The 115343-nt window shown below is 49.5% G+C and carries 107 protein-coding genes, 2 tRNA genes, 1 other RNA gene, 5 pseudogenes and 1 other annotated feature; of the genes and pseudogenes, 62 read left to right on the top strand and 53 right to left on the bottom strand.

Annotated elements, in window-relative coordinates:
• Positions 1-62: 62 nt before the first annotated feature.
• Complete coding sequence (locus tag ACJHYR_RS00005; protein WP_410233026.1) at positions 63-302, bottom strand: PerC family transcriptional regulator; 240 nt, start codon at positions 300-302, stop codon at positions 63-65.
• Positions 303-319: 17 nt separating this feature from the next.
• Complete coding sequence (locus ACJHYR_RS00010) at positions 320-616, bottom strand: single-stranded DNA-binding protein (protein WP_045147041.1); 297 nt, start codon at positions 614-616, stop codon at positions 320-322.
• 157 nt (positions 617-773) lie between these two features.
• On the opposite strand from ACJHYR_RS00010, the pseudogene ACJHYR_RS00015 reads away from it, so the two are divergent.
• Positions 774-1354: pseudogene (locus ACJHYR_RS00015) on the top strand (IS5 family transposase); the annotation flags it as partial.
• Positions 1355-1651: 297 nt separating this feature from the next.
• A complete protein-coding gene (locus tag ACJHYR_RS00020; protein ID WP_001354052.1) occupies positions 1652-2041 on the top strand; it encodes a cytochrome b562 in 390 nt (129 codons plus the stop codon).
• Positions 2042-2538: 497 nt separating this feature from the next.
• Here ACJHYR_RS00020 and ACJHYR_RS00025 read toward each other — a convergent pair whose 3' ends face one another.
• Positions 2539-2712, bottom strand: coding sequence for a YebF family protein (locus tag ACJHYR_RS00025; protein ID WP_001354053.1), 174 nt, complete (start codon positions 2710-2712; stop codon positions 2539-2541).
• A 1027-nt stretch (positions 2713-3739) separates the two neighbouring features.
• Between ACJHYR_RS00025 and ACJHYR_RS00030 the strand changes: the two are divergent.
• The 3 pseudogenes from ACJHYR_RS00030 to ACJHYR_RS00040 all read left to right on the top strand — a co-directional run.
• A pseudogene (locus ACJHYR_RS00030) lies at positions 3740-4560 on the top strand (polysaccharide deacetylase family protein).
• A pseudogene (locus ACJHYR_RS00035) lies at positions 4560-5505 on the top strand (glycosyltransferase family 4 protein). The pseudogenes ACJHYR_RS00030 and ACJHYR_RS00035 overlap by 1 nt, the downstream one beginning before the upstream one ends.
• A gap of 80 nt (positions 5506-5585) precedes the next feature.
• A pseudogene (locus tag ACJHYR_RS00040) lies at positions 5586-5990 on the top strand (phosphoethanolamine transferase domain-containing protein); the annotation flags it as partial.
• 65 nt (positions 5991-6055) lie between these two features.
• On the opposite strand, the gene ACJHYR_RS00045 reads toward ACJHYR_RS00040, so the two are convergent.
• The 6 genes from ACJHYR_RS00045 to xthA form a co-directional block, all read right to left on the bottom strand.
• Positions 6056-7243 (bottom strand): tyrosine-type recombinase/integrase, encoded by a 1188-nt coding sequence (locus ACJHYR_RS00045; RefSeq protein WP_001218736.1) that lies wholly within the window; start codon positions 7241-7243, stop codon positions 6056-6058.
• Positions 7244-7430: 187 nt separating this feature from the next.
• Positions 7431-7979, bottom strand: coding sequence for a carboxymuconolactone decarboxylase family protein (locus tag ACJHYR_RS00050; RefSeq protein ID WP_000524080.1), 549 nt, complete (start codon positions 7977-7979; stop codon positions 7431-7433).
• Entirely contained in the window at positions 7979-8686 is a 708-nt protein-coding gene (locus ACJHYR_RS00055; RefSeq protein ID WP_000977133.1) for a TVP38/TMEM64 family protein, read from the bottom strand. Before ACJHYR_RS00055 ends, ACJHYR_RS00050 begins: the two co-directional genes overlap by 1 nt.
• A gap of 14 nt (positions 8687-8700) precedes the next feature.
• Positions 8701-9378 carry a lipoprotein YdjY gene (ydjY, locus tag ACJHYR_RS00060; protein WP_000939195.1) on the bottom strand — a complete coding sequence of 226 codons (678 nt, stop codon included), beginning with the start codon at positions 9376-9378 and terminating at the stop codon, positions 8701-8703.
• A 4-nt stretch (positions 9379-9382) separates the two neighbouring features.
• On the bottom strand, positions 9383-10093 hold the full coding sequence (locus ACJHYR_RS00065; protein WP_001306150.1) for a TVP38/TMEM64 family protein: 711 nt from the start codon (positions 10091-10093) through the stop codon (positions 9383-9385).
• Positions 10094-10259: 166 nt separating this feature from the next.
• Complete coding sequence (gene xthA, locus ACJHYR_RS00070) at positions 10260-11066, bottom strand: exodeoxyribonuclease III (protein WP_000673929.1); 807 nt, start codon at positions 11064-11066, stop codon at positions 10260-10262.
• Between the two features lie 445 nt (positions 11067-11511).
• On the opposite strand from xthA, the gene astC reads away from it, so the two are divergent.
• From astC to ves, 7 genes are all read left to right on the top strand, one after another.
• Complete coding sequence (gene astC / locus ACJHYR_RS00075; RefSeq protein ID WP_072837390.1) at positions 11512-12732, top strand: succinylornithine/acetylornithine transaminase; 1221 nt, start codon at positions 11512-11514, stop codon at positions 12730-12732.
• A complete protein-coding gene (gene astA, locus ACJHYR_RS00080) occupies positions 12729-13763 on the top strand; it encodes an arginine N-succinyltransferase (RefSeq protein ID WP_000989419.1) in 1035 nt (344 codons plus the stop codon). The genes astC and astA overlap by 4 nt, the downstream gene beginning before the upstream one ends.
• Positions 13760-15238 carry a succinylglutamate-semialdehyde dehydrogenase gene (gene astD / locus ACJHYR_RS00085; RefSeq protein WP_000177304.1) on the top strand — a complete coding sequence of 493 codons (1479 nt, stop codon included), beginning with the start codon at positions 13760-13762 and terminating at the stop codon, positions 15236-15238. Before astA ends, astD begins: the two co-directional genes overlap by 4 nt.
• On the top strand, positions 15235-16578 hold the full coding sequence (astB, locus tag ACJHYR_RS00090) for an N-succinylarginine dihydrolase (RefSeq protein WP_000994950.1): 1344 nt from the start codon (positions 15235-15237) through the stop codon (positions 16576-16578). The genes astD and astB overlap by 4 nt, the downstream gene beginning before the upstream one ends.
• The gene (astE, locus tag ACJHYR_RS00095) at positions 16571-17539 is read left to right on the top strand and encodes a succinylglutamate desuccinylase (RefSeq protein ID WP_000368500.1); all 969 of its coding nucleotides are present in this window, start codon (positions 16571-16573) and stop codon (positions 17537-17539) included. The genes astB and astE overlap by 8 nt, the downstream gene beginning before the upstream one ends.
• Before the next feature lie 329 nt (positions 17540-17868).
• Positions 17869-18354: an ATP-independent periplasmic protein-refolding chaperone Spy gene (gene spy / locus ACJHYR_RS00100; protein WP_059328059.1), complete on the top strand. Its 486-nt coding sequence runs from the start codon at positions 17869-17871 to the stop codon at positions 18352-18354.
• Between the two features lie 202 nt (positions 18355-18556).
• Positions 18557-19132, top strand: a complete 576-nt coding sequence (gene ves / locus ACJHYR_RS00105; RefSeq protein ID WP_000455601.1) for an environmental stress-induced protein Ves — start codon at positions 18557-18559, stop codon at positions 19130-19132.
• Here the strand turns inward: ves and cho are convergent.
• Positions 19092-19979: an excinuclease Cho gene (gene cho, locus ACJHYR_RS00110; protein WP_000252367.1), complete on the bottom strand. Its 888-nt coding sequence runs from the start codon at positions 19977-19979 to the stop codon at positions 19092-19094. The genes ves and cho overlap by 41 nt on opposite strands.
• A gap of 229 nt (positions 19980-20208) precedes the next feature.
• Positions 20209-21036, bottom strand: a complete 828-nt coding sequence (gene nadE, locus ACJHYR_RS00115; protein ID WP_000175035.1) for an ammonia-dependent NAD(+) synthetase — start codon at positions 21034-21036, stop codon at positions 20209-20211.
• Positions 21037-21237: 201 nt separating this feature from the next.
• On the opposite strand from nadE, the gene osmE reads away from it, so the two are divergent.
• The 7 genes from osmE to chbG all read left to right on the top strand — a co-directional run bounded on the left by osmE (position 21238) and on the right by chbG (position 27107).
• Positions 21238-21576 (top strand): osmotically-inducible lipoprotein OsmE, encoded by a 339-nt coding sequence (osmE, locus tag ACJHYR_RS00120; protein WP_001039044.1) that lies wholly within the window; start codon positions 21238-21240, stop codon positions 21574-21576.
• Between the two features lie 298 nt (positions 21577-21874).
• Entirely contained in the window at positions 21875-22195 is a 321-nt protein-coding gene (gene chbB, locus ACJHYR_RS00125) for a PTS N,N'-diacetylchitobiose transporter subunit IIB (protein ID WP_000412169.1), read from the top strand.
• Positions 22196-22279: 84 nt separating this feature from the next.
• Positions 22280-23638: a PTS N,N'-diacetylchitobiose transporter subunit IIC gene (chbC, locus tag ACJHYR_RS00130; RefSeq protein ID WP_000073041.1), complete on the top strand. Its 1359-nt coding sequence runs from the start codon at positions 22280-22282 to the stop codon at positions 23636-23638.
• A gap of 50 nt (positions 23639-23688) precedes the next feature.
• Positions 23689-24039, top strand: coding sequence for a PTS N,N'-diacetylchitobiose transporter subunit IIA (gene chbA / locus ACJHYR_RS00135; RefSeq protein WP_000968919.1), 351 nt, complete (start codon positions 23689-23691; stop codon positions 24037-24039).
• A gap of 7 nt (positions 24040-24046) precedes the next feature.
• Complete coding sequence (gene chbR, locus ACJHYR_RS00140; protein WP_000983653.1) at positions 24047-24889, top strand: transcriptional regulator ChbR; 843 nt, start codon at positions 24047-24049, stop codon at positions 24887-24889.
• Positions 24890-24992: 103 nt separating this feature from the next.
• Positions 24993-26345, top strand: coding sequence for a 6-phospho-beta-glucosidase (gene celF / locus ACJHYR_RS00145; protein ID WP_059328060.1), 1353 nt, complete (start codon positions 24993-24995; stop codon positions 26343-26345).
• A gap of 12 nt (positions 26346-26357) precedes the next feature.
• Entirely contained in the window at positions 26358-27107 is a 750-nt protein-coding gene (chbG, locus tag ACJHYR_RS00150; RefSeq protein WP_024041938.1) for a chitin disaccharide deacetylase, read from the top strand.
• Positions 27108-27153: 46 nt separating this feature from the next.
• Here the strand turns inward: chbG and katE are convergent, their stop codons facing one another.
• Positions 27154-29415: a catalase HPII gene (gene katE, locus ACJHYR_RS00155; RefSeq protein ID WP_000077898.1), complete on the bottom strand. Its 2262-nt coding sequence runs from the start codon at positions 29413-29415 to the stop codon at positions 27154-27156.
• A gap of 182 nt (positions 29416-29597) precedes the next feature.
• On the opposite strand from katE, the gene cedA reads away from it, so the two are divergent.
• Positions 29598-29861, top strand: a complete 264-nt coding sequence (cedA, locus tag ACJHYR_RS00160) for a cell division activator CedA (RefSeq protein ID WP_001241561.1) — start codon at positions 29598-29600, stop codon at positions 29859-29861.
• A 288-nt stretch (positions 29862-30149) separates the two neighbouring features.
• The gene (locus ACJHYR_RS00165; protein ID WP_001376887.1) at positions 30150-30953 is read left to right on the top strand and encodes a hypothetical protein; all 804 of its coding nucleotides are present in this window, start codon (positions 30150-30152) and stop codon (positions 30951-30953) included.
• Positions 30954-30956: 3 nt separating this feature from the next.
• On the opposite strand, the gene tcyP is transcribed toward ACJHYR_RS00165, so the two are convergent.
• The 3 genes from tcyP to hxpB all read right to left on the bottom strand — a co-directional run bounded on the left by tcyP (position 30957) and on the right by hxpB (position 33902).
• The gene (gene tcyP, locus ACJHYR_RS00170) at positions 30957-32348 is read right to left on the bottom strand and encodes a cystine/sulfocysteine:cation symporter (RefSeq protein ID WP_001010716.1); all 1392 of its coding nucleotides are present in this window, start codon (positions 32346-32348) and stop codon (positions 30957-30959) included.
• Between the two features lie 132 nt (positions 32349-32480).
• Positions 32481-33071 carry a metal-dependent hydrolase gene (locus ACJHYR_RS00175; protein ID WP_001295408.1) on the bottom strand — a complete coding sequence of 197 codons (591 nt, stop codon included), beginning with the start codon at positions 33069-33071 and terminating at the stop codon, positions 32481-32483.
• 162 nt (positions 33072-33233) lie between these two features.
• Positions 33234-33902, bottom strand: coding sequence for a hexitol phosphatase HxpB (gene hxpB, locus ACJHYR_RS00180; protein ID WP_000106834.1), 669 nt, complete (start codon positions 33900-33902; stop codon positions 33234-33236).
• 146 nt (positions 33903-34048) lie between these two features.
• On the opposite strand from hxpB, the gene ACJHYR_RS00185 reads away from it, so the two are divergent.
• Positions 34049-34585 (top strand): YniB family protein, encoded by a 537-nt coding sequence (locus tag ACJHYR_RS00185; RefSeq protein ID WP_000222172.1) that lies wholly within the window; start codon positions 34049-34051, stop codon positions 34583-34585.
• A gap of 40 nt (positions 34586-34625) precedes the next feature.
• Here the strand turns inward: ACJHYR_RS00185 and ACJHYR_RS00190 are convergent, their stop codons facing one another.
• From ACJHYR_RS00190 to pfkB, 3 genes are all read right to left on the bottom strand, one after another.
• Positions 34626-35486, bottom strand: coding sequence for a fructosamine kinase family protein (locus tag ACJHYR_RS00190; RefSeq protein ID WP_000267670.1), 861 nt, complete (start codon positions 35484-35486; stop codon positions 34626-34628).
• 105 nt (positions 35487-35591) lie between these two features.
• Complete coding sequence (ghoS, locus tag ACJHYR_RS00195) at positions 35592-35882, bottom strand: type V toxin-antitoxin system endoribonuclease antitoxin GhoS (RefSeq protein WP_000146149.1); 291 nt, start codon at positions 35880-35882, stop codon at positions 35592-35594.
• 100 nt (positions 35883-35982) lie between these two features.
• The gene (gene pfkB / locus ACJHYR_RS00200; RefSeq protein WP_000251728.1) at positions 35983-36912 is read right to left on the bottom strand and encodes a 6-phosphofructokinase II; all 930 of its coding nucleotides are present in this window, start codon (positions 36910-36912) and stop codon (positions 35983-35985) included.
• A gap of 286 nt (positions 36913-37198) precedes the next feature.
• Between pfkB and ACJHYR_RS00205 the strand changes: the two genes are divergently transcribed.
• Positions 37199-37957: a YdiY family protein gene (locus ACJHYR_RS00205; protein WP_000771396.1), complete on the top strand. Its 759-nt coding sequence runs from the start codon at positions 37199-37201 to the stop codon at positions 37955-37957.
• 52 nt (positions 37958-38009) lie between these two features.
• On the opposite strand, the gene yniD is transcribed toward ACJHYR_RS00205, so the two are convergent.
• Both yniD and espL1 read right to left on the bottom strand, forming a co-directional pair.
• The gene (gene yniD, locus ACJHYR_RS00210; RefSeq protein WP_001142445.1) at positions 38010-38117 is read right to left on the bottom strand and encodes a small membrane protein YniD; all 108 of its coding nucleotides are present in this window, start codon (positions 38115-38117) and stop codon (positions 38010-38012) included.
• 166 nt (positions 38118-38283) lie between these two features.
• Positions 38284-40182, bottom strand: a pseudogene (gene espL1, locus ACJHYR_RS00215) (type III secretion system effector EspL1).
• 522 nt (positions 40183-40704) lie between these two features.
• On the opposite strand from espL1, the gene thrS reads away from it, so the two are divergent.
• The 14 genes from thrS (at position 40705) to selO (ending at position 53323) form a co-directional block, all read left to right on the top strand.
• A complete protein-coding gene (gene thrS / locus ACJHYR_RS00220) occupies positions 40705-42633 on the top strand; it encodes a threonine--tRNA ligase (protein ID WP_001144202.1) in 1929 nt (642 codons plus the stop codon).
• Between the two features lie 3 nt (positions 42634-42636).
• A complete protein-coding gene (gene infC / locus ACJHYR_RS00225) occupies positions 42637-43179 on the top strand; it encodes a translation initiation factor IF-3 (RefSeq protein WP_001700733.1) in 543 nt (180 codons plus the stop codon).
• 96 nt (positions 43180-43275) lie between these two features.
• Complete coding sequence (gene rpmI, locus ACJHYR_RS00230) at positions 43276-43473, top strand: 50S ribosomal protein L35 (RefSeq protein WP_001124225.1); 198 nt, start codon at positions 43276-43278, stop codon at positions 43471-43473.
• A 53-nt stretch (positions 43474-43526) separates the two neighbouring features.
• Positions 43527-43883, top strand: coding sequence for a 50S ribosomal protein L20 (rplT, locus tag ACJHYR_RS00235; RefSeq protein ID WP_000124850.1), 357 nt, complete (start codon positions 43527-43529; stop codon positions 43881-43883).
• Between the two features lie 116 nt (positions 43884-43999).
• Positions 44000-44124, top strand: a sequence feature (Phe leader region).
• On the top strand, positions 44006-44050 hold the full coding sequence (gene pheM, locus ACJHYR_RS00240) for a pheST operon leader peptide PheM (RefSeq protein WP_001386830.1): 45 nt from the start codon (positions 44006-44008) through the stop codon (positions 44048-44050). Its footprint overlaps the feature before it by 45 nt.
• Positions 44125-44188: 64 nt before the next feature.
• Positions 44189-45172, top strand: coding sequence for a phenylalanine--tRNA ligase subunit alpha (gene pheS / locus ACJHYR_RS00245; RefSeq protein ID WP_000018605.1), 984 nt, complete (start codon positions 44189-44191; stop codon positions 45170-45172).
• Positions 45173-45186: 14 nt separating this feature from the next.
• The gene (pheT, locus tag ACJHYR_RS00250) at positions 45187-47574 is read left to right on the top strand and encodes a phenylalanine--tRNA ligase subunit beta (RefSeq protein ID WP_059328062.1); all 2388 of its coding nucleotides are present in this window, start codon (positions 45187-45189) and stop codon (positions 47572-47574) included.
• A gap of 4 nt (positions 47575-47578) precedes the next feature.
• On the top strand, positions 47579-47878 hold the full coding sequence (gene ihfA / locus ACJHYR_RS00255; RefSeq protein ID WP_001229265.1) for an integration host factor subunit alpha: 300 nt from the start codon (positions 47579-47581) through the stop codon (positions 47876-47878).
• A gap of 100 nt (positions 47879-47978) precedes the next feature.
• Positions 47979-48959, top strand: a complete 981-nt coding sequence (btuC, locus tag ACJHYR_RS00260) for a vitamin B12 ABC transporter permease BtuC (RefSeq protein WP_000956519.1) — start codon at positions 47979-47981, stop codon at positions 48957-48959.
• A gap of 62 nt (positions 48960-49021) precedes the next feature.
• On the top strand, positions 49022-49573 hold the full coding sequence (gene btuE / locus ACJHYR_RS00265; protein WP_001154182.1) for a bifunctional thioredoxin/glutathione peroxidase: 552 nt from the start codon (positions 49022-49024) through the stop codon (positions 49571-49573).
• Positions 49573-50322 (top strand): vitamin B12 ABC transporter ATP-binding protein BtuD, encoded by a 750-nt coding sequence (gene btuD, locus ACJHYR_RS00270; protein WP_000029466.1) that lies wholly within the window; start codon positions 49573-49575, stop codon positions 50320-50322. The genes btuE and btuD overlap by 1 nt, the downstream gene beginning before the upstream one ends.
• Before the next feature lie 77 nt (positions 50323-50399).
• Entirely contained in the window at positions 50400-50864 is a 465-nt protein-coding gene (locus ACJHYR_RS00275; RefSeq protein ID WP_001209780.1) for an NlpC/P60 family protein, read from the top strand.
• A gap of 246 nt (positions 50865-51110) precedes the next feature.
• Complete coding sequence (ydiV, locus tag ACJHYR_RS00280) at positions 51111-51824, top strand: anti-FlhDC factor (RefSeq protein WP_001314778.1); 714 nt, start codon at positions 51111-51113, stop codon at positions 51822-51824.
• A 62-nt stretch (positions 51825-51886) separates the two neighbouring features.
• Positions 51887-53323, top strand: coding sequence for a protein adenylyltransferase SelO (gene selO, locus ACJHYR_RS00285; RefSeq protein WP_000175711.1), 1437 nt, complete (start codon positions 51887-51889; stop codon positions 53321-53323).
• 3 nt (positions 53324-53326) lie between these two features.
• On the opposite strand, the gene hemP is transcribed toward selO, so the two are convergent.
• From hemP to ppsR, 3 genes are all read right to left on the bottom strand, one after another.
• Positions 53327-53518, bottom strand: a complete 192-nt coding sequence (hemP, locus tag ACJHYR_RS00290; RefSeq protein WP_001270810.1) for a hemin uptake protein HemP — start codon at positions 53516-53518, stop codon at positions 53327-53329.
• 131 nt (positions 53519-53649) lie between these two features.
• Positions 53650-54696 carry a 3-deoxy-7-phosphoheptulonate synthase AroH gene (aroH, locus tag ACJHYR_RS00295; protein WP_001082226.1) on the bottom strand — a complete coding sequence of 349 codons (1047 nt, stop codon included), beginning with the start codon at positions 54694-54696 and terminating at the stop codon, positions 53650-53652.
• Between the two features lie 156 nt (positions 54697-54852).
• The gene (gene ppsR, locus ACJHYR_RS00300; protein ID WP_000368046.1) at positions 54853-55686 is read right to left on the bottom strand and encodes a posphoenolpyruvate synthetase regulatory kinase/phosphorylase PpsR; all 834 of its coding nucleotides are present in this window, start codon (positions 55684-55686) and stop codon (positions 54853-54855) included.
• Positions 55687-56018: 332 nt separating this feature from the next.
• Between ppsR and ppsA the strand changes: the two genes are divergently transcribed.
• Positions 56019-58397 carry a phosphoenolpyruvate synthase gene (ppsA, locus tag ACJHYR_RS00305; protein WP_059328064.1) on the top strand — a complete coding sequence of 793 codons (2379 nt, stop codon included), beginning with the start codon at positions 56019-56021 and terminating at the stop codon, positions 58395-58397.
• Between the two features lie 56 nt (positions 58398-58453).
• On the opposite strand, the gene fadK is transcribed toward ppsA, so the two are convergent.
• Genes fadK through ACJHYR_RS00330 form a run of 5 tightly spaced genes read right to left on the bottom strand, consistent with a single transcriptional unit; the run spans position 58454 to position 63514 of the window.
• Entirely contained in the window at positions 58454-60100 is a 1647-nt protein-coding gene (fadK, locus tag ACJHYR_RS00310) for a medium-chain fatty-acid--CoA ligase (RefSeq protein ID WP_001309534.1), read from the bottom strand.
• 56 nt (positions 60101-60156) lie between these two features.
• Positions 60157-60450, bottom strand: coding sequence for a ferredoxin family protein (locus tag ACJHYR_RS00315; RefSeq protein WP_000081071.1), 294 nt, complete (start codon positions 60448-60450; stop codon positions 60157-60159).
• Entirely contained in the window at positions 60447-61736 is a 1290-nt protein-coding gene (locus ACJHYR_RS00320; protein ID WP_001278514.1) for an FAD-dependent oxidoreductase, read from the bottom strand. Before ACJHYR_RS00320 ends, ACJHYR_RS00315 begins: the two co-directional genes overlap by 4 nt.
• A 55-nt stretch (positions 61737-61791) precedes the next feature.
• Positions 61792-62730, bottom strand: a complete 939-nt coding sequence (locus ACJHYR_RS00325) for an electron transfer flavoprotein subunit alpha (RefSeq protein ID WP_000080713.1) — start codon at positions 62728-62730, stop codon at positions 61792-61794.
• Positions 62731-62749: 19 nt separating this feature from the next.
• A complete protein-coding gene (locus ACJHYR_RS00330; protein ID WP_072837389.1) occupies positions 62750-63514 on the bottom strand; it encodes an electron transfer flavoprotein in 765 nt (254 codons plus the stop codon).
• Between the two features lie 315 nt (positions 63515-63829).
• On the opposite strand from ACJHYR_RS00330, the gene ACJHYR_RS00335 reads away from it, so the two are divergent.
• On the top strand, positions 63830-64741 hold the full coding sequence (locus ACJHYR_RS00335; RefSeq protein ID WP_000284799.1) for an AraC family transcriptional regulator: 912 nt from the start codon (positions 63830-63832) through the stop codon (positions 64739-64741).
• A gap of 42 nt (positions 64742-64783) precedes the next feature.
• On the opposite strand, the gene ACJHYR_RS00340 is transcribed toward ACJHYR_RS00335, so the two are convergent.
• From ACJHYR_RS00340 to ydiK, 9 genes are all read right to left on the bottom strand, one after another.
• Complete coding sequence (locus ACJHYR_RS00340) at positions 64784-65935, bottom strand: acyl-CoA dehydrogenase (RefSeq protein ID WP_000347850.1); 1152 nt, start codon at positions 65933-65935, stop codon at positions 64784-64786.
• Positions 65936-65948: 13 nt separating this feature from the next.
• Positions 65949-67544, bottom strand: coding sequence for an acyl CoA:acetate/3-ketoacid CoA transferase (locus ACJHYR_RS00345; RefSeq protein ID WP_072837388.1), 1596 nt, complete (start codon positions 67542-67544; stop codon positions 65949-65951).
• A gap of 144 nt (positions 67545-67688) precedes the next feature.
• Entirely contained in the window at positions 67689-68447 is a 759-nt protein-coding gene (gene aroD / locus ACJHYR_RS00350) for a type I 3-dehydroquinate dehydratase (protein WP_000860193.1), read from the bottom strand.
• 30 nt (positions 68448-68477) lie between these two features.
• Entirely contained in the window at positions 68478-69344 is an 867-nt protein-coding gene (gene ydiB, locus ACJHYR_RS00355) for a quinate/shikimate dehydrogenase (RefSeq protein WP_000383491.1), read from the bottom strand.
• A gap of 11 nt (positions 69345-69355) precedes the next feature.
• Positions 69356-70621, bottom strand: a complete 1266-nt coding sequence (locus ACJHYR_RS00360; protein WP_001306133.1) for an MFS transporter — start codon at positions 70619-70621, stop codon at positions 69356-69358.
• A gap of 226 nt (positions 70622-70847) precedes the next feature.
• On the bottom strand, positions 70848-72062 hold the full coding sequence (locus ACJHYR_RS00365) for an MFS transporter (RefSeq protein WP_072837387.1): 1215 nt from the start codon (positions 72060-72062) through the stop codon (positions 70848-70850).
• 98 nt (positions 72063-72160) lie between these two features.
• Positions 72161-72517: a YdiL family protein gene (locus tag ACJHYR_RS00370; protein WP_001308680.1), complete on the bottom strand. Its 357-nt coding sequence runs from the start codon at positions 72515-72517 to the stop codon at positions 72161-72163.
• Between the two features lie 135 nt (positions 72518-72652).
• Positions 72653-72760: antisense sRNA RprA (gene rprA, locus ACJHYR_RS00375), an RNA gene on the bottom strand.
• Positions 72761-72945: 185 nt separating this feature from the next.
• Positions 72946-74058, bottom strand: coding sequence for an AI-2E family transporter YdiK (ydiK, locus tag ACJHYR_RS00380; protein WP_000248637.1), 1113 nt, complete (start codon positions 74056-74058; stop codon positions 72946-72948).
• Between the two features lie 388 nt (positions 74059-74446).
• On the opposite strand from ydiK, the gene ACJHYR_RS00385 reads away from it, so the two are divergent.
• The 10 genes from ACJHYR_RS00385 to ldtE all read left to right on the top strand — a co-directional run bounded on the left by ACJHYR_RS00385 (position 74447) and on the right by ldtE (position 85412).
• The gene (locus ACJHYR_RS00385; RefSeq protein ID WP_000613027.1) at positions 74447-77503 is read left to right on the top strand and encodes an FAD-binding and (Fe-S)-binding domain-containing protein; all 3057 of its coding nucleotides are present in this window, start codon (positions 74447-74449) and stop codon (positions 77501-77503) included.
• Complete coding sequence (gene menI / locus ACJHYR_RS00390) at positions 77500-77910, top strand: 1,4-dihydroxy-2-naphthoyl-CoA hydrolase (RefSeq protein ID WP_000637986.1); 411 nt, start codon at positions 77500-77502, stop codon at positions 77908-77910. The genes ACJHYR_RS00385 and menI overlap by 4 nt, the downstream gene beginning before the upstream one ends.
• A 99-nt stretch (positions 77911-78009) precedes the next feature.
• On the top strand, positions 78010-78198 hold the full coding sequence (locus ACJHYR_RS00395; RefSeq protein ID WP_001296104.1) for a YdiH family protein: 189 nt from the start codon (positions 78010-78012) through the stop codon (positions 78196-78198).
• A 548-nt stretch (positions 78199-78746) separates the two neighbouring features.
• Positions 78747-79115 carry a Fe-S cluster assembly scaffold SufA gene (gene sufA, locus ACJHYR_RS00400; protein ID WP_000367171.1) on the top strand — a complete coding sequence of 123 codons (369 nt, stop codon included), beginning with the start codon at positions 78747-78749 and terminating at the stop codon, positions 79113-79115.
• Between the two features lie 8 nt (positions 79116-79123).
• Complete coding sequence (gene sufB / locus ACJHYR_RS00405; protein ID WP_001308677.1) at positions 79124-80611, top strand: Fe-S cluster assembly protein SufB; 1488 nt, start codon at positions 79124-79126, stop codon at positions 80609-80611.
• A 9-nt stretch (positions 80612-80620) separates the two neighbouring features.
• A complete protein-coding gene (gene sufC, locus ACJHYR_RS00410) occupies positions 80621-81367 on the top strand; it encodes a Fe-S cluster assembly ATPase SufC (RefSeq protein ID WP_000948865.1) in 747 nt (248 codons plus the stop codon).
• Positions 81342-82613 (top strand): Fe-S cluster assembly protein SufD, encoded by a 1272-nt coding sequence (sufD, locus tag ACJHYR_RS00415; RefSeq protein ID WP_000907973.1) that lies wholly within the window; start codon positions 81342-81344, stop codon positions 82611-82613. The genes sufC and sufD overlap by 26 nt, the downstream gene beginning before the upstream one ends.
• Positions 82610-83830, top strand: coding sequence for a cysteine desulfurase SufS (gene sufS, locus ACJHYR_RS00420; protein WP_000144598.1), 1221 nt, complete (start codon positions 82610-82612; stop codon positions 83828-83830). Before sufD ends, sufS begins: the two co-directional genes overlap by 4 nt.
• Positions 83831-83842: 12 nt before the next feature.
• Entirely contained in the window at positions 83843-84259 is a 417-nt protein-coding gene (gene sufE / locus ACJHYR_RS00425; protein WP_001196530.1) for a cysteine desulfuration protein SufE, read from the top strand.
• Positions 84260-84407: 148 nt separating this feature from the next.
• Positions 84408-85412 (top strand): L,D-transpeptidase LdtE, encoded by a 1005-nt coding sequence (gene ldtE / locus ACJHYR_RS00430; protein ID WP_000817114.1) that lies wholly within the window; start codon positions 84408-84410, stop codon positions 85410-85412.
• A gap of 63 nt (positions 85413-85475) precedes the next feature.
• Here ldtE and lpp read toward each other — a convergent pair whose 3' ends face one another.
• The 3 genes from lpp to ACJHYR_RS00445 form a co-directional block, all read right to left on the bottom strand.
• Positions 85476-85712, bottom strand: coding sequence for a murein lipoprotein Lpp (lpp, locus tag ACJHYR_RS00435; protein ID WP_000648420.1), 237 nt, complete (start codon positions 85710-85712; stop codon positions 85476-85478).
• A 310-nt stretch (positions 85713-86022) separates the two neighbouring features.
• Positions 86023-87435, bottom strand: a complete 1413-nt coding sequence (gene pykF, locus ACJHYR_RS00440; protein WP_001295403.1) for a pyruvate kinase PykF — start codon at positions 87433-87435, stop codon at positions 86023-86025.
• A 7-nt stretch (positions 87436-87442) separates the two neighbouring features.
• Positions 87443-87637 (bottom strand): protein YnhH, encoded by a 195-nt coding sequence (locus ACJHYR_RS00445; protein WP_240806354.1) that lies wholly within the window; start codon positions 87635-87637, stop codon positions 87443-87445.
• Positions 87638-87991: 354 nt separating this feature from the next.
• Between ACJHYR_RS00445 and fumD the strand changes: the two genes are divergently transcribed.
• The 7 genes from fumD to ydhT all read left to right on the top strand — a co-directional run bounded on the left by fumD (position 87992) and on the right by ydhT (position 94388).
• The gene (gene fumD / locus ACJHYR_RS00450; protein ID WP_000528342.1) at positions 87992-88201 is read left to right on the top strand and encodes a fumarate hydratase FumD; all 210 of its coding nucleotides are present in this window, start codon (positions 87992-87994) and stop codon (positions 88199-88201) included.
• A 456-nt stretch (positions 88202-88657) separates the two neighbouring features.
• Positions 88658-89284: a ferredoxin-like protein gene (locus ACJHYR_RS00455; RefSeq protein WP_001070230.1), complete on the top strand. Its 627-nt coding sequence runs from the start codon at positions 88658-88660 to the stop codon at positions 89282-89284.
• A gap of 20 nt (positions 89285-89304) precedes the next feature.
• Positions 89305-91407, top strand: a complete 2103-nt coding sequence (locus ACJHYR_RS00460) for an aldehyde ferredoxin oxidoreductase (RefSeq protein WP_042029004.1) — start codon at positions 89305-89307, stop codon at positions 91405-91407.
• Between the two features lie 12 nt (positions 91408-91419).
• Positions 91420-92058 carry a YdhW family putative oxidoreductase system protein gene (locus tag ACJHYR_RS00465; protein ID WP_171965394.1) on the top strand — a complete coding sequence of 213 codons (639 nt, stop codon included), beginning with the start codon at positions 91420-91422 and terminating at the stop codon, positions 92056-92058.
• A gap of 63 nt (positions 92059-92121) precedes the next feature.
• A complete protein-coding gene (locus ACJHYR_RS00470; protein WP_001316419.1) occupies positions 92122-92790 on the top strand; it encodes a 4Fe-4S dicluster domain-containing protein in 669 nt (222 codons plus the stop codon).
• Entirely contained in the window at positions 92787-93572 is a 786-nt protein-coding gene (gene phsC / locus ACJHYR_RS00475; protein WP_001069970.1) for a thiosulfate reductase cytochrome B subunit, read from the top strand. The genes ACJHYR_RS00470 and phsC overlap by 4 nt, the downstream gene beginning before the upstream one ends.
• 3 nt (positions 93573-93575) lie before the next feature.
• The gene (gene ydhT, locus ACJHYR_RS00480; protein ID WP_000587573.1) at positions 93576-94388 is read left to right on the top strand and encodes a protein YdhT; all 813 of its coding nucleotides are present in this window, start codon (positions 93576-93578) and stop codon (positions 94386-94388) included.
• Between the two features lie 11 nt (positions 94389-94399).
• Here ydhT and ACJHYR_RS00485 read toward each other — a convergent pair whose 3' ends face one another.
• The 4 genes from ACJHYR_RS00485 to ACJHYR_RS00500 form a co-directional block, all read right to left on the bottom strand.
• Positions 94400-96004: an FAD-NAD(P)-binding protein gene (locus tag ACJHYR_RS00485; RefSeq protein WP_072837385.1), complete on the bottom strand. Its 1605-nt coding sequence runs from the start codon at positions 96002-96004 to the stop codon at positions 94400-94402.
• A 125-nt stretch (positions 96005-96129) separates the two neighbouring features.
• Positions 96130-96435 (bottom strand): monooxygenase, encoded by a 306-nt coding sequence (locus ACJHYR_RS00490; RefSeq protein WP_000212678.1) that lies wholly within the window; start codon positions 96433-96435, stop codon positions 96130-96132.
• A 108-nt stretch (positions 96436-96543) separates the two neighbouring features.
• A tRNA-Val gene (locus tag ACJHYR_RS00495) sits at positions 96544-96620 on the bottom strand.
• Positions 96621-96624: 4 nt separating this feature from the next.
• A tRNA-Val gene (locus ACJHYR_RS00500) sits at positions 96625-96701 on the bottom strand.
• Positions 96702-97009: 308 nt separating this feature from the next.
• Here ACJHYR_RS00500 and ACJHYR_RS00505 point away from each other — a divergent pair.
• Positions 97010-98266, top strand: a complete 1257-nt coding sequence (locus tag ACJHYR_RS00505) for an AIDA repeat-containing protein (protein WP_059328069.1) — start codon at positions 97010-97012, stop codon at positions 98264-98266.
• Between the two features lie 40 nt (positions 98267-98306).
• Here the strand turns inward: ACJHYR_RS00505 and mdtK are convergent, their stop codons facing one another.
• Positions 98307-99680, bottom strand: coding sequence for a multidrug efflux MATE transporter MdtK (gene mdtK, locus ACJHYR_RS00510; RefSeq protein ID WP_001174940.1), 1374 nt, complete (start codon positions 99678-99680; stop codon positions 98307-98309).
• Positions 99681-99894: 214 nt separating this feature from the next.
• On the opposite strand from mdtK, the gene ribE reads away from it, so the two are divergent.
• Positions 99895-100536 carry a riboflavin synthase gene (gene ribE / locus ACJHYR_RS00515; protein ID WP_000493947.1) on the top strand — a complete coding sequence of 214 codons (642 nt, stop codon included), beginning with the start codon at positions 99895-99897 and terminating at the stop codon, positions 100534-100536.
• Positions 100537-100575: 39 nt separating this feature from the next.
• Here ribE and cfa read toward each other — a convergent pair whose 3' ends face one another.
• Together cfa and punC are read right to left on the bottom strand one after the other, a co-directional pair.
• Positions 100576-101724, bottom strand: a complete 1149-nt coding sequence (gene cfa / locus ACJHYR_RS00520) for a cyclopropane fatty acyl phospholipid synthase (protein ID WP_000098896.1) — start codon at positions 101722-101724, stop codon at positions 100576-100578.
• Positions 101725-102014: 290 nt separating this feature from the next.
• Entirely contained in the window at positions 102015-103226 is a 1212-nt protein-coding gene (gene punC / locus ACJHYR_RS00525) for a purine nucleoside transporter PunC (protein WP_001182362.1), read from the bottom strand.
• 112 nt (positions 103227-103338) lie between these two features.
• Here punC and punR point away from each other — a divergent pair, with 112 nt between their 5' ends.
• The gene (gene punR / locus ACJHYR_RS00530; protein ID WP_000269493.1) at positions 103339-104271 is read left to right on the top strand and encodes a DNA-binding transcriptional activator PunR; all 933 of its coding nucleotides are present in this window, start codon (positions 103339-103341) and stop codon (positions 104269-104271) included.
• Here punR and purR read toward each other — a convergent pair.
• Positions 104268-105293, bottom strand: coding sequence for an HTH-type transcriptional repressor PurR (gene purR, locus ACJHYR_RS00535; protein WP_000190982.1), 1026 nt, complete (start codon positions 105291-105293; stop codon positions 104268-104270). The genes punR and purR overlap by 4 nt on opposite strands.
• 298 nt (positions 105294-105591) lie before the next feature.
• On the opposite strand from purR, the gene cydH reads away from it, so the two are divergent.
• Both cydH and ACJHYR_RS00545 read left to right on the top strand, forming a co-directional pair.
• Entirely contained in the window at positions 105592-105681 is a 90-nt protein-coding gene (gene cydH, locus ACJHYR_RS00540; protein WP_000102278.1) for a cytochrome bd-I accessory subunit CydH, read from the top strand.
• Between the two features lie 165 nt (positions 105682-105846).
• Positions 105847-107016: an MFS transporter gene (locus ACJHYR_RS00545; protein ID WP_024229513.1), complete on the top strand. Its 1170-nt coding sequence runs from the start codon at positions 105847-105849 to the stop codon at positions 107014-107016.
• Positions 107017-107161: 145 nt separating this feature from the next.
• Here the strand turns inward: ACJHYR_RS00545 and sodB are convergent, their stop codons facing one another.
• The gene (sodB, locus tag ACJHYR_RS00550) at positions 107162-107743 is read right to left on the bottom strand and encodes a superoxide dismutase [Fe] (protein WP_000007283.1); all 582 of its coding nucleotides are present in this window, start codon (positions 107741-107743) and stop codon (positions 107162-107164) included.
• Between the two features lie 127 nt (positions 107744-107870).
• Positions 107871-108698, bottom strand: coding sequence for a peptidoglycan DD-endopeptidase MepH (gene mepH, locus ACJHYR_RS00555; protein WP_000101181.1), 828 nt, complete (start codon positions 108696-108698; stop codon positions 107871-107873).
• 334 nt (positions 108699-109032) lie between these two features.
• Between mepH and grxD the strand changes: the two genes are divergently transcribed.
• Positions 109033-109380, top strand: coding sequence for a monothiol glutaredoxin 4 (grxD, locus tag ACJHYR_RS00560; protein ID WP_000108172.1), 348 nt, complete (start codon positions 109033-109035; stop codon positions 109378-109380).
• Between the two features lie 50 nt (positions 109381-109430).
• Here the strand turns inward: grxD and ACJHYR_RS00565 are convergent, their stop codons facing one another.
• The 3 genes from ACJHYR_RS00565 to gloA all read right to left on the bottom strand — a co-directional run bounded on the left by ACJHYR_RS00565 (position 109431) and on the right by gloA (position 115297).
• Positions 109431-114047 (bottom strand): ATP-dependent helicase, encoded by a 4617-nt coding sequence (locus ACJHYR_RS00565; protein ID WP_042029000.1) that lies wholly within the window; start codon positions 114045-114047, stop codon positions 109431-109433.
• A 92-nt stretch (positions 114048-114139) separates the two neighbouring features.
• Positions 114140-114787 (bottom strand): ribonuclease T, encoded by a 648-nt coding sequence (rnt, locus tag ACJHYR_RS00570; RefSeq protein ID WP_001282281.1) that lies wholly within the window; start codon positions 114785-114787, stop codon positions 114140-114142.
• Between the two features lie 102 nt (positions 114788-114889).
• Entirely contained in the window at positions 114890-115297 is a 408-nt protein-coding gene (gloA, locus tag ACJHYR_RS00575; protein ID WP_001237796.1) for a lactoylglutathione lyase, read from the bottom strand.
• Between the last annotated feature and the right edge of the window lie 46 nt (positions 115298-115343).

Genomic DNA, 115343 nt, shown 5'->3' on the forward strand with positions numbered 1-115343 from the left:
AACCATACGAATCGCCCGCTGACGGACTTCGGGGGAAAAACGAGTATTTTTAGTCATCCTGTTTACCTCTTTCTCAGGGAGTTTAGTCTCCAGGATTTCCGGGGCGGTTCAGGTATCGGGCGTTTTGCCTTCCTGATACATTCCCTTGCTCTCATTACTGCAAGCTGTCTGTGACTGTCTTTCTCAAGAGTAATCATCACATCCTGCCACCTTCTGGCAGCACGTCTCCACAGTCCCCTGCTCTCGAGTTCTTCCGCTGTCGCGTCGCTTATTGTCCGGCTCTTCAGTGTGCTGTTGTTCATGTTGCGCCCCGCTTAATTCATAAGGGTATATCATCTCCGTAAGTGGCGTCGCCTCCCGTTGGTGGCTGATTACCCTGTGTACCTGTGGTTTCGCGTCTGCTTCCTCCTGGCCGCACCGTTTGAGTACTGATTACGCTGTCTGCGATAACCTGCCGTCCCTGCCGCGTTTTCCCGTTCTGCCCTGTCCACTGGCTGACCTGCATGTTACCTGCCACGCTTACCAGTTCGCCTTTCTGGTGTCTGGCCAGTGCTTCGGCCTGTCTGCCAAACGCCAGCACAGATAACCACATTGTCGCCTGTCCGTCATCGAATATGTTTTATCGCCACTTTCCGGAATATCAATTAACTTAATTAATAACGCGTCCATTTCCTTTGCGCAGATTAATGCATTTTCAGAGTGGATTAATACTTCAAAAGGGATTTTATTCATGGCTCACCCCTCACGAATACGCTGTTTCTTATACATAAATCCCCACCCGGGGTGAAATCATACACCTCGTGATTGATTCCAACGGGCTAAAAGTCTTTGGGGAAGGCGAAAGGAAAGCCAAAAAGCACGGCAAAGAGGGGCGTCGCATCTGTCTGTTGATGGCAACACACATGAAATTGTCTGTGCAGACCTGTCGCTGAACAACGTCACGGACTCAGAAGCCTTCCCGGGGCTTCTCCAACAGACTCACAGAAAAATCATGGCTGCAGCGGTAGACGGGGCTTACGACCCCCGACTCTGTCACGATGAACTGAGGCGTAAGAAAATCAGCGCGCTTACCCCTTCCCGAAAAGGTGCGGGTTACTAGCCCGGTGAATACGAAGACCGTAACCGTGCAGTGGCTAATCAGCGGCTGACCGGAAGTAATGCCCGGTGTAAATGGACAACAGATTATAACCGTCGTTCGATAGCGGAAACAGCGATGTACCGGGTAAAACAGTTGTTCGGAGGTTCACTGACGCTGCGTGACTACGATGGTCAGGTTGCAGAGGGTATGGTCATGGCGCTAGCGCTGAATAAAATCACGAAAGTAGGTATGCCTGAGAGCGTGCGTATTGCCTGAAAGCACAACTAGCTACGGGGCTCTTACCCTAAATCAGATTTTTTCAACAAAGCCCAACTGGTATTAGAAAACCTGTTGAATATTTAATACAACCATGTTAAATAAAAGAAATAAAGAACTGTTATATCTATTTTCTTAATGGTGAATCATTCAGCAATACCGAATAAAGTAGAATAGTTTTTAGAAATGCATCACATTTTCTTGTGTATACCCATATAGGAGATGTACATCCATAAAAGATAGAATAATAAAGTTAAATTGCCATGACGATAATCACTTTCGAATAGGAGTAAATTAATGAAGAAACAAAAATTCTTTATTGTGAGTTCTATACTTGTAATGTGTTTATCTACCAGTCATATATCTTTGGCTTCCGGACTGGATAAAAATATGCAGAGCCTTGCAAGAAATATGAGCACTCTACAATCCTCTGGTGATAAAAAATCTCTATTAAATGCTCTTGATATGATGGACAAAGCTGTAAATGCTTCCATGAATACTCTTCCTGAAAAAATAAACAGCAACGATAAAGTCGCAGTGGAAAGTTATAAGAATGAGTTGAAGAAACTACAAAATGAAATCAATCTTGCAAAAGAGAAGGTTGAGTCGGGGAATATAGAGTCACTACGTGATGCTCTGGATAAAATGAATAATATAAAACTGGAAGGCCACCGAAAATTCAGATAAATAATATTCTATAGAAAAATTTAATTTTATTTCTAAATACGGCAAAGTATTTTACTGTAATTTGCCGTATTTAATAATGTGTTAAACCTTAAATTATCCAATCCTAATTTAGGAATGCACTCCACGGCCAAACAGTCATACTCACACCTACAACATATAACTATATATTAATTTTATTGATTTTCCTTCTTGCGTTTACACAAAAACTAACATTATGTGAAACTCCCCTCAGCTTATTTTACAAAATAACATCATGATTAAGTAAATCGGTGAATTTGCTCCTATATGTCCAGACATCTGTTATCACTTACCCTGTTACGGCCCTTCAACAGCAGAAGATTCAGGGGTAGTCTAAGCGCTAAGAACACGTTCCCGAAAATTGAGGTAAACACGTTATGACAGCAACGTAAAATAAAACAGAGAACGTGCAGCGTTTTTTTAGTCATAATGAACATGTAGAGTCCGTTTGTTCATACTCTGTGGTTATCTTCAAGCGTTCATCCCTGGCGCTGCCAGATAGCGTTTTCGTTCTTACAGTCAATGCGCACCCGATACTGAATATCGGCTTTATTCCCCCTGGCGGTGAGATGCGCTGTGACTAAATTATCACCTTTACTTACCAGCTCACGAAGATTCACCCAGACAACAGGACGCTGCTGACTGAGGAGCACCTAGTCATCTTTCCTGTGAAGCACCTGTTTCTGGAGATAGTTCCGTTTGACGCTGGCTGAAACAGCCGATGCTTCCTGCCCTTCACATCGTGGAAAACTGACGGTTCTTTTTTATCAGCAGCCAGTGATGATGCACAGATACCGAAGATGAGCAGAATTGAAGAGAGTGTTTTGTTCATTTACAGAATCCCATCATGGATAGCTTATTGCAAAGTTATACTTTAACAACACAAAATATCATTTTTTGAAACAATATTCACATAACTGCTTATCCCGTCACTTCCCGTTTTATATCGGCAGCACCGTCTGTCTTTCCTATTGATGCGATTCGTATAATTTATTTTACCCATGAGAAACTCACATTTAAATTTATGAGATGTAATATATGAAGAATAAGGAAATATCCGGATAGGTGGGTTGTGAAAAAGTTAGCGGCAATAACTTAACTACAATAACCGGCACGTTTTCAACGCTGGCGCAGGCAAGTGCGGACAAAACGGGATTCTTTATCACGGGTAAAACTTGTGCATCTGTGACGGTATTAATCCTGTTCATCATGATGCCTCTGTACAAGAAAGCTATGCTGTGCCTCCGGATTATTACGGCCAGTAATATTAGGTATTATGAGGCTCTCAACCGAAAAATCAGTGCACGACATTTTGAGGGCATTTCCCAGTGGCTTACTGGTATAAGATCATGATATTACTGCATTTGATCCTGCTGCTAAAACTAATCGGGACACGGTTTTTATGATTTTTGACGGAAGCAGGTATATTCCTCTGAGCGTCCTGAAATCGAAGGATTTTATTTTCCTGGAAAATAAGTAAATCATATGATAAAAACAATATATTCACAAAGGATAAAATTATTTTGATAAACAGTCGGAAATATTAAAAGTGTCTGTTGTATTCTCATTGTCCATTATTCCCTGATTACATAGTAGAATACCCGGAGCCAGACATATCCTAAACCGCCCTGTTTTTACTCGGGGTATATTTACTGTATAACTAACTGGTGATAATGCTTTATGTTGAATGCAAGACATCTTCCCGTACTGATGTACCATCATGTCAGTCGCTGTCCGGGGCTTGTGACACTTTCACCTGAAATATTTTGTGAACAGATAGAGTGGCTCGCAAAAAATAACTGGCGGACAGTAACATCCGCTGAACTTTAATATTTTTATCAGGGGGGAATGCTTCCAAGAAAGAGCTTCATGATTACATTCGATGACGGATATCTTGATAACTGGTTCCGGGCATGGCCGGTACTGAAGGAATACAATCTTCATACGCATATTTTTCTCATTACAGGGTTGATTGGTGACGGGAAGGTGCGTTACAGACAGAAACGGGAATATTCGCATCGCGACTGTGAGCAGTTGATTGCAGATAACCGTTCCGATGAAGTGATGCTTCGCTGGTCTGAAGTCCGGGAAATGCGTGATTCCGGTCTTGTTGAATTCCATTTACATACCCATTCACATAAACGCTGGGACAGACTGTCTGTACCACGTACTGAGCAGTGCCGACTCATGGAAGAAGCTATTATGACAGGCAAACAATGTCTGAAGGAAAAACTGGGATACTGTAGTCCCCATCTATGCTGGCCTGCAGGATATTATAGCAGAGATTATATTAATCTCACCAGAGAACTTGGTTTATCTTATTTATATACAACGGAAAGAAGAATGAACTGCCCTGTAAAAGGTTCATTACTTATAGGACGTATTAGTACAAAAGAACGGGAATATTGCGGTTGGCTGAAACGGTGCCTTTTTATTATATCACGCCATTTTTCTCTTCATTACTGGCTCTTCATAAGGGGCCAAGATTACCAGAGAATTAATAATGAAGATTTTATTCACTGAGTCTTCACCAGATATTGGTGGCCAGGAGTTACAGGCTCTGGCACAGATGACAGCGCTCCAGAAACAGGGGCATTCTGTTTTACTCGCCTGCAGGGAAAAAAGTAAAATAGCTCATGAAGCCAGAACAATCGGACATGATGTTACTTTTATTCCTTTCAGGAACAGTCTTCACCTTCCTTCCATCATCAGACTGCGGCAGGTAATCCGGTAATTCAGACCTGATCTGGTAATCTGCCACAGTGGTCATGACAGTAACATTGCAGGCCTGAGCCGTCTGATATGCTGGCATCGTTTCTGTATTACACAGAGAAGTCAGGCAACAGTTACCTCCGCATATTCAGGGATGGACAGAATCAGCGGGCAATATCCCGCTGATTGTCCAGGTGGGTATGTTGCGTCCCGAGAAAGGGCATGAATTTATGCTCCGGGTGTTGCACCAACTGAAGATGGAAGGGAAAGTATTTCGATGGCTCGTGGTGGGCGCTGGTCGTGAGGAATACGAAGAACGCCTTCGCCTGCAGATTGAATCACTGGGAATGAGTGGTGATGTTTTCATGGCTGGTGCTGTTTTCCCGGCGTTACCGATATACCGGGTTGCCAGTGTGCTATCATGCCTTCTGAAAAATGAGGCATTTGGCATGGTCCTGGCTGAAGCGTCAGCCTCCGGTGTTCCCGTTATTGCCAGTGAGACTGGCGGGATCCCGGATGCCATTCAGAAAAATGTGACAGGAACACTTTTACCTGTGGGAGATATGACTGCATGGACCAGTGCGCTTCGGGATTTTTTGTCCCGCCCGGAACGCTTCAGGATGATGGTTGCCAGCGCCAGAGAAGATATCGAATACCGGTTTAATATCAACAGAACGGTACAGACCATTGTGTCTCTGGCTCATCAGACCGGGGGAAACGCAACAGGTAACTGAGGAACTCATTTTCTGTCCGAATTCTGTTCATCGGTTTTCCGGTAACGGGGGATTTATTACATTTTACCGGGAGATGGTCAATACATTTAAATGCCGGAAACAGCAGACCTGCTTTCAGCCGGAGCGCACGGGGGCGATACTTTATCTTTTCCACCCTGCTGCAGGTGATTATCTTCAGCACCGGATACGGTGGAATAAATGGAATACGAGATTCACTGTTATTCAGCTCCCTGTGGCGGATACCCGTGTTTCTTTTTCCAGAACGGATAAAAATTATTGCAGCGGTTGTCGGTATTATTCTCTGGACTACGTCACTGACAGCACTCTGTTATTATTTTATTTATAGTCATGAGTTCTCGCAGAGTGTTCTTTTCGCTATGTTTGAAACGAATGCCAGCGAGGCAGGAGAGTATTTCAGCCTTAAACTGTTGTTTATCACACGGGTATATACCGCAGTTTGCATTTTCCTGTGGACACGCCTGAAGGCAAAAATCAAAAAATAACAGTTAAGCCCCCACCAACCGCTGCAGTTGGTGGGGGATGGTTTATTTCATTTGTGCGTTTTTCCCATAAGAGAATCAATGTAATCAGCGTACCACTGCATCATTTTACGGCGACCATCGAGATAATGTGCATGATTATAGGTACCCCTGATGGAGTTTTTATCCACATGAGCTAACTGCATTTCAATCCAGGCAGAATTAAAGCCCTGTTCGTGCAGAATGGTACTCATGGTGTGACGAAAACCATGACCGGTTGCCCTGCCATCGTAACCGATACGTTTGAGCACCATATTGATGCAGCCTTCACTCATAGGTTTGTTTACATCGCAACGTCCGGGTAGCATAAGGCGATACTGTCCGGTAAAACCATGTAATTCCTGCAGAACAGAAATGACCTGGCGTGACAGAGGAACAATATGAGGCCGGCGCATTTTCATTCTCTCTCTAGGGATATGCCAGAGTGCGTTGCTAGAATCAATTTCTGACCATTCGGCCAGTCGCAATTCAATCGTTCTGAGCCCGGTCAGAATCAGCAGGTTTGTAGCCATACGAGTGACAGGACTGCCGTGATAGTCAGCGAGCTTCCGGAGAAAAACAGGAAGTTCATCCGCTCTCAGATGGGGAAAATGTGCGGTTTTTGGTGCCGCCAGCGTGCTGCTCAGTTCTGAGGCTGGATTGACAGTGGCTCGTCCTGTGGCTATGGCATAACGGAAAATCTGATTGCAGTATTGCCGGACCTTGCGTAGTTTTTCCAGAGAGCCTCGTTTTTCAATTCGACGTAGTATTTCCAGCATTTCCAGTGGAAGGATATCAGTAACGCTCCGGTTGCTCAGATACGGGAAAACGTCTTTATCCAGAGCTTCCAGTACGCTTCTGGCGTAACTGTCAGACCATGATAAAGATTTATGATGATGCCATTCGATTGCGAGAGCATGGAAGGTGTTGGTGACAGAGATTTTCTGTGAGAGTTTTTCCCTTCGTTTCTTTTCACCGGGATCACCGCCCTCGGAGATAATTTTCCTTGCATCGTCGCGTTTGGTTCTGGCTTCTGCAAGGGAGACGTCAGGATAGACACCGAAGGACAGTTTTTTCTCCTTTCCTGCTATCCTGTACTTAAAGCGCCAGTAGCGTGCTCCCGTGGTTTTTACCAGCAGATATAAACCACGTTCATCAGAGAGTTTATAATCTTTGTCTTTAGGTTTGGCTGTTTCGACTTGTCTGGCTGTAAGTGCCATATGGGGGCTCCTGAAACTGACTGAACACAATGGGCCCCCAAATATGCCCCCATTTTATGCTTGATTTAGGGGGTGAACAGTAGAATTCAGTGGAGCTCATAATGTTCGGGTTGACTGTAATATGGTGATTGTGCATGAGTTTTACGGAGTTTGGGAGGCAGAGGTAGAAGTGAAGGTAGTACCCTCCTTAAGAACGTTTTTCAGGAATACGGCACAGCCCCTGAGCGGGAATGTCCATGGCAGAATTAAAACGGGCTGACAGGTTTTGCAGGCCGATCAATGCCGTCAGTTCGGTGAGCGCCTGGGCGTCAAAATGCGCAGCCAGTCGGGTACGCAGGGCATCATCGACCGTTGGCGGCGTTACGCTTGCGGCTTCGGCGTACTCCAGCGCCAGCCGTTCTTCATCGCTAAAGAGTGGGCTTTGCCGCCAGTCAGCCACTGCCAGCAGTTTATCGGTGCTGCCAGTGCGCTCGGCGACTTTCATACTGGTGATATCCACGCAAAACTCACACAGGCACATTTGCGCAATGCGCGCGCTGACAAGCGATCGTACTACCGGATCGAGCGGTGAGCGTTTGCGCTCCAGCCAGCCGACAAACATCGACACCAGATAAAAGATAAACGGGATCCGCCCCCACCAGCGAATCGGGCTTAGCACCTCGCCGTAATGGCGACGATGCAGCCACGCCTGCGGACGTAAAATGAAAGGAATTTTGCTAAGCGGCGGTAAACCCATCAGGCATTCCTCTTCTGGCGCTCAAGCCATATTTTCTTCGCCATAAAAATCACCACGGTCAGGGCAAACAGAATAAACAGTCCGGTGACAAACCAGAAGGTACCGCCTGTTAACATGCTGCCCGCCCAGGAATAAACAATAGTCGCTGGTAACTGACCAAGCCCGGTGGCGATAAAAAACGAGCGAAAACGTATTGAAGTCAAACCGGCAGCATAGCTTACGGGATCAAAAGGCACAAAAGGCAATAATCGGCATACCAGAATGGTGTGTTTACCATAGCGGGTAAAAAAGCCGTCCATACTATTGAGTACCGTTTTACCCGTTAACTTTTCCACCACTTCGCGGCCCATCACTCTGGCGATAAAAAAGCACAGCGCCGCGCCGGCCATCGAACTGGTCCACGACAGCAAGCCGCCCCAGAACGCGCCAAACAGCGACGCATTGGCAAAGGTGATCAAAAACGCAGGTAGCGGTGCAGCAATGGCCTGTAAAATCATCAACAAGAACGAGACAACTGCCGCCAGTGCGCCGTAAGACTGAATAAAGCGTTCTATACCCTGTTGGTCCACGGCGGCAAACGCCGCAACGCTGCGATTGATAAACTCATGGACGCCGGGAAGCAGCGCCCATGCCAGCAGCATAGCGAACAACAGGATGATGAGGGTTATACGGTAGTACCAGATTTTTCGCGATTGCATCTTCATCATCCTTTATCCTGGCTTTATTCGGTGATTTTAAAGGTAACCGTTGCCAGCGTGTTATCCGCCGGGAGAACCGAGGCATTGCCTTTGAATTTAACTTCCCCTCGTTTTTCAACCGCACCATAAGTGTATGTTGCATTGCTGACGATGCCGACCGGGCAGCTATCCAGACACACCAGGCAACCCGTTTTCTTCTCTTCTGCTGCCGTTAAATTACCGCCAAAGCGCATGTCCAGTTTCTTGCCATTACGGTCAACAATCACTTCATCGAAGGAATACGCTTTTGCCGCCCCTTGCCAGTTGACCGAAATATCCAGTTTGCTGCCTGTGACATGAGTCGTTTCTTTATTATCCATCGTCATGTTTTCGCCTGGCGTACCACCTGCCTCTTTCAGGGCTTCATAAAATGCTTTCGGGGTCGCATAACCCATAAACAGCGATTTATGTCCGTTGGAGCCATCTTTAAACACAATACCGTGACGAGTGTCGTCGGTGAGGAAACGACCATTAATTTGCACCAGCATGGTTACCGTATGGTTATTAGCATCGACACGCAGCGGTTGGCTGTTCGAAAGTTCGTCGTATTCCACTTTTGCCGCCGCATTCTCTTTTTGATCGCAGCCGCTAAGCCCAGCAACAGCCAGTAAGCAGAGTGCAGCCAGTCCTTTTTTCCATGACGCTGAATAATGTTGCAACATCGTTCTATCCTTCATTTTTTGGGTGAGTAAGTGGGCTGCGGCGCGAAGCAGACAGATCCACATGTTTGTGTCGGGCGTAGAGTTTGGCGAGCTGGACGAGAATAAACAGCGCCAGGCCCGCCAGACAGAGTTGTAAAATAAAGCGCAGCGTAATGCCTTCATTGGCGAGATCGCTTGCCATCACGGTATAAATAACAATACCGGGCAGGGTCGTGAGTGCCGAAATAAGGGTATAAGGCCAGAAGGTGATTGTGGTTAATCCGTAAGCGTAATTTTGAATATTGTAAGGAAACAACGGGATTAAGCGGGTCAGAATAAGAAAATCAATACCGTTACGCGCAATGCCTTTTTCAATGGCCTGAAAGGTATGGCTATGGCCAACGTATTTCAGCAGTAAATCACGTCCCAGCCAGCGCGCCAGCAGGAATGAGCACGAGGAGGCCAGCGTGGCGGCAATTAATGATAGTAGTGTCCCTAAGAGCGGGCCAAAAACTATTCCTCCAGCGATCACCAGTATGCTTCCTGGTAACAGAAAGAGGGTGGCAATGATGAATAACAGAATATAGAGGCTATAACCGAACAATCCGCTCTGGCGAATGAGTGTCAGTAAGTGAGGTAAATCGGTGAGCAGCTCGAATAAACCGAAAGCGTGGAAAGCGTAAATGACCAGCGCAAAAATAAGACAGGCAAAAAGAAATTTACGCTCAGCGTTCATTGTGGAGTTTCCTATATCAAACTTGATAATAGAGAAGTGGTCAGACAACTAAAAACGCAGTGACGGTATAACAAAGGGCGGCAGGCAACAAATCATTACTGACAGTTTGTTGATTTTTCTCAAGGTTAATTCTCCTGACCCAGTTTGAGCCAGGAGAACAGCTAAATTAGCGGCGGAAGGTCGCCCAGACGGGGGCGTGATCGGACGGTTTTTCCATGCTGCGGATTTCATAGTCGATGCCGGTTTCTACGCAACATTCTGCCAGCGGTTGGCTGGCGAGAAGCAGGTCGATACGCAGACCGCGGTTATCGTCAAAACCTTTTGAGCGGTAATCAAACCATGAGAAACGATCGGCTGTTTGCGGATTCGCCTGGCGGAAGGTATCGACCAACCCCCAGCTCATCAGTCTCTCCATCCATTCGCGTTCTTCCGGAAGGAAAGAGCATTTTCCGGTACGCAGCCAGCGCTTACGGTTCTCTTCGCCAATGCCAATATCCAGGTCGCCAGGACTGATATTCATATCGCCCATAATCAGCACCGGATTTTCACGCTTGAGTTCGGTTTCCAGGTAGTTTTGCAGATTCTGATAAAACTGCGCCTTTGCCGGGAATTTTATCGGATGGTCGCGGCTTTCACCCTGCGGGAAGTAACCGTTGATCACGGTGACATTGCCCAGCGGTGAGGGGATTTCCGCCATAATAATCCGCCGCTGCGCCTCTTCGTCGTCACCGGGAAAACCGCGACGCACGGCAATCGGCGTCTCTTTGGTCAGCAGCGCCACGCCATAATGGCCTTTCTGCCCGTGATAAAACACGTTGTAGCCGAGCTTCGCCACCTCTTCGAGTGGAAACATATCGTCATGAACTTTTGTCTCCTGCAGGCCAATTACATCCGGCTGGTGCTTTTCGACGATGGCTTCAAGCTGGTGAGGTCTGGCGCGCAGGCCGTTGATATTAAAAGAGACAAATTTCATAGTCGCTGCCATTTATTCAGATAAAGAGTGCGTGGATGGTAGCAGAATTTCGCTTTGCGTACCGCCTGTTGTTAAGTGATTTGATCGATAGTTGTTAATGATGTCAACGATGGCGCAAAAAATGCCCGCTTTTGGTGCGCGCTGCGTCAGAATGGCGCAGTAATTTCCAGTAAATTTCGTCAATGATCACAATTCCAGAATTATATTTTACTTCTGCATAACATTGCGTTTTTTATTCTTTTTATTCACCCACATCGCAAACGTATTCACTTTATATGCACTTTAAATGCATATGGTTTGGTTATAACTCCTTGATTTCCAGTTAGCCTCCGCGATTTATGCACTTTTATCACTGGCTGGCACGAACCATGCAATCTACATTTACAGCGCAAACATTACTTATTATTAACATATAAATAACGAATTATTTACTGTAGAGGTCGCTATGTCTCAGCCAATTACGCGTGAAAACTTTGATGAATGGATGATACCTGTTTACGCTCCGGCACCGTTTATACCGGTACGTGGCGAAGGTTCGCGCTTGTGGGATCAGCAGGGGAAAGAGTATATCGACTTCGCGGGTGGCATTGCGGTGAACGCGCTGGGCCATGCGCACCCGGAACTGCGTGAGGCGCTGAACGAACAGGCGAGTAAGTTCTGGCATACCGGCAACGGTTACACCAACGAGCCGGTACTGCGACTGGCGAAAAAATTGATCGACGCCACGTTTGCCGATCGCGTCTTCTTTTGTAACTCCGGTGCGGAAGCCAATGAAGCGGCGCTAAAACTGGCGCGTAAATTCGCTCACGACCGCTACGGCAGCCATAAGAGCGGTATCGTGGCGTTTAAAAATGCGTTTCATGGTCGCACGCTGTTTACCGTCAGTGCGGGCGGTCAGCCAGCCTATTCACAGGATTTTGCGCCACTGCCGCCGGATATTCGTCATGCCGCATATAACGATATTAACTCTGCCAGCGCGCTGATTGACGACTCTACCTGTGCGGTGATTGTCGAACCCATCCAGGGGGAAGGCGGTGTGGTGCCAGCCAGCAACGCGTTTTTACATGGTCTGCGTGAATTGTGTGACCGCCACAATGCATTGCTGATTTTTGATGAAGTACAAACTGGCGTCGGGCGCACCGGGGAACTGTATGCCTATATGCACTACGGTGTGACGCCTGATCTGTTAACTACCGCGAAAGCGCTGGGCGGCGGTTTCCCGGTCGGTGCGTTGTTGGCAACCGAAGAGTGCGCCAGCGTGATGACCGTTGGCACTCATGGCACCACCTATGGCGGTAATCCGCTGGCCTCGGCGGTGGCAGACAAAGTGCTGGATCTCATTAACACGCCAGAGATGCTTAACGGGGTTAAGCAGCGTCACGACTGGTTTGTTGAGCGTCTTAATACAGTTAATCACCGCTACGGTTTGTTCAGTGAAGTTCGCGGCTTAGGTTTGTTGATTGGTTGCGTGTTGAATACCGATTACGCCGGGCAAGCGAAACAGATCTCTCAGGAAGCGGCGAAAGCAGGCGTGATGGTACTGATTGCGGGTGGCAACGTGGTGCGTTTTGCGCCTGCGCTCAATGTCAGCGAAGAAGAGGTGACGACCGGACTGGATCGCTTTGCAGCTGCTTGCGACCACTTTGTTAGCCGAGGTTCATCATGATGGTCATCCGTCCCGTTGAGCGCTCAGATGTCTCGGCGCTGATGCAGCTTGCCAGCAAAACGGGCGGCGGCCTGACGTCGCTTCCCGCCAATGAAGCCACGCTTTCGGCGCGTATCGAAAGGGCAATCAAAACCTGGCAAGGCGAACTGCCCAAAAGTGAGCAGGGCTATGTGTTCGTGCTGGAAGATAGCGAGACAGGCACAGTGGCGGGGATTTGTGCCATTGAGGTGGCAGTTGGGCTGAACGATCCCTGGTACAACTATCGCGTCGGCACGTTGGTTCACGCCTCAAAAGAGCTGAATGTCTATAACGCGCTGCCGACGCTGTTTCTCAGTAACGATCACACCGGCAGCAGCGAGTTGTGCACGCTGTTTCTCGACCCGGACTGGCGCAAAGAGGGCAACGGCTATTTGCTGTCGAAATCGCGCTTTATGTTTATGGCGGCTTTTCGCGACAAGTTTAATGACAAAGTGGTTGCCGAAATGCGCGGGGTGATTGACGAACACGGCTATTCACCGTTCTGGCAAAGCCTCGGTAAACGCTTCTTTTCGATGGATTTTAGCCGCGCCGATTTTCTCTGCGGCACCGGGCAAAAGGCGTTTATTGCAGAACTGATGCCGAAACATCCGATCTATACCCACTTTTTATCCCAGGAAGCCCAGGACGTCATCGGTCAGGTACATCCGCAAACCGCGCCTGCCCGTGCGGTGCTGGAGAAAGAAGGTTTTCGCTACCGTAACTATATCGACATCTTTGACGGCGGGCCGACGCTTGAGTGTGACATCGACCGCGTGCGTGCCATCCGTAAAAGTCGGCTGGTGGAAGTGGCAGAAGGGCAGCCTGCGCAGGGCGATTTCCCGGCCTGCCTGGTCGCCAATGAAAATTATCACCATTTCCGCGTGGTGCTGGTGCGTACCGATCCAGCGACCGAGCGTTTGATTTTAACCGCCGCACAACTGGATGCCCTCAAATGCCACGCAGGGGATCGCGTTCGTCTGGTGCGCCTGTGCGCAGAGGAGAAAACAGCATGACTTTATGGATCAACGGTGACTGGGTGACGGGCCAGGGCGCATTGCGTGTGAAGCGTAATCCGGTATCGGGCGAGGTGTTATGGCAGGGCAATGATGCCGATGCCGCTCAGGTTGAGCAGGCTTGTCGGGCTGCCCGTGCGGCGTTTCCGCGCTGGGCGCGTCTCTCATTTGCTGAACGTCTGGCAGTTGTCGAACGCTTTGCCGCACTGCTGGAAAGCAATAAAGGCGAATTAACCGCGATTATTGCCAGAGAAACCGGTAAGCCGCGCTGGGAAGCGGCAACCGAAGTGATGGCGATGATCAATAAAATCGCCATCTCAATTAAGGCGTATCATGTTCGTACCGGCGAGCAGCGTAGCGAAATGCCGGACGGCGCGGCGAGCCTGCGCCATCGCCCGCACGGCGTGCTGGCGGTGTTTGGGCCGTATAATTTCCCTGGTCATTTGCCGAACGGACATATCGTTCCGGCATTGCTGGCAGGTAACACCATTATCTTTAAACCCAGCGAACTGACACCGTGGAGTGGCGAAGCGGTAATGCGTTTATGGCAGCAGGCTGGCTTGCCGCCGGGCGTGCTGAACCTGGTGCAGGGCGGGCGTGAAACGGGTCAGGCGCTGAGTGCGCTGGAGGATCTCGACGGCTTGCTGTTTACCGGTAGCGCCAATACTGGCTACCAGTTGCATCGTCAGCTTTCCGGTCAGCCGGAGAAAATTCTCGCCCTCGAAATGGGCGGCAATAACCCGCTGATTATCGATGAGGTGGCGGATATCGACGCGGCTGTCCATCTGACCATTCAGTCGGCGTTTGTCACAGCCGGGCAACGCTGCACCTGCGCCCGCCGTTTATTGTTGAAAAGTGGAGCGCAGGGCGATGCATTTCTTGCCCGCCTGGTTGCCGTCAGCCAGCGATTAACGCCGGGCAACTGGGATGACGAACCGCAGCCGTTTATTGGCGGGCTGATTTCTGAACAGGCCGCACAGCAGGTGGTTACTGCCTGGCAGCAACTGGAAGCGATGGGCGGACGAACCCTGCTTGCGCCGCGCTTATTACAAGCAGGGACATCGTTGCTGACGCCGGGGATCATTGAAATGACAGGCGTTGCTGGCGTACCAGATGAAGAGGTGTTCGGACCGTTATTGCGCGTCTGGCGTTATGATACTTTCGATGAAGCGATTCGAATGGCGAATAACACTCGCTTCGGACTCTCTTGCGGACTGGTTTCCCCCGAGCGGGAAAAATTCGATCAACTGTTGCTGGAGGCGCGGGCGGGGATTGTTAACTGGAACAAACCGCTTACCGGCGCTGCCAGTACCGCGCCATTCGGCGGCATTGGCGCTTCCGGTAACCATCGCCCCAGCGCCTGGTATGCCGCAGATTACTGCGCCTGGCCGATGGCGAGTCTGGAGTCGGACTCGTTAACATTGCCCGCCACGCTTAACCCTGGGCTGGATTTTTCCGATGAGGTGGTGCGATGAACGCCTGGGAAATCAATTTCGACGGGCTGGTAGGGCTGACGCATCATTACGCGGGCCTGTCGTTTGGTAATGAAGCCTCCACCAGTCACCGTTTTCAGGTCTCTAACCCGCGACTGGCGGCGAAGCAGGGCTTACTGAAAATGAAAGCCCTTGCCGACGCGGGATTCCCCCAGGCGGTGATCCCGCCGCACGAGCGTCCGTTTATTCCGGTGCTGCGTCAGTTGGGTTTCAGCGGCAGCGATGAGCAGGTACTGGAAAAGGTTGCCCGCCAGGCACCGCACTGGCTTTCCAGCGTCAGCTCCGCTTCGCCAATGTGGGTAGCCAATGCGGCAACGATCGCGCCATCTGCCGATACGCTGGATGGCAAAGTGCATCTCACCGTTGCCAACCTGAACAATAAATTTCACCGTTCGCTGGAAGCCCCCGTCACCGAATCGCTGTTAAAAGCGATTTTTAACGATGAAGAAAAATTCACCGTCCATTCGGCGTTGCCGCAGGTAGCCTTGCTCGGTGATGAGGGAGCGGCAAACCACAATCGTCTCGGCGGTCATTATGGCGAACCAGGTATGCAGCTTTTTGTCTACGGGCGAGAAGAAGGCAATGATACCCGGCCTTCCCGTTATCCGGCGCGGCAGACTCGCGAAGCCAGCGAGGCGGTGGCAAGGCTGAATCAGGTGAATCCCCAACAGGTGATTTTCGCCCAGCAAAACCCGGACGTTATCGACCAGGGCGTTTTTCATAATGACGTGATTGCCGTGAGTAACCGCCAGGTGCTGTTTTGTCATCAACAGGCGTTCGCTCGACAGGTGCAGTTACTGGCAAACCTGCGTGCGCGGGTGAACGGTTTTATGGCGATAGAAGTTCCGGCGACTCAGGTTTCCGTGTCAGATGCGGTGTCTACATATCTGTTTAACAGCCAACTGCTGAGCCGCGATGATGGTTCCATGATGTTGGTGCTGCCTCAGGAGTGTCGGGAACACGCCGGAGTATGGGGTTATCTCAATGAACTCCTTGCCGCTGACAACCCGATTAGCGAACTAAAAGTCTTTGATTTACGTGAAAGCATGGCGAATGGCGGCGGCCCGGCGTGCCTGCGGTTGCGGGTGGTATTGACAGAAGAAGAACGCCGGGCGGTGAATCCGGCGGTGATGATGAACGATACGCTGTTTAATGCGCTAAATGACTGGGTGGATCGTTACTACCGCGATCGTCTTACTGCTGCCGATCTTGCCGACCCGCAATTGCTGCGCGAAGGGCGGGAAGCACTGGATGTATTGAGCCAATTACTGAATCTCGGTTCGGTTTATCCGTTCCAGCGCGAGGGAGGGGGCAATGGATAATTTTCTTGCTCTGACCTTAACGGGTAAAAAACCGGTTATCACCGAGCGAGAAATCAACGGCGTTCGCTGGCGCTGGCTGGGCGATGGTGTGCTGGAACTGACGCCATTAACGCCACCGCAAGGCGCACTGGTGATTTCAGCGGGAATACACGGTAATGAGACGGCACCTGTGGAGATGCTGGACGCGTTGCTTGGCGCGATATCTCACGGCGAGATCCCGTTACGTTGGCGGTTGCTGGTGATCCTCGGGAATCCTCCTGCGCTGAAGCAAGGGAAACGTTATTGCCATAGCGATATGAACCGAATGTTTGGCGGTCGTTGGCAGCTATTTGCTGAAAGCGGGGAAACCTGTCGCGCGCGCGAACTGGAACAGTGCCTGGAAGATTTTTATGACCAGGGCAAAGAATCTGTGCGCTGGCACCTTGATCTCCATACCGCAATTCGTGGCTCCTTGCATCCGCAGTTCGGTGTATTACCGCAACGCGACATTCCCTGGGACGAGAAATTTCTGACGTGGCTGGGTGCGGCGGGTCTGGAGGCACTGGTGTTCCATCAGGAGCCTGGTGGTACGTTTACTCATTTCAGCGCCAGACATTTTGGCGCGCTGGCCTGTACGCTGGAACTCGGCAAAGCGTTGCCCTTTGGACAAAACGATCTTCGCCAGTTTGCAGTCACTGCCAGCGCAATTGCTGCGCTGCTATCTGGTGATAGTGTCGGTATTGTGAGAACGCCGCCACTCCGTTATCGGGTGGTTTCGCAAATTACTCGCCACTCGCCGTCCTTCGAAATGCATATGGCAAGTGACACGCTGAATTTTATGCCGTTTGAGAAAGGAACATTACTGGCGCAGGACGGGGAGGAACGTTTTACCGTAACCCATGATGTAGAGTATGTGTTATTCCCTAATCCGTTGGTAGCGTTGGGATTACGCGCGGGATTAATGCTCGAAAAAATAAGCTAATACTTACCCGCAGAAATCATTCTGCGGGTATTAAGTTACTTTCTTATAAATTAATACAGATTAATCCTGGTTATTTGCTTTATTTATCACCAGTCATCCGGTATAGTTCTTCATAATCTCTGCAAAATCATCGTGTTGTAATATTTTCTCATCACTCTCCATCAAATTTTCTTTTTTTCTCCATAATTGGCGCAAAAGTGTTTTTTACACTTTCATTGTTTTACCGTTGCTCTGATTAATTGACGCTAAAGTCAGTAAAGTTAATCTCGTCAACACGGCACGCTTCTTAAGAAAGCCGTAATAAATAACTGAAAGGAAGGATATAGAATATGCGTAAATTAACTGCACTGTTTGTTGCCTCTACCCTGGCTCTTGGCGCGGCTAACCTGGCCCATGCCGCAGACACCACTACCGCAGCACCGGCTGACGCGAAGCCGATGATGCACCACAAAGGCAAGTTCGGTCCGCATCAGGACATGATGTTCAAAGACCTGAACCTGACCGACGCGCAGAAACAGCAGATCCGCGAAATCATGAAAGGCCAGCGTGACCAGATGAAATGTCCGCCGCTGGAAGAACGCCGCGCAATGCATGACATCATTGCCAGCGATACCTTCGATAAAGCAAAAGCTGAAGCGCAGATCGCAAAAATGGAAGAACAGCGCAAAGCTAACATGCTGGCGCACATGGAAACCCAGAACAAGATTTACAACATCCTGACGCCGGAACAGAAAAAGCAATTTAATGCTAATTTTGAGAAGCGTCTGACAGAACGTCCAGCGGCAAAAGGTAAAATGCCTGCAATTGCTGAATAATCTTTCAGCCAAAAAACGTAAGACCGCCGGTCTTGTCCACTACCTTGCAGTAATGCGGTGGACAGGATCGGCGGTTTTCTTTTTTGTTCTCAAACAGATGCAAAAAAAGCCTGATCGCCACTAACGTAAATCACCCGAGTTGCCGATAACCATCCACGGTTACCTGAACGATAACAATGAAAAGAACGGGCCGGGAGCGAGTATGGAATACTTTGATATGCGTAAAATGTCGGTGAATCTGTGGCGAAATGCTGCCGGTGAAACGCGCGAAATTTGCACTTTCCCACCGGCAAAACGTGATTTTTACTGGCGTGCCAGCATTGCATCCATCGCGGCGAATGGGGAGTTTTCTTTGTTTCCAGGTATGGAAAGGATAGTGACGTTGCTGGAAGGCGGCGAGATGTTCCTTGAAAGCGCAGACCGCTTTAACCATACCTTAAAACCGTTACAGCCTTTTGCCTTTGCGGCGGACCAGGTGGTTAAAGCGAAACTGACGGCAGGGCAGATGTCGATGGATTTCAACATCATGACACGCCTGGATGTCTGTAAGGCGAAAGTCAGAATTGCCGAACGTACGTTTACTACCTTTGGCTCACGCGGCGGGGTAGTGTTTGTGATTAACGGGGCGTGGCAACTGGGCGATAAACTGCTCACTACCGACCAGGGCGCGTGCTGGTTCGATGGCAGGCACACCCTGCGGCTTTTACAACCGCAAGGTAAACTGTTGTTCAGTGAAATCAACTGGCTTGCTGGTCATTCGCCGGATCAAGTTCAGTAATTTCATAGTTACCGGAAAGCAGCGGCTTACAAAGAATTTTATAACCGTCGTGATCAAACCCGGCGGGTGTCCGAATTAACGTTGTCGCTTCTTCCAGCGAATTAACTGCCCCCAGCCACAGCCAGTTTTGAATAATATGATATTGAGTCATTTCCGGGTGCTGTTCTTTCAGCGCCACCGCACCATTCCACGGCCAACAAACTACTCGCAAACGTTCCAGAGACTGGCGCAAACGTAGCGCATGTTCCTCATGGCTCTCTTTACCGCAACACGCCCCAGCGCAACGTTTTAATGCAGAACGAAAACAAGCACGCCCGCGGCTTAACGGTTCCAGTCCCAGCAGGCCATAGCAAAGTTTTTGTTCATCAGCGATGGTCTGCAATGCTTGCAAAGCTGCTCGCCTATTGGCAAACAGGCCAAACAGGTTGGGGGCTCGTGAAAAATCCACCTCTTTGGCATACACCACATCGACGCGCTTTTCATTTAATTGCAGGGCACAGAGCTGGCGATTGCGGCGCAACCGTTTATTAAACAGCGGCTGTTGTTCTTTGATTAATCGCGCTTCAAGGAGCAGAGCGCCGATTTCGCCTGCGGTGCAGATCCAGCTAATTCGCCGGGATTGCCGTAGCATGGCGGCTTCATCCGGGGTACGTAAATGAGAAAGGACGCGGCTGCGGATGTTAATGCTTTTGCCGATATAGAGCGGCATGGTGTCACTTTCGCCATGAAACAGATACACCCCTGGTCGGGTGGGTAAGTCATTAAGGAATGAACGTAAATGTTCGGGATATTCATAAATTGCCGCAGCTTCAAATTCGAGCCGCGGAGAAGTTAAACGCCGTACCACTGTTGACTCCGAATGCTGGTTATCTATCCAGTGTAACAGGCGGGGAGCGATTAAAAAAGAGGCGGGTTGATGACAAAGGTTACACCGTCTGACGTGCTACGCCTGTCAGGCCTATTCGACTCATGCAATATATTGAATTTGCATAGTTTTGTGGGGCGAATAAGGCGTTCACGCCGCATCCGGCGTGAACAAAGTACTCTTTTTCGCACAAACCAATATGTGCAAATTATTACTTTTTCCAGAAATCATCGAAAACGGTAATTGGCGGACGGCGTTTATGTTCGGTTTTCAGATACCAGTTCTCTATTGTTCTGGCGACCTGTTCAGGTAGGTTTTTCCCTTCCAGATAGTCGTCGATATTGTCATAGGTCACGCCGAGTGCCACTTCATCTGGCAGAGAAGGGCGATCATCTTCCAGATCGGCCGTTGGGGCTTTCTTATAAAGGTGTTCCGGGCAACCTAATGCCGCCAGTAACTGTTTACCCTGGCGTTTGTTGAGACGATACAGCGGATTAATGTCCGTACCGCCGTCACCATATTTAGTGAAGAATCCGGTAATGGCTTCTGCTGCATGATCGGTGCCCACCACGACACCGCTGGTCATGCCCGCAATGCTATATTGTGCTTTCATCCGCTCACGCGCTTTTTCATTGCCACGAACAAAATCGCTCAGTTCAATGCCCGCTTCGCGCAGCGCCTGTTCGCTGGCCAATACCGCGCCCTTGATATTAACGGTTAATACGCGATCCGGTTGAATAAAGGCAATGGCATCCTGGCAATCTTGTTCGTCAGCCTGAACACCATAGGGCAGGCGTACGGCAATAAATTGCAGTGATTCGTTGCCGGTCTCCTGGCGCAGCTCATTAATCGCCATCTGGCACAGCTTACCGGCAAGCGTGGAGTCCTGACCGCCGCTGATCCCTAGCACCAGTGATTTAATGAACGGATAAGTTTGCAGGTAGCTTTTCAGAAAATCGACACTACGACGAATTTCCTCTTCAGCATTAATCTGCGGTTTTGCGCCCAGCGCCTTTATTATTTGTTGTTGCAATGTCATTGAACCCCTCCAGACAGAAAAGACAAAACTTCCTTAAAGCTAACCCGTTGCTACTGAAACGACAAGCGACAGCGGGCTGAATGGTGGTTAAAACGTCATACAGGAATCCTCTGAAAGCGGAGCCGTTTCGTTCACGGGCTTGAAAAAGCGCCCAATGTATTCCAGGCTTATCTAACACGCTGATAAACAAGAGGACGGAATATGAACAAGAATATGGCAGGAATTCTGAGTGCAGCGGCGGTATTAACCATGCTGGCGGGTTGTACGGCTTATGATCGTACCAAAGACCAGTTTGTACAGCCTGTGGTGAAAGACGTCAAAAAAGGCATGAGCCGGGCGCAGGTTGCACAAATTGCGGGTAAACCTTCGTCTGAAGTGAGCATGATCCATGCTCGTGGTACTTGCCAGACCTACATCCTGGGTCAACGTGATGGTAAAGCAGAAACCTACTTTGTCGCGTTAGATGATACCGGACATGTCATCAACTCCGGTTATCAGACCTGTGCTGAATACGACACTGATCCACAGGCTGCGAAGTAATCACTTCGTCTGAAAGCTTGAGTAACAACGGAAACCGGCCATTGCGCCGGTTTTTTTTGGTCTGAGTTCTTAATTATCTTCGCGAATTATTTGCCCGAAATGTGAAGAGGGTCATAACCGCAGGTCAAGGAGAGACAATTTATAAGGTCAAAGAAATACTATTGCTCAGGTCTATACCGTATACTCCTTTCAGCCACAAAAAAAGTCATGTTGGTTTCGCAAGTTACCCAGAGCATGGAAGCAGGTTAAGGCTTGCGGAGTGTCTGGCTGACAGATAATCGTCGATGAGGGCAGTTTTATGGAAAAGAAACACATTTATCTGTTTTGTTCTGCGGGCATGTCTACCTCTTTACTGGTATCAAAAATGCGCGCACAGGCAGAAAAATATGAAGTTCCGGTCATTATTGAAGCATTTCCGGAAACACTGGCTGGTGAAAAAGGTCAGAATGCCGATGTCGTGTTATTAGGGCCGCAGATTGCTTATATGTTGCCCGAAATCCAGCGTTTGTTACCCAACAAACCGGTTGAAGTAATTGACTCGCTGCTTTATGGCAAAGTCGATGGTTTAGGCGTGCTTAAGGCTGCGGTTGCAGCGATTAAAAAAGCCGCAGCAAATTAATTTATTTTAAATTTTCCCGTCAAAGAGTTATTTCATAAATCAATACCGCAATATTTAAATTGCGGTTTTTAAGGGTATTTTTCTATGAGTAATGTTATTGCATCGCTTGAAAAGGTACTCCTCCCTTTTGCAGTTAAAATAGGAAAGCAGCCACACGTTAATGCAATCAAAAATGGCTTTATTCGCTTAATGCCGTTAACCCTTGCGGGGGCCATGTTTGTATTAATTAACAACGTTTTTCTAAGCTTTGGGGAGGGGTCGTTTTTTTATTCCTTAGGTATTCGCCTGGATGCCTCAACCATTGAAACACTTAATGGTCTGAAAGGTATTGGCGGCAACGTATATAACGGAACATTAGGGATAATGTCTTTAATGGCACCGTTCTTTATTGGCATGGCGCTGGCAGAAGAGCGTAAAGTCGATGCGCTGGCGGCCGGGTTGTTATCCGTTGCAGCATTTATGACCGTCACCCCATATAGTGTCGGTGAGGCCTATGCGGTTGGCGCAAACTGGTTAGGTGGGGCGAATATCATCTCCGGGATTATTATTGGCCTGGTGGTGGCAGAAATGTTTACCTTTATTGTCCGCCGCAATTGGGTCATTAAATTGCCCGATAGCGTACCTGCTTCAGTATCGCGTTCCTTCTCGGCTTTAATTCCCGGCTTTATTATTCTTTCCGTGATGGGGATTATTGCCTGGGCGTTGAATACCTGGGGCACCAACTTCCATCAGATCATTATGGATACCATCTCAACCCCACTGGCATCGTTGGGTAGCGTGGTGGGCTGGGCCTATGTGATCTTTGTTCCACTGCTCTGGTTCTTCGGTATTCATGGTGCGCTGGCGCTGACCGCACTGGACAACGGCATTATGACGCCTTGGGCGCTGGAAAATATCGCGACCTATCAGCAATATGGTTCCGTCGAAGCGGCGCTGGCAGCCGGTAAGACCTTCCATATCTGGGCCAAGCCGATGCTGGACTCCTTTATTTTCCTCGGTGGCAGTGGTGCGACTTTAGGCCTGATCCTGGCTATCTTTATCGCCTCTCGCCGTGCTGATTATCGTCAGGTGGCAAAACTGGCGCTGCCGTCCGGCATCTTCCAGATTAACGAACCGATTCTGTTTGGTCTGCCAATTATCATGAACCCGGTGATGTTTATCCCGTTTGTACTGGTACAACCGATTCTGGCGGCAATCACCCTCGCAGCGTACTACATGGGCATTATTCCTCCGGTGACCAATATTGCACCGTGGACCATGCCAACCGGTCTGGGAGCCTTCTTTAACACCAACGGTAGCGTCGCCGCATTGCTGGTCGCACTCTTCAACCTTGGTATCGCAACGTTAATTTATCTGCCCTTTGTTGTGGTCGCTAACAAAGCACAAAACGCGATTGATAAAGAAGAGAGCGAAGAAGATATCGCTAACGCCCTGAAATTTTAATCGATGCCGGTACGGGTAATCGTGCCGGTAAGAAAAGAGAGGAACGATGTATGATGGATCTCGATAACATTCCCGATACGCAAACAGAAGCTGAAGAGCTGGAAGAAGTGGTGATGGGGCTTATCATCAACTCCGGACAAGCGCGCAGCTTGGCGTATGCGGCACTGAAACAGGCGAAGCAGGGCGATTTTGCCGCAGCAAAAGCGATGATGGATCAGTCGCGGATGGCATTGAATGAAGCGCATCTGGTACAGACGAAACTGATTGAAGGCGATGCGGGCGAAGGTAAGATGAAAGTGAGTCTGGTGCTGGTCCACGCTCAGGATCATTTAATGACGTCCATGCTTGCGCGTGAACTGATTACTGAATTAATTGAGCTTCATGAAAAACTGAAGGCATAAGGAGTCGATGATGCAGCCAGTGATTAACGCGCCGGAAATTGCCACTGCCCGAGAACAGCAGTTGTTTAATGGCAAAAACTTCCATGTGTTTATCTACAACAAAACTGAGAGTATCAGCGGACTGCATCAGCACGACTATTATGAATTTACTCTGGTATTAACCGGGCGTTATTTCCAGGAGATTAACGGTAAGCGCGTGTTACTGGAACGGGGCGATTTTGTTTTTATTCCGTTAGGTTCGCACCATCAAAGTTTTTATGAGTTTGGTGCCACGCGCATATTGAACGTTGGGATCAGTAAACGCTTTTTTGAGCAGCATTACCTGCCGTTGTTGCCTTATTGCTTTGTTGCTTCGCAGGTATACCGGACCAATAACGCTTTTCTCACCTATGTGGAAACAGTGATTTCTTCATTGAATTTCCGCGAAACAGGGCTGGAAGAGTTTGTTGAGATGGTTACTTTTTATGTCATTAACCGTTTACGTCATTACCGCGAAGAACAGGTGATTGATGATGTACCGCAGTGGCTGAAAAGTACGGTAGAAAAGATGCATGATAAAGAGCAGTTTAGTGAATCGGCGCTGGAGAATATGGTGACGTTGTCAGCCAAATCACAGGAATATTTGACGCGAGCGACTCAACGATATTATGGCAAAACGCCAATGCAGATTATTAATGAAATCCGTATTAATTTTGCCAAAAAACAACTGGAAATGACCAACTATTCAGTGACGGATATTGCGTTTGAGGCCGGTTATAGTAGCCCGAGTTTGTTTATTAAAACGTTTAAGAAATTAACGTCCTTTACGCCTAAGAGCTATCGTAAGAAATTGACTGAATTTAATCAGTAAGTCGTTATACCTGACAATTCACATATCTGTCCTGTTGCTGGATTATTTATGTCCGGGGGGCAGATATGCCAGATATCAGTATTCTGTACTGAAGGGAGAAATTATGAGCCAGAAATTAAAAGTCGTCACTATTGGTGGCGGGAGCAGCTATACCCCGGAATTACTGGAAGGATTTATTAAGCGTTATCACGAATTGCCGGTCAGCGAATTATGGCTGGTGGATGTCGAAGGTGGTAAAGCTAAACTGGATATTATTTTTGATCTCTGCCAACGGATGATTGATAACGCTGGCGTCCCGATGAAGCTTTATAAAACGCTGGATCGCCGCGAAGCATTGAAAGATGCTGATTTCGTTACTACCCAACTGCGCGTAGGCCAATTACCGGCGCGCGAACTGGATGAACGTATTCCATTAAGTCATGGTTATCTTGGTCAGGAAACTAACGGCGCGGGCGGTCTGTTTAAAGGTCTGCGTACCATTCCGGTGATTTTTGATATCGTAAAAGATGTCGAAGAACTTTGTCCGAATGCATGGGTGATTAACTTCACTAACCCGGCGGGAATGGTCACTGAAGCCGTTTATCGTCATACCGGATTTAAACGCTTTATCGGCGTGTGTAATATTCCGATCGGCATGAAGATGTTTATTCGCGATGTTCTGATGCTGAAAGACAGCGATGATTTATCTATCGATCTGTTCGGCCTCAACCATATGGTGTTCATTAAAGATGTGCTGGTAAATGGCAAATCACGCTTTGTCGAATTGCTTGATGGTGTGGCATCCGGGCAGTTAAAAGCATCTGGCGTTAAAAATATTTTCGATCTGCCATTTAGCGAAGGCTTAATTCGTTCTCTGAATCTGTTGCCGTGTTCTTATTTGCTTTATTACTTCAAGCAAAAAGAGATGCTGGCTATTGAAATGGGCGAATACTACAAAGGCGGCGCACGAGCACAGGTAGTACAGAAAGTCGAGAAACAACTTTTTGAGCTGTATAAAAACCCGGAGTTGAAAGTTAAGCCGAAAGAACTGGAACAGCGCGGTGGGGCTTATTACTCTGATGCAGCGTGCGAAGTGATCAACGCTATCTACAACGACAAGCAAGCTGAACATTACGTTAATATCCCGCATCATGGGCATATTGATAATATTCCGGCAGACTGGGCGGTAGAAATGACCTGTACGCTGGGGCGCGATGGCGCGACGCCACATCCGCGCATTACGCATTTCGATGATAAAGTGATGGGGCTGATTCACACCATTAAAGGCTTCGAGATTGCTGCCAGCAACGCTGCACTTAGCGGAGAATTTAACGATGTGTTACTGGCGCTAAACCTTAGTCCGTTGGTGCATTCCGATCGCGATGCTGAGCTGCTGGCACGCGAGATGATTCTGGCGCACGAGAAATGGCTGCCAAATTTTGCCGACTGCATCGCTGAGCTTAAAAAAGCACATTAACCGAGGCTGATTATGGAACGCTTATTGATTGTTAATGCCGATGATTTTGGCTTAAGCAAAGGTCAGAACTACGGCATTATCGAGGCCTGTCGCAATGGGATTGTCACATCGACGACGGCGCTGGTGAATGGGCAGGCTATTGACCATGCGGTGCAGTTGAGTCGTGATGAACCGAGTCTGGCCATAGGGATGCACTTTGTCCTTACTATGGGCAAGCCTCTGACAGCTATGCCGGGGTTAACCCGCGATGGTGTGCTGGGAAAATGGATCTGGCAGTTGGCAGAAGAAGATGCTTTACCGCTGGAAGAAATTACTCAGGAGCTCGCCAGTCAGTATTTGCGTTTCATTGAGCTATTTGGACGCAAACCTACGCATCTTGATAGCCATCATCATGTGCATATGTTCCCGCAGATTTTCCCGATTGTTGCCAGGTTTGCGGCTGAAGAGGGCATTGCGTTGCGGGCGGATCGTCAGATGGTGTTTGATTTGCCGGTCAACCTGCGCACTACCCAGGGATTCAGCAGTGCATTCTACGGTGAAGAGATCAGTGAGTCGCTGTTCCTGCAAGTGCTTGATGACTCCAGTCATAGCGGCGAGCGCTCTCTGGAAGTGATGTGCCACCCGGCGTTTATCGATAATACGATTCGCCAGAGTGCTTATTGCTTACCTCGGTTAACGGAACTGGATGTGCTGACTTCAGCGTCGTTGAAATATGCGATTGCTGAGCGTGGTTATCGGTTGGGTAGTTATCTTGATGTGTAAGTAAGGTGGTAAGGTCACTCCCCAGGGGGCGTGACCTTATCCATATTTACGCCGGAATTTTGTCAATCTTAGGAATGCGTGACCACATGCGGTGTGCTGCCATCAGCGTTAACAGTTCATCCATAAAACTACCATCGGCGCTGTCAGCTTCCACAATCCCTTCTTCACCCTGGTCAGCGACCTTGATTGTTGCTTTAAACTTGCGCGCGTCTCCCGCCAGCGCAATCGGTTTAAGGTGTTTGTAGGCTTCCATCAGGTAGTAGTTGGCATCGCCGTTGTCAGCGATATCCGCGATATTGCCGCAAGGGACAATAACCGCATCGACCGTCAGCGAAGGTGCACCGGCAAAGGTAGCGGCTATAGGCAACACCGTACCGTCATCCGCAGTCACTTCACCCATTCGGGAGTAGAGCAGTTTGGCATGAACGCCTTTGGCCTTCAGCGCCTTGAGAATGGCCAGAAGGTCTGCCGATCTCACTTCATCATTAAGTAAAATCGCTACCACGCGACCTTTCACATCACCGTCAGGAATGGCGTACAAACTTAAGGATGGATCCTTTTTCAGACCGTTGACGTCCGGAGGCGGGGTGATATTCAGCTGGTCGTCCGTCAGCTCGATACCGAGATTTTTCGCCACCGCCTGGGCCAGAGTGAGATCAATATGCGCCAGCTGGTCAACAACGCGCTCACGAATATACGGACGAACTACTTTGCTTAACTCAAAACTGAAACCATCGACAATATGGCGCTGCTCGAATGGCGTCTGACTTAGCCAGAACAGACGCGGATGGGAATAATATTCGCCAAACGATGGACTGCGCTCGCGAACTTTATTTCCTTCCACGCGTTCCTGGTATGATTCAAAACCGCCACGTTTCGGCCCCGGCGGTGTTTCGCGCGGCCAGTTATCGTTGATCGAGTTCGGTTCATAATTCGCCGGGTTAGTGTCGATCCCCATACGATGCATGCCGTCACGCTGGAAATTATGGTAAGGGCAGGTCGGGCGGTTAATCGGAATCTCATGGAAATTCGGCCCACCAAGACGACTGATTTGTGTATCGGTATAGGAGAACAAACGTCCCTGCAACAGGGGATCGTTGGTGAAGTCCAGACCAGGAACAATATGACCTGGATGGAATGCTGCTTGTTCGTTTTCGGCAAAGAAGTTATCCGGATTGCGATTGAGCATCATTTTGCCAACACGCTGAACGGGTACCAGTTCTTCCGGGATGAGTTTGGTTGGATCGAGAAGATCGAAGTCAAACTTGAATTCATCTTCTTCAGGAATCAACTGGAAGCCCAGTTCGTATTCCGGAAAATCGCCTGCTTCGATGGCTTCCCACAACTCGCGGCGGTGGAAGTCCGGGTCACGTCCGGTTAGTTTTTGTGCTTCATCCCAAACGAGTGAGGCTTTACCTGCCAGTGGTTTCCAGTGGAAACGTACGAACGTTGCCTTCCCTTCGGCATTAATCAGGCGGAAGGTGTGAATACCGAAGCCTTCCATGGTGCGGTAACTGCGTGGGATCCCGCGATCCGACATCGCCCACATCACGTTGTGCAGAGTTTCAGGTTGCAGAGAAACATAATCCCAGAAAGTATCGTGGGCGCTTTGCCCTTGTGGGATTGCCCAGTGCGGTTCTGGTTTTACCGCATGAACAAAATCGGGGAATTTATGCGCATCCTGGATAAAGAAGATTGGCGTGTTATTGCCAACGAGGTCAAAAATACCCTCTTCGGTATAGAACTTGGTGGCAAAGCCACGGATATCACGCACGGTATCGGCAGAGCCAGCACCACCCTGAACGGTAGAGAACCTAACAAATACTGGGGTGATTTTGTTCGGATCTGAGAGGAAATCCGCTTTGGTGATATCGCTTAAGCTTTTATATGGCTGGAAATAACCGTGAGCTGCTGATCCACGTGCATGAACAATACGTTCCGGGATGCGCTCATGGTCAAAGTGGGTGATTTTCTCGCGCAGAATAAAATCTTCCAGCAGCGTTGGACCACGGCTACCGGCACGCAGTGAGTTTTGATCGTCGGCGATGCGCACGCCCTGATTAGTGGTCAGCGCATAATTTTCACTGCCTTTGCGTACGTCTTCCAGAGAATTAAGTTTTTCGTTACGCGTATCAGGGGCTTTCAGGCTCCCTGGGGCGGTAGGTTGTGCACCTGGCGGTGTCGGTTCAGCCGCTGGACGATGAGATCCGTCCTCAGGTGCCAGTGAGTCCATCCCCGGTTTCGCTTCGCTGGAATCGTGTTGTGGTGACTGGTGCTGATGTGGGTTCTTTTCGTTATGTTGCGACATTGAACTCGTCTCCTTAATTTATTACTGAAAGGGCCGCTGTTTTGGTCAAAAAACTCTCTAACTATAGACCACCAGCCAGATCCCGCTTCGGAGGCTATTCTGGAAACGGTGTTATGAAATACACGCAAAGCGGGACGTACAGGGGCTAAATCGGCTAAACTACAGTTTTTCTGATTTTTAATATGCGTTTAGTGAAGCCAGTAATGAAGAAACCGCTCCGCCAGCAAAACCGCCAGATTATTAGCTATGTCCCACGCACGGAACCCGCGCCGCCAGAACATGCGATAAAGATGGATTCGTTTCGTGATGTCTGGATGCTGCGTGGCAAATATGTTGCGTTTGTACTGATGGGAGAGTCATTTCTGCGCTCACCGGCGTTTACTGTGCCTGAATCCGCCCAGCGTTGGGCAAATCAGATCCGCCAGGAAGGGGAAGTGACTGAGTAAAGATTACGTACCTCCCGGTTTTGCCGGGAGTTACATGGCCTGAAATTCTGTATTTCATTGCTACATTCATTCAAACCACCTGTAACAAAAAGCTGCCTTTGACGATCTATTGCTATAAATAAGTGATCTTTTTTCTTTAATTGTTTATTTATTTTATAATAGTTAAGTTTAGCTAATCAGGATGAGCTATTTTTGATAGTTCATCCTGTGGCGTTGCCATTAAACTTATATTGTAAATTGCTTAGATTCAAATGAGATAATAATTTTGTTGATAATATGAGGTGGGAGATGTTTTCTACAAACTTAATACAGAGTGATTATGGTAATTTAAATATTAAAAACCTTGCCTTCGACTCTTTTAAAGAAAGACTGCAGTCTACCATGACAGCACTCACTTTCTTTATATCAACGGGTCAATGTGCCTGCGATGAAATAGCAGAATCAAACTTCAATTATATGATTGCCTATATGTCTAACATTAACTATGATGCCTCAAAGCCAGGAGCGCCAGCACTTAGTTTTGATACATATCTGCAGGACAATGTTAAATATAGAGTGATAATTAATAATCTTTATGGTAGTGAAATTAGGATAAGAGGTATTAATGAGAATTTTGTTGGGATGGATTTTACTTGTGAATTCCGACCAGAAAAAATGACCAATTTGATCAATATAAAAAACAGGTTGGTTATTCACTATTTAAAAACGATATACTATGAACAAAATTATATACATCCTGTTGGGAGCATTTTTGCTGCGATTCAAAAAAATGAGAGTCTCCTAAAGTTTCCTTCGGTAATATCAATACTTAATGTCAATCTTCTTTTTAATCCACTGAATCTTCCGGGAATGGGAAGTGGTGTGCTTGAAGAGATTATGAGTATTTCAGATAGTTCACTTAGAAAACGTCTTGGGTATGAGGTTTTAAGCTTTTCGCTACAGGCACATTCATTGAGTCAGGAATGTATCGATAAGTTAGCCATTTTTTTCGCTGACGATCTGTTTAAATATGAGTCAGTATGCATCGCCGCGATGGAACATTTAAAAAGTAAGGCAACGGCTCCTATACAAAACGGACCGTTGCCAGCATAAGAATTAACGGTGTGCCAGTTCGGCGTCGTCTTCGCTATCCAGAATGGCTTTATCGGTTTGCTTCAGCCACTGGCTGGTCAGCGTGCCAGCGGTCATCGAGCCACTAACGTTTAGCGCCGTACGCCCCATGTCGATAAGCGGTTCAACGGAGATTAACAGCGCCACCAGGGTAACTGGCAGGCCCATCGCAGGCAGCACAATCAGTGCGGCGAAAGTTGCACCACCACCGACACCGGCAACGCCTGCGGAACTAACGGTAACAATACCGACCAGCGTCGCAATCCACATCGGGTCCATCGGGTTAATGCCAACCGTAGGCGCAACCATCACCGCCAGCATCGCCGGATACAAACCGGCACAGCCGTTCTGACCAATGGTTGCACCGAAAGAGGCGGCGAAACTGGCGATGGATTCAGGAACACCCAGACGACGCGTTTGTGCTTCCACATTCAGTGGGATAGACGCAGCACTGGAACGGCTGGTAAAGGCAAACGTCAGTACTGGCCATACCTTACGGAAGTACTTCAGCGGGCTCACGCCATTAATACCCAGCAGAAGGCCATGCACTGCAAACATAATCAGAAGACCGAGGTAGGACGCGACAACGAAACTTCCCAGTTTGATGATGTCTTGCAGGTTAGAACCTGCAACCACTTTGGTCATCAGCGCCAGAACGCCGTAAGGGGTCAACTGCATGACCAGGCGAACCAGCTTCATTACCCAGCTTTGCAGGGTATCGATAGCGGTTAAGACGCGTTCACCTTTCGGCGCATCATCCTTCAGCAGTTTCAGCGCAGCTACACCGAGGAATGCGGCAAAAATTACCACGCTGATAATTGACGTCGGATTGGCTCCGGTCAGATCGGCAAACGGGTTTTTCGGGATAAAGGACAAGACCAGCTGCGGAACGCTCAGGTCAGAGACTTTACCAACATAGTTACTTTCAATGGCGTTCAGACGTGCAGTTTCTGCACCACCCTGAACCAGACCTTCAGCCGTCAAACCAAACAGGTTGGTGACCAGCACACCGACCAGCGCCGCAATCAGCGTGGTAAACAAAAGCGTACCGATGGTCAGAAAACTGATTTTGCCTAACTGAGATGCGTTATGCAGACGGGCAACCGCGCTCAGAATAGAGGCGAAGACTAACGGCATAACGATCATTTGCAGCAGTTGAACATAGCCGTTACCAACAATGTTAAACCACTGTACAGAATCTTTAAGTACCTGGCTGTCAGAACCATAAATGGTATGCAGGGCAAGGCCAAAAACCACACCCATCACCAGACCCACCAGCACTTTTTTCGCCAGACTCCACTGTTTATGGCGGGTCTGAGCCAGCGCAAACAGCAGTACAACGAACACCACGATGTTCGCAATTAATGGAAAGTTCATCCCCGTTCTCCTGATCTTATTATTTCTATCACTGCGTAGCAGTCATAGTGTTGGCGCAAGATTAACAGAACTGTGAGCTGGCTCTTATATTCAAATGGAATTGCTTATTCCAGAAAGGTGATTTTTGCCTTTTTAGTATTCAACCTGATGCTTAATAAGCCGATGAAACTGGATCTGCAAAGTATTGATCATTTGCGATGACCAACGAACAGCGCTGTTTTCGGGTAATGAATGGGGCATCCATACCGACCAGACAAATAATGCCATGCAGATAAAACGTTCCAGTTGGTTGCCCTTTTGGGGAACCAGGATAGGCAAGCGGAAACGCCAGCGGCATGGCCAGAGCAGGGGAACACCGGCGGGTGTCAGCATATCGGCAAGTATGTGGCTCAAATAACCCAGCACCATTCCTTGTAGCGCATCAGCCGGAATGAACCAGCTTTCAGGAACCTTAAGGTAAAAGGTTGCCAGCAGCGCAAATACCGCCAGCAGACTGTGGGTAAAACCACGATGCCCAAAAGCGCGGGCGATCGGTTTTGATATCCACTTTAATCGCTGCCCAAGAAACGACTTTGGGTGATCGATGTCCGGTAACAAACACGTCAGGATTGCGGAAGGGACAATATGCCACCAGTCACCCTGTGCCAGCACGGGCGTCAGCTCGGCATTTTTGGCAAATACCGCACAAGCAATAGAAAAGAGAAGGTGACCTTCCGCCGTCATGATAAAACTCACTAAACTGTCGATACGTACAGTATAGGATTTTTATACAGTGCGCGGAAGTGGTGACGGTGTAACTCTTTCTCTTAAATTGACGATTAATCCGTCAGTTGAATGCAAATTCAGATAAAGAACCAGGGGCAGCGTGATCACTGCCCCTGGTCATTAACCGAGAAGGTCTTTTGCGGTGAGTTCTGTCAGTGATGAGAGTTTGACGTTTGCTAATACAAAACGTGGATCATTTTGCGCTTCTGGCGCAGGAACGACGATGGAACGCATGCGGGCTGCTTTAGAGGCGATCATGCCATTTACTGAATCTTCCAGCGCTACGCAGGTCAGTGGGTCAACGCCCAGTTTTGCTGCGCAGTCGAGATATACTTGCGGATGCGGCTTGCTGTAAGGCAGTTTTTCAGCCGAGGCGAGGGCATCGAAACTGTCGCGTAAGTCAAACATGGTCAACACTTTTTCCAGCATATGTAGTGGTGACGCGGAGGCCAGTCCCACCAATAAACCTTGTTCTTTGCATAACGCAACGGCTTCGCGCACGCCTGGTAATAATGGACGTGTCTCTTCAACCAGTGAAATGGCACGGGCAATAACCCGTTCTACTACTTCCTGACGGCTTGGCCCATTCCACGGTTGCCGGGCGTACCAAAGATCGACCACCATATCGATACGTAAACCTAAGGTGTCCGGCAGCTCGTTACGACGGGAGATATCCACCCCCAGGCTTGCCATCACATCCAGTTCGGCTCGATCCCATAAAGGTTCTGAGTCGATAAGTAATCCATCCATATCAAAAATTGCAGCAAGAATCTGACGCGGGGTTGACATTACAACCTCTCCTTTAGAGCATTATGTGTAAGGTATTAAGCCGTGCTTATGATTAAGCGCCTATCATATCGCCTTTAAAGAATGGGCGAAAACAGATATCTACAGGTAAACTAAGTGAAACGACGCGTCTTAATCAAGGAGAACTCATGACGTATCAACAAGCTGGACGCATTGCTGTTTTGAAAAGGATTTTGGGTTGGGTGATTTTTATACCTGCATTGATCTCTACACTGATTTCTTTGCTGAAATTTATGAATACCCGGCAGGAAAACCAGGAAGGCATTAATGCGGTCATGCTCGACTTTACTCATGTCATGATCGATATGATGCAGGCGAATACGCCTTTTTTGAATCTGTTCTGGTATAACTCCCCGACGCCCAATTTTAATGGTGGCGTGAACGTTATGTTCTGGGTGATTTTCATCCTGATTTTTGTCGGACTGGCGTTGCAGGATTCCGGTGCCCGGATGAGTCGCCAGGCGCGCTTCTTGCGGGAAGGTGTTGAAGATCAACTCATTCTGGAAAAAGCCAAAGGGGAAGAGGGGCTAACGCGTGAACAAATTGAGTCACGTATTGTTGTGCCGCACCATACTATTTTCCTGCAGTTTTTCTCGCTGTATATCCTGCCGGTTATTTGTATTGCTGCAGGTTATGTGTTCTTTTCTCTGCTGGGGTTTATTTAATCAAAAGGCCGCACGGAGCGGCCATTATCCTCAACCCGTATCATGCTGCTAATAATCTATCCAGTGACTGCTGAGCAATAACCAAATGCTGACCGCCAAATAACCTTGCACGATTTAACAGCGTGTAGAGTTGGTAAACCGGTTGACGTTCAAGGAAATCGGCAGGTAGCGGGGATACTGACTGATAGCCGTCATAGATTTGTGGCGGCTGTTCAGTATGCAGCGGTAACATCGCCAGGTCGCACTCTCGGTCACCCCAGTAGCAGGCCGGGTCGAAAATGTACGGGCCATCCGGACCCAGCGCACAGTTGCCGGACCATAAATCGCCGTGCAACAGAGAAGGCTGCGGTTGATGCGAGGCCAGACGCTGCTGAATATGCTCGACGATGGCATCGATATTGCCGAAAGCGATCCCTTTTTCTGCCGCCAGTTCCAGCTGCCAGCCAATCCGTTGTTCAGCAAAAAAAGTTGACCAGCGACGTTGCCAGGTGTTGGGCTGGGGAGTTGTGGAGAGCGCGTTATCGAAATCGAGGCCAAATTGCGGTTGGTCGCTCCATTGATGTAAACGCGCAATTTGCTGACCAAGAATAAATGCGCTATGCGCATCCAGCGGGCGAGGTGGGAGATAGTCCATCACCAGAAAACTGTAGTCACGGTCAGCGCCAACTGCCCAAACCTTAGGCACGGTGACGGTTTTACTACGCGACAGTAACTCCAGTTGGTCGGCTTCGGCGGTAAAACCGGGAAGCAGTTCCCTTTCATCACATTTGACGAAAAAGTCACGCCCTGCATAGCGCAAATGCCATGCGGCATGGACTTCTCCGCCAGGCAGTTCATTACGCAGTTCGATTTCGCCTTCACCTAACTGCTCGCTCAAAAGACGACTGATTGCCTGCCACATGATGTCTCTCCCATGTTGTCTGCCAGATCATAAGGTTAGCGCAAGAATGCGGTGTAAAAACACGAGCTAACGCACACCACAGACTGATTATTGCCCAAAAACCATTTATTTTCTGTTGCTATTCCATTCCTCCCAGGTCGTGATGGTGATTTCAGGATCTTTGCCGGTTGCACTTTGGGTAAGCCCCGAAACCAGTTCTCTAATTTCTTCTTCACTTTGGGTACTGATAAGTCCAAAAGTGTTAGTCCCCAGCTCATGGATATTTCCATCATCATCCGTCATGGTGAGCAAAAAACCGTCGCGAGTCAGGTAATTATTCAACTCGTTAATTTCAGTCAATGTATCCTCGTGCAACATGACGGTTATGACATAACGGACAAGATCGCCACTGGCCATAGTTCACCCCTTTGTTATCACATGACTTTTGAGCATAGTCGGAGAAACGCGTTGCCGACAGGTTGGTGGTGATTCCCCCAATGCAGGGGGAATGTTTCAGTTAGCGGGAAAGGTAAGCGTAAATTTTTTGTGTATCGTCTTGGGAGCACAGGCGTGTTCCCTGATTGAGTGTGGCTGCACTCCCCGCAGCTACGCCAAAACGGACCATCTCTTCAAGAGAGGCATTTTCTGCCAGTTTCAGTGTCATCGCGCCGACCATGCTGTCACCAGCGCCAACGGTGCTCTGGCTTTTCACCGGTGGTGGCACAACCTGAATGCAGTTTTCACTATCAACGCCCAGCGCCCCTTGTGGACCCAGGGAAACGACAACTCGTTTGGCCTTGCCGCTATTAACGATTTCCTGCGCGGCTTTGCGGACATCGTCTGGCTGGGTGAGTTCGCGATTCACTAGCGCACTGAGTTCTTTTTGGTTAGGCTTAACCAACTCGATATTACCAATCGCCAGTGCTGCACTTAACGCTTCGCCAGAACTGTCGACGATGCAGCGAATCCCTTGTTTTTGCGCAGCGGAAATCAGTTGGGTTAATTTTTCCAGCTTCACACCTGGCGGCAGGCTTCCGCTTATGACCAGAATGGCCCCGGATTCAATTTCCAGAACTTGCTCTTCAAGCTGGCGAAACTCATCTTCATTTAATGCCGCGCCTGGCATAACAAAACGATACTGCTCACCGCTTGCTTCCACATGTACGTGTAAATTCTGCCGGGTCCAGTCTTTGGCTTCTACAGTAGCGACGGGGACATTTTCATCTGCCAACAGTGAAACCAGATGTTCGCCGGTCGCACCACCCGCCGGGAAGATCGCTGTGGCACTGCCTCCAAGATGGGCAATGGCGCGGGCGACGTTGATGCCGCCGCCTCCGGGTTCGAATACTGGTGCGGTACAGCGCAGCTTTCCTTCGGGATAAATTTGCGGGGTAATTGTTGCGCTATCGAGAGAGGGCGCAAGTGTCAACGTATAGATACGTACCATCATTTCCTCCTATAGGCTGATTTCAGTCTGGCACCGAATCAGCGGAAAGTGAAGAAATTAACAATATGATTTATTAGAGCTTTATTTAAAATTTTGCAGATAAATATATATAAATAAAAATTTGTTTTCGCCACATGCTTATTCAAAAAATGAAATAAGAATACATTGCTAAGTTATTCGCGCCTTTTTATAATTCGTTACCTTTCCAGGGACGCTAATCTTTGATCCTTAAGAAAGTTTCCGGGACCGCGAAGGTCTCTTTTTTTGTTGTACGGACTCTTGATAAATGAAGCTTTTGAAGACAGTTCCTGCCATCGTTATGTTGGCGGGGGGCATGTTTGCGTCACTGAATGCAGCTGCCGATGATTCCGTTTTTACTGTCATGGACGATCCTGCCAGCGCTAAAAAACCTTTCGAAGGTAATCTGAACGCAGGATATCTTGCACAATCAGGCAATACGAAAAGCTCCTCACTTACGGCTGACACCACCATGACCTGGTATGGACAAACCACTGCCTGGTCGCTGTGGGGGAACGCCAGTAATACTTCTTCTAATGATGAGCGTTCTTCAGAAAAATATGCGGCGGGCGGGCGTAGCCGTTTTAATTTAACTGATTATGACTATTTATTTGGGCAGGCAAGCTGGCTGACAGACCGTTATAACGGCTATCGAGAGCGCGATGTGTTGACCGCGGGTTATGGTCGCCAGTTTTTGAATGGCCCGGTACACAGTTTCCGCTTTGAATTCGGTCCAGGTGTGCGTTACGACAAATATACCGATAATGCCAGTGAAACCCAGCCGCTGGGTTATGCCTCCGGGGCTTATGCATGGCAGTTGACTGACAACGCTAAATTTACGCAGGGTGTTTCCGTCTTTGGCGCGGAAGACACAACGCTGAACTCCGAAAGCGCATTAAATGTTGCTATTAATGAACATTTTGGACTGAAGGTGGCTTACAACGTCACATGGAACTCTGAACCTCCAGAGTCTGCACCGGAACATACCGATCGTCGGACAACCTTATCGCTGGGCTACAGCATGTAAAATTATCTGCCGGACCGTGTTATGCGGTCTGGCTGTCTTCGTTTGTCACTGCTCAGCCCCAAATCATTGCTGCCCAACGTAGCAACAACATAGCGCCACAAATTGCCAGTAGCACCACCACCATCTTCCAGTGTTTTTTATCAAAGCGTTTAGTCGGCATACCAGTGTCCTGCATATCTCTTGTGCGTGATAACGAAGTGTAACAAAAGGGACAGGCATCAAGGGATTTTTTGTTATTACAGCCGTCGGGTGGCGTTGTACACCTGATCACTGTTTTTGCGGTTTATGAAAAAAATAAAATTATGTATCGATATATAAATATCTGGTTATAAATACGTCTTTAGTTCATCAGCACTAAAACTCAGGCTTTGGCTGATTACGTTTATAGCAGCATAATATGTTTCTACAGTTTTATAATGATTATGATGAATGGCTATATGAACAGCTGACATGTTGTCATGATTTTTAGCGGCCAACAATGTGAATAACTGACATTGACTAAAAGAATATTTTTTTGCAAAAGTACCCAGCGTTGATATATAAGATAACACGACGTCTTTATTACCCTTGCTCATGGCGATGTATAAAGCAGGGGTTCCATGTGCTGTTGCGCCTTTTAATAAATCCATGATGTTAATTTTGCTGAGGTTATATTTAACAGCGATTCCATAAACTTTAGAGAGGAACCGTGTGACACACAAAGGGTGATTATTTTCCATTGCGGCATATAATCCTGGCTCACCATCACGTGTTTTCATTGCTAAAATATCCATCACCATTTTTTTGCTTAAAAGCTCTTGTGTTATTGGAGTGGTTAATGCATTCAGAAAGATATCGATTATTTCATCGAATCCATACAACATGGAGATATAGAGTCCAGGTGTTTCGTTAGCACTTTTAGTTTGCAGTAATTTAACCAGATTATCTTCATGAATGATATGATTATCTACCAGTGACTGAATTTCTTGCATAAATATTTTTACGTTGTCAGTATGTCCGTTCATCATAGCCAGAAATAAAGCAGGTGTACCAACGCTATTCTGCGCAGTTATTATTTCAATGATTTCTTTTTCAGGGAGTATGGGTAACTGTTTGAATAATGTAATAAGCTGTTGAGTCTGGCCTGTGGCCATTATTAACAACATTGCCGATGGATGTATAGGGGCAAATGGCATTCGTGATGCAATACCCGCGAAAATAGCCCCTGGAACTCCCTCAGGTAATAGGGGCAGAAAAGCAATTGCACAGTTGCGAACATACATATCAGCCCAGGTCTGAGCATCGGGACCTGAACTGATGAATTTATCGAGCGAGAGAAAGCCCCGTGCTGTCCTGTGGGTGCCTCTGACGGCAACGTTGGTATCGTTCGGGTCGTAAACGGACACAACATAATTTAATTGCCCATACGCTGACTGCTTTATTCGTAGCCTTACTGACAAAGTATGATTGTCTATATATAAAATCGCGGACATATGACTGACATTGTTTGCCATCATTCGACAGAAGAAAATATCTAAAGCGAAGCCAAAATCCTTACTCGCGATAACGCGACTCCCTGCAGGAGGATGGCGAAGTAATGATCTGAACTCCGCGTCCCGGACTAAGGGGACATGCTGCTGTATGGATTCAACGGAGGAGTAATGTTTAATCAGATTGACTTTGCCTTTTCCATTTCTCAGTGAATCAAGGGCGTATTGCAATGACAGATGGCGACAAAAAATAGCGTCAGAAGGAGATTGCAAAAAAAATGCACTACCATTGAGATTTACTGTTGGTTGTATAGTTTTTTCTCTATGGATTTTTTTAGACAGTTTCATACAATGGTTACGATTTTCGGTAGTTAACTGTTCCTGTTCAATATAATCCAGTATGCTTCGCAAATGGTTAGCTTTAATAGGCGTGGTTTCCAGTAATAAGGAAATGATTTCTTTTTTATAGTGTAATGTAATGAGTATATTTTCTGCATGGATGGGTGAAGTGGCAAAGTTAATGGTAAAAAGGGCAGTGGAATAACAATTTTATGATATTTTTCGACAGTTTGCGGTAAATTCCTGAGTAACACAGTATGACAGCATCGAACTTAAGTCAGAGGTATCAAGTAGGGTGATGAGTTGGCGCGCAAATTGATTAATAGGCTCTGATGAAGGCGTTGGTATGTCGCTATCGATGTGCATTCTATGAGGAGACTTATAATGAGTTCTGATAATAATGTCGTTTTGACTCATAATCTATTCGCCTTATATATGTCTGGAAGTTTTGAGGATGATGATTAATTATTATCGCCAGAACGAAATGTGCACGAAAAATTGCTATAAGAATTGTGTCACTTTTATCATTGTGATATGACCAGTTCGTCATTAATCTCATGATCGTTTAAATACTACCGCCAAATCACGCAACGAACTTTGCTGGATTCAGTTTATGCTGCTGCAAATCCGCTCGCAGTAAACCTTTCAGACGCTCCGTGATGTTATCAGTGGTTCTTTAAGCGTTTTGCTGGTGTACTCACTACAAACGAATTGCGAATCGAATCAATGTGAAACGGAAAGGTACAATCTCCCTTTTTTTAGTGTTAACATCGTTCAACCGGGTGGAAGGTGAGAGGTTAATGTCTTTCATTTGTGTACCTGATTGCGAACCAATTTAGCATTTGTTGGCTAGATGGTTTCGCAATGAACTGTTAATAAACAAATTTTTCTTTGTATGTGATCTTTCGTGTGGGTCACCACTGCAAATAAGGATATAAAATGCCTGTTATAACTCTTCCTGATGGCAGCCAACGCCATTACGACCACGCTGTAAGCCCCATGGATGTTGCGCTGGACATTGGTCCAGGTCTGGCGAAAGCCTGTATCGCAGGGCGCGTTAATGGCGAACTGGTTGATGCTTGCGATCTGATTGAAAACGACGCACAACTGTCGATCATTACCGCCAAAGACGAAGAAGGTCTGGAGATCATTCGTCACTCCTGTGCGCACCTGTTAGGGCACGCGATTAAACAACTTTGGCCGCATACCAAAATGGCAATCGGCCCGGTTATTGACAACGGTTTTTATTACGACGTTGATCTTGACCGCACGTTAACCCAGGAAGATGTCGAAGCACTCGAGAAGCGGATGCATGAGCTTGCTGAGAAAAACTACGACGTCATTAAGAAGAAAGTCAGCTGGCACGAAGCGCGTGAAACTTTCGCCAACCGTGGGGAGAGCTACAAAGTCTCCATTCTTGACGAAAACATCGCCCATGATGACAAGCCAGGTCTGTACTTCCATGAAGAATATGTCGATATGTGCCGCGGTCCGCACGTACCGAACATGCGTTTCTGCCATCATTTCAAACTAATGAAAACGGCAGGGGCTTACTGGCGTGGCGACAGCAACAACAAAATGTTGCAACGTATTTACGGTACGGCGTGGGCAGACAAAAAAGCGCTTAACGCTTACCTGCAGCGCCTGGAAGAAGCCGCGAAACGCGACCACCGTAAAATCGGTAAACAGCTCGACCTGTACCATATGCAGGAAGAAGCACCGGGTATGGTCTTCTGGCACAACGATGGCTGGACCATCTTCCGTGAACTGGAAGTGTTTGTTCGTTCTAAACTGAAAGAGTACCAGTATCAGGAAGTTAAAGGTCCGTTCATGATGGACCGTGTTCTGTGGGAAAAAACCGGTCACTGGGACAACTACAAAGATGCAATGTTCACCACGTCTTCTGAGAACCGTGAATACTGCATTAAGCCGATGAACTGCCCGGGTCACGTACAAATTTTCAACCAGGGGCTGAAGTCTTATCGCGATCTGCCGCTGCGTATGGCCGAGTTTGGTAGCTGCCACCGTAACGAGCCGTCAGGTTCGCTGCATGGCCTGATGCGTGTACGTGGTTTTACCCAGGATGACGCGCATATCTTCTGTACTGAAGAACAAATTCGCGATGAAGTTAACGGATGTATCCGTTTAGTCTATGATATGTACAGCACTTTTGGCTTCGAGAAGATCGTCGTCAAACTCTCCACTCGTCCTGAAAAACGTATTGGCAGCGACGAAATGTGGGATCGTGCTGAGGCGGACCTGGCGGTTGCGCTGGAAGAAAACAACATCCCGTTTGAATATCAACTGGGTGAAGGCGCTTTCTACGGTCCGAAAATTGAATTTACCCTGTATGACTGCCTCGATCGTGCATGGCAGTGCGGTACAGTACAGCTGGACTTCTCCTTGCCGTCTCGTCTGAGCGCCTCCTATGTGGGCGAAGACAACGAGCGTAAGGTACCGGTTATGATTCACCGCGCAATTCTGGGGTCGATGGAACGTTTCATCGGTATCCTGACCGAAGAATTCGCTGGTTTCTTCCCGACCTGGCTTGCGCCGGTTCAGGTTGTTATCATGAATATTACCGATTCACAGTCTGAATACGTTAACGAATTGACGCAAAAACTATCAAATGCGGGCATTCGTGTTAAAGCAGACTTGAGAAATGAGAAGATTGGCTTTAAAATCCGCGAGCACACTTTGCGTCGCGTCCCGTATATGCTGGTCTGTGGTGATAAAGAGGTGGAATCAGGCAAAGTTGCCGTTCGCACCCGCCGTGGTAAAGACCTGGGAAGCATGGACGTAAATGAAGTGATCGAGAAGCTGCAACAAGAGATTCGCAGCCGCAGTCTTAAACAATTGGAGGAATAAGGTATTAAAGGCGGAAAACGAGTTCAAACGGCGCGCCCTAACCGTATCAATGGCGAAATTCGCGCCCAGGAAGTTCGCTTAACAGGTCTGGAAGGCGAGCAGCTTGGTATTGTGAGTCTGAGAGAAGCTCTGGAGAAAGCAGAAGAAGCCGGAGTAGACTTAGTCGAGATCAGCCCTAACGCCGAGCCGCCGGTTTGTCGTATAATGGATTACGGCAAATTCCTCTATGAAAAGAGCAAGTCTTCTAAGGAACAGAAGAAAAAGCAAAAAGTTATCCAGGTTAAGGAAATTAAATTCCGTCCTGGTACAGATGAAGGCGACTATCAGGTAAAACTCCGCAGCCTGATTCGCTTTCTCGAAGAGGGTGATAAAGCCAAAATCACGCTGCGTTTCCGTGGTCGTGAGATGGCGCACCAGCAAATCGGTATGGAAGTGCTTAATCGCGTGAAAGACGATTTGCAAGAACTGGCAGTGGTCGAATCCTTCCCAACGAAGATCGAAGGCCGCCAGATGATCATGGTGCTCGCTCCTAAGAAGAAACAGTAAGGCCTTCAAGTAGCACTGTCTGTGGAGCCTTTGGGCTTCACAGGCATTGTTCGCCTTTGTTTCGTTTATTAACAATGCGAAGTGGAAGTTATTAAAATGCCAAAAATTAAGACCGTACGCGGTGCTGCTAAGCGCTTCAAAAAAACCGGTAAAGGTGGTTTTAAGCACAAGCACGCTAACCTGCGTCACATTCTGACCAAAAAAGCGACCAAACGTAAACGTCACCTGCGTCCGAAAGCCATGGTTTCCAAAGGCGATCTGGGCCTGGTAATCGCGTGCCTGCCGTACGCATAAGCCGTTAACGTTTTTTAACTTTTTAATTAGAATATAGATACAGGAGAGCACATATGGCTCGCGTAAAACGTGGTGTTATTGCACGCGCACGTCACAAGAAAATTTTGAAACAAGCTAAAGGCTACTACGGTGCGCGTTCTCGCGTATACCGCGTTGCCTTCCAGGCTGTTATCAAAGCTGGTCAGTATGCTTACCGTGACCGTCGTCAACGTAAGCGTCAGTTCCGTCAACTGTGGATTGCGCGTATCAACGCAGCAGCACGTCAGAACGGTATTTCTTACAGCAAATTCATCAATGGCCTGAAAAAAGCCTCTGTTGAAATCGACCGTAAGATCCTGGCTGATATCGCAGTATTCGACAAAGTAGCGTTCACCGCTCTGGTTGAAAAAGCGAAAGCAGCTCTGGCATAAGCCAGTTGAAAGAGGGAGCTAGTCTCCCTCTTTTCGTTTCAACGCCATCAAAACATTGACTTTTATCGCCGTAGCCTTTTCAATAAAGGTCTTTTGAAAAGTACCAAAAGGTAACGCAAGCAATGAATGCTGCTATTTTCCGCTTCTTTTTTTACTTTAGCACCTGACTCCAGGAGGCTAGCGCGTGAGAAGAGAAACGGAAAACAGCGCCTGAAAGCCTCCCAGTGGAGGCTTTTTTTGTATGCGCGTTTTGAAAAAATTAAGTCCAACGAACCAGTGTCACCACTGACACAATGAGGAAAACCATGTCACATCTCGCAGAACTGGTTGCCAGTGCGAAGGCGGCCATTAGCCAGGCGTCAGATGTTGCCGCGTTAGACAATGTGCGCGTCGAATATTTGGGTAAAAAAGGGCACTTAACCCTTCAGATGACGACCCTGCGTGAGCTGCCGCCAGAAGAACGCCCGGCAGCCGGTGCGGTTATCAACGAAGCGAAAGAGCAGGTTCAGCAGGTGCTGAATGCACGTAAAGCGGAACTGGAAAGCGCAGCGCTGAATGCGCGTCTGGCGGCGGAAACGATTGATGTCTCCCTGCCTGGTCGTCGTATTGAAAACGGCGGTCTGCATCCGGTGACCCGTACCATCGACCGTATCGAAAGTTTCTTCGGTGAGCTTGGCTTTACCGTGGCAACCGGGCCGGAAATCGAAGACGATTATCATAACTTCGATGCTCTGAACATTCCTGGTCACCACCCGGCGCGCGCTGACCACGACACTTTCTGGTTTGACGCTACCCGCCTGCTGCGTACCCAGACCTCTGGCGTGCAGATCCGCACCATGAAAGCTCAGCAGCCACCGATTCGTATCATCGCGCCTGGCCGCGTTTATCGTAACGACTACGACCAGACTCACACGCCGATGTTCCATCAGATGGAAGGTCTGATTGTTGATACCAACATCAGCTTTACCAACCTGAAAGGCACGCTGCACGACTTCCTGCGTAACTTCTTTGAGGAAGATTTGCAGATCCGCTTCCGTCCTTCCTACTTCCCGTTTACCGAACCTTCTGCAGAAGTGGACGTCATGGGTAAAAACGGTAAATGGCTGGAAGTACTGGGCTGCGGAATGGTACATCCGAACGTACTGCGTAACGTTGGCATCGACCCGGAAGTTTACTCTGGTTTCGCCTTCGGGATGGGGATGGAGCGTCTGACCATGTTGCGTTACGGCGTCACCGACCTGCGTTCATTCTTCGAAAACGATCTGCGTTTCCTCAAACAGTTTAAATAAGGCAGGAATAGATTATGAAATTCAGTGAACTGTGGTTACGCGAATGGGTGAACCCGGCGATTGATAGCGATGCGCTGGCAAATCAAATCACTATGGCGGGCCTGGAAGTTGACGGTGTAGAACCGGTTGCCGGTAGCTTCCACGGCGTGGTCGTTGGTGAAGTGGTTGAGTGTGCGCAGCATCCGAACGCTGACAAACTGCGTGTGACAAAAGTGAATGTCGGCGGCGATCGCCTGCTGGACATCGTCTGCGGTGCACCAAACTGCCGTCAGGGCCTGCGTGTGGCGGTAGCGACCATTGGTGCTGTTCTGCCGGGCGATTTCAAAATTAAAGCGGCGAAACTGCGTGGCGAACCGTCTGAAGGGATGCTGTGCTCCTTTTCTGAGCTGGGAATTTCTGACGATCACAGCGGCATTATCGAACTGCCTGCAGATGCGCCGATTGGCACCGACATCCGCGAATACCTGAAACTCGATGACAACACCATCGAAATCAGCGTAACGCCAAACCGTGCCGATTGCTTAGGCATTATCGGCGTGGCGCGTGACGTTGCCGTGCTGAACCAGCTGCCGCTGGTTGAACCGGAAATCGTTCCGGTTGGTGCGACCATCGACGACACGCTGCCGATTACAGTCGAAGCGCCGGAAGCCTGCCCGCGCTATCTTGGCCGTGTGGTAAAAGGCATTAACGTTAAAGCGCCAACTCCGCTGTGGATGAAAGAAAAACTGCGTCGTTGCGGGATCCGATCTATCGATGCAGTCGTTGACGTCACCAACTATGTACTGCTTGAACTGGGCCAGCCGATGCACGCTTTCGATAAAGATCGCATTGAAGGCGGCATTGTGGTGCGGATGGCGAAAGAGGGCGAAACGCTGGTGCTGCTTGATGGCACTGAAGCGAAGCTGAATGCTGACACCCTTGTCATCGCCGACCACAACAAGGCGCTGGCGATGGGCGGCATCTTTGGTGGCGAACACTCTGGCGTGAATGACGAAACGCAAAACGTTCTGCTGGAATGTGCTTTCTTCAGCCCACTATCTATCACCGGTCGTGCTCGTCGTCATGGCCTGCATACTGATGCTTCTCACCGTTATGAGCGTGGCGTTGATCCGGCACTGCAGCACAAAGCGATGGAACGTGCGACCCGTCTGCTGATCGACATCTGCGGTGGTGAGGCTGGTCCGGTAATTGATATCAGCAACGAAGCAACGCTGCCGAAGCGTGCAACCATCACTTTGCGTCGCAGCAAACTGGATCGCCTGATTGGCCATCATATTGCCGATGAGCAGGTCACTGACATTCTGCGTCGTCTCGGCTGCGAAGTGACCGAAGGCAAAGACGAGTGGCAGGCCGTTGCGCCGAGCTGGCGTTTCGACATGGAGATTGAAGAAGATCTGGTCGAAGAAGTCGCGCGTGTTTACGGCTACAACAACATTCCGGATGAGCCGGTACAGGCAAGCCTGATTATGGGTACTCACCGCGAAGCCGATCTGTCGCTCAAGCGCGTGAAAACGCTGCTCAACGACAAAGGCTATCAGGAAGTGATCACCTACAGCTTCGTTGATCCGAAAGTGCAGCAGATGATCCATCCAGGCGTTGAAGCCTTACTGCTGCCAAGCCCTATTTCCGTTGAAATGTCAGCAATGCGTCTTTCCCTGTGGACCGGCCTGCTGGCAACCGTGGTGTACAACCAGAACCGTCAGCAGAACCGTGTGCTCATTTTCGAAAGCGGTCTGCGTTTCGTGCCAGATACTCAGGCACCGTTGGGCATTCGTCAGGATCTGATGTTAGCCGGTGTGATTTGCGGTAACCGTTACGAAGAGCACTGGAACCTGGCAAAAGAGACCGTTGATTTCTATGATTTGAAAGGCGATCTTGAATCCGTTCTCGACCTGACCGGTAAACTGAATGAGGTTGAGTTCCGTGCAGAAGCGAATGCGGCACTGCATCCGGGGCAATCCGCAGCGATTTATCTGAAAGGTGAACGTATTGGTTTTGTTGGGGTTGTTCATCCTGAACTGGAACGTAAACTGGATCTTAACGGTCGCACTCTGGTGTTCGAACTGGAGTGGAACAAGCTCGCAGACCGCGTGGTGCCTCAGGCGCGCGAGATTTCTCGCTTCCCGGCGAACCGTCGTGACATCGCGGTGGTGGTCGCAGAAAACGTTCCCGCAGCGGATATTTTATCCGAATGTAAGAAAGTTGGCGTAAATCAGGTAGTTGGCGTAAACTTATTTGACGTGTACCGCGGTAAGGGTGTTGCGGAGGGGTATAAGAGCCTCGCCATAAGCCTGATCCTGCAAGATACCAGCCGTACACTCGAAGAAGAGGAGATTGCCGCTACCGTCGCCAAATGTGTAGAGGCATTAAAAGAGCGATTCCAGGCATCATTGAGGGATTGAACCTATGGCGCTTACAAAAGCTGAAATGTCAGAATATCTGTTTGATAAGCTTGGGCTTAGCAAGCGGGATGCCAAAGAACTGGTTGAACTGTTTTTCGAAGAGATCCGTCGCGCTCTGGAAAACGGCGAACAGGTGAAACTCTCTGGTTTTGGTAACTTCGATCTGCGTGATAAGAATCAACGCCCGGGACGTAACCCGAAAACGGGCGAGGATATTCCCATTACAGCACGGCGCGTGGTGACCTTCAGACCCGGGCAGAAGTTAAAAAGCCGGGTCGAAAACGCTTCGCCCAAAGACGAGTAATCTGATCTAACTAAAAAGGCCGCTCTGCGGCCTTTTTTCTTTTCACTGTCGAAGAGTCACCGTAAAATCAACGCCATGACACTTCAGCAGAACGGATACCATGCTGACACTTGCCCGCCAACAACAGCGACAAAATATTCGCTGGTTATTATGCCTGTCAGTTTTGATGCTGCTGGCGCTTCTCTTAAGCCTTTGCGCCGGTGAACAATGGATCTCGCCAGGTGACTGGTTTTCTCCTCGAGGCGAACTGTTCGTCTGGCAGATTCGCCTGCCACGTACGCTGGCTGTATTGCTGGTTGGTGCGGCGTTGGCTATATCCGGCGCTGTAATGCAGGCGTTATTTGAAAATCCTCTGGCAGAACCTGGACTACTTGGCGTCTCTAATGGCGCAGGCGTGGGGCTTATCGCCGCTGTATTGCTTGGGCAAGGGCAACTCCCCAACTGGGCGCTGGGGCTGTGTGCGATTGCTGGCGCGCTTATCATCACTTTAATACTCTTACGTTTCGCCCGTCGTCATCTTTCGACCAGTCGGTTATTGCTGGCTGGCGTTGCATTAGGGATTATCTGTAGCGCACTAATGACGTGGGCTATCTACTTTTCCACCTCTGTTGATTTACGTCAGCTGATGTACTGGATGATGGGCGGTTTTGGCGGCGTAGACTGGCGGCAAAGCTGGCTGATGCTGGCATTGATCCCCGTGTTGTTGTGGATCTGTTGTCAGTCCAGGCCGATGAATATGTTAGCACTTGGCGAGATCTCGGCGCGGCAACTGGGTTTACCCCTGTGGTTCTGGCGCAATGTGCTGGTGGCAGCGACCGGCTGGATGGTTGGCGTCAGTGTGGCGTTGGCGGGTGCTATCGGCTTTATTGGTCTGGTGATCCCACATATTCTCCGGTTATGTGGTTTGACCGATCATCGCGTATTACTTCCCGGCTGCGCGCTGGCAGGGGCGAGCGCATTGCTGCTGGCCGATGTTGTAGCGCGCCTGGCATTAGCTGCCGCAGAGCTGCCTATTGGCGTGGTCACCGCAACGTTGGGTGCGCCGGTGTTTATCTGGTTATTGTTAAAAGCAGGACGTTAGCCGCAAAAAGACGGTCTATGATTAAAAGCTAAGATTTTTACTGACCACACCCAGGAGAAACGATGCAAGATTCCATTCTGACGACCGTAGTGAAAGATATCGACGGTGAAGTGACCACGCTGGAGAAGTACGCCGGTAATGTGCTGTTGATTGTCAATGTCGCCTCAAAGTGTGGCTTAACGCCGCAATATGAGCAGTTGGAGAATATTCAGAAAGCCTGGGCCGATCGTGGTTTTGTGGTGCTGGGATTCCCGTGCAACCAGTTTCTGGAGCAAGAACCGGGCAGCGATGAAGAGATTAAAACTTACTGCACCACTACATGGGGGGTGACGTTCCCGATGTTCAGTAAGATTGAAGTTAATGGCGAAGGACGCCATCCGCTGTATCAAAAATTGATTGCCGCAGCGCCGACCGCAGTCGCGCCGGAAGAGAGCGGATTCTATGCCCGTATGGTCAGCAAAGGTCGTGCACCGCTGTACCTTGATGATATTTTATGGAATTTTGAGAAATTTTTAGTTGGCAGGGACGGATTGGTCATCCAGCGTTTTTCCCCGGATATGACGCCGGAAGATCCCATTGTGATGGAAAGCATTAAACTGGCGTTGGCGAAATAATGTCTATTGTGATGCAGTTACAGGATGTTGCGGAATCTACCCGCCTGGGGCCGCTTTCTGGCGAGGTTCGGGCTGGGGAGATCCTGCATCTGGTGGGGCCGAACGGCGCGGGTAAGAGTACCTTACTGGCGCGAATGGCCGGAATGACCAGCGGTAAGGGAAGCATTCAGTTCGCGGGGCAACCACTGGAAGCATGGTCCGCAACAAAACTCGCGCTGCATCGAGCCTATCTTTCACAACAACAGACGCCACCGTTTGCAATGCCGGTCTGGCACTACCTGACACTGCATCAGCACGATAAAACGCGTACCGAACTACTGAATGATGTCGCAGGGGCGCTGGCTCTTGATGACAAACTCGGACGTAGCACCAATCAACTTTCCGGCGGCGAATGGCAACGCGTACGTCTTGCTGCGGTGGTGCTGCAAATCACACCACAAGCCAATCCCGCAGGCCAATTGCTGCTTCTTGATGAGCCGATGAACAGTCTTGATGTTGCGCAACAAAGTGCGTTAGACAAAATTCTGAGCGCGCTGTGTCAGCAAGGACTGGCGATTGTGATGAGCAGTCACGATCTCAACCACACATTGCGTCATGCGCATCGGGCGTGGTTGCTAAAAGGTGGAAAAATGCTGGCCAGTGGACGCAGAGAAGAGGTGCTCACGCCGCCAAATCTGGCGCAGGCCTATGGGATGAATTTTCGCCGTCTGGATATCGAAGGTCACCGAATGCTGATTTCGACCATCTGATTTCATTAGTATCTTGAAAATCGGGTAATTACGACGCTAAATTAATGCAAGAATAAAAAACAGAGGAACCGTACGGAATGCGTTTCTGCCTTATTTTGATCACAGCACTGTTTCTGGCCGGGTGTAGCCACCATAAAGCACCGCCGCCAAATGCCAGACTTTCTGATTCGATTACCGTTATTGCCGGTTTGAACGACCAGCTACAAAGCTGGCATGGCACGCCGTATCGTTATGGTGGCATGACGCGGCGCGGTGTGGACTGTTCGGGATTTGTAGTTGTGACGATGCGCGATCGTTTCGATTTGCAGCTGCCCCGAGAAACCAAAGAACAAGCCTCTATCGGCACGCAAATTGATAAAGACGAGTTGCTGCCTGGTGACCTGGTCTTTTTCAAAACGGGTTCCGGACAAAATGGTTTGCATGTAGGTATTTACGATACCAACAACCAATTTATCCACGCCTCTACCAGCAAGGGAGTGATGCGTTCCTCACTCGATAATGTCTATTGGCAGAAAAATTTCTGGCAGGCGAGACGAATCTAGTATGTCGAAAAATGGACGGCGATGATACATCTCCGTCCATTTACTCCTGAATACAGTAGTATTTTACAGACAAAAATTCCGTAAATGGATTATTCGTTTATAATCAGGATAATCTAATAAAAGGACCCCTGAAAAAGTGGTTAACATGGAACAAATGAAAGTTACTCCTTCTGTAATTGTTATGTCTTATGGCCTCATCCCTTTTAGCCGGATACTGAAAAACATCCTTCGAGAGGGACGGTTACCATGAAGATTTTTTTGGAGAATCTTTATCATTCTGATTGCTATTTCCTGCCGATAAGAGATAACCAGCAAGACCTTGTCGGCGTTGAGTTAATTACCCATTTCTCCAGTGAAGATGGTACGGTTCGTATCCCGACGAGTCGGGTTATAGCGCAACTTACCGCGGAGCAACATTGGCAATTATTTTCAGAGCAGTTGGAATTACTAAAATCATGCCAACACTTTTTTATTCAACATAAACTCTTTGCCTGGCTTAATTTAACCCCACAAGTGGCTACTTTATTATTAGACAGGGATAATTACGCAGGCGAACTATTAAAATATCCGTTTATTGAACTGTTGATTAATGAGAATTACCCGCATCTCGATGAAGGAAAAGATAATCGCGATCTTTTTTCCTTATCGCAAATGTATCCCCTTGTGTTAGGTAATTTGGGCACAGGCAATAGCACAATGAAAGCGGTTTTTGATGGTCTTTTCACCCGCGTAATGCTGGATAAAAGTTTTATTCAGCAACAAATCACGCATCGCTCCTTCGAACCGTTTATTCGTGCGATTCAGGCGCAAATTTCCCCTTGTTGCAATTGCATCATCGCGGGGGGCATTGATACGCCAGAAATATTAGCACAGATTACCCCCTTCGATTTCCATGCTCTCCAGGGATGTCTGTGGCCTGCCGTTCCCATAAATCAGATAACGACGTTGGTTCAGCGATAACCCTCCTGTTTGCTGGTGTTTAAGACGAGAGTAACCGTCTACACTATCAAACAGGAGGATCTATGACCCTGTCTTTTGTTACACGCTGGCGCGATGAATTGCCAGAAACCTATACAGCACTTTCCCCTACGCCTTTAAATAATGCCCGGCTGATTTGGCATAATACCGAACTCGCTAACACGCTGAGTATTCCATCGTCGCTGTTTAAAAATGGCGCAGGTGTCTGGGGCGGCGAAACCCTACTGCCTGGTATGTCACCACTGGCGCAGGTTTACAGTGGTCATCAGTTCGGCGTCTGGGCGGGCCAACTGGGTGATGGGCGCGGCATTTTACTCGGCGAACAACAGCTGGCCGATGGCACTACAATGGACTGGCATCTGAAAGGTGCTGGCCTGACGCCTTATTCGCGAATGGGTGATGGACGGGCGGTTTTACGTTCGACGATACGAGAAAGTCTCGCCAGTGAGGCGATGCATTATCTGGGCATTCCGACGACCCGCGCGTTAAGTATCGTCACCAGCGAATCGCCAGTGTATCGGGAAACGGTGGAGCCAGGCGCGATGCTGATGCGTGTGGCACCAAGTCATCTGCGCTTTGGTCATTTCGAACATTTTTACTATCGCCGCGAGCCGGAAAAGGTTCGTCAGTTGGCTGACTTTGCCATTCGTCATTACTGGTCACATCTTGCAGATGATGAGGACAAATACCGTCTCTGGTTTATCGATGTTGTCGCACGTACCGCATCGTTAATTGCCCAATGGCAGACGGTCGGCTTTGCTCATGGGGTGATGAATACCGACAACATGTCGCTGCTGGGACTGACGCTTGATTACGGGCCGTTTGGTTTTCTTGATGATTACGAACCCGGTTTTATTTGTAATCACTCGGATCACCAAGGGCGTTATAGCTTTGATAATCAACCTGCCGTCGCGTTGTGGAATTTACAGCGTCTGGCGCAGACATTGTCACCATTTGTTGCCGTAGATGCCCTGAATGAGGCCCTGGACAGCTATCAGCAGGTTTTGTTGACGCATTATGGACAACGGATGCGGCAGAAACTGGGCTTCATGACGGAGCAAAAAGAGGATAACGCGCTACTGAATGAATTATTCAGTCTGTTGGCGCGAGAGCGCAGCGATTATACCCGCACATTCCGCATGCTGAGTCTGACCGAGCAGCACAGCGCGGCGTCACCGCTACGTGATGAGTTTATTGATCGTGCGGCATTTGATGACTGGTTTGCCCGTTATCGGAGGCGTTTGCAACAAGACGAGGTTAGCGATATTGAGCGTCAGCAACTGATGCAAAGCGTTAACCCAGCTCTGGTGTTGCGCAACTGGTTGGCGCAACGGGCGATTGAAGCGGCAGAAAAGGGTGATATGACGGAATTGCACCGCCTGCATGAGGCGTTGCGAAATCCTTTCAGCGACAGAGATGATGACTATGTCAGTCGTCCACCTGACTGGGGTAAACGGCTGGAAGTCAGCTGCTCGAGTTAAAGGCTACTTGGTCAACAGCAGCTTGCCAGCCTGAGTTTTACGGAGCAGATATTCTTGCCCGTCATGATCGATAATCAGTTTGCCATCCGGGCCTAACAGTGTCTGGCTGGTAATTCGCCGAATGGGCTGCGGGGAAGCGGTCTTGTGATTGGCATCCGTTTCAGGCGTGAGTTTTCTGCTATCCGTATAACGCATAAAGATTAATAATAATTGATATAACAATGATTCTTATTATCAATATTATGGCGGGCCAGAGCAAGCAGTAATTTGTTGAGAAGACAACAAGTTGCGCAGAAATGCCCATCCCATCAGGAATGGGCACGCATTCAGAAGCGGGTATCTACCGCAGAGGCGAGTTTTTCGACCAGGCGTTCGGTATCTTCCCAGCCCAGACACGGGTCGGTAATCGATTGACCGTAAGTGAGCGGCTGACCGCCGACGATTTTTTGCGTTCCTTCGCGCAGGAAACTTTCCGCCATAATTCCAGCAATCGCCGTAGAGCCATTGCGGATTTGCTGACAAATATCCTCACAAACTTCTAACTGGCGACGGTGCTGCTTCTGGCAGTTACCGTGGCTGAAATCCACCACCAGATGTTCAGGCAAATCAAATTCGTGCAGCGTATCGCAGGCTGCGGCGATATCATCGGCATGATAATTCGGTTTTTTGCCGCCACGCATAATAATGTGGCCATACGGGTTGCCGCTGGTCTGATAGATGGTCATCTGACCATTTTTGTCTGGCGAGAGGAACATATGGCTGGCGCGGGCTGCGCGGATAGCATCCACAGCAATCCGCGTGTTGCCATCGGTACCATTTTTAAAACCTACCGGACAGGAGAGTGCCGAAGCCATTTCACGGTGGATCTGACTTTCGGTAGTACGTGCGCCAATCGCGCCCCAACTGATTAAATCAGCAATAAACTGACCGGTCACCATATCGAGGAACTCAGTCGCGGTGGGGACGCCCAGCTCATTTACCTGTAAAAGTAATTTGCGCGCCAGCTCCAGACCGTGATTTACCCGATAGCTGCCGTTTAAATCCGGATCGGAGATTAGCCCTTTCCAGCCGACAACAGTTCGTGGTTTTTCAAAATAGGTGCGCATTACGATTTCCAGCCGTGACTGGTACTGGTTGCGCAGCGACTGCAGACGGGTGGCGTACTCCATTGCAGCGGTGAGATCGTGGATCGAGCAGGGGCCAATAATGACCAACAGTCGCTTATCTTCACCATTCAGTATTTTTTCAATTCTGCGGCGGGAGTCGGTGACATGGGTGGCGACGCCAGGCGTTACGGGATACCGTAGCGCGAGTTCGGCGGGCGTTACCAGGCTCTCAATACGCGCAGTACGGAGTTCGTCAGTTCTGTTCATTACAAGTCTCAGAAATTTGTTGCTTCTACGGCAGGACTACCGGGAAGTGATGCGCATCACGATAAACCAATCGCAGCTGATTTCAAGTGCGAGGTGTGTCACACCTCGCCGGGTGGTTAGCATGATAACAAAAAAACAAGTTAATGCACTAGTTCTCTAGTACATTCGACGGCTAAGGCCCATGATATCGAGGATCTTGGTGGCAATCTCTTCTACCGAATAATTGGTACTGTTAATCCACGGGATCTGATTTTTACGGTACAAGGCTTCTACTTCCGCGACTTCCATCCTGCACTGACGAAGCGAGGCATAGCGACTGTTCTCCCGACGTTCCTCGCGAATCGCCGCCAGACGTTCCGGGTCGATAGTCAGGCCGAACAATTTATGCTGAAGCGGTTTGAGCGACGCGGGTAGCACCAGATTATCCATATCGTCGGCAATAAAGGGGTAGTTTGCCGCGCGGATACCAAACTGCATTGCCAGATACAGACTGGTGGGGGTTTTACCACAGCGAGAAACGCCGAGCAGGATCACCTGAGCCTGGTCCAGATTGCGTAACGAAATGCCATCATCGTGGGCGAGGGTGTAATCAATCGCAGCAATGCGCGCATCATATTTATTGAGATTATTAGGGTTAAGGCCATGGGTACGATGAGCAATCGGCGTGGGATCCAGTTTCATCTCTTGTTGTAGCGGGGCAACCAGCGCCTGAACGATATCCTGGCAAAAGCCCTCACTTTGCAAGATGATGGCGCGAATCTCCGGCAACACGATGGAGTAGAAGACCAGCGGGCGCACACCTGTCTGGTGATAAATTGCGTCAATCTGATCCTTCACTGCCCGTGCACGGCTCTCATTTTCGACAAACGGCAGCGTAATGCTGCTGATAGTGACGGGAAATTGTGACATTACTGCGTGTCCTAATACCTCCGCAGTTATTGCCGTACCATCAGAAATATAAAAAACGTGGCGATCAACAGCATTATCCATTTTGTTCTTCCCGTGATGCAGACATAATTCTATGAAAGCATAAATTAAAAACGCACAGAAGCGTAGAACGTTATGTCTGGTTTATAAAATGAACCTTCAATTTTATTTTTTATGAAAACAGCATTTCATTTTTACGGTTTCGTTTATACCGATGGTTTATGTGGAAATTGTCGAAGAGAGCAGATTTGCGCAACGCTGGGATCAGTCTTAAAAAGTAAAAAAATATATTTGCTTGAACGATTCACCGTTTTTTTCATCCGGTTAAATATGCAAAGATAAATGCGCAGAAATGTGTTTCTCAAACCGTTCATTTATCACAAAAGGATTGTTCGATGTCCAACAATGGCTCGTCACCGCTGGTGCTTTGGTATAACCAACTCGGCATGAATGATGTAGACAGGGTTGGGGGCAAAAATGCCTCCCTGGGTGAAATGATTACTAACCTTTCCGGAATGGGTGTTTCCGTTCCGAATGGTTTCGCCACAACCGCCGACGCGTTTAACCAGTTTCTGGACCAAAGCGGCGTAAACCAGCGCATTTATGAACTGCTGGATAAAACGGATATTGACGATGTTACCCAGCTTGCGAAAGCGGGCGCGCAAATCCGCCAGTGGATTATCGACACTCCCTTCCAGCCTGAGCTGGAAAACGCCATCCGCGAAGCCTATGCACAGCTTTCCGCCGATGACGAAAACGCCTCGTTTGCGGTGCGTTCCTCCGCTACCGCAGAAGATATGCCGGACGCTTCTTTTGCCGGTCAGCAGGAAACTTTCCTCAACGTTCAGGGTTTTGACGCCGTTCTCGTGGCAGTGAAACATGTATTTGCTTCTCTGTTTAACGATCGCGCCATCTCTTATCGTGTGCACCAGGGTTACGATCACCGTGGCGTGGCGCTCTCCGCCGGTGTTCAGCGGATGGTGCGCTCCGACCTCGCATCTTCTGGCGTGATGTTCTCCATTGATACCGAATCCGGCTTTGACCAGGTGGTGTTTATCACTTCCGCATGGGGCCTTGGTGAAATGGTCGTGCAGGGTGCGGTTAACCCGGATGAGTTTTACGTGCATAAACCGACACTGGCGGCGAATCGCCCGGCTATCGTGCGCCGCACCATGGGGTCGAAAAAAATCCGCATGGTCTACGCGCCGACCCAGGAGCACGGCAAGCAGGTTAAAATCGAAGACGTACCGCAGGAACAGCGTGACATCTTCTCGCTGAGCAACGAAGAAGTGCAGGAACTGGCAAAACAGGCCGTACAAATTGAGAAACACTACGGTCGCCCGATGGATATTGAGTGGGCGAAAGATGGCCACACCGGCAAACTGTTCATTGTGCAGGCGCGTCCGGAAACCGTGCGCTCACGCGGTCAGGTCATGGAGCGTTATACGCTGCATTCACAGGGTAAGATTATCGCCGAAGGCCGTGCTATCGGTCATCGCATCGGCGCGGGTCCGGTGAAAGTCATCCATGACATCAGCGAAATGAACCGCATCGAACCTGGCGACGTGCTGGTTACTGACATGACCGACCCGGACTGGGAACCGATCATGAAGAAAGCATCTGCCATCGTCACCAACCGTGGGGGGCGTACCTGTCACGCGGCGATCATCGCTCGTGAACTCGGCATTCCGGCGGTAGTGGGCTGTGGTGATGCAACAGAACGGATGAAAGACGGTGAGAACGTCACTGTTTCTTGTGCCGAAGGTGATACCGGTTATGTCTATGCGGAGTTGCTGGAATTTAGCGTGAAAAGCTCCAGCGTAGAAACGATGCCGGATCTGCCGTTGAAAGTAATGATGAACGTCGGTAACCCGGACCGTGCTTTCGACTTCGCCTGCCTGCCGAACGAAGGCGTGGGCCTTGCGCGTCTGGAATTTATCATCAACCGTATGATTGGCGTCCACCCACGCGCACTGCTTGAGTTTGACGATCAGGAACCGCAGTTGCAAAACGAAATCCGCGAGATGATGAAATGTTTTGATTCTCCGCGTGAATTTTACGTTGGGCGTCTGACTGAAGGGATCGCGACGCTGGGTGCCGCGTTTTATCCGAAGCGCGTCATTGTCCGTCTCTCTGATTTTAAATCGAACGAATATGCCAACCTGGTCGGTGGTGAGCGTTACGAGCCAGATGAAGAGAACCCGATGCTCGGCTTCCGTGGCGCGGGCCGCTATGTTTCCGACAGCTTCCGCGACTGCTTTGCGCTGGAGTGTGAAGCAGTGAAACGTGTGCGCAACGACATGGGACTGACCAACGTTGAGATCATGATCCCGTTCGTGCGTACCGTAGATCAGGCGAAAGCGGTGGTTGACGAATTGGCGCGTCAGGGGCTGAAACGTGGTGAGAACGGGCTGAAAATCATCATGATGTGTGAAATTCCGTCCAACGCCTTGCTGGCAGAGCAGTTCCTCGAATATTTCGACGGCTTCTCAATTGGCTCAAACGACATGACACAGCTGGCGCTCGGTCTGGACCGTGACTCCGGAGTGGTGTCTGAACTGTTCGATGAGCGCAACGATGCGGTGAAAGCACTGCTGTCGATGGCGATTCGTGCCGCGAAGAAACAGGGCAAATATGTCGGGATTTGCGGTCAGGGCCCGTCCGACCACGAAGACTTTGCCGCATGGTTGATGGAAGAAGGGATCGATAGCCTGTCTCTGAACCCGGATACCGTGGTGCAAACCTGGTTAAGCCTGGCTGAACTGAAGAAATAAAATAAATCCCCGGCGGCGTTCAGTCGCCGGGTTTATGTGATCCCCGAAGATGAAACTTATTCAATCTCTTCACAGACATCCTGAGTTAATCTCCGCATAATATCTTTCCTTAACAAAAACTTTTGTATTTTACCTGAGGCAGTGCGCGGTAGTTTTTCGATTACCACGATATGTTCAGGATATTTATATTTCGCGACCCGTTTACGGCTAAAAAAAGCCACCACCTCTTCCAGCGATAATGAATGATGCGGTGCTTTCAGCACGACATAAGCGCATGAGCGTTCACCTAAACGTTCATCGGGCATCGCAACCACACAGGCATCGTGAATTTTAGGATGCTGCAATAAAATATCTTCTACTTCACGGCTGCTAATATTTTCGCCGCCGCGGACAATAATATCTTTCTTGCGCCCGGTTATTTTTATATAGCCGGCCTCATCCATGCAGCAGAGATCGCCGCTGTAATACCAGCCTTCTTCATCCAGGGCACGGGCGGTTAATTCAGGTTCATCAAAATACCCCATAAACACATTGGGGCCACGCGAGGCTTCTTCACCTTCGCAACCTGGCGGTAAGGTCTTGCGTGCGTCATCGACCACTTTAATCTCAACACCTGCGGCAGCGTAACCATCGGTGTGCATAAAGCGCGACAAAGGATCGTCGAGATTCACCACTGCGTGCGGCGAACTTTCTGTGGAACCATAAACACTTAATAATTTAATGCCGCGCTGCTGGCATTCACGCGCCACTTTTTTGGGGATTGTGGTCCCGCCGCAAAGAAAGAAGCGCAGCGCTGAAAGGTCAGCGGGTTGTTTCTCCAGTAAATTCAAAAGATCATAGACAAACGGCGTTGCGCCGAGCATACAGGTGCAACGCTGCTGCTCAAGCAGCGCGAGACACGCATCAGGAGTGAAAATATCTAACAACACGCTGCGAGCGCCAATTAAGAATGGTGCCGTTACGCCATGCAGAAAGCCCGTTGCATGACCAAGTGGCGCAGGCATCATAAAGACATCCTGCCAGGTCAGATTCAACCGCGCGCAATAAGCCCGCTCACTGGCGAGAATATTGTTATGCGTTAGCATCACGCCCTTTGGCAGACCCTCGGTTCCGGAGGTAAACAGCACCGCGGCTAATTCATCGCCGTGGACCGTTATCGCCGTGGTTAGAGGAGTATTGTCGGCGATAATCTGACTTAATGAGAGAGCAGAGGTGGCGGGAGCCAGTTTGTCCACGCCGACAAGTTGTTGTAGTTGTGGAAGCTGATTTTGCAGCGGCAGGATTAAATCTACCGGACGCGTTTGTTTAAACAACGTCGGAGCAAAGAACATTTTTGCCTGACACTTATTGAGCACCCATACTAGTTCTGCTTCCCGCCAGGAAGGCAACAGCGGTACGGAAACCGCACCGATTTTCAGGCAGGCAAGATAGATAACGGTAAATTCACACCAGCCAGGCAGTTGAAATGCGATGCGATCGCCTGATTCAATACCCTTCGCTAACATCCAGTTTGCCAGACAGCTCGCGGCGTGATCGAGCGCGCTATAGGTGTACGATGCTCCATGATTATCGACCACGGCAATTTTGTCTGGCATCGCACGAGCGGTCTGCTGCCAGTAATCGGCCAGCGAAGCATCGCCCCATAGCCCTTGCTGACGATACGCCGCACGACGTTGTTCGTTAAACGTTAATGTCACTTTCATTTTGGACTCTCGAGACAGAACATCAGGCCCGAGATGCGGGCCTGTGGGATGCATGATTAGCCGTAGCGAAAATCAATACCGAAGGTGCCTGCGGGATATTGCCACTGTTCGAGAATAGTGTTGCCGCACAGCACCCGACAGGTGCCGCACTCCAGACAACCGGCAGAATCAAAATGAATGTTGCCGGCGTCATCCTGCTTATAAAGTCCGGCAGGGCAGGCTTTCATTAATTTACGGAATTCATTGATATCGGGATTTGCCGCCAAAATGATATGCGGGTGGCCCTCATCAACATGGAATTTATTGACGCCTAATTTGATGTCGACGTTAACCGTAGCGTTCTGGCTCATAGCGCGGTTGCTCCCTTAATGCCATCTTTCAGCAAGTTGATCAGCCCAATTTTTTTCGCGTGTCCCATGATCATTTTGCGTACCGGCTGGTTTGGTTTGCCGTCAATGGTGAACATATCGTTCATGATGTCGGCGACCATGCGCGGATACTGACTAAACAGGCGCGGATTTTCCATCAGCGCCGGGATCTTGCGGAAATGCTGCATATCGCGCATAACACAACTTTGTTCCAGCTCACGTTTGTATTGCGCCAGACTGCTGGCGGAGAAATCCGCGCGTTCTTTGGCGGCAATCACTGTTGTGGCGGTAGCCTGAGCTGATGCAATGGCTAAATCCATGCCGCGAACTGTAAAACCCAAATTCAGGCAGAAGCCTGCGGCGTCACCAACGATCATCACGCCATCGTTAACCAGCTGCGGCACCATTGCCAGACCGCCTTCCGGCACCATATGCGCGGAATATTCAAGCAGTTTGCCGCCGCTAATCAGCGGGCGAATGGCGGGGTGTTGTTTAAAATCTTCCAGCATTTGCGGCACGCTTTTTTGCGCATGGGCGATATCACCCAATCCACAAACCAGCCCCAACGATATGGAATCCTTATTGGTATAGAGGAATCCGCCACCCATCAGGCCGTCAGAAGGGGAACCGGCAAACAGCCAGGCGGCACCTTCCTCGCCCGTAATATTAAAGCGATCGTTGATCTGTTCTGGTGTGAGGCCAATAACCTCTTTAACACCAACAGCGTAATGATGCGGATCGGAAGCGGAAACCATTCCCAGCGAGCGGCCAAGCATCGAGTTAACGCCATCAGCCAGAATCACCACATTCGCTTCAAGAACATCATCCCCGGCCTGCACGCCAGTGACCTTGTTTCCTTCACGAACCAGCGCATCGACGCGTACGCCCGGGATAAACTGCGCGCCCGCCTGCTCGGCTTGTTCCATCAACCACGGGTCCAGACGATTACGCAATACGGTATAAGACGCGTGTTGCGGAACATCTGGTTGCTCGCGGTGAAAGTCGAGGGTAACGGCGCTTTCTTCGGTTAAGAAGGAGATTTTCTCGCGTGTGACCTTGCGTTCTACCGGCGCTGATGCTGCAAAGCCTGGAATAATCGCTTCAAGTGTGTGGGCATAAAGACGCCCGCCGGTCATGTTTTTACATCCGGCACTGTCGCCGCGTTCTATCACCAGGACATCCAGCCCGGCTCGCGCCATGACCAGTGCGGCAACGCTACCGGCAACGCCCGCACCGACCACAATGGCATCAAATTTGTCATCCGACATGCGTTATGCTCCCTTCCCGCTGCGTTTACAGCGGGAGATGTGGTTGAAAGGGGAATTAGCGGCTCAACTGGCTAATCAGGGCAGGGACGACTTTGTAGATATCGCCCACCAGACCGTAGTCGGCATAGTTGAAGATTGGCGCATTTTTATCTTTATTGATGGCGACAATCACTTTTGCGCCGTTGCCGCCAACCATATGCTGGATCTGCCCGGAGATCCCCAGCGTCAGGTAGAGATCGGATTTCAGCAACACGCCGGAGACACCGATATAACGTTCACGCTCCATCCAGTTCTCGCCTTCGGCAATTGGACGTGAACAGCCGACTTCAGCATTCAGCACCGCCGCCAGTTCGTGGACCATTTTCAGGTCATCCTGCGCTGCCAGACCACGACCGACGCCAACCACACGTTTTGCTTTGCTCAGGTCCACGCTGCTTGCCGCTTTCGCACGGCGTTCGCGACAGAGAATTTCATGACGCGGGGCAACATAAGGTACCGTTTCTGTCGGGCACTGATGAGCGGTATCACTGGTGCACGGTTCCTGAACACCGGGTGCAAGGGTAATGATCGCCAGCGGGCTGTTGATCTTTTCCTGTGCGAACGCTAACCCGCCATACATCCGGTGTTCGGCGCAAATGTGACCATCGACAATATCCACCGCAGTGGCATCGTTCACCAGCGCCGCATTCAGTTGCACACTTAACCGTGCTGCCAGAGCTTTACCGCGTTTCGTCGCGGCCAGCAGCAACATAGAAGGATGTTTATCTTTCAGCAGGGCAGCAATGCTTTCGGCGTAATTTTCAGTACGTTGCAGCGCATCATTTTGCTCAAGAACATAAATACATTTTGGACCATAAGGCATAACTGCCTGCGCCTGGTCGGTATTTTGTACAATGGCATACACCTGTTGGCCCCATTGCTGCGCGCCGCCAAACAGTTCAGCATAACGTTCAGGATTATCGCTAAAGACCCAGACGCTGTTTAATTGACTCATCGTTTCTTCTCCGTAGGCTTCAGTTCAGGGCTTTCTTCAGATATTCCGCCAGCTCGGCAATGGCCTCCGGCGAATCGTTATCGAGAATGATGTGCTTACGTTCTGTTTGCGGCGGTACGCGAATGCCGGTCAGCTCAGCAAGTGGCGCGCTCTGGCTCCAGCCAATGTCACTTGCCTGCCACTGATTTATCGGTTTTTTACCCGCGCCGAGAATGGCTTTCATCGAAGGAATGCGTGGCATATTAATATCGGAGGTGACGCAGAGCACGGCTGGAACAGAGAGCTCAATAACTTCAACATCATCTTCAAGCGTGCGTTCAATCACCAGTGTATTGCCCTGACGCTGAATAGCACTCACTGCATTAATCACCGGAAGTTGCAGAATTTCTCCGACCAGCAAGCCAACCTGCTGGGCATAAAGGTCGCCGGAACCTTCACCAAAGATCAGTAAATCGAAGCCGATCTTTTCAACTGCTGCCGCCAGCGCCTTTGCGGTATCGAGAGGCAGTGCATGTTCAAGTTGCGCATCCTGCACCAAATACAGGCTATGCGGCCCGCGGGATAGCACGTCTTTACGCACTTTCGAGTTCTGCAACAATGAGCCGCCAATGGTCAGCGCGGCTATCTCATCGTCATCTGTTGCAATCTGGCTTGCAGTTTCAATGGCATTGAGATCGAACTGGCTGATTTTGGCGTCGGCATTGTCGAAATTCAGGGTATATTCTGGAGTGACAACAATGTCCTGTTCTTCAGGCACCAGCTTAAAGCAGGTTATTATTTTCATGATTTCTCCTGTGAGTCGCATACGGAACCATCTCCGATGGAAGGTAAAAATGGTCTGAAAATAGTGTGCGATAGCGGTGCGGGGTTTTCGACGGAGCAAGCTGTTTTCCTTGCCAACAATCTTGCAAAAAAAATGCGATCGCTAAAACAAAAGTGCAATTTGCGGCAATATAGTTATTCCATGACCGTACAATCTTGCATTCAGTGTAAATAATCTTGTTTAGCTCTCGCTAAACGCGGTTGTATAACCGCAATACACGCCGTATTTTATCCGGCATATATTGTTTTTGCTTGCTCATGGAATAGGGAGGTTGTCATGTATCAACGCTGTTTTGATAACGCCAGCGAAACGCTGTTTGTCGCCGGTAAAACGCCACGGCTTTCACGTTTTGCATTTAGCGATGATCCAAAATGGGAGTCCGGACATCACGTTCATGACAATGAAACTGAGTTGATTTACGTCAAGAAAGGGGTAGCAAGGTTTACCATCGATTCTTCGTTATATGTCGCGCACGCCGATGACATTGTGGTGATAGAACGTGGCAGGCTGCATGCGGTGGCCTCTGACGTTAACGATCCGGCAACGACGTGTACTTGTGCGCTGTACGGCTTTCAGTTTCAGGGGGCTGAGGAAAATCAGCTACTGCAACCGCATTCTTGCCCGGTAATTGCCGCAGGGCAGGGAAAAGAAGTCATTAAAACCTTATTTAATGAGCTAAGTGTGATTTTGCCGCAAAGTAAAAATAGCCAAACATCTTCGTTATGGGACGCCTTTGCCTATACGTTAGCAATTCTTTACTACGAAAACTTTAAAAATGCTTATCGTTCGGAGCAGGGATATATTAAAAAAGATGTTCTGATAAAAGATATTCTTTTCTATCTGAATAATAACTATCGCGAAAAAATCACTTTAGAGCAGTTATCGAAAAAGTTTCGTGCCAGCGTCAGTTATATTTGCCATGAATTTACCAAAGAGTATCGCATTTCCCCTATTAACTATGTTATTCAACGGCGTATGACGGAAGCGAAATGGTCACTCACTAATACTGAATTATCACAGGCAGAGATCTCCTGGCGTGTGGGTTATGAAAATGTCGATCACTTTGCCAAACTGTTTTTGCGCCATGTCGGCTGTTCGCCCAGCGATTACCGCAGGCAATTTAAAAACTGTTTTGCGGAACAAGAAATCTTATCTGAATTTCCTCAACCGGTAAGTCTTGTTGGATAAATCTGGCGGCGCAGTTTGTTAAGAAGCTGCGCCGCCTGCAGATTATTTGTTCTGATAATCTTTCAGGATCTGCCGACCCGCTACGTAAATCATAATTTCGTCTGTACCGCCGCCGATACGTTCACAACGGACATCACGCCAGAAGCGAGAGACGCGCGCCTCATCGGTATAGCCCAGACCGCCCATGATTTGAATCGCATCATCAATAACTTCCATTGCGGTACGTGCGCAGTACAGTTTTGCCAGCGCCGCGCTGGTGCGCAGTGACTGATGCTGATCGGCTTGCCATGCCACTTTCAACACCATGTTGCGCATGTTGTCGATCTTAATCGCCATCAGCGCCAGTTTTTCCTGGATCATCTGGTTATGACCAATGGGTTTACCAAAAGCGATACGCTGGTTGGCATAGCGGGCGGCATCTTCAAAGGCACACTCGGCAAAGCCGGTGCTGCGCGCGGCGTTGATCAGGCGCTCCATCTCAAAGTTATACATCACATTGAGGAAACCCATTCCTTCTTCGCCCACCATGTCGCTCTCTTCAACTTCCACGTTGTCGAGATAGACTTCGCAGGTGCTGAGCATATGCCAGCCGATTTTATGCAGCGGGTTAATCTTAATGCCGGGCTTACTGGAGTCGACCCACCACAGGGTGAAGGCTTTTTTGGGATCTTTCGGTTGCGGATCGCGCGCCAGCACCAGCATATACGGGTACTCTTTCGCACCGGTAATAAAGGTTTTCTGGCCGTTGATGTAAACCTTGCCGTTTTTACGCGTGTAAGTGGTGGTGGCGCTGTTGTTATCTGAGCCTGCGCCTGGTTCCGTCAATGCCAGGGCATAGGCGGGATCACCCGTTTCCAGGGTGCTTTCCGCCGTTTTACGTAGCTGCTCTGCAGAACCGAAACGGCGCATACTGTGAATACATTGACCGTTGGTGATCAAAAATGCCGGGGCACCGCATTTTGACACTTCCATCAGCGCCAGCATTTGGGTGACGTAATCCGCAGGGATACCACCAAATTCTTCCGGCACGCCAAGCATGGAAATACCGTTATCCGCCAGTGCCCGCATAAATTCACGCGGGTATGTCCCGTTTTGATCGCAGGTGCGGAAATACTCTTCCGGAAAGTTAGTCGTAATCAGTTCGCGAATACTGGCCAGCAGCAGTTCTTGTTCTTCAGTTAAAGAAAAATCCATCGTGATACTCCTGTTAATGAGCCGCTTCAGGCAGGACAAAACCCATCGCCGCATCGATAAATAATCTTTCGTCCATCAGTTTGAGTTCTGGCGAAATCACTGGGGTGAAATCCATTTTGTCGAGAATATCTTTTTGTAAATCGACGCCAGGGGCGATTTCGATTAAATGCAGGCCGTCTTCTTTCAGCGTGAATACTGCGCGCTCAGTGATATAACGAACATCCAGCCCTCGCTCGAGAGCGATTTTTCCGCTGAAAGTAATTTCCGGTAGTTCCCGAATAAATTTCTTCACCCGTCCTTCCTGGACGATATTTAATTTGCCGTCGGTAATTTCTGTTTTTAAACTGCCCGCAGTTAATGTGCCGCAGAAAACGATTTTCTTCGAAGTGGCACTGATATCAATAAATCCACCGGTGCCCATGATTTTGCCATTGAATTTATGCACGCCGACGTTACCGTGCTGGTCGACTTCAGCAAAACTCAAATAACAAACATCCAGACCACCACCGTGATAAAAATCAAACTGGGACGTCATATCCAGAATGGCGCGGGTATTCACGTTCGCGCCAAAGGCGATACCCTGTGAAGTAATTCCGCCAATCGGACCTGTTTCTACCGTCAGAATAAAGTCATCAGCACAACCTTCTTCCCGGGCGACCAGGCCAATGCCGTCAGCAATACCGACGCCGACATTCCCCACCGCGCCTTTACGCATTTCGAATAATGCGCGCCGTGCAACTAATTTACGTTGGTTTAGGGGCAGGCTAAGTTTGGTGCTGTCATCAAGGGGGAAGTCACCAGAAATAAAGCGGTTAACCGGCGCACCGCCATACAGTTGGGTTTGATCCGGATCGACCACCACAATATCCACCAGATAACCCGGAATACGGACAGATTTAGGATGCAGCGTGGCTTTCTTAACCATTTTCTGCACCTGCATCATCACAATACCGCCGTTATTGTGCACCGCCTGGGCAATAACCAATGCGTCGAGATACATCACCTCATCTTCAAAAGTGGCGTAGCCTTCGCTGTCGCAGGTGGTAGCGCGAATGAAGGCAATATCTGGCGCTATCGCTTTGTAATAGAGATATTCTTTGTTTTCAAACTCGACCAGTTTAATCAGGTCTTCTTTAGTGACTTCATTCAGTTTGCCGCCTTGCTGGCGTGGATCGACAAATGTTCCGATGCCAATATCACTAATAATACCAGGCTGGTGGGCTGCGGCGGCGCGTAAGGTTTGTGTAAGTACACCTTGTGGATAGTTATAAGCAATAATTTTATTTTGTTCTGCGAGATCAGAAATACGCGGCGATTGTCCCCAGTGACCGCATAATGCCCATTTCACCAGACCTTCTTGCGCCAGCGGACTAATACCACGGTCGGCGCGATCGCCAAGCCCTGTCGGACTAATAATCGATAAATTACGTGGCGTTTGAGTCTGTTTATATTTATCAGCAAGAGCTGTAATTAACGTGGTGGCTTCCAGAATACCGCCGCCAGCGCCTAACACACAAAGTGTTGCTTCGTCGGGAATATAATTCACCGCTTCCTGTGCCGACAGGACCGGCACTCGTCCATTAATACGAGGTGGTTTTACAGGTTTCATTGTTAATTCCTGATTCAGGTGTGATTTTCCCTACGCCAGATGGAGAATTAGCGCACAGAGACTCACGAAATATTTTTATTAAATACGGTTAAATATATTTTTTTAGTTCGGCGGGGGAGGATGTTCCCGCCGAAATATTATTGCTTATGCCTGGTGTAAAATAGTTAATACCGTGCGCAAATCATTTACCGAGATTTGCCCTGGTGCAGAGGCCTTTTTTACCGCACCAAAAGTTGCCGCCGAGCCAAATACTTCACCAGCCAGACGAGAAATTACGCCAGTTTTTGCCATTGACATCGTGATGATTGGACGATCGGCATACTGCTCCTGCATCTCCAGGGTCGCGGCAAGCAACGTCAGCACATCGCTGGTACTTTGCGGCATCAGCGCAATCTTAGGAATATCGGCGTCGAAGGACTGCATTTTGCGCAGACGGGCAATGATTTCTTCGGCTTCCGGCGTTTTATGGAAGTCATGGTTGGACATGACAACTTTCACATCATGCGCGTGGGCGTAGGCGACGGTTTCTTTAACCTGATCATCGCCGGTAAATAACTCCAGATCGATCATATCAACCAGGCCGCTGTCGATGGCTGCACGATTGAGTGCAATATAAGCCTCGGTGGAAATCGCCTGCTCGCCGCCTTCTTTGGCACTGCGGAAGGTAAACAGCAGCGGTTTTTCTGGCATGGTTTTACGGAGAATTTTTGCCGCCGCCATGACAGAATCCACATTGGAGAGGTCGGCATAGTGGTCAACACGCCATTCCAGAATATCAAAGTCCGCTTCACGATAGGCGAGAGCTTCAGATTTCACGCTGGCGATATCTTTCGCCATCAGCGAGACGATGATTTTAGGTGCGCCCGTACCAATGACGAGATCTTTTACAGTTACGGTTTTCATTTTTTACCCTTTCTGCACGCGGTCAGCCTGTCAGGCACCGAACCCCATGACCTGTTTAACATATTCCAGAGGGAAATCTTTGCCAGTCCATAACGTGAACTGTTCAGCCCCTTGCCACAACAACATGCCGTATCCATCAATCGTTTTGCAACCAGCTTGTTGCGCCTGCTGCAATAACTTCGTCATATGCGGGTTATACACGCATTCAGTGACCAGAAGTCCCGGATGTAACAGACTGATATCATTAACCAATGATTCATTCTCAAGGGGTTTCATACCCACTTTTGTGCCATTGGTTAAAATGTCGGCGGAAGCCAGGGCTTCAGCAAAGGCTTGCTGATCGGCGAGATCGGTAACCGTGACGACACAATCGGTGTTTTCGTTAACCCGCTGCGCGAAGGCGAGGGCTTTATCGAAGAACTCATCCCGACGGTTAAAGAGTTTAATTTCTTTTAAACCTTCAATTGCCCCCTGCGCGCCAATCGCCGTTGAGGCACCTCCGGCCCCTAACAGCACCATCGTTTTGCCTTTGATATCAAAACCGCTCTCTTTAATGGCGCGAATATGGCCCGTGCCGTCGGTGTTATAGCCACGCAGATAGCCATCATCATTAACGATGGTGTTGATGGCACCCACCAGTTTGGCCGCTGGCGTTAATTCATCAACATATTCACACGCCAGTTGTTTGTTCGGCATTGATACACCAGTTCCGCGCATTTTGAGGGCTTTTAATCCTTCAATTGCTCCGGGAAAACTATCGTTATCCACTTCAAAGGCCATATAGGTAAATGACAATCCCGCTTTTTCTAAGGCTTTATTCTGCATTTCAGGCGATAAACTGTGGCGGATGGGATAGGCCATCAGCCCAATCAATTCGTATTTTGCGGTAACATCCATAATTAACTCCTTTAACCTCTATGCTTAATTGTGTTTAACCGGGTGCTAAATTTACGCTCGCCAAACCGCACATCATTTTCAGGAATAATGAAAACGCGGTAATAGCGGATAAAGACAATAATTGCGGTAATCAGGGCCAGCAGCGCGAAAGTAAAATCGAGAGCAATGATATATTGCAGGCCGATGTTCGACAGATAACCGGTAATCAGCGGAATAACAAAATTAGCCAGTCCACCCATCATCATATATATACTGGTGACTTTGGCTTTGCTTTTTGGGAAAAACTCTGACATGACCGAAACGCCGAGCTGTAAAATGCCGCCAGCTGCTGAGAAACCGATAACAAAGGCTCCGGCATTACACACCAATGGAGAAGGGTACAGGTAGATAATGGCAGCTGTTATTGTTGCCAGTGCAGAGTTAAATACATTAGCCCAGATGGGCCGGACCATTTTTTTCAGCAGTGCGGCAAAAATAAAGACACAGACCAACGAGCCCATACTGTAATAAGAGATGGTTTTTAATGCCTCAGCTTCTGACATACCAGCAAAAGCCATCGCATATTTGGGCATCCACACCACAATCACATAAAAGGTCGAGAATGCGGCTACACCGAACAGTACTGATGAAACACCTTCCAGCCAGACTAACGGTTTGCTGTTCATTTGCGGTAATTCATTAGCTACGCTGGCGTCCACCAACTGGCTGGGGAATTTGCTTTTCAACAGCATCAGTGTGATCAGTACAAACAGAATACCCGGAATAATCAGCCCATAGCCGTACCAGATGTTATTGAGCAACATATAGCTCACCAGCATTGGGTAGAACATTTGCCCGAATGACACCATCGCTTTAACCAGTATGACCGCCGAACCAGAGGCTTTCGGAAAGCATTCCATGAGCGCGGGGTAGCCACCCGTATCCAGCGCTGAATTAGCGATACCTACGCACACTGCCAGACCGTAGGCGAGAGTTAAATTCGGGCAAGCGGGAATACCAAAGAAGAATAGCAGATACATTATTACTGCCATTAATATCACCGCCCGACGACCAAACTTATCGGAGATCACACCGAAGAATAAAATACTGATCAATCGCCCCAAACCGATACCGGAAATTAAATAGGCAATGCCCGCGTTGTCAGTGGAAAACTTTTCTGCCAGAGATGACATATTTTGGGCAAGCGTAATAACACTAATGCCGTGCAGGAAATAGCTGAAGTAAATACAAAGAACAGCCAGGATAAATGGCGTGCTGAAAGCCTTATTTTGAGACATTTTCACAGCTCCTTGCTGAAAGATAATTTCGTTACCGTACGTATTGTTCTCCGACGGTTTACATAATTACTATACTGAAGATGATTTTCCCTGGGTACATGGCATAAAGTTTATGTTTCCAGGAATATTGCATGTCATAGTTTGTTTTTGATCGCGATTTTCCTTAGTTAGCGCAGAAATAGTTATTTATCCGTAAGATCTTGCATGACCTGAAAAGAATATTGCATTACCCACCCGGAGCGACATTTTCCTTTAGCGAGTGATGCCGCGTTTCTTTGCGGCTGCGTAAGCCGATAAACAGTGCCAGTAAAAAGCCGATGGCAGCGATGGCGGTATCGAACCACATAATATCGGCAATACTTCTTTGGGACAGATGAGCCGTAATCAACGGAATAGTAAAGGTCGCAATACTGCCCGCACTGTAATAGATCCCTGTAGCTTTACCTTTAGCGTAGGGGAAACGTTCAGCCATTAATGTCAGGCCAATTTGCACAACACCTCCAGCAGAGGTAAAACCAATGACAAAAGCAAATATTATCACCACATAAAATGTGGGATGCAGGCAGACGGTAAACAGAGCAGTAAATGAGATAAAGGTGTACAGCATGAGTAATGTTGTTGCTCGAACGGTATTACGAATGAGTGGAGCGGTAATAAATACACAAAGCAGCGAACCCACGGTGTAGATACTGAGTAGTTTGATCGACATAGTGTATGACATGCCTGCAACAAATTGTCCGTACTGTGCCAGCCACTGGCTAACCAGATAAAACGTTGCCATTGAGATATAGCCATATAAGGTATAACTGGCTAAATCGATTATTGAGCAGCGATGTTCCGTAGAGCTGGTGGTTTTCTTTATGACAGGTAAGCGACGACCCGGATGGGGTGGGAACGTACAACGGTATAAAAACAGAGCGTTAATAAACATAATGCCTGCGGCAATCATAAAGGACCAACCGAACCACAGTTCAGCCCACACTAACAGGCTAATGATTAGCGGTAATAAAAATTGCCCGCTGGAAACAAATGCTTTAATTAAAATATTGGCTGTACCCGGTGAGCGTGGAAAAGCTTCCATCAAACTGGGATAGGTGCCTGCATCGAGAAAACTGTTTGCCATTCCCGCCAGAAAGCCAAAAACATAAGCGATAATGATGTTATTGGTGTGCAGGATGCCAAAAAAGAAGGCCATATAGTAGCACATCCCGAGCATGATAAAAGGGCGGCGACCAAAGCGATCGGATAATAATCCTGCAAAAAGCAAGACACTTAATCGACCAATACCCAGCGATGAGATAACTATTGAGACGCCTGCGGCATTAGTCTGCCAAAGCGTCTCCAGCGAGGCCATATTCAGGCTCATCAAAATGACGCCCATACCATGCACCAGGTAATTAAAATACAACCCAAGTGCGGTAGGGAAATAGGGATTTTTCATAGGTTCTACTTAGCAAAGGTGCTTTAAAAAGTGAAGCGATGTTGTGTCAGCATCCGTTCATTATTGTTGTAACAACGACAATTCCTTTCTTTGGAAAATTAACAAAGGCGCTCCAGATCGTGTGCATATAATTCAGCGGCTACCGATTGATAGATCTTCCAGTCAATAAAATTGCCATCAGGGTAGACTTGTTGAAACGCGGTTAAGTCGGGGAAAAAACGCATGGTGTTGTTGCCGATGCGGTTATTTATTTTCTCTATGATGGCATGAAGATGTTTTTTTCTTTGCTGACGCATAGCCAACAGTTGCTCGACTACACGATCAGGAATGGCGTATTTGCCATTTTCCCATTGACGCCAGCTTTCACTGTCACCGGTCTGGGCAATCCAGGTCGCGCATTCATCAATAGTCATGGCAAAAATATGGCGGAGTGCCTGGAGTTCATAAGCGTTCATCGTGTAATGGCTGCATGAAATAAACAATAAAATATAAATAACATTATCAGCCTGCTGACGGCTTGAAGAGAGTCACAGTATCTTGTGCAACATTATTGGAAAGCGTGAGGGGCGAGGTAGCGAAGCGGAAAAATGTTAAAAAAAAGCCCATCGTGGGAGATGGGCAAAGACTACACACAGCAATTCGTTGTTTCACTCAGGGGATTTCCATGCTTATAAATCAATATGTTGATTTATAACCGTGAGCTAATAGTAGGCATACGGACTTTTTGCGTCGATCAGATTCGTCTCATTAGTTTAAAAACTGTAAAGAATTTGCGACAGGTACTACCAGCTGAATGGCGGTAAGCAGGAAAATATGGGGAAGAGCAAGCAAATATCAATTAGCAGGGGTTAACAATCAGGCGGCAGAGCCGCCTGATGAGAAATTACTTATTCGATTTCTCGATTTCGCCAAGTTCTTCGAGAATTTCTTCCGGTTGGTCCGTCGGCGGTGGGACTTCTTCCACCCACGCGGCAAAAAGACGCCAGGAAACGGCTAACAGAACCGGACCAATAAACAGGCCGATCATCCCGAAAGCAATCAAACCACCAATAACGCCAGAGAGAATCAGGATCAGCGGTAAATCGGCACCCATGCGAATTAACATTGGGCGGATGACGTTATCCAGCGTGCCAACCACACCGCTCCAAACTAACAGTACCGTTCCCCAGGTGGTATCGCCAGTCCAGTAGAGCCAGATAATCGCCGGAATCAGTACCGGCAACGGTCCAAGCTGGACAAGGCAGGAGAGGATCATTAACACCGTGAGCAAAGTTGCATAAGGTACGCCGGATACGGCGAGCCCGATACCGCCAAGCACTGCCTGTACTAACGCTGTCACCACAACACCCAGCGCCACCGCGCGGATAGCTTGTGCCGCCAGCAGCACGGCGGCATCTCCACGAACGCCTGCCAGACGGGTTGCAAAATGGCGAATGCCTTGTGCCACCTGTTCACCGCGCCAGTACAGCAGGGCACTGAAGAGAAGCATCAGCGCACAATGCACCATAAAGCGCCCGATATGCGCCGCTTGCCCAACGAACCAGGTGGTGGTGGTGCCAATATAAGGGCGGACTTTCGCCATGATCGCCGTCCCCCCCATATCCAGCAAGTTGTGCCAGCCTGCATATAGCTTCGCGCCAATCACCGGAATGGTATTAAGCCACGCCAGATCGGGTAACGTCATGTCACCGCTGGAAATGGCTTTAATTAGCGGGCCGCTGCCGTCGACGATACTGTTAACCAGCAAGGCAATAGGGATGATAAACACCATCACTAATAACAGCGTCATCACCAGAACGGCGAGAGAGCGGCGACCAAACATGATCTTTTGCAAACGTAACAATACCGGCCAGGTGGCGATAACCACCGTACCAGCCCATGCAAAGCCGAGAATAAAGGGTTGTACAATCCACAGACATGCCACAATCATGATGGCTAAAAAGAGCACCGAAAGCAGAATTTGTGCGACATCCCTGGGCTGACGAACATTTACCATAACAACTTTTCACCTTTTTTGTGCGTCAAATCGTCGACGCGACGTGAACACGCGAAACTCACCTGCATAATGATGAGCAATTTCAGCGGTTTTTAACAGGCCGATTCTGCCCTTAATTCTGATGGGCGTGTTAGAAAAAAATGTGGTACAACAACTCAGGCAACACGCAAACGATTTACTCGTCGTATTTCAAGTTGCATGTGCTGCGGCTACGTTCGTTCACCCCAGTCACTTACTATTGTAAGCTCCTGGAGTTCACTCGCTTGCCGCCTTCCTGCAACTCGAAATCCATAGAGTAAATAAACATCACCTTTCAGTGCGCTATTGCAGCCGCCTGAAAGAATAGTGTATCGACCTACATCACAGACCGCAGGAAAGGGTCAATATAATGATTCCACAGATTTCCCAGGCACCCGGCGTCGTTCAACTGGTGCTTAATTTTTTGCAAGAGCTGGAGCAACAGGGGTTTACCGGCGATACGGCGACAAGTTATGCCGATCGTCTGACAATGTCGACCGACAATAGTATTTACCAACTTCTCCCCGATGCAGTGGTATTTCCGCGTTCAACCGCAGATGTGGCGCTGATCGCCCGTCTTGCCGCGCAGGAACGCTATTCATCGCTGATCTTTACCCCCCGCGGCGGCGGCACCGGCACTAACGGTCAGGCGCTCAACCAGGGGATTATTGTTGATATGTCCCGCCATATGAACCGCATCATCGAAATTAACCCTGAAGAGGGCTGGGTGCGCGTTGAGGCCGGGGTGATAAAAGACCAACTCAATCAGTACCTGAAACCGTTCGGCTACTTTTTTGCGCCGGAGCTTTCGACCAGCAACCGGGCAACGCTCGGCGGGATGATCAATACCGATGCATCCGGTCAGGGATCGCTGGTCTATGGCAAAACGTCAGATCACGTACTTGGCGTACGCGCGGTGTTGTTGGGGGGCGATATTCTCGATACGCAATCTTTACCCGTCGAACTGGCAGAAACGCTGGGTAAAACCAATACCGCAATCGGGCGAATTTATAACACGGTTTATCAACGTTGCCGTCAGCAACGCCAGTTAATCATCGACAACTTCCCCAAACTTAACCGCTTTCTTACCGGTTACGATCTGCGTCATGTCTTTAACGATGAGATGACCGAGTTCGACCTGACGCGCATTCTGACGGGTTCAGAAGGGACGCTGGCCTTTATTACCGAAGCGCGGCTGGATATTACGCCCTTGCCTAAAGTGCGCCGTCTGGTGAACGTCAAATATGACTCTTTTGACTCCGCGCTGCGTAACGCGCCGTTTATGGTTGAGGCGCGGGCGCTTTCGGTAGAGACGGTGGACTCAAAAGTGCTGAATCTGGCGCGGGAAGATATTGTCTGGCATTCCGTCAGCGAGTTGATTACCGATGTGCCTGACAAAGAAATGCTCGGGCTGAACATTGTGGAATTTGCTGGTGATGATGAGACGCTGATTGATGAGCGAGTAAATGCACTCTGTGCGCGGCTGGATGAACTTATCGCCAGTCAGCAAGCAGGTGTGATCGGCTGGCAGGTATGCAGTGAGCTGGCAGGTGTTGAGCGTATTTATGCGATGCGCAAAAAAGCTGTCGGCCTGCTCGGTAATGCCAAAGGAGCAGCCAAGCCAATTCCGTTTGCTGAGGATACCTGCGTACCGCCGGAACATCTGGCAGATTATATTGCTGAATTTCGCGCGCTGCTCGACAGCCACGGCTTAAGCTACGGTATGTTCGGTCACGTCGACGCAGGTGTCTTGCACGTCCGTCCGGCACTGGATATGTGCGATCCACAACAAGAGATTTTGATGAAGCAAATCTCTGATGACGTGGTGGCGCTGACTGCGAAATACGGTGGCTTGTTGTGGGGCGAGCACGGCAAAGGTTTTCGCGCTGAATACAGCCCGGCGTTTTTCGGTGAGGAACTTTTTGCAGAACTGCGCAAAGTGAAAGCGGCATTTGACCCGCATAACCGACTCAACCCTGGGAAGATTTGCCCGCCAGAAGGTCTCGATGCGCCGATGATGAAAGTGGACGCGGTGAAGCGCGGTACATTCGATCGGCAGATCCCCATTGCGGTACGCCAGCAGTGGCGCGGTGCGATGGAGTGTAACGGCAACGGTTTATGCTTCAACTTTGATGTCCGTAGTCCGATGTGTCCGTCGATGAAGATCACCCAGAACCGGATTCATTCACCGAAAGGGCGCGCAACGCTGGTGCGTGAATGGCTGCGCTTGTTGGCGGATCGCGGCGTTGACCCACTCAAACTGGAACAAGAACTGCCTGAATCCGGCGTCAGTTTGCGGACGTTAATTGCCCGCACGCGCAATAGCTGGCATGCGAATAAAGGCGAATATGACTTCTCCCACGAAGTCAAAGAGGCGATGTCGGGCTGTCTGGCCTGTAAAGCTTGTTCGACCCAGTGCCCCATCAAAATTGATGTGCCGGAGTTTCGCTCTCGTTTTCTGCAGCTCTATCACACCCGTTATTTACGCCCTCTGCGCGACCACCTTGTCGCTACGGTCGAGAGCTACGCACCGCTGATGGCACGCGCGCCGAAAACCTTTAACTTCTTCATTAACCAGCCGCTGGTGCGCAAACTCTCGGAAAAACATATTGGCATGGTTGATTTGCCGCTGCTGTCGGTCCCCTCGCTGCAACAACAAATGGTGGGGCATCGCTCGGCGAATATGACGCTGGAACAGCTTGAAGCTCTCAATGCAGAGCAGAAAGCGCGCACGGTGTTGGTGGTGCAGGACCCCTTTACCAGCTATTACGATGCGCAAGTGGTGGCGGATTTTGTCCGTCTGGTCGAAAAATTAGGTTTCCAGCCTGTGTTACTGCCATTTTCGCCAAATGGCAAAGCCCAGCATATCAAAGGCTTTCTTAATCGTTTTGCGAAGACGGCGAAAAAGACGGCGGATTTCCTCAACCGTATGGCGAAGCTGGGGATGCCAATGGTGGGCGTCGATCCGGCGCTGGTACTTTGTTATCGCGATGAATATAAACTGGCGCTGGGCGAGGAACGTGGCGAGTTTAACGTCTTACTGGCGAATGAATGGCTGGCAAGCGCACTTGACTCACAGCCAGTGGCTACAGTCAGCGGTGAATCATGGTATTTCTTTGGTCACTGTACCGAAGTTACCGCTTTGCCGGGCGCGCCAGCACAATGGGCCGCGATATTTGCCCGTTTTGGCGCGAAACTGGAAAATGTCAGCGTGGGTTGCTGCGGCATGGCAGGGACTTACGGACATGAAGCGAAAAACCATAAAAATTCGCTCGGGATCTATGAGTTATCCTGGCATCAGGCGATGCAGCGACTGCCGCGTAATCGCTGTCTGGCGACCGGATATTCCTGCCGTAGCCAGGTAAAACGGGTCGAAGGCACGGGGGTACGCCATCCTGTGCAGGCTTTACTGGAGATTATTAAATGATATGGAAACGAAAAATCACCCTGGAAGCACTGAATGCCATGGGTGAAGGAAACATGGTGGGGTTGCTGGATATTCGCTTTGAACATATTGGTGATGACACCCTTGAAGCGACAATGCCAGTAGACTCGCGGACAAAGCAGCCTTTCGGGTTGCTGCATGGAGGGGCATCCGTGGTACTGGCCGAAAGTATCGGTTCCGTTGCCGGTTATTTATGTACCGAAGGTGAGCAAAAGGTGGTTGGTCTGGAAATCAATGCTAACCACGTCCGCTCGGCACGAGAAGGGCGGGTGCGCGGCGTATGCAAACCGTTGCATCTCGGTTCGCGTCACCAGGTCTGGCAGATTGAAATCTTCGATGAGAAAGGGCGTTTGTGCTGTTCGTCACGATTAACGACCGCCATTTTGTGACGTTGTCACCAGAAAAGTGTGACGCATATTGCTTTTGGTCATTATCTGCACAGTAAACGGTGGTATACTGTGCAGGTCTTGTCTAAAAGCGAGGATGCTATGTCTACTCAACTTGATCCCACCCAGCTGGCCATTGAATTTTTACGCCGTGACCAGAGCAATCTTTCACCTGCCCAATATCTCAAACGTCTGAAACAACTAGAACTTGAATTTGCTGACCTGCTTACTCTCTCTTCTGCTGAATTAAAAGAAGAAATCTACTTTGCCTGGCGTCTGGGCGTGCATTGATCCTGACTTAATGCTGCAATTTCGCCAAATCGACCTGGATTAACCTCCGTCCAGGTTCGATAACCTTCTTAATACTGCTTATCTAACCGCCTGATATTGTTCAAAAATAATACTAATCGCAGTTTGTGTTAAAACGACGGCTTAGCTTTATGAGATTATTCTTATCGCCCCTTCAAGAGCTAAGCCACTGAGAGTGCCGGAGATAAGCGCCGGATGGGGTAGAAACCCTTAAGCCTGTGTCGCACAGACTTAAGGGTTTTCTTATTTCTGAACGCTGCACTTTTTTACCTATCTCTTAAATAGTCATTTTCAATACAACTTTTTCTTTTTCATCACAGCCTTAATGCTGCTTAGATAATAATCATTATCTAACAATGAGATACCTAATTCTTAGCGTGCCTGTTAACCCACACATCAGGGTCTATGCTTATTAAAAGCAAGAAAAAAGCATGTTTTACGGTAAAGCCCCTGCGTTTGCTGGGTTGAACTGATAATCATTATCACTAACATGCTGTTATACGCTGAAAGCGATGAAGTGAGGTAAATCGATGGACATGCATTCAGGAACCTTTAATCCACAGGATTTCGCCTGGCAGGGCTTAACGCTGACACCCGCAGCCGCTGTCCACATACGCGAGCTGGTGGCAAAGCAGCCGGGTATGGTCGGCGTGCGCTTAGGCGTGAAGCAAACGGGCTGCGCGGGCTTTGGCTATGTGCTCGACAGTGTTAGCGAGCCGGACAAAGACGATCTGCTGTTTGAACACGACGGTGCGAAGCTGTTTGTCCCGCTGCAAGCGATGCCGTTTATTGATGGCACGGAAGTCGATTTCGTTCGTGAAGGACTTAATCAGATATTCAAATTTCACAACCCTAAAGCCCAGAATGAATGTGGCTGTGGCGAAAGCTTTGGGGTATAGGCGGTACTATGTCTCGTAATACTGAAGCAACTGACGATGTCAAAACCTGGACCGGCGGCCCGCTGAATTATAAAGAAGGATTCTTCACCCAGTTAGCCACCGATGAGCTGGCAAAGGGGATAAACGAAGAGGTGGTGCGCGCAATTTCGGCGAAGCGTAATGAGCCGGAGTGGATGCTGGAGTTTCGTCTCAACGCCTATCGCGCATGGCTGGAGATGGAAGAACCGCACTGGTTGAAAGCGCACTACGACAAGCTGAATTATCAGGATTACAGCTACTACTCAGCACCATCGTGCGGTAATTGTGACGACAACTGCGCGTCTGAACCCGGCGCGGTGCAGCAAACTGGCGCGAACGCCTTTTTAAGTAAAGAGGTGGAGGCGGCGTTTGAGCAGTTGGGCGTTCCCGTGCGGGAAGGCAAAGAGGTGGCGGTGGACGCCATTTTCGACTCTGTTTCGGTTGCCACCACTTATCGCGAAAAACTGGCGGAGCAGGGAATTATTTTCTGTTCCTTTGGCGAGGCGATCCACGATCACCCGGAACTGGTGCGTAAATATCTCGGCACCGTGGTGCCGGGGAATGACAACTTCTTTGCCGCACTTAATGCGGCGGTAGCCTCTGACGGTACGTTTATTTATGTGCCTAAAGGCGTGCGCTGCCCGATGGAACTTTCCACCTATTTTCGCATTAACGCGGAAAAAACCGGGCAGTTTGAGCGCACCATTCTGGTGGCCGACGAAGACAGCTACGTCAGCTACATTGAAGGCTGTTCCGCTCCGGTGCGTGACAGCTATCAGTTACACGCGGCGGTGGTGGAAGTCATCATCCATAAAAACGCCGAGGTGAAATATTCCACGGTACAAAACTGGTTCCCTGGCGATAACAACACCGGCGGTATTCTCAACTTCGTCACCAAGCGTGCTTTGTGCGAAGGCGAAAACAGCAAAATGTCATGGACGCAATCAGAAACCGGGTCAGCGATTACGTGGAAATATCCCAGCTGTATTTTGCGCGGCGATAACTCCATTGGTGAGTTTTACTCAGTGGCGCTGACCAGCGGTCATCAGCAAGCGGATACCGGCACCAAGATGATCCACATCGGTAAAAACACTAAATCGACCATTATCTCGAAAGGGATCTCTGCCGGACATAGTCAGAACAGTTATCGCGGCTTAGTGAAAATCATGCCGACGGCAACCAATGCGCGCAATTTCACTCAGTGCGACTCAATGCTGATTGGCGCTAATTGTGGGGCGCATACCTTCCCGTATGTCGAATGTCGCAATAACAGCGCACAACTGGAGCACGAGGCAACAACATCACGTATTGGTGAAGATCAACTGTTTTACTGCCTGCAACGCGGGATCAGCGAAGAAGATGCCATCTCGATGATTGTTAACGGTTTCTGCAAAGACGTGTTCTCAGAACTGCCGCTGGAATTTGCCGTTGAAGCACAAAAACTCCTCGCCATCAGTCTTGAACACAGCGTCGGATAAGGAATAAACATGTTAAGTATTAAAGATTTACACGTCAGCGTGGAAGATAAAGCTATCCTGCGTGGATTAAGCCTCGACGTTCGTCCCGGCGAAGTTCACGCCATTATGGGGCCAAACGGTTCGGGCAAAAGTACCTTATCGGCAACGCTTGCCGGGCGAGAAGATTATGAAGTGACGGGCGGCGCGGTTGAGTTCAAAGGCAAAGATTTGCTTGCGCTGTCGCCGGAAGATCGTGCAGGTGAAGGCATCTTTATGGCCTTCCAGTATCCGGTGGAAATTCCCGGCGTCAGTAACCAGTTTTTCCTGCAAACGGCACTTAATGCGGTGCGCAGCTATCGCGGCCAGGAAACGCTCGACCGCTTTGATTTTCAGGATTTGATGGAAGAGAAAATCGCTCTCCTGAAGATGCCGGAAGATTTATTAACCCGTTCGGTAAACGTTGGTTTTTCCGGCGGCGAGAAAAAGCGCAACGATATTTTGCAAATGGCGGTGCTGGAACCGGAGTTATGTATTCTTGATGAGTCGGACTCCGGGCTGGATATTGACGCATTAAAAGTGGTTGCCGATGGCGTGAACTCGCTGCGTGACGGCAAGCGTTCATTCATCATTGTTACGCACTACCAACGCATTCTCGACTACATCAAGCCTGATTACGTCCATGTGCTGTATCAGGGACGAATTGTGAAATCCGGCGATTTCACGTTGGTCAAACAACTGGAGGAGCAGGGTTATGGCTGGCTTACCGAACAGCAGTAACGCGCTGCAACAGTGGCATCACTTGTTTGAAGCCGAGGGTGCAAAACGCTCCCCGCAAGCACAGCAGCATTTACAACAATTGCTGCGTACCGGACTGCCGACACGGAAACATGAAAACTGGAAATATACGCCGCTGGAAGGGCTGACCAATAGCCAGTTTGTCTGCATTGCGGGAGAGATATCCCCACAGCAGCGAGATGCCTTAGCGTTAACGTTAGACGCTGTGCGGCTGGTATTTGTCGATGGACGTTACGTGTCAGCACTGAGCGATGCAACTGAAGGCAGCGGATATGAAGTGAGCATTAACGATGACCGCCAGGGGTTACCCGACGCTATTCAGGCGGAAGTGTTTCTGCATTTGACGGAAAGCCTGGCGCATAGCGTGACGCATATCGCCGTGAAGCGCGGTCAACGGCCGGTAAAGCCATTGCTGTTAATGCATATCACCCAGGGCGTGGCAGGTGAAGAGGTCAACACTGCCCATTACCGACATCATCTGGATCTGGCGGAAGGTGCCGAAGCAACGGTGATCGAACATTTTGTCAGCCTTAATGATGCTCGTCACTTCACCGGCGCACGGTTCACTATCAACGTCGCAGCGAACGCCCACTTGCAGCATATCAAGCTGGCGTTTGAAAACCCGGTCAGTCACCACTTTGCCCATAACGATTTGTTGCTGGCTGACGATGCCACCGCATTTAGCCACAGTTTCCTGCTGGGTGGCGCAGTGTTACGACACAACACCAGTACGCAACTCAATGGCGAAAACAGCACGCTGCGGATCAATAGCCTGGCGATGCCGGTGAAAAACGAGGTGTGTGATACCCGTACCTGGCTGGAACACAATAAAGGTTTTTGTAACAGTCGACAGTTGCATAAAACTATCGTCAGCGACAAAGGCCGCGCGGTATTTAACGGTTTGATCAACGTCGCGCAGCACGCCATCAAAACGGATGGTCAGATGACCAACAATAATCTGCTGATGGGCAAACTGGCGGAAGTGGATACGAAACCGCAGCTGGAAATCTATGCAGATGATGTGAAATGCAGCCACGGCGCGACGGTGGGGCGTATTGATGACGAACAGATGTTTTATCTGCGCTCGCGCGGGATCAATCAGCAGGATGCCCAGCAGATGATCATCTACGCCTTTGCTGCTGAACTGACGGAAGCACTGCGTGATGAGGGGCTTAAACAGCAGGTGCTGGCCCGAATCGGTCAACGACTGCCAGGAGGTGCAAGATGACTTTTTCCGTCGACAAAGTGCGGGCCGACTTTCCGGTGCTTTCTCGTGAGGTAAACGGTTTGCCGCTGGCTTATCTCGACAGTGCCGCCAGTGCGCAGAAACCAAGCCAGGTGATTGACGCCGAGGCTGAGTTTTATCGTCACGGCTACGCGGCGGTGCATCGCGGTATTCATACCTTAAGCGCCCAGGCGACCGAGAAAATGGAGAACGTGCGCAAGCGGGCATCGCTGTTTATTAATGCCCGTTCGGCGGAAGAGCTGGTGTTCGTCCGCGGCACGACGGAAGGGATCAATCTGGTCACCAATAGCTGGGGCAACAGCAATGTGCGGGCGGGCGATAACATCATCATCAGTCAGATGGAGCACCACGCTAACATTGTCCCCTGGCAGATGCTTTGTGCACGCGTTGGCGCAGAGCTGCGTGTGATCCCGCTCAACCCCGACGGTACGCTGCAACTGGAGACGCTGCCTACGCTGTTTGATGAGAAAACTCGTCTGCTGGCAATTACCCATGTCTCCAACGTGCTTGGGACAGAAAATCCGCTGGTGGAGATGATCACGCTTGCGCACCAGCATGGCGCAAAAGTACTGGTGGATGGCGCTCAGGCGGTGATGCATCATCCGGTGGACGTTCAGGCGCTGGATTGCGATTTTTACGTGTTCTCCGGGCATAAACTGTATGGCCCTACTGGGATTGGCATTCTTTATGTCAAAGAAGCCTTGCTACAGGAGATGCCGCCGTGGGAAGGGGGCGGTTCTATGATCGCCACCGTCAGCCTGAGTGAAGGCACTACCTGGACCAAAGCACCGTGGCGGTTTGAAGCCGGTACACCCAATACCGGGGGCATCATTGGTCTTGGCGCGGCGCTGGAGTATGTTTCGGCGCTGGGGCTTAATAACATAGCCGAGTATGAACAGAATCTGATGCACTACGCGCTATCACAGCTGGAATCTGTACCGGATCTCACTCTCTATGGCCCGCAGAACAGGCTTGGCGTTATTGCTTTTAATCTCGGTAAACACCACGCCTATGATGTTGGCAGTTTTCTCGATAACTACGGCATTGCTGTGCGTACCGGACATCACTGCGCAATGCCATTGATGGCCTATTACAACGTTCCTGCTATGTGTCGGGCGTCGCTGGCCATGTATAACACCCATGAAGAAGTGGATCGTCTGGTGACCGGCCTGCAACGTATTCACCGTTTGCTGGGATAACAGGGAGGCACTATGGCTTTATTGCCGGATAAAGAAAAATTGCTGCGTAATTTTTTACGCTGCGCCAACTGGGAAGAGAAATATCTCTACATTATTGAGCTGGGCCAGCGTCTGCCAGAATTACGCGACGAAGACCGAAGCCCACAAAATAGCATTCAGGGCTGCCAGAGTCAGGTGTGGATTGTCATGCGCCAGAATGCGCAGGGAATTATTGAATTGCAGGGTGACAGCGATGCGGCGATTGTGAAAGGGCTTATTGCGGTCGTCTTTATTCTCTACGATCAGATGACGCCGCAGGATATTGTCAATTTCGATGTGCGTCCGTGGTTTGAAAAAATGGCGCTGACCCAACATCTCACCCCATCTCGTTCACAAGGTCTGGAAGCGATGATTCGCGCAATTCGCGCCAAAGCCGCTGCACTTAGCTAAACTAAAGGGACAGCTTTCATCCGGTTGGCTCACATTGCCGGATGGTCAATGTTTACACTGACCTGCACAGGAGTGTTTTGGTTTCAGCTGAACATAAGTACCATCCGACGTTTCAGCGTGAGTCTCCGGCAAATACAGGAGGTTTACAATGAAACGCGCGTCTTTGCTTACACTCACGCTTATCGGCGCTTTTAGCGCCATCCAGGCTGCCTGGGCGGTTGATTATCCGCTACCTCCAACCGGAAGCCGACTGGTTGGGCAAAATCAAACGTATACGGTGCAAGAAGGGGATAAAAACCTTCAGGCTATTGCCCGTCGTTTTGATACTGCGGCAATGTTGATCCTTGAAGCCAATAACACTATCGCCCCGGTGCCAAAACCTGGTACGACGATAACTATTCCTTCGCAACTGTTATTACCTGATGCGCCGCGTCAGGGGATTATCGTTAACCTGGCAGAGCTGCGCCTTTATTATTATCCGCCGGGAGAAAATATCGTGCAGGTCTATCCGATAGGTATTGGTTTGCAGGGGCTGGAAACGCCAGTGATGGAAACGCGTGTGGGGCAGAAAATCCCTAACCCAACCTGGACGCCTACGGCGGGCATTCGTCAGCGTTCGCTGGAGCGTGGCATTAAATTACCGCCAGTCGTTCCTGCCGGGCCAAATAACCCACTAGGACGTTACGCACTGCGCCTCGCGCATGGTAATGGCGAATACCTCATTCATGGCACCAGTGCGCCGGACAGCGTCGGTTTGCGCGTCAGTTCGGGCTGTATTCGCATGAATGCGCCGGATATTAAAGCCTTATTCTCCAGCGTGCGGACGGGAACGCCGGTGAAAGTGATCAACGAACCGGTGAAATATTCCGTGGAACCGAACGGGACGCGTTATGTTGAAGTACATCGACCACTATCGGCAGAAGAACAGCAGAACGTTCAGACAATGCCATACACACTGCCAGCAGGCTTTACGCAATTTAAAGACAATAAGGGTGTAGATCAGAAATTAGTCGATAAAGCGTTGTATCGTCGGGCAGGGTATCCGGTTGCGGTGAGCAGTGGAGCAACTCCCGCAGCCAGCAATGCGCCTTCAGTAGAGTCAGCGCAGAATGGTGAACCAGAGCAAGGGAATATGTTACGCGCGACGCAGTAGCGGTAAATGGCAGGCAAAAAAAATGGCGCACAATGTGCGCCATTTTTCACTTCACAGGTACTATTACTTGCGGTATTTAGTAGCCATGTTGTCCAGACGCTGGTTAGCACGAGCTGCGTCATCTTTAGCAGCCTGAACGTCGGAACGCATTGCGTTCACGTCGTTGCTCAGCTGGTCAACTTTAGCGTTCAGAGTCTGAACGTCAGAAGACAGCTGATCGATTTTAGCGTTGCTGGAGCAACCTGCCAGCAGAGTAGAACCCAGGATTACCGCGCCCAGTACCAGTTTAGTAGCTTTCATTATTAATACCCTCTAGATTGAGTTAATCTCCATGTAGCGTTACAAGTATTACACAAAGTTTTTTATGTTGAGAATATTTTTTTGATGGGAAGGCACTTATTTTTGATCGTTCGCTCAAAGAAGCATCGAACGCTGGGTTTTAGATAAAAAAATTGAGAGAAAACAGGATGCTTCCATCGGATTCATCTTAGATAAAGTGAGATTATATAGTGAAATCCGATTTGATTTTTTATTGCTTCTGGTTATCGATTAAATAAAAAAAGCGCCCATAAGGGCGCTTCGATATACAAATTAATTCACAAAAGCAATATTACAGGACGTGAACAGATGCGGTGTTAGTAGTGCCGCTCGGTACCAGTGCACCAGAAACCATAACTACGACGTCACCTTTGTGTGCCAGACCGCTCTGCAGAGCCAGTTCTTTACCCAGACGGTAGAAATCATCAGTAGAAGTGATCTCTTTAACCAGCTGCGGCACAACGCCTTTGCTCAGTACCAACTGATGAGCCGTTTTTTCGTTGGTGGTCAGTGCCAGGATGGTGGCATCCGGGAAGTATTTACGTACTGCGCGAGCAGATTTACCGCCCTGGGTAGCAACCACGATCAGCGGAGCATCCAGTTTTTCAGCAGTTTCAACGGCACCACGGCATACCGCTTCGGTAATGCGCAGTTTACGGTTGTCATTGTTGAACTCGAGACGGCTGTTCATCACGCGGTCGGTACGTTCGCAGATGGTCGCCATGATAGAAACCGCTTCCAGCGGGTATTTACCTTTTGCGGATTCACCAGACAGCATCACTGCGTCAGTACCGTCGAGGATGGCGTTTGCAACGTCACCGGCTTCTGCGCGAGTCGGGCGTGGGTTTTTGATCATGGAATCCAGCATCTGGGTCGCAGTGATAACGACTTTACGTGCACGGATACATTTTTCGATCATCATCTTCTGGGCGAAGATAACTTCTTCTACCGGGATTTCTACACCCAGGTCGCCACGCGCAACCATGATGCCGTCAGAGGCTTCGAGGATTTCGTCGAAGTTGTTGAGGCCTTCCTGGTTTTCGATTTTCGAGATGATGTGGATGTTTTCGCCGCCGTGCGCTTTCAGGTGCTCACGGATTTCGATAACGTCAGAACGCTTACGAATAAAGGAAGCAGCGACAAAGTCTACGCCTTGTTCGCAACCAAAGATCAGGTCCTGTTTGTCTTTTTCAGCCAGTGCTGGCAGGGCAATGGAAACGCCAGGCAGGTTCACACCTTTGTTTTCACCCAGGTCGCCGTTGTTCAGCACTTTACAGATAACTTTGTTACCTTCAATGGCAGTAACTTCCATACCGATCAGACCATCGTCAACCAGTACGGTGTTGCCAACAGACAGGTCAGTTGTGAAACCTTCATACGTTACCGCAACCATTTCGCTGTTGCCGATAACAGATTTATCAGTAGTGAAAGTAAAGGTCTGACCCGCTTTCAGAGAAACGTCGTTACCGCCTTCCAGTTTCATGGTGCGGATTTCCGGACCTTTGGTATCAAGCAGGATAGCGGCGGTTTTTCCAGTTTTGCTCATCACGTTGCGCAGATTCTGAATGCGCTGACCGTGTTCTGCATAGTCACCATGAGAGAAGTTCAGACGCATAACGTTCATGCCAGCGTCCAGCATTTTAGCTAACATCTCTTCAGATTCGGTTTTCGGTCCGATGGTGCAAACAATTTTGGTCTTTTTCATGACAGTCTTAGTCTTTAAGTTGAGAAGGATGGGAGAAACTTGCTTTCTGGGCGCACTGCCGGAAAGCGAATCCGGTATTACGAAAGTGGTGGTGCCTCGCTCTAAGGATAGGTGACATCGAAAAAGCGTGCAGAGGAATGTGTGCTTGTGTCTCAGCCCAACGTGAGTGCCTGTTTTTGAGTCGTTGAGTTCTACAGTCCAAAGTGCTGAAACCATTCAAGAGTCAATTGGCGCGCATTATACGCTGAAATTAATCCAAAAGGAAAACAAAAACAGCGTTTCAAAAAATATACAACTTGTTAGACAATAAATTGTTATCAAAGATTTAACGTTCCAGGGAAAAGGTTACGCAAAAACTTCGCTGTTTGCGCAACGTCTGGTGCCGGGGTTGTCACTGTGAAGATAAGTGAAAGTTCATCCGGTGTATAAATACATCATCGCTCAATTGCTACAGTTAAAATAATTTATCGCGTTATTTGTCTGATTTTGTTTGATTTTTGTCTAATTGGTTAGATTGATATATGCTGATAGTTGGCATGATAAATAGGTATAAAGAATGGGAAATCGGACAAAAGAGGATGAACTGTACCGAGAAATGTGCAGAGTTGTCGGTAAAGTTGTGTTGGAAATGCGCGATCTGGGGCAGGAACCAAAGCATATTGTTATCGCAGGCGTGTTACGTACAGCATTAGCCAATAAACGCATTCAGCGCAGTGAGCTGGAAAAGCAGGCGATGGAAACCGTCATTAACGCACTGGTAAAATGACCATTCAGGATGAGGCGGTAAGCTTCATCCTGATATTGTTAGTTTAGTTGTGGTCCAGTTAATCATTCTAAATAACAACTGCTGAAATTATACGAATTTCGGTATGTATTTTAATTTATAACGATAATGTTATTTTTATTTTCTGCAATGAACGTCACAAATAATTGTCGTTTAAGTTAAATTTATTTCAAATGATAATAAATATCAGTTCACTTATAATTTCTTGCTTTGTGATTTTAATTGATAACGATCAATGTTAAGAGCACAGAATAATCACATTATTTTTTTCTCCTAACCATAAAGGATTAGTTTATCAGCGTTAAATCTTTTCTCATACACTATCGGGTTAGGGAAAATATCTGGTGTTGGGGACAGAGTCAGCAGCGTATTAGTTGAATGCTTAATATCAGTCTGCTGAATTGTCAGCACTGTGTTTGCGAAGAGGATGCGAAATAAATGAACCCGGTTGATCGTCCACTATTAGATATTGGCTTAACGCGATTAGAATTCTTGCGTATATCAGGAAAAGGCCTCGCTGGTTTAACAATTGCCCCTGCGTTACTGTCACTTTTGGGTTGCAAACAGGAAGATATTGATAGCGGCACAGTAGGGTTGATAAATACACCCAAAGGGGTGCTGGTGACCCAACGTGCTCGATGCACGGGTTGCCACCGCTGTGAAATCTCTTGTACCAACTTCAACGATGGTTCAGTAGGGACATTCTTCTCCCGTATCAAAATCCATCGCAATTATTTCTTTGGCGACAACGGGGTTGGCTCTGGCGGCGGCCTGTATGGCGATCTCAACTATACCGCGGACACCTGCCGTCAATGCAAAGAGCCGCAATGCATGAACGTCTGCCCGATTGGTGCGATTACCTGGCAGCAGAAAGAAGGCTGTATTACCGTCGATCATAAACGTTGTATTGGCTGTAGCGCCTGTACTACGGCATGCCCGTGGATGATGGCCACCGTAAATACCGAAAGTAAAAAATCCTCGAAATGTGTGTTATGCGGTGAATGCGCAAACGCCTGCCCAACAGGGGCGTTAAAAATTATCGAGTGGAAAGATATTACTGTGTGAATCTTGCAAAGGAAAAAATCATGGCTAACGGTTGGACAGGTAATATATTAAGAGTCAATCTTACGACAGGAAATATTACCCTCGAAGATTCCAGTAAGTTTAAAAGTTTTGTCGGTGGTATGGGCTTCGGCTACAAAATTATGTATGACGAAGTACCGCCAGGCACGAAACCTTTCGATGAAGCGAATAAATTAGTCTTTGCTACCGGCCCATTAACTGGATCTGGTGCCCCCTGCAGTTCTCGCGTAAATATCACCTCACTTTCTACTTTTACCAAAGGAAATTTAGTCGTCGATGCCCATATGGGGGGCTTTTTTGCAGCGCAAATGAAATTCGCCGGATACGACGTCATTATTATCGAAGGGAAAGCGAAATCACCGGTATGGCTGAATATTAAAGATGACAAAGTTAGCCTGGAAAAAGCCGATTTCTTATGGGGAAAAGGTACGCGCGCAACGACGGAAGAGATTTGTCGATTGACCAGCCCTGAAACCTGTGTGGCGGCTATTGGTCAGGCTGGGGAAAACCTTGTTCCTCTCTCTGGCATGTTGAATAGCCGTAACCACAGCGGTGGTGCGGGAACTGGCGCAATAATGGGTTCGAAAAACCTGAAAGCGATTGCGGTTGAAGGGACGAAAGGGGTCAACATTGCCGATCGTCAGGAGATGAAGCGTCTCAACGATTACATGATGACTGAACTTATCGGTGCGAATAACAACCATGTCGTGCCAAGTACGCCGCAATCGTGGGCAGAGTATTCAGATCCCAAGTCACGTTGGACAGCACGTAAAGGGCTGTTTTGGGGCGCGGCTGAAGGTGGTCCGATTGAAACGGGGGAAATTCCGCCAGGCAATCAGAACACTGTCGGCTTTCGTACCTATAAATCCGTTTTTGACTTAGGTCCGGCGGCAGAGAAATACACAGTAAAAATGAGCGGCTGCCACTCTTGCCCGATCCGTTGTATGACCCAAATGAATATTCCTCGGGTGAAAGAGTTTGGCGTGCCCAGCACAGGTGGTAACACTTGTGTAGCCAACTTTGTCCATACCACCATCTTCCCGAACGGTCCGAAAGATTTTGAAGATAAAGACGATGGTCGTTTGATTGGTAACCTGGTTGGTCTGAATCTGTTCGATGACTACGGGCTATGGTGTAACTACGGTCAGCTACATCGCGACTTTACCTATTGTTACAGCAAAGGGGTGTTCAAGCGTGTTCTGCCTGCTGAAGAGTATGCGGAAATTCGCTGGGATCAACTGGAAGCGGGTGACGTTAACTTCATTAAAGATTTTTACTACCGTCTGGCGCATCGCGTGGGTGAGCTGAGTCACCTGGCTGATGGTTCATATGCCATCGCAGAACGCTGGAATTTGGGTGAAGAGTATTGGGGCTACGCGAAAAATAAACTCTGGTCGCCGTTTGGCTATCCAGTTCACCACGCCAATGAAGCGTCAGCGCAGGTCGGCTCCATTGTTAACTGTATGTTCAACCGTGACTGCATGACGCATACCCATATCAACTTTATTGGTTCCGGCTTGCCATTGAAACTGCAACGTGAAGTGGCGAAAGAACTTTTTGGTTCTGAAGATGCTTACGATGAAACCAAAAACTACACGCCAATCAATGACGCAAAAATTAAATATGCTAAGTGGTCGCTGTTGCGGGTCTGTTTGCATAACGCCGTCACCCTGTGCAACTGGGTCTGGCCAATGACCGTTTCGCCGCTGAAAAGCCGTAATTACCGGGGCGATCTGGCGCTTGAAGCCAAATTCTTCAAAGCGATCACTGGCGAAGAGATGACTCAGGAAAAATTAGATTTAGCTGCAGAGCGTATCTTTACGTTGCATCGTGCCTACACGGTAAAACTGATGCAAACCAAAGATATGCGTAATGAACACGATCTTATCTGTTCCTGGGTATTCGACAAGGATCCTCAGATCCCGGTCTTTACTGAAGGTACGGACAAAATGGACCGTGACGATATGCATGCTTCGCTCACGATGTTCTACAAAGAAATGGGCTGGGACCCACAGCTTGGTTGTCCGACCCGTGAAACATTGCAGCGTCTGGGGCTGGAAGATATTGCCGCCGATCTGGCAGCACACAATCTACTGCCTGCGTAAGGAATGGGTGAGATGAACCATCAGGATGAATTGCCGTTAGCGGAAGTCAGCGAAATTGACGAGGCGAAGCGGCAATGGTTGCAGGGGATGCGTCACCCCGTTGATACGGTAACCGAACCAGAACCTGCTGAAATCCTGGCAGAGTTCATTCGTCAGCATTCTGCGGCTGGGCAGCTGGTGGCGCGCGCCGTGTTTCTCTCGCCATCCTATTCGGTTGCAGAAGAGGAACTGTCAGTTTTGCTGGAAAGCATTAAGCAGAACGGAGACCACGCGGATATCGCTTGTTTGACGGGAAGCCAGGATGATTACTATTACTCAACTCAGGCCATGAGTGAAAACTACGCGGCGATGTCTTTGCAAGTTGTGGAGCAGGACATTTGTCGCGCCATTGCACACGCCGTTCGTTTTGAGTGCCAGACGTATCCTCGTCCTTACAAAGTCGCCATGCTGATGCAAGCGCCATATTACTTCCAGGAAGCGCAGATCGAAGCCGCGATCGCCGCGATGGATATTGCACCTGAATATGCTGATATACGGCAGGTGGAGTCATCGACGGCGGTGTTGTACTTGTTTAGCGAGCGATTTATGACCTATGGCAAGGCGTATGGCTTATGCGAATGGTTCGAGGTAGAGCAGTTTCAGAACCCCTGAAATATCAGGGAGATGTCATGGATAGGGTGGACAGTAGCAGCCACTGCATTAGGGGATAATCAGATGTCCTTCACTCGACGCAAATTTGTTCTGGGGATGGGAACAGTAATCTTTTTTACTGGTTCTGCGTCTTCTCTGTTAGCGAACACGAGGCAAGAAAAGGAAGTTCGGTATGCCATGATTCATGACGAGTCACGGTGCAATGGCTGTAATATTTGTGCCCGCGCATGCCGTAAAACTAACCACGTCCCCGCTCAGGGAAGCCGTTTATCGATAGCACACATTCCAGTCACCGATAACGACAACGAAACGCAGTATCACTATTTTCGCCAGTCATGCCAGCACTGTGAAGATGCTCCTTGCATCGACGTATGCCCGACAGGGGCGTCGTGGCGTGATGAGCAGGGGATCGTGCGGGTAGAAAAATCGCAGTGCATCGGCTGCAGTTATTGCATTGGCGCTTGTCCTTACCAGGTTCGCTACCTTAACCCTGTCACTAAAGTGGCAGATAAATGTGATTTCTGCGCTGAGTCCCGACTGGCAAAAGGCTTTCCGCCCATTTGCGTCAGCGCCTGTCCGGAACACGCATTGATCTTTGGTCGCGAAGATAGCCCAGAAATTCAAGCGTGGTTGCAAGAAAATAAATATTATCAATATCAGCTACCTGGTGCCGGGAAACCGCATCTGTATCGCCGATTCGGTCAACATTTGATTAAAAAGGAAAATGTATGAACCCGTCGCAACATGCTGAACAGTTTCAGAGCCAGTTGGCGAACTATGTGCCACAATTCACTCCCGAATTTTGGCCGGTGTGGTTGATCATTGCCGGACTATTGCTGGTTGGGATGTGGTTGGTGCTGGGGCTGCATGCCTTGCTTCGTGCTCGTGGCGTGAAGAAATCAGCCACCGATCATGGTGAGAAGATTTATCTTTACAGCAAAGCGGTCAGATTATGGCACTGGTCGAATGCGTTACTCTTTGTATTGTTGCTGGCAAGTGGGCTGATAAATCACTTTGCGCTGGTGGGCGCAACTGCGGTTAAAAGTCTGGTTGCGTTGCATGAAGTTTGCGGATTTTTGTTACTGGCATGCTGGCTCGGCTTTGTTCTGATCAATGCCGTTGGGGGTAATGGTCACCACTATCGCATTCGTCGTCAGGGTTGGCTGGAGCGAGCGGCAAAACAAACGCGATTTTATTTGTTTGGCATTATGCAGGGGGAAGAACATCCTTTCCCGGCAACAACCCAGTCTAAATTTAATCCCTTACAGCAGGTTGCCTATATTGGTGTCATGTATGGATTGCTGCCGTTGTTACTATTGACGGGGCTGCTGTGTCTCTATCCGCAAGCCGTGGGAGATGTGTTTCCTGGCGTAAGATACTGGTTATTGCAGGCGCATTTTGCTCTGGCATTTATAAGCCTCTTTTTTATCTTCGGTCATCTTTATCTTTGCACCACGGGGCGTACGCCACACGAAACCTTTAAAAGCATGGTCGATGGCTATCACCGGCACTAACGAATGATCATTACACGAGCAGACCTGCGAGAATGGCGTATCGGAGCGGTGATGTATCGCTGGTTCCTGCGCCATTTCCCACGCGGCGGTAGTTATGCCGATATTCATCATGCACTGATTGAGGAAGGATATACGGACTGGGCGGAGAGTCTGGTTGAGTATGCGTGGAAAAAATGGCTGGCGGATGAAAACTTCGCGCATCAGGAAGTTTCTTCTATGCAAAAACTGGCCACAGATCCCGGAGAGAGAGCATTTTGCAGTCAGTTTGCCCGCAGCGACGATCATGCTCGCATCGGCTGTTGTGAGGATAATGCCAGAATCGCAACCGCTGGGTATGCCGCGCAAATTGCCAGTATGGGTTATAGCGTGCGGATTGGAAGTGTCGGCTTTAACAGTCACATTGGCAGCTCCGGTGAACGCGCACGGGTTGCTGTAACCGGTAATTCTTCGCGGATAAGCAGCGCTGGAGATAGTAGTCGGATTGCGAATACCGGAATGCGAGTACGCGTTTGTACATTGGGTGAACGGTGTCATGTCGCCAGTAATGGTGACCTGGTGCAAATCGCCAGCTTTGGCGCAAACGCCAGAATTGCCAACAGCGGCGACAATGTACACATCATTGCCAGCGGTGAAAATTCAACGGTAGTGAGCACGGGCGTGGTCGACTCAATTATTCTCGGGCCAGGAGGAAGCGCCGCACTGGCATATCATGACGGCGAAAGAGTTCGCTTCGCCGTCGCCATTGAAGGTGAAAACAATATTCGAGCCGGAGTCCGCTATCGTCTTAATGAACAGCATCAGTTTGTTGAGTGCTGATAGCTTTACCTTTAATCAAACGAAAGACGCCTACGTGCACGGGAGGCAGGTTTTACGACAGCCCGAGCCATCGCCTCACCAATTTCTGCACATGCCGTAAGTCCCTGTACGAATGGCTGGTCGTGCATTAACCAGGGCAACGCGCCGAACGCTACGCGCCCACGAATATCTTCGGGTTGCTGTAACGTATAATCTTCGCCAACATCAGGGATTTCATCCCCTGTTTTCTGTAATTGTTCGCGTAGTCTAGGGAAAGGAATATCTTTCACTTTAAGCGGACGCTGCCCACGGGCATCAATAAAAACGTCAAACGAGTAGCTATTGTCTTCCGTTTTCAGGACGGTGCGCGACTCATTAATTTCCATTTCGTAGTCTTCACCGAGGGCGAGTATATGAATGATTCCCGCTTCACGTAAGGCCAGCAGCCGAAGAATAGACTCTGAAGGGATTGCCGCATAATTATCTATGAAAACTCGGGCAAGGCCTTTACTGAACCGTTTATGGTCGTGTTCATTCAGATGTGGAACAATTTCCTGTACTGCTTCATGCAGGCGCAGAATGACATAACGCCAGGGAACAGTATGTTTTTCTCGTTTATTGCGTTCGACTTCCTGGAGATTTTTTTCTGCCCAGTCAAATGGGTCGCGTTGTTTGCGCTCGGCAAACCAGGCTTGAGCAAAGGAATCGACATTCAGGCTCTCTAAGGCTATGCGTTGGCTCCAGCCTGGATCAGCAAACTTGACTTCCTCTACTATCAATCTAAATACCCGATCCAAAAGGCCATATTCGCCTTTTTGAATCTCAGCATTTAATGCCTGATCAGTGACGATGTGTAAGGGCTCGTAGGGAATAGGGCAATAGAAATCGGCTTCGGGTAAAATACCCGTGCGCGACATTAACGTAATATTTAGCTTTTCACTTGCGTTATCGCGGTGAAAAATGACGTGTTGTTTATCATCTTCAATGAACGAACCATGCTGAATAGCCACTGCCATTGCCGCATCCAGTCCGCTCAAGGATGTTCCCATAATACCCACGTTACACGCATCGACCTTTGCTTCCATCAGGCCTGACCACGGGCTGGGAAAGTACGTTCTGGTTGCTTCTTCTTCATCAGGCCAGACGTGACCCGTGGCAATCACCGCTAAATCAAACGTCTCGCTGGGTAAATCCTGATTTGTAGCGAGCATGACGCCAGCATTTGTAATTTGCAGATCGGTAACCTGGCATGATTCATAAACAGCCACTGCAAATTTTTGCTGTCGTGCCTGATCTACTAATCGTAAAAATTGATCGCGGAAATATTCGCCCAGCAGAATTCGCGGTAAAAACTGACGATCGTGCAAGGTTTCTTTTTTAACGCCATAACGCTGGAGATGGCTGGCTTCTTGCTTTTGTAGCCATTCGAGATACGAACAATAAATCGGCGGTATTTCAATACTGGCAATATTTGCCAGCATCAGTTTTGAGTTTTCCTCATCACTGTATGGCATCCCGACACCGGCTTCATCAGCCTGCTCGAAGATAGAAATAGAAAGTGGAGTTTGTTGCTGTAGAAGCGAGAATAAGGTGTAGATCCCCGTAGGCCCGGCACCCACAATAGCAATTTTTTTCATTGTTACTTACCTGTACGCATTCTTTCGAATTTAGTGTTATCAGATAAGTTTGGTTGAGATTTTTAGAATTTGAGAAATTTCAGACAGGGATGAAAAGGGCGCTAACCGCCCTTGATTAAATTCTGTCAGGCGAGTTTTGCCTGATTGATTTGACTAAGTGGCTCATTGACATCGAAAACTTTGGCGACAACTTCCTCAACGCCGAGATTTTTCAGTCGGGCAGTATGTTTTTCCAGATAGGCAAGGGCGCTTTTTTCATCAGTAAAAAGGTAGATCCCACCGGCTTCGTGGTTCTTTTCACTTTCTGTCCATACCTTCCACAGAAAACCAGGTTCCTGATTAATCGACTCAGCAAGCGGTTTAAGCTGCTCAGCCATTGCGTCGCCAAATGGGCCATTGAAAGAAAAATGAAGTTGTAACAAAGTTGCCATAGCGATTCTCCTTCTGATAACGCATACGAAGACAGTGTAAATCTTTTAACGTATTGGATACAGAGAAGAAACAGAGGGAAAAAAGGAGAAGACCAGATTAAGAAAATCTGGTGCGTCCGAGTGGACTCGAACCACCGACCCCCACCATGTCAAGGTGGTGCTCTAACCAACTGAGCTACGGACGCAGGATGGTGCGTTCAATTGGACTCGAACCAACGACCCCCACCATGTCAAGGTGGTGCTCTAACCAACTGAGCTATGAACGCAACGTTGTAGGTGACAACGGGGACGAATATTAGCGGCAGAGTGGGAAGGTGGCAAGAGGCAAAACGTAATTTTCTGCGCTATTTCGACCGTTTGCAGAGCTTTTAAGCAAATTGGCTATATTTTGTTGATTTGCAAGGGCGATTTTTATTCAGGATCGCATTTACATCTGACACAACCCAATAATCTGTGTATCAGAGTTTAAACAGAGTTGTTTGCCACCATCTCAAAATCTGTCGTGGATAAATCCTCCGTAGCCTTTACACTTAGGTAGCAATAAAGGCACACAGATGCAGCAAAGGAATAAATCATGGGATCTGATGCGAAAAACTTGATGAGCGACGGGAACGTGCAAATTGTTAAGACCGGCGAGGTCATTGGCGTGACGCAACTTACTGAAGGTGAGTTAATTGTTGAAGCTGGCGGAAGAGCCGAAAATACCGTGGTCACGGGGGCTGGCTGGTTGAAAGTGGCAACCGGTGGGATCGCCAAATGCACACAGTACGGCAACAATGGCACGCTATCGGTCAGCGACGGTGCCATTGCCACAGATATTGTTCAGTCCGAGGGAGGCGCAATTAGTCTCTCTACGCTCGCTACGGTTAATGGCCGCCATCCCGAAGGTGAATTCAGCGTTGATAAAGGTTATGCCTGCGGTTTGTTGCTGGAAAATGGCGGTAACCTGCGTGTACTGGAAGGCCATCGCGCGGAAAAAATCATTCTCGATCAAGAGGGAGGCCTGTTGGTCAATGGGACAACCTCAGCGGTCTTGGTAGATGAAGGTGGTGAATTGTTGGTGTATCCAGGTGGGGAAGCCAGCAATTGTGAGATTAATCAGGGCGGCGTTTTTATGCTGGCGGGGAAAGCCAATGATACGTTGCTTGCTGGTGGCACCATGAATAATCTTGGTGGTGAAGACTCTGACACTATTGTTGAGAATGGATCCACTTATTGTCTGGGGACGGATGGTCTTCAGCTCTACAGTTCCGGTAAGACGCAAAACTTGTCCGTTAATGTAGGTGGTCGGGCTGAAGTGCATGCTGGTACGCTGGAAAACGCGGTAATACAAGGTGGGACAGTGATCTTGTTGTCACCCACCAGCGCGGACGAAAATTTTGTCGTAGAGGAAGATCGCGCACCGGTTGAACTGACCGGGAGTGTTGCATTACTGGACGGCGCTTCAATGATTATTGGCTATGGCGCAGATCTGCAACAATCAACGATTACTGTACAGCAGGGCGGTGTATTGATTCTCGACGGCAGTACGGTAAAAGGTGACAGTGTCACTTTCATTGTTGGTAACATCAATCTGAATGGCGGAAAACTGTGGCTGATCACTGGTGCGGCAACGCATGTGCAACTGAAAGTGAAACGCCTGCGCGGAGAGGGAGCGATTTGCCTGCAAACCAGTGCGAAAGAAATTTCACCTGACTTCATCAATGTGAAAGGGGAAGTTACCGGGGATATACGCGTTGAGATAACAGATGCCAGTCGGCAAACTCTGTGTAACGCACTGAAACTACAGCCAGACGAAGACGGGATTGGCGCAACGCTCCAGTCTGCGTAAAAATACAGGCGCAACCCGTTAAGGTTGCGCCTTGTCTTTATTAGCGGGACGCTCGTTGCAGAATGATGGCTGACGGCAGACGTTGCAGGAACCGCATACGCAGCATCATCATAATGGCTGCCGACGTCAGGCCAATAATAAAGCCTATCCAGAAGCCTGCTGGCCCCATAGGTTCAACGACCAGATCGGTCAGTGCCAGAATATAGCCGCTTGGCAAGCCCAGCACCCAGTAAGCCGTAAAGGTGATATAGAAAATGGAACGCGTATCTTTATAACCACGCAAAATCCCACTGCCAATCACCTGGATAGAGTCAGAAATCTGATATACCGCCGCCAGCAACATCAAATGCGCAGCCAGCGTTACAACCTCGGGATTGTCGTTGTACAACAGGGCGATTTGCTCCCGCAGTGAAACCGTGAAAATGGCCGTCAGGGTTGCCATACAGACACCCACCATAAGCCCGGTCCGCGCAGCGGTTTGCGCATCCAGCGTTGAGCCCTGACCCAGACGATAACCTACGCGGATAGTTACCGCTGCCGCCAGCGACATTGGAAGCACAAACATCAGTGAACTAAAGTTCAGGGCAATCTGGTGTCCTGCGACATCAACAATACCGAGCGGAGACACTAACAGAGCCACGACGGCAAACAGCGTTACTTCAAAGAACAGCGCCAGCGCAATTGGCAAACCGAGTTGAATCAGTCGTTTCATAACCGCAGGATCGGGCTTCGCAGTGCCCTTTTCGTTACGAATATCGCGCATCGAGCGGGCGCGTTTAATGTAAGAAACCATGGCAAGGAACATGACCCAATACACCGCAGCAGTAGCCACGCCACAACCAACGCCACCGAGCTCAGGCATACCGAAATGACCGTAAATAAAGATATAGTTCACCGGAATGTTCACCAGCAGGCCGATAAAGCCCATCACCATACCCGGCTTGGTTTTTGCCAGACCTTCACACTGGTTACGGGCAACCTGGAAGAAAAGATAGCCCGGCGCGCCCCATAGCAACGCACGCAGATAACCCACGGCTTTGTCCGCCAGAGCCGGATCGATGTTTTCCATGGAGCGGATAATGTAACCTGCATTCCACAGCACCAGCATAATGAGAACGGAAACAAAACCCGCCAGCCAGAAACCTTGTCGCACCTGATGCGCAATGCGCTCACGTCGACCGGAACCATTTAATTGCGCGATAACCGGCGTTAATGCCAGCAACAGTCCGTGACCAAAGAGGATCGCCGGAAGCCAGATAGAAGTACCGATAGCGACCGCCGCCATGTCGGTGGCACTATAGCCGCCCGCCATCACGGTATCGACAAAACCCATCGCAGTTTGGGCGATTTGCGCGAGAATCACCGGGATTGCTAATGCTAATAACAGACGCGCTTCACTGATATACTTCTGCACGTGAACACCTTTTATTTGTAGTTATATGAGAGACTAAAAAGCCGCCTGAATGGGCAGCAAAAAGAAGAAGCAGGGGAAATTCAGTCTATTGTAGCGAGGATTTATTAATTCTCCAGTGAAAAAATAGTCATTCTTACCCCTTCACTGGTAAGGGCGTTTGCCACCTGCTATTGTGCTGAACAGAATGTCTTAACTGATTTCAGGAGTTGTAAGTATGTTTACGGGGATTGTACAGGGCACCGCAAAACTGGTGTCGATTGACGAGAAACCAAATTTTCGCACGCATGTGGTGGAGTTACCCGACCACATGCTGGACGGCCTGGAAACCGGTGCGTCCGTGGCGCATAACGGTTGCTGCCTGACCGTGACGGAAATTAACGGCAACCATGTCAGTTTTGACCTGATGAAAGAAACGTTACGCATTACTAATCTTGGCGATTTAAAAGTGGGGGATTGGGTAAACGTTGAGCGTGCGGCGAAATTCAGTGATGAAATTGGCGGACACTTAATGTCAGGTCATATTATGACCACCGCTGAAGTGGCGAAAATATTAACCTCGGAAAATAATCGCCAGATCTGGTTTAAAGTCCAGGATAGTCAGTTGATGAAATATATTCTGTACAAAGGATTTATTGGCATCGACGGTATTAGCCTGACCGTCGGCGAAGTCACGCCAACGCGTTTTTGCGTCCATTTAATTCCGGAAACACTGGAACGCACGACTCTTGGGAAGAAAAAACTTGGCGCACGCGTCAACATTGAAATCGATCCACAAACTCAGGCAGTGGTAGATACGGTAGAACGAGTGCTGGCGGCACGAGAAAATGCCATGAATCAACCAGGTACAGAAGCCTGATCTGAAATCGCCCCCGGAGAGGGGGCGATAGAATAGCCTTTAGCGAGCCACTCGAAGGCCGTTTTCAACACCGCGTGAGAACACGACCTGCCAGAGCTGAATATCACGGGCGCGGAAAGCACCCGCACAGGCATTCAGATAATAGGTAAACATCCGTTTAAAGCGTTCACTGTAGTTATCCGCAATTTCTGGCCATGCGGCGAGGAATCGTTCATACCACGCCATCAACGTAGTATCGTAATCAGCACCGAAGTTATGCCAGTCTTCCATCACAAAGTGGGGTTCGCTGGACTGAGCAATCTGGCGTACAGAGGGCAGGCAACCGTTCGGAAAAATATATTTATTAATCCAGGGATCAACATTCAGATCGGTTTTTTTCGAACCGATAGTATGGAGCAGGAATATGCCTTCCGGTTTCAAATTACGATCCACCACCGCAAAATAGGTATCGTAATTTTTTGGTCCGACGTGCTCGAACATCCCCACAGAAACAATACGATCAAACTGGTCGTTCAGGTCACGATAATCTTGCAGCAAAATGGTGACATCCAGGCCTTCACAGCGTTCCTGAGCCATTTTTTGCTGTTCGGCAGAAATGGTGACGCCAACCACGCTTACGTCATAATTAGATGCCATGTAGTGCGCCAGTCCGCCCCAGCCGCAGCCAATATCCAGTACGCGCATCCCTGGTTTTAACTGCAATTTTTCACAAATCATTTTGAGCTTCGCCTGCTGGGCAGATTCCAGATTATCGGCATCTTTCCAGTAAGCGCAGGAATATTGCATGAAGGGATCAAGCATGCGGCTGAACAAGTCATTACCCAAATCGTAATGCTCTTTGCCGACTATCCAGGCACGTTTTTTACTCTGCAGATTGAAGAGACGAGCGCCAGCAATACGCAGCGTGTCTTTGAAATGATGGGGGAGTTGGTTCTCGAGACCTGCGCGTAAGACTTTGCTAAAAAACATATCCAGTCGGTCACATTCCCACCAGCCATCCATATAACTTTCGCCTAACCCCAACGATCCTTCCTGCAGAACGCGTTTAAAAAAATCGGGGTTTTTCACACGAATATCCGCCGGGGCAGAACCGTTAATGGCTATACCGGCACGGCTAAGTAATTCGTTGGCGATACGGTACCAGTTGTCATCCGGTACACTGACTTCTTCTATACACGATGAACTCATAGTTTCTCCATCACTGGTCGGTGATCAGAACCTTAAAACAGCGTAGACGCTTTTTGGGCTTTGTGAGAAATCTCGCAGAAAAAACCGCGAGTCTATAATCCGACGTAGAACAGAGGGAAAGGAGGAACCCTTGCCGAAATGACCATCCATAGTGAGTCGGGAACGATCCTGTCCCCGTAAAAACATAATATTTATCGTAGCTTTAATAACTCGAAATTAGTATAGGCCGCTAATTTCAATCATACAACAAAATTTTGTTAGCAGCCTAAGTATAAGTATATCGATATAGATCAGTGTGATTCGCTATGAGCGACTTCGGCATTGCCATGATTCTGGCAGTCTACTTCTTCACAACGTTGCATCATGTAACCCAGAGCGACCAGCACTACTGTTGATAACATCACGCTGGTGGTGGTGAGCAATGGCGTGCTGATACTGATAAGCCAGGAAACTACCAGACTTGCGAGGAAGCACAGACCCAGTTGTAGAGTGTTCTGCAACGCTGCGGCGCGACCAGTTGCATGTGGGAAGGGACGCAGCGCTTGGGCGACAACAATCGGGTAGATTGCGCCGTTGGCAATCGCCATCACACAGAATGGGATCAGGATTTCGACTAGCGACACATGGCTAATGAAGCCCGCAGCCCAGGTCGCAATGACGCTGACAGCAAACAGTACCAGCAACCACGGTAATAACTGCTTGCCTTGCCATTTCTGCAGTGCGGCGCGACAGCCATAACCACCAATCAGAAACGCGATAGTTTGCGGGACATAACTTAAACCAATAACTGCCGGGCTGTAGCCCATTTCACTAAGGATGAACGGTGAGCCGGTCAGCCATGCAAAAAAACTGGCTGAACAGGCCGCATATATCAGCACGTTGCCGCGATAGGTTTTAGAACGTAGCAGGTCGGTAAAGGTCAGACCATCCTGACTATTGTTACGGGCCTTCGTCGTGGGTTTGAGCCAGAAAATAGGCAGAATCAGCACCACGGTAATGGCAAACAGGGTGGCGAAAATCGCCTGCCAGGAAAAATGGACCAGCAGCCAGCTTCCTAACAGAGGAGCCAGTGCCGGAGATAGACCCACCAGCGGCATGATGGTCGCAAAAATACGGTTAACTTTCTGTGAAGGATAATAATCCGTCACTAACGCTTGCCAGATAACCGCCGCGGCGCAGACACCCACAGCCTGTACAAAACGCAATACCAGCAGCGTAGCGGCGTTTTCTACCCACAGCATCCCCAGACTACCTAACGCAAAAATTGTCAGGCCGATTAATAATACCGGTTTACGACCATAACGGTCGGAGAGCGGCCCCCACAGAAGCTGGGCTGCGGCAAAACCGGCAAGGAACAGACTAAGGCTGGCACTGACAGCAGACGCAGGCGTTTGCAGGTCGGCCTGTATGGCGGCGAAAGCAGGCAGATACATATCGGTTGCCAGAAAACCGAGTACGCTCAAACCCGCCAGCCAGACTAAAAATCTTTTCCCAGGTTGCATGTATATTCTCTAAATCTCTCAATTAAACACCGCCGCAAAGTGTAGGGAGTGAAATTAGTGTTGTGAAACGGTAATATTTGATGACTGGTTTCAAAAATTTTGCAGGCAGACTATGTGGTCAGAATATTCACTCGAAGTTGTTGATGCGGTAGCGCGTAATGGTAGTTTTAGCGCTGCGGCACAGGAGTTGCATCGCGTTCCTTCTGCGGTCAGCTATACCGTGCGTCAGCTGGAAGAGTGGCTGGCGGTGCCGCTGTTTGAACGACGTCACCGTGATGTGGAACTGACCGCTGCCGGGGCGTGGTTTCTCAAAGAAGGGCGCTCTGTTGTCAAAAAAATGCAGATCACCCGGCAGCAATGTCAGCAGATAGCGAACGGCTGGCGCGGTCAGTTAGCTATCGCAGTGGATAATATTGTCAGGCCAGAACGTACACGGCAGATGATCGTTGATTTTTATCGCCATTTTGATGATGTCGAACTTCTTGTCTTTCAGGAAGTGTTCAACGGTGTCTGGGATGCGCTTTCCGACGGGCGCGTGGAACTGGCGATTGGCGCAACACGCGCGATTCCGGTAGGCGGTCGTTATGCCTTCCGGGATATGGGGATGCTAAGCTGGAGTTGCGTTGTTGCCAGTCACCACCCGCTGGCGTTGATGGATGGCCCGTTCAGCGATGATACGTTGCGCAACTGGCCGTCGTTGGTGCGCGAAGACACCTCGCGAACGCTACCTAAACGTATTACCTGGTTGCTGGATAACCAAAAAAGACTTGTCGTGCCTGACTGGGAATCATCGGCAACCTGTATCTCGGCAGGATTATGCATAGGGATGGTGCCAACACATTTCGCCAAACCGTGGCTTAATGAGGGGAAGTGGGTAGCACTAGAACTGGAAAACCCCTTCCCGGATTCGGCATGTTGTCTGACATGGCAGCAAAATGATATGTCGCCTGCGTTAACCTGGTTGCTTGAGTATCTCGGCGATAGTGAGACGCTGAATAAGGAGTGGCTGCGGGAGCCGGAAGAGACTCCCGCAACGGGTGATTAACGACGATAGTCGCGGAACGGGCCGTCAGCCACGGAGCGGCGTTCAATCAACCGCGGATGCACTTCAATGGATTGCGGTTCTTCGCGTTTATTGACGATACGATCCAACAGCATGTTGAACGCCGTTTCGCCCAGCGAATCTTTTGGCTGATGGATCGTGGTCAGCGCCGGCGTAAAATAGCGGGCGTTGCGCACGTTATCATACCCGATCAGCGAAACATCCTGCGGGACACGCAGACCCATTTCATCAGCAGCACAAAGTGCGCCCATTGCCATGATATCGCCACCACAGAAGACGGCAGTAGGGCGATGCGGCTGCGACAGGATTTGCTGCATGGCGCGATAACCAGATTCGGGTTCAAAGTCGCCCTGCACAATCCAGCTTTCCGGCACCTTGATCATCGCTTCTTCCATCGCCTTCATAAAACCGGCAAGGCGGCCTGCGCCGGTGTTACGTTCCAGCGGGCCAGGGATAACGCCGATTTCGCGGTGACCGCGTTCAATCAGATAACGCCCGGCCATGTAGCCGCCTTCGAACGCGTTATCAATGACCGCATCGGTGAAGTCAGCTTTTGCTTCACCCCAGTCCATCACCACCATTGGGATATGGCGATACTCTTCCAGCATCGCCAGCAACGGCTCTGGGTACTCAGAACACATCACCAGCAGACCATCGACGCGTTTTTGCGCCATCATCGACAGATAAGCCCGCTGTTTCTCAAGATTGTTCCACGCATTGCCCAGAATCAGGGTGTAACCTTTCTGGAAGCAATTTTTTTCAACCGCTTCAATGATCTCGGCAAAATAGGCCGCTTCGCTGCTGGTCGCCAGCAAACCGATAGACTTGGTGTGGTTAACCTTCAGACTACGCGCCACCGCGCTAGGGGAGTAGTGTAATTCTTTGATCGCTGCCCACACGGCGTTGCGCGTTTCTTCAGCGACGAAACGTGTTTTGTTGATCACGTGTGACACAGTTGTAGTGGAAACGTTTGCTCGTTTCGCTACATCTTTTATTGTTGCCATTCCATTTCACTCCAGACCCTAACTTCAGCTCCTGCAAAATCGCAAGGTAAACGTTTGCCTTTACACACCTTACGCACAACAAAAGTGTTGCGGTACGCCGGAAAAACGACACGGAGCGTCAGGAAGGGGTCAATGGCCAGTACGCAAATAGTGTAAGCGTGGAATTTTGGCCGATCTTGACGAAAAGGGGAAGTGGTAAAAACACTTATCATTATAAATGACGGGAGATTTTTTCATCACAGTGTGTAAAAATGCGTAATATCACTTTTTGTGTGGTAATAAAAAAGGAGAAAACTTGATGAGCACCGACCTTAAATTTTCACTGGTAACAACGATTATCGTCCTCGGTTTGATCGTGGCCGTGGGTTTGACTGCCGCGCTGCACTGATTTCCTCTCGAGGGAGCGCGTTCTCCCTCGCATCTCCTTCCTGTTTGTTAGCAAAATGGCAAAAGTGTTTTCTCTTTTTGTTATTTTCATTTTTTTGTGATTGCTGTCATGCTTTCGCCACTTTAATGAATATCGCGTAATGACGCGAAGAGGTGGAGATAAGGCATGAAAATTAACTATCCGTTGCTGGCGCTGGCGATTGGCGCGTTTGGTATCGGGACAACGGAGTTCTCGCCAATGGGCTTATTGCCCGTCATTGCGCGCGGTGTGGATGTCTCGATTCCCGCTGCCGGAATGTTAATCAGTGCCTATGCAGTTGGCGTAATGGTTGGCGCGCCGCTGATGACGCTTCTACTTTCTCATCGTGCTCGCCGCAGTGCGTTGATTTTCCTGATGGCGATTTTCACGCTCGGCAACGTACTTTCCGCCATCGCGCCGGATTATATGACTCTCATGCTTTCACGCATTTTGACCAGCCTGAATCACGGAGCATTTTTTGGTTTGGGTTCAGTTGTGGCAGCAAGCGTGGTGCCAAAACATAAACAGGCCAGCGCAGTTGCCACTATGTTTATGGGGTTAACCCTGGCAAATATCGGTGGCGTACCGGCGGCGACTTGGTTGGGTGAAACCATCGGCTGGCGGATGTCATTTCTGGCAACGGCGGGGCTGGGAGTGATTTCAATGGTAAGTCTGTTCTTCTCATTACCTAAAGGTGGCGCAGGGGCGCGACCTGAAGTGAAAAAAGAGCTGGCGGTATTAATGCGTCCGCAGGTGCTGTCTGCATTGCTGACGACGGTACTGGGAGCTGGTGCAATGTTTACCCTCTACACCTATATCTCTCCGGTACTGCAAAGTATTACCCACGCAACACCGGTGTTCGTTACGGCAATGCTGGTGCTGATTGGTGTCGGATTCTCTATCGGTAACTATCTCGGCGGCAAACTGGCAGATCGTTCAGTTAACAGCACGTTGAAAGGCTTTTTGTTGTTGCTGATGGTGATTATGCTGGCAATCCCGTTCCTGGCCCGCAATGAGTTCGGCGCAGCTATTAGCATGGTGGTGTGGGGAGCTGCAACCTTTGCGGTCGTACCGCCGTTACAGATGCGCGTGATGCGTGTCGCCAGTGAAGCGCCAGGTCTGTCTTCATCAGTCAATATTGGTGCCTTTAATCTTGGAAATGCGCTGGGAGCAGCTGCTGGTGGTGCGGTAATTTCCGCTGGGCTGGGATACAGTTTTGTGCCGGTGATGGGGGCGATTGTCGCGGGACTGGCATTATTGCTGGTGTTTATGTCAGCCAGAAAACAACCTGAAACAGTTTGCGTTGCCAACAGCTAATTAAACAAAAACGCAGAAGGATAACCTTCTGCGTTACAGTTGCTGGCAACGTGCGATTTATCTTGCCGGATGCGATGTTAACGACTCATCCGTGTTGGCATGGTAAGCGAAGCGCATCAGGCAATGCTGCATTTGCCATCAGTTATTATGCAGCGAGATTTTTCGCTACGAATTCCCAGTTCACCAGCGCCCAGAAGTGCTCCAGATAGCCAGGACGTGCATTGCGATAGTCGATGTAATAAGCGTGTTCCCAGACATCAACGGTCAGCAGTGGAGTTGCATCGGTGGTCAGTGGAGTACCCGCGTTAGAGGTTGAAACGATAGCCAGCTTGCCATCGCTGTTTTTCACCAGCCAGGTCCAGCCAGAACCAAAGTTTTTGATTGCTGCATCAGTAAACTGTGCTTTGAAATCGGCAAAGCTGCCAAAAGATGCGGCGATAGCTTCAGCGACTTTTCCAGTCGGTTCGCCACCCGCGTTCGGTGCCAGGCAGTTCCAGTAGAAAGTATGGTTCCAGACCTGAGCTGCGTTGTTGAATACGCCACCTTCAGAGCTGCGAATAATCTCTTCCAGTGATTTACCTTCAAACGCGGTACCTTTAATCAGGTTGTTCAGGTTAGTGACATAAGTCTGATGATGCTTGCCGTAGTGATACTCGATGGTTTCCGCAGAAATGTGCGGTGCCAGAGCATCTTTAGCATATGGTAGTGCAGGTAATTCGAATGACATTGCTACTCTCCTTTATTATTAATTTGCATACGTACAATAGCCTTATTGTGCGTATGGATAGGGTAGCAAATTAAAAGGTGAGACAAAAGATGAACTTACCCTGTTGCCGTAACAACAGGGTAAAGTTTTAGCGAAGTGTTTTTGGGGTCATTACCCGGCGAGCGCCAACATAGTGGCGCTGCCAGTAGTCTTCACTGAGAGAAGTGATTTGAATTTCCTGACCCGTACGCGGTGACTGAATAAATTTGCCGTTGCCGACATACACGCCGACATGATCGGCTGTACCGCGTCCCTGAGTACGGAAAAAGACCAGGTCGCCGTTTTTCAGCTCACTACGTTCGATAGGTGCTGCATCACGCAGGTGATACATTTCATTCGCTGTACGCGGAATACGAATTTTCACCAAATCTTTATAAGCGTAATAAACCAGGCCGCTGCAATCAAAACCGGTACGCGGTGAGCTGCCACCCCAACGATATGGCTTACCAATTTGCTGCATCAGTTTATTCATTGCCACTTTCGTGGCTTTTTGCACCTTCGCTTTGTGCGCGTCGGCAAGAGTTCCTGACGCGGCATTTTTGACTTTCACACAATGCGATTTATAGCCCTTACGTTTGGTACACTTTTCGGTAAAGCTGGCTGAGGCCGTTTTATTGACGGCGTGTTTGCTGCGAGTTTTGGCGTTTTTAGAAGCGGTAATGGAAGATTTTTTAACGGAAGAAGCGGTTTTGCTTTTGATCGTACTTTTACTGGCGGCTTTTTTCGCTGTTTTCTGGCTGGCTTTCTGGGTCTTTTTGGTGGTTGCCGTGCTTTTCTTTTTATCTGCTTTTTTGGTGATATGAGTGGTAGCAGAACTCTCCCTGGCTTGCTTTGAAGCATGGGCCATAGGCGTTAAAGGCAGGGTGGTAAAAAGTAAAGCACAGAGCGTGATCGAAATACGGTTTATCCGCGCCACTGAGCGTCCCTCTGTTAAGGCAGGTCTATCATGCCTGCGTCTGATTTACAAAACTTGATGATTCTAATGCATAGAAGAAGAGAAAGTTAATAGCTTTTATTGTTAAAAAATACGTTTCGTTGGCGAGCGCAAAAAAATGCAGCAGTGAAAGCTAAAAATGGTCATAAATACGCCAGTTTGCCTTGCGTCAGGGAAGAAACGAATATTTGAAATGCAACAAATAGAGCAAAGGGATAAAATAGCAAAAGCGTGATGAAAATGTTATTTTCCGATGCCGCACTGACCCGCTACAATGTCAGATTACTGCCGTAAAGAAGTTTGAGGAAGCAAGACAATGAGCACCACTATCGAAAAAATCCAACGCCAGATTGCTGAAAACCCGATCCTGCTGTACATGAAAGGTTCACCGAAACTGCCGAGCTGCGGTTTCTCTGCCCAGGCAGTCCAGGCGCTTGCCGCATGTGGCGAACGTTTTGCCTATGTTGATATTCTGCAGAATCCGGACATTCGTGCGGAACTGCCGAAATATGCTAACTGGCCGACCTTCCCGCAACTGTGGGTTGACGGCGAGCTGGTCGGCGGTTGTGATATCGTGATCGAAATGTATCAGCGTGGTGAACTGCAGCAGCTGATCAAAGAAACTGCCGCTAAATACAAGTCTGAAGAGCCGGACGCGGAATAATCCGTCCTGCAGTACTGACGGATGCGAACGGGCATCCGTCAGTTCTTTATCTATCCCCAATCCAGCCCTTGTGGCGAACTTGAAAATCCCGCCTCACGCAGCGGCGTAAACATCGGCGTTTGCCGGACCGGTAGATCATTCACTTCTGTTAGCGTAAAGCGCAGCCGTGGTTCGCGACGCAGTGCGGTGGTCAGCGCCTGGAAAATCTCTGGGGCGAGTAATTCATCTTTTTCCTGCCAGACCAGCATTTTTTTGCCGCCTTGCGCCAGATAGAGTAACAATTTGCCGCCAGAAACGACCACCAGCGCACCCGCCCGACGCGTTGGAACCAGCGTTGCCGGATGTGCAGGCCAGGGCAGAAGATTTCCCCACACATTAGCCGGATCGTTGGCGGAGAGCGCCACTGGTGTATAGTGGCGCGTTTGCGTGGCTTGTGTCGCCAGATCGCGCAATCGGTCAATAGTCAGACGTTCAGCGAATTGCGCACCCCCCAGACCTTCTACAAAACGACCTCGCATAATTCGCCCGGAGTCTTCCATACTTCGACAAAGCGTTTGCATCGATGGAAACCCGCCAGGGATATTTTCGGCTATCACCGCCTGACGACTGATGATGCCGTAGCGGTCGAGCATATTTTCCGCCAGCGCCAGCATCCTTTCGGTATCGTTTAGTGGCTCCACCTGCAATAACGACCAGCGTCCAGCAAGATTTGGTGTGTTGTAAGATACCCGCGGCGAGACGGGTTGTGCATAGACAGGACGCCCACGACGAGCCCGGTGACTGCGGCGAGTTGAGGTGCGTGCGTTGGAACTGCTGCGGGTGAGAGCGCGTAACGGTGCCCAAATATCGCTGGTGATGACGCCTTGCCAGACCAGCGCCCATAACGCCTCTTGCAGTGCCGAGGGATCAACCGATTCGCCGATTTTATCGCGTATCCGTTGGCTGATTTGTTGTGCAAACCAGGCTCCTCCGTCAGCCAGAACAGCGATTATCGCTTGCTGCAGCGCCGAACGATTCGCCTGATCCGCTTCGGCGGGAGTGAACGATTCTGCGGCATATTCCTGTAGATGCAGTGCCACCAGGCCGTCATCTTCACCCAGCTTTTTTTGCCCCGACCAGATAACCGCACCGGTTGCCAGTAATTCATCGAGCATTTCTGGCGAATAGTCGCGTACGCGGGCAGGCAAGATCTGGTTTTCCCAGAGTGAGGCGGGTAAACCGACTCCGGCAAGCTGTTCGATCACCCGCATGACGCCATCCACGCCCTCATAAACGCCTGGCGATGTTGAGGCAAAGAGTGCCGGGCTACCATCGGTGGCGGGTAATACGCCCTGACGTTCCAGCAGCAATCGCGCATAGGTCGTGGCCGCAACGGGACGTGTCGCTTCTCTGGCGGCTTGCAGCGAGCGCAAACGCAGACGACGAAATACTTCATCGCTCACCCAGATGTCTTGTTGCAGATTCATCACCAGACCCTGTTCGCGCAGTTGCTGAAGTTGCTCTTCGACAATGGCAATACCGAGACTAAACTCATGAGCCAGTTGTTCAGCCGTGACAAGAGCATGAGCCCGGAGATAGCGCAGAAAGATGTCGCGAAGCGGGTAACTGACTCGGTGCAAATAAATCTCTGGCAGTGACTCTGGTAGTCGTACGCCGAGGGCATCGCGCAGCCTGGCGGCATCATCCATACAGGCAAGACGCTCCTGCCCGCTAATCATCGTCGGGAAGATTCGTTTTACTGCAAGAAGATTTTCCAGATACGACGCAATCTCTTCACTGCTGCCTGTATGCCGTTGCGCCAGGTCTTCAACGGTCATTGGCCCCAGTTCGCGCAGTAGGTCGAACAATCCTTCTTCACCTTTCGCTCTTCTGCCAGGAGCCAGTCGTTGCAACTCTTCTTCCACCAGGCGAATGACCTGCGGGTCGAGTAATTCCCCCGGATCGACCTGTCCGAGTAGATTGCGCAGTAACTCGCTGTCCAGCGACAGTACGGATGCCCGGCGCTCTGCCAGCGGGGCATCGCTCTGGTACATAAATTCCGCGACATAGCCGAACAATAAACTGGCGGCGAAAGGCGAGGGCGTAGTGGTCGTTACATCGGATATTTGAATTTCGCCACCATTCAGGCGACGCATCAAACGTTCCAGCGCGGGAAGATCATAAACATCTTGCAGACATTCGCGTAGGGTTTCGAGAATGACCGGAAAATCTGGATATCCCTGAGCGATTTCCAGCAACTGACTGGCGCGCAGCCGTTGTTGCCAGAGCGGGGTGCGATGGCCCGGCGTGCGGCCCGGCATTAATAATGCCCGCGCGGCGCATTCGCGAAAACGGGCGGCGAAAAGTGCCGAGCTGCCTACCGCCTCGCGGACAATTTGCAGCAACTTTTCTGGTTCAAACAAAAAAATCGCGGCATCGGGCAATTTACCATCGGTGTCAGGAATGCGCGCAACAATGCCGTCATCACTGGCAACCACAGACGCGTCAGCGCCCCATAGTGCATGTATTCGCCCGGCAATCGCCAGCGCCCAGGGTTCATGCACCCGTCTTCCATAGGGAGAGTGCAAAATAATACGCCAGTCACCAATTTCATCACGGCACCGTTCGAGGACCAGATGACGACTCCCCGGAACGATGCCCGTCGCGTTGCGCTGCTCGTCAATCAACCCCTGAATATTGGCGATCGTATTTTCTTCTGCCAACCACGGGGGAATAGTCCCGGAAAAGAACGCGCCATCCGCCAGTAAATGGAGAAAATCGCCGATCATCTCGCCTAATTCTGCCGGACGTCCGTTACCTTCACCACGCCAGAAGGGGAGCCGGGCAGAACGACCCGGAGCAGGAGTCACAATCACCTGATCGCGGGTGATTTGCTGGATCCGCCATGAGGTAGCGCCGAGAGTGATAATGTCGTTCACCCGCGACTCATATACCATCTCCTCATCCAGTTCACCCACCCGCCGCGAACCGGCCTGTTCTTCACCTTCGGGTAATAACACGCTATACATGCCACGATCCGGAATGGTGCCACCGCTGGTAACCGCCAACAGCTGAGCGCCAGGTCGGGCGGTCAATATCCCGGTCTCCCGGTTCCAGACCAGTTTGGGGCGAAAAGCAGAAAAATCGCCAGAGGGATAGCGCCCGGAAAGCATATCCAGCGTGGCGTCAAAAACACGTCTTGGCAGATCTTTCCACGGTGCGGCACGGCGTACGCGGGAGTACCATTCGTCTACCTGTAATGCATCCATCGCCGCGGCGGCAACGGTTTGCTGCGCAAGGACGTCGAGTGGATTATGCGGTGGTGTCAGGTTTTCCAGCCTGCCTGCGAACATACACTCTACAATGACTGCGGAATCGACTAAGTCACGCCGGGTTCGGGGGAAAAACAGCCCTTTGGAGATACCTCCTACCTGGTGTCCGGCACGTCCAATGCGTTGTAACCCACTGGCAACAGAAAGCGGCGTTGCCACCTGAATCACCAGATCCACCGCGCCCATATCAATCCCCAGTTCGAGACTGGAGGTTGCGACCACACAGCGTAATTCACCCGATTTCAGCGCCTGTTCGGTGATTGCTCGTTGTTCTTTAGAGACGGAGCCGTGGTGTGAGCGGGCAATAAAAATGTCGCTACTTTGTACACGGTTAGAGGTTGCGCCGGAGGTCGACTCGAAATGGGCCGCATCAACGGCGATAGACGGGGAACGCTGTAAGCGTGCGGCGTAAAGCTCATTTAATCGTGCCGTCAGTTTTTCCGCCAGTCCCCGCGAATTAGTAAAGACAATGGTCGAGCGATGGCGCAACACTTCATCAAGGATACCCGTTTCAATATATGGCCAGATGGAGCCTTCCCGGCCAGCATGGCTGTCTTCGCCAGTGCCGCTGGCGACCGATGAGACATCATCCATATTGGCGACCGGTACGACAATCCGTATCTGCGGATGACGCATTGCGGGCGGGTTGACTACCGTAACCGGGCGATCGCCGCCAAGAAATGCTGCCACATCGCTGGCTGAACGCACAGTGGCAGAAAGGCCAATTCGCTGTGCTGAGGTGTGGAGCAGCGCATCGAGCCGCTCCAGACTTAACGCCAGATGCGCACCACGTTTACTGCCCGCTACCGCGTGGACTTCATCAATAATTACCGTTTCGACGCCGCGTAGCGTTTCGCGCGCGCGGGAGGTCAGCATCAGATAGAGTGATTCGGGTGTGGTGATCAGAATATCCGGCGGATTACGGGTGAGTTTGCTGCGTTCCTGTGCAGGCGTATCGCCAGTACGGATCCCCACGCGAAGATTGACTTCCGTTTCGCCGCGCCGCCGCCGTTCATCGGCAATACCCTGTAACGGGATCTGCAAGTTGCGCTGAACGTCGGTGCCAAGGGCTTTTATCGGTGAAATATAGAGAATGCGTGAGGTTTTACGCTTATGCGCCTCGCGGGTATCTTCGCCGCCTTCGCGGAAGAGCTGATCGAGGGCGTAGAGAAATGCTGCCAGCGTTTTCCCGGAGCCAGTCGGTGCAATCACCAGCGCATGTTCGCCTCGCGCCGCCACATGCCAGGTTTGTGACTGGACAGCGGTCGGCTGTTTAAAGGCGCGAAGAAACCAGTCGCGGGTCGCCGGTGAAAACACGTCCGGCAGGGGCGATGAAGGGTTTAGATTATCTGCCATTAACGCTATTCCCCGTGAATATCATGCATGATGCGTGGAATAGCCTCACTATAGATGCCTGAATCATTGCATGTCATCAGGCATCGACTCGATTACACCTCTTCGGCGGCAGGTAGTGGCCAGCCTCCCAGACGTTTCCAGCGGTTGACGATTTCACAAAACAGCACAGCAGTGCGTTCGGTGTCGTACAGCGCGGAGTGCGCCTGGGTGCTGTCGAAGTCCATGCCAGCGGTCTGGCAAGCCTTTGACAATACGGTTTGTCCGAGTGCCAGCCCGGCAAGTGCAGCAGTGTCAAAAGTGGCGAAAGGGTGGAACGGGTTACGTTTCAGCGAGGCGCGTTCTGCGGCGGCCATCATAAAGCTGTGATCAAAATTGGCATTGTGCGCCACCATAATGGCGCGGTTACAGCCGCTCGCTTTAATGCCTTTACGTACAACTTTAAAAATTTCGTGCAGCGCCTCGTATTCGCTGACCGCGCCGCGATCGGGATCGTTCGGGTCAATGCCGTTGAAGGCGAGGGCCTCTGGCTGCAAATTTGCGCCGACAAATGGTTCGACGTGGAAATGTAATGTGGTGTCCGGCATCAGCCAGCCTTGTTCATCCATTTTCAGGGTGATGGCGGCAATCTCAAGCAGCGCATCGGTTTTGGCGTTAAATCCGGCTGTTTCAACATCGATCACAACAGGATAAAAACCACGAAAACGGTCGCACAGACCGGTAAGTTGAGCGTTATCGGACATCTGATTCTCTTAATACGGATAAATTGCAGCGCGCATTATGACAAATATTACTTGTCGATGCAGTAAAGATGCGGGCGCGATGAGTTCACGCCCGGCAGGAGATTAGTTGCCCAGACCGCGACCGGCGTCTTTCTCTTCGATTAACTCAATTTTGTAACCGTCCGGATCTTCCACAAACGCGATAACCGTAGTACCGCCTTTTACCGGACCCGCTTCACGGGTGACGTTACCCCCGTTTTGACGGATTTTTTCGCACGCTTCAGCGGCGTTATCAACGCTAAGCGCGATGTGACCATAAGCAGTGCCGAGTTCGTATTTATCCACGCCCCAGTTGTAGGTCAGTTCAATCACCGCTTCTTCGGTTTCCGGACCGTAGCCAACAAACGCCAGTGAGTATTTGTATTCCGGGTTTTCGCTGGTACGCAGCAGTTTCATGCCCAGCACTTTGGTATAAAAATCGATGGAGCGTTGCAGATCGCCAACGCGCAGCATGGTATGAAGAAGACGCATCTTTATATCCTCAAAATGGCTAACAGATTCAAAATGTTGTTTTAGT

Source organism: Escherichia sp. WS1450, from assembly GCF_046487395.1.
GTDB classification, from domain to species: Bacteria; Pseudomonadota; Gammaproteobacteria; order Enterobacterales; family Enterobacteriaceae; genus Escherichia; species Escherichia coli.

Coding starts and splice junctions, on each gene's coding strand:
- sufE (WP_001196530.1), top strand. CDS start 83,843: ATGGCTTTATTGCCGGATAAAGAAAAATTGCTGCGTAATTTTTTACGC.
- ydiV (WP_001314778.1), top strand. CDS start 51,111: ATGAAGATTTTTTTGGAGAATCTTTATCATTCTGATTGCTATTTCCTG.
- astB (WP_000994950.1), top strand. CDS start 15,235: ATGAACGCCTGGGAAATCAATTTCGACGGGCTGGTAGGGCTGACGCAT.
- ACJHYR_RS00050 (WP_000524080.1), bottom strand. CDS start 7,979: ATGGGTTTACCGCCGCTTAGCAAAATTCCTTTCATTTTACGTCCGCAG.
- sufC (WP_000948865.1), top strand. CDS start 80,621: ATGTTAAGTATTAAAGATTTACACGTCAGCGTGGAAGATAAAGCTATC.
- sufD (WP_000907973.1), top strand. CDS start 81,342: ATGGCTGGCTTACCGAACAGCAGTAACGCGCTGCAACAGTGGCATCAC.
- ACJHYR_RS00190 (WP_000267670.1), bottom strand. CDS start 35,486: ATGTGGCAGGCAATCAGTCGTCTTTTGAGCGAGCAGTTAGGTGAAGGC.
- sufB (WP_001308677.1), top strand. CDS start 79,124: ATGTCTCGTAATACTGAAGCAACTGACGATGTCAAAACCTGGACCGGC.
- astC (WP_072837390.1), top strand. CDS start 11,512: ATGTCTCAGCCAATTACGCGTGAAAACTTTGATGAATGGATGATACCT.
- fumD (WP_000528342.1), top strand. CDS start 87,992: ATGGGAAATCGGACAAAAGAGGATGAACTGTACCGAGAAATGTGCAGA.
- pheT (WP_059328062.1), top strand. CDS start 45,187: ATGAAATTCAGTGAACTGTGGTTACGCGAATGGGTGAACCCGGCGATT.
- osmE (WP_001039044.1), top strand. CDS start 21,238: ATGAACAAGAATATGGCAGGAATTCTGAGTGCAGCGGCGGTATTAACC.
- sodB (WP_000007283.1), bottom strand. CDS start 107,743: ATGTCATTCGAATTACCTGCACTACCATATGCTAAAGATGCTCTGGCA.
- ACJHYR_RS00320 (WP_001278514.1), bottom strand. CDS start 61,736: ATGTCGGATGACAAATTTGATGCCATTGTGGTCGGTGCGGGCGTTGCC.
- fadK (WP_001309534.1), bottom strand. CDS start 60,100: ATGAAAGTGACATTAACGTTTAACGAACAACGTCGTGCGGCGTATCGT.
- cydH (WP_000102278.1), top strand. CDS start 105,592: ATGAGCACCGACCTTAAATTTTCACTGGTAACAACGATTATCGTCCTC.
- cedA (WP_001241561.1), top strand. CDS start 29,598: ATGCGTTTAGTGAAGCCAGTAATGAAGAAACCGCTCCGCCAGCAAAAC.
- ydiK (WP_000248637.1), bottom strand. CDS start 74,058: ATGGTAAATGTTCGTCAGCCCAGGGATGTCGCACAAATTCTGCTTTCG.
- ACJHYR_RS00315 (WP_000081071.1), bottom strand. CDS start 60,450: ATGAGCCAGAACGCTACGGTTAACGTCGACATCAAATTAGGCGTCAAT.
- ACJHYR_RS00185 (WP_000222172.1), top strand. CDS start 34,049: ATGACGTATCAACAAGCTGGACGCATTGCTGTTTTGAAAAGGATTTTG.
- pfkB (WP_000251728.1), bottom strand. CDS start 36,912: ATGGTACGTATCTATACGTTGACACTTGCGCCCTCTCTCGATAGCGCA.
- tcyP (WP_001010716.1), bottom strand. CDS start 32,348: ATGAACTTTCCATTAATTGCGAACATCGTGGTGTTCGTTGTACTGCTG.
- ACJHYR_RS00485 (WP_072837385.1), bottom strand. CDS start 96,004: ATGAAAAAAATTGCTATTGTGGGTGCCGGGCCTACGGGGATCTACACC.
- ydiB (WP_000383491.1), bottom strand. CDS start 69,344: ATGGATGTTACCGCAAAATACGAATTGATTGGGCTGATGGCCTATCCC.
- gloA (WP_001237796.1), bottom strand. CDS start 115,297: ATGCGTCTTCTTCATACCATGCTGCGCGTTGGCGATCTGCAACGCTCC.
- ACJHYR_RS00465 (WP_171965394.1), top strand. CDS start 91,420: ATGAACCATCAGGATGAATTGCCGTTAGCGGAAGTCAGCGAAATTGAC.
- ACJHYR_RS00345 (WP_072837388.1), bottom strand. CDS start 67,544: ATGAAACCTGTAAAACCACCTCGTATTAATGGACGAGTGCCGGTCCTG.
- pykF (WP_001295403.1), bottom strand. CDS start 87,435: ATGAAAAAGACCAAAATTGTTTGCACCATCGGACCGAAAACCGAATCT.
- btuE (WP_001154182.1), top strand. CDS start 49,022: ATGCAAGATTCCATTCTGACGACCGTAGTGAAAGATATCGACGGTGAA.
- thrS (WP_001144202.1), top strand. CDS start 40,705: ATGCCTGTTATAACTCTTCCTGATGGCAGCCAACGCCATTACGACCAC.
- ACJHYR_RS00175 (WP_001295408.1), bottom strand. CDS start 33,071: ATGACGGCGGAAGGTCACCTTCTCTTTTCTATTGCTTGTGCGGTATTT.
- ACJHYR_RS00055 (WP_000977133.1), bottom strand. CDS start 8,686: ATGATGAAGATGCAATCGCGAAAAATCTGGTACTACCGTATAACCCTC.
- purR (WP_000190982.1), bottom strand. CDS start 105,293: ATGGCAACAATAAAAGATGTAGCGAAACGAGCAAACGTTTCCACTACA.
- ihfA (WP_001229265.1), top strand. CDS start 47,579: ATGGCGCTTACAAAAGCTGAAATGTCAGAATATCTGTTTGATAAGCTT.
- xthA (WP_000673929.1), bottom strand. CDS start 11,066: ATGAAATTTGTCTCTTTTAATATCAACGGCCTGCGCGCCAGACCTCAC.
- rpmI (WP_001124225.1), top strand. CDS start 43,276: ATGCCAAAAATTAAGACCGTACGCGGTGCTGCTAAGCGCTTCAAAAAA.
- aroD (WP_000860193.1), bottom strand. CDS start 68,447: ATGAAAACCGTAACTGTAAAAGATCTCGTCATTGGTACGGGCGCACCT.
- yniD (WP_001142445.1), bottom strand. CDS start 38,117: ATGCCGACTAAACGCTTTGATAAAAAACACTGGAAGATGGTGGTGGTG.
- ydhT (WP_000587573.1), top strand. CDS start 93,576: ATGATCATTACACGAGCAGACCTGCGAGAATGGCGTATCGGAGCGGTG.
- chbG (WP_024041938.1), top strand. CDS start 26,358: ATGGAACGCTTATTGATTGTTAATGCCGATGATTTTGGCTTAAGCAAA.
- punR (WP_000269493.1), top strand. CDS start 103,339: ATGTGGTCAGAATATTCACTCGAAGTTGTTGATGCGGTAGCGCGTAAT.
- ppsR (WP_000368046.1), bottom strand. CDS start 55,686: ATGGATAATGCTGTTGATCGCCACGTTTTTTATATTTCTGATGGTACG.
- aroH (WP_001082226.1), bottom strand. CDS start 54,696: ATGAACAGAACTGACGAACTCCGTACTGCGCGTATTGAGAGCCTGGTA.
- ACJHYR_RS00490 (WP_000212678.1), bottom strand. CDS start 96,435: ATGGCAACTTTGTTACAACTTCATTTTTCTTTCAATGGCCCATTTGGC.
- spy (WP_059328059.1), top strand. CDS start 17,869: ATGCGTAAATTAACTGCACTGTTTGTTGCCTCTACCCTGGCTCTTGGC.
- ACJHYR_RS00020 (WP_001354052.1), top strand. CDS start 1,652: ATGAAGAAACAAAAATTCTTTATTGTGAGTTCTATACTTGTAATGTGT.
- ACJHYR_RS00455 (WP_001070230.1), top strand. CDS start 88,658: ATGAACCCGGTTGATCGTCCACTATTAGATATTGGCTTAACGCGATTA.
- ghoS (WP_000146149.1), bottom strand. CDS start 35,882: ATGGCCAGTGGCGATCTTGTCCGTTATGTCATAACCGTCATGTTGCAC.
- ACJHYR_RS00340 (WP_000347850.1), bottom strand. CDS start 65,935: ATGGATTTTTCTTTAACTGAAGAACAAGAACTGCTGCTGGCCAGTATT.
- phsC (WP_001069970.1), top strand. CDS start 92,787: ATGAACCCGTCGCAACATGCTGAACAGTTTCAGAGCCAGTTGGCGAAC.
- menI (WP_000637986.1), top strand. CDS start 77,500: ATGATATGGAAACGAAAAATCACCCTGGAAGCACTGAATGCCATGGGT.
- selO (WP_000175711.1), top strand. CDS start 51,887: ATGACCCTGTCTTTTGTTACACGCTGGCGCGATGAATTGCCAGAAACC.
- ACJHYR_RS00005 (WP_410233026.1), bottom strand. CDS start 302: ATGAACAACAGCACACTGAAGAGCCGGACAATAAGCGACGCGACAGCG.
- ACJHYR_RS00460 (WP_042029004.1), top strand. CDS start 89,305: ATGGCTAACGGTTGGACAGGTAATATATTAAGAGTCAATCTTACGACA.
- ACJHYR_RS00205 (WP_000771396.1), top strand. CDS start 37,199: ATGAAGCTTTTGAAGACAGTTCCTGCCATCGTTATGTTGGCGGGGGGC.
- ACJHYR_RS00165 (WP_001376887.1), top strand. CDS start 30,150: ATGTTTTCTACAAACTTAATACAGAGTGATTATGGTAATTTAAATATT.
- sufS (WP_000144598.1), top strand. CDS start 82,610: ATGACTTTTTCCGTCGACAAAGTGCGGGCCGACTTTCCGGTGCTTTCT.
- rnt (WP_001282281.1), bottom strand. CDS start 114,787: ATGTCCGATAACGCTCAACTTACCGGTCTGTGCGACCGTTTTCGTGGT.
- ppsA (WP_059328064.1), top strand. CDS start 56,019: ATGTCCAACAATGGCTCGTCACCGCTGGTGCTTTGGTATAACCAACTC.
- ACJHYR_RS00565 (WP_042029000.1), bottom strand. CDS start 114,047: ATGGCAGATAATCTAAACCCTTCATCGCCCCTGCCGGACGTGTTTTCA.
- ACJHYR_RS00325 (WP_000080713.1), bottom strand. CDS start 62,730: ATGAGTCAATTAAACAGCGTCTGGGTCTTTAGCGATAATCCTGAACGT.
- hxpB (WP_000106834.1), bottom strand. CDS start 33,902: ATGTCAACCCCGCGTCAGATTCTTGCTGCAATTTTTGATATGGATGGA.
- btuC (WP_000956519.1), top strand. CDS start 47,979: ATGCTGACACTTGCCCGCCAACAACAGCGACAAAATATTCGCTGGTTA.
- hemP (WP_001270810.1), bottom strand. CDS start 53,518: ATGCGTTATACGGATAGCAGAAAACTCACGCCTGAAACGGATGCCAAT.
- pheS (WP_000018605.1), top strand. CDS start 44,189: ATGTCACATCTCGCAGAACTGGTTGCCAGTGCGAAGGCGGCCATTAGC.
- ACJHYR_RS00065 (WP_001306150.1), bottom strand. CDS start 10,093: ATGAACGCTGAGCGTAAATTTCTTTTTGCCTGTCTTATTTTTGCGCTG.
- grxD (WP_000108172.1), top strand. CDS start 109,033: ATGAGCACCACTATCGAAAAAATCCAACGCCAGATTGCTGAAAACCCG.
- ribE (WP_000493947.1), top strand. CDS start 99,895: ATGTTTACGGGGATTGTACAGGGCACCGCAAAACTGGTGTCGATTGAC.
- celF (WP_059328060.1), top strand. CDS start 24,993: ATGAGCCAGAAATTAAAAGTCGTCACTATTGGTGGCGGGAGCAGCTAT.
- rplT (WP_000124850.1), top strand. CDS start 43,527: ATGGCTCGCGTAAAACGTGGTGTTATTGCACGCGCACGTCACAAGAAA.
- lpp (WP_000648420.1), bottom strand. CDS start 85,712: ATGAAAGCTACTAAACTGGTACTGGGCGCGGTAATCCTGGGTTCTACT.
- astD (WP_000177304.1), top strand. CDS start 13,760: ATGACTTTATGGATCAACGGTGACTGGGTGACGGGCCAGGGCGCATTG.
- ACJHYR_RS00045 (WP_001218736.1), bottom strand. CDS start 7,243: ATGGCACTTACAGCCAGACAAGTCGAAACAGCCAAACCTAAAGACAAA.
- ACJHYR_RS00395 (WP_001296104.1), top strand. CDS start 78,010: ATGTCTACTCAACTTGATCCCACCCAGCTGGCCATTGAATTTTTACGC.
- ACJHYR_RS00545 (WP_024229513.1), top strand. CDS start 105,847: ATGAAAATTAACTATCCGTTGCTGGCGCTGGCGATTGGCGCGTTTGGT.
- ACJHYR_RS00330 (WP_072837389.1), bottom strand. CDS start 63,514: ATGAAAATAATAACCTGCTTTAAGCTGGTGCCTGAAGAACAGGACATT.
- ACJHYR_RS00385 (WP_000613027.1), top strand. CDS start 74,447: ATGATTCCACAGATTTCCCAGGCACCCGGCGTCGTTCAACTGGTGCTT.
- chbA (WP_000968919.1), top strand. CDS start 23,689: ATGATGGATCTCGATAACATTCCCGATACGCAAACAGAAGCTGAAGAG.
- btuD (WP_000029466.1), top strand. CDS start 49,573: ATGTCTATTGTGATGCAGTTACAGGATGTTGCGGAATCTACCCGCCTG.
- sufA (WP_000367171.1), top strand. CDS start 78,747: ATGGACATGCATTCAGGAACCTTTAATCCACAGGATTTCGCCTGGCAG.
- ACJHYR_RS00365 (WP_072837387.1), bottom strand. CDS start 72,062: ATGAAAAATCCCTATTTCCCTACCGCACTTGGGTTGTATTTTAATTAC.
- punC (WP_001182362.1), bottom strand. CDS start 103,226: ATGCAACCTGGGAAAAGATTTTTAGTCTGGCTGGCGGGTTTGAGCGTA.
- chbR (WP_000983653.1), top strand. CDS start 24,047: ATGATGCAGCCAGTGATTAACGCGCCGGAAATTGCCACTGCCCGAGAA.
- ves (WP_000455601.1), top strand. CDS start 18,557: ATGGAATACTTTGATATGCGTAAAATGTCGGTGAATCTGTGGCGAAAT.
- ACJHYR_RS00335 (WP_000284799.1), top strand. CDS start 63,830: ATGTATCAACGCTGTTTTGATAACGCCAGCGAAACGCTGTTTGTCGCC.
- chbB (WP_000412169.1), top strand. CDS start 21,875: ATGGAAAAGAAACACATTTATCTGTTTTGTTCTGCGGGCATGTCTACC.
- ACJHYR_RS00360 (WP_001306133.1), bottom strand. CDS start 70,621: ATGTCTCAAAATAAGGCTTTCAGCACGCCATTTATCCTGGCTGTTCTT.
- ydjY (WP_000939195.1), bottom strand. CDS start 9,378: ATGTTGCAACATTATTCAGCGTCATGGAAAAAAGGACTGGCTGCACTC.
- astE (WP_000368500.1), top strand. CDS start 16,571: ATGGATAATTTTCTTGCTCTGACCTTAACGGGTAAAAAACCGGTTATC.
- ldtE (WP_000817114.1), top strand. CDS start 84,408: ATGAAACGCGCGTCTTTGCTTACACTCACGCTTATCGGCGCTTTTAGC.
- cfa (WP_000098896.1), bottom strand. CDS start 101,724: ATGAGTTCATCGTGTATAGAAGAAGTCAGTGTACCGGATGACAACTGG.
- ACJHYR_RS00470 (WP_001316419.1), top strand. CDS start 92,122: ATGTCCTTCACTCGACGCAAATTTGTTCTGGGGATGGGAACAGTAATC.
- katE (WP_000077898.1), bottom strand. CDS start 29,415: ATGTCGCAACATAACGAAAAGAACCCACATCAGCACCAGTCACCACAA.
- nadE (WP_000175035.1), bottom strand. CDS start 21,036: ATGACATTGCAACAACAAATAATAAAGGCGCTGGGCGCAAAACCGCAG.
- ACJHYR_RS00275 (WP_001209780.1), top strand. CDS start 50,400: ATGCGTTTCTGCCTTATTTTGATCACAGCACTGTTTCTGGCCGGGTGT.
- ACJHYR_RS00370 (WP_001308680.1), bottom strand. CDS start 72,517: ATGAACGCTTATGAACTCCAGGCACTCCGCCATATTTTTGCCATGACT.
- chbC (WP_000073041.1), top strand. CDS start 22,280: ATGAGTAATGTTATTGCATCGCTTGAAAAGGTACTCCTCCCTTTTGCA.
- astA (WP_000989419.1), top strand. CDS start 12,729: ATGATGGTCATCCGTCCCGTTGAGCGCTCAGATGTCTCGGCGCTGATG.
- ACJHYR_RS00505 (WP_059328069.1), top strand. CDS start 97,010: ATGGGATCTGATGCGAAAAACTTGATGAGCGACGGGAACGTGCAAATT.